Source organism: Micromonospora sp. FIMYZ51, assembly GCF_038246755.1.
GTDB lineage: Bacteria > Actinomycetota > Actinomycetes > Mycobacteriales > Micromonosporaceae > Micromonospora.
Map to the genome: position 1 here is coordinate 1771178 of NZ_CP134706.1, position 115343 is coordinate 1886520.

The following is a 115343-nucleotide window of genomic DNA, read 5'->3' on the forward strand; positions in this document are numbered from 1 at the left end:
CGGCTGACCCGCGCTGCCCCCGTCGACCACGAAGTCGCGGCGAGCGGGGCCGTCAGAGGTCGAGCAGAAGGGTGCGCGGGCCGACGTTGACGCTCTCCACCAGCATATGGGCGCGGAACCGGCCGGTCTCGACCTTCGCGCCGCGCTGACGCAGCTCCGCGACCACCGCCTCGACAAGCGGTTCGGCCACCTCGGCCGGGGCGGCCGCGGTCCAGGTGGGGCGGCGTCCCTTGCGGGCGTCGCCGTAGAGGGTGAACTGGCTGACGACGAGGATCGGTGCGCCCACCTCGGCCGCCGATCGCTCGTCGTCCAGGATCCGCAGCTCGTGCACCTTGCGGGCCATCGTCCGGGCGGTCTGCGCGGTGTCGCTGTGGGTCACCCCGAGCAGCACCAGCAGCCCGTCGGAGATCGCGCCGACCACTTCGCCGTCGACCGTGACACTGGCCCGCCCCACGGTCTGCACCACCGCCCGCATCAGGCCACCACCGTCGTCATCAGACTCACCACCGTCGTCAGGCGCACTGTCGTCAGCAGGATTCCCGCCGCCCGCATCAGGCCGTCACCGGCTCGACGAGGCCGCGCTCGACCAGGTGCGCCACGATCGGGCCGGCGGCCTCGGCCAGTTCGTCGACGGCCACGTCGTGCGCGACCGCGAGCAGCGCGAGCTGGTCACGCAGCGGCAGGCGGCCGTCGGCTCCGCCGACCAGCGCCAGCACCAGCGGGTCGACCTCCTCGGTCCATCGCAGACCGTGCGGCATGGTGAGGACCTGGCGGTCCACCCCCCACCCGTCGTCACCCATCGTCGCCTCCTGGTGCAGCCGGAGCCCGTCGGCGGCGCGGTAACGGGCGTCCAGCAGCCCGTCGGTGCCCTGCGTGCGCAACCAGTCCTGCCGGTCGAACCAGGCGGCGATCCGGTCGCCCATCGGTGCCTGCACCCGCTGGCGCAGGTCCTCCACCCGCAGCACCGGGTCGGCATGGCCACCTCGGCGCAGCGAGACGATGCCGAAGCCGATCGCCTCCACCTTGTGCGCGTCGAACCAGTCCAGCCAGTCGGCCATCCGCTGCGGGTCGGCCGCCTCGCCGACGTCGGTCAGCCACAGGTTGACGTACGCCATCGGGTCGGCCACCTCGCGCTGGATCACCCAGGCGTCCAGGCCGGTGCCGGCGAACCAGCCGGCCACCCGCTCGCCCCAGTCCTCGCCGGTGATGTGCACCCAGTTGGCGAGGTACTGCATGGTGCCGCCCTCGGTGAGCAGTCCCGGCGCGGCGGCGGCCAGTTCGGCGCCGATCGCGTCGCCGACCCGGCCGGAGTCGCGGTAGACGTGGGTGGTGGTGCCGGGCCCGACCACGAAGGGCGGGTTGCTCACCACCAGGTCGAAACGGCGGCCGGCGACCGGCGTGACCAGGTCGCCGTGCAACAACTCCCAGTCCTGGCCGTTGAGCGCGGCGGTGGTGGCGGCGAACCGTAACGCCCGTCGCGAGACGTCGGTGGCGGTGACCCGCCGCGCGTGGGTGCTCAGGTGCAGCGCCTGTACGCCCGATCCGGTGCCGAGGTCGAGGGCGCTGTCCACGGGCCGGCGGACGGCGGCACCGATCATGGTCTGGGTCGCCCCGCCGATGCCCAGCACGTGCTCGGCGTGCAGTGGGCGCCCAGGGCGGGCGCTCGCCGGCACGTCCGCGAGCACCCACCAGTCGTCGCCGTACGGCTCCAGGTCCAGCCCCATCCGCAGCCCGTCGCCGTGCCGCTCGACAAGTCCCGCCGCGAGCGCGTCGGCAATCGACAGCGGTGCCAGTGCGGCGGCCACGGCCGCCTCCGGCTCGGTCTGCTCGCAGATGAACACCCGGATCAGAGTGGCGAGCGGGTCACCGTCGGTGGTGGCCCGCAGCGCGGCCCGGAAGTCGTTGCGGGCCACCCCGCCGGTGGCCTGCGAGCCGAGCCGGGCGGCGATGCCGTTCGCGGTGAAGTTCGCCCTGACCAGCGCGGTTCGCAGCGCGTCGACGCCGGCCGGCGGGAGCAGCATGTCGTGTCCGTCCACGCCGCAATCCTGCCTGGTCGCGCTGGTTACGGCGCGTCGACCCGTTACATTCACAAAGTATTGACACCAATCTCTGTCATATTTGTCGATCAAGGGCTAGCATCTCATCCAACTCAGTCGATGGTGTGAGCCGGCCGGCCAGAAGCCCGGCAGGTCACGCCTGCAAAAGGAGGCAGACGATGCCATCAGGTTCCCCCGCGCGACGGCACCTCATCCGGGCGTTCGCCGTCGTCGCCACCGCGGCGGCCGTCTCGGCGGCCAGCACCACCGCGGCGGTAGCCGCACCCACCGGCGAGGTCCGTGGCGCCGGCGCGGCGAACGCGGTAAGTGGAAGTTACCTCGTCGTCCTGCGCTCCGACACGGTCGGCGCGGCCGGCTCCTCGACCGCCCGTAGCGCGGTGCCGAACCGGGCCAGCGCGCTGGTGAAGCGGTACGGCGGCAGCGTCTCCGACGTCTACAGCGCCGCGCTGACCGGCTTCGCCGCCAAGATGACCCCGACGCAGGCGGCCCGGCTCGCCGCCAACCCCGACGTCGCCTACGTCGAACAGGACCAGGTGATCACGCTCCAGGCGACGCAGAGCAACCCGACCTGGGGCCTGGACCGCATCGACCAGCGGACCCGTCCGCTGAGCAACAGCTACACCTACCCGAACACCGCCTCGAACGTGCGGGCGTACATCATCGACACCGGCATCCGGACCACGCACAACGACTTCGGCGGCCGGGCCACCTGGGGCACCAACACGGTCGACTCCAACAACACCGACTGCAACGGCCACGGCACCCACGTCGCCGGCACTGTCGGCGGCTCGACGTACGGTGTGGCCAAGGGGGTCCGCCTGGTCGCGGTGAAGGTGCTCAACTGCTCCGGCGGCGGCACCACCACCAGCGTGGTCAACGGCGTGAACTGGGTGACCGCCAACGCGGTCAAGCCCGCCGTGGCGAACATGAGCCTCGGCGGCGGGGCCAGCACCAGCATCGACAACGCAGTGGCCAACTCGATCCGCTCCGGCGTCAGCTACGCCGTGGCGGCCGGCAACTCGAACGCCAACGCCTGCAACTACTCCCCGGCCCGTACCTCGACCGCCATCACCGTCGGCGCGACGACCAGCACCGACGCCCGGTCGTCCTTCTCCAACTACGGCTCGTGCGTGCACATCTTCGCGCCGGGCTCCAGCATCTCGTCGGCCTGGCACACCAGCAACACCGCGACCAACACGATCAACGGCACCTCGATGGCCTCGCCGCACGTGGCCGGCGCGGCGGCGATCGTCCTGGGCGCCAACCCGTCCTACACGCCGGCTCAGGTGAAGACCTACCTGGTAAACAACGCCACCACCGGCGTGGTGACCAGCCCCGGCAGCGGCTCGCCGAACCGCCTGCTCTTCGTGGTCAACTGACCCCGACTGGTCACTGGCCCTGATGTGAAACCGGCCCGGCGGACGGCTCGACCGACCCGCCGGGCCGCTTCACGTCGCCAGCCGCGTCGAGGAGCCCTGACGGCCCCTTGGGTTGTTCAGCCTGCGGCCTTGCACAGCGGCAGCACCGAGAGCCGGTGGGAGTAGTGGTCCGCGAGTGTGCCGAATCGCGCCTTGGCCTCGACCCCTGCCTCCGAAGTCCAGGCGTTCCGCAGCCGTTGGACTGTCTCGTCAGCTATATGGGCGGTCTGCTCGGGATTTGCCCCCGCATTCTCTGCCAGACGCCGTAGATGATCAAAATTGATCGCCGAAGGCATGGTCTCGCCGCCCAACCTCAGCGCCAGCGGTGTGTACCGGTAACGATCGTAGACAGTCAGAGAGTGGAATCGTAGACAGGCGCCAGGCGCGGCGTGCGCCCATCCGGATAGATGATCGCCCAGTTCTTTAGGTGGGCATCGGTGTTGCCAACCACGATCATGGCAACCAGGCGACGGATGAAGTCGTGGTAGCCGTCCTCTCCGGTCAACTGCCGGATCGCTGTGGCAAGGCTGTCGTAGCTGACGCCTGATTCGCTGTACTTGTACCTTGGCTCGACGTCCGCTACCTGGGCGAAGTCCTCGACGTGGACCCGCCCGTCAATCGTGCGGTCGAAGCGGCGAATGGCATAGACAAGATCGACAGGATCGACCATACCGTCTGGCAGCCCTTTCACCCCCTCGGCAGGGCTGAGGGCTATCTCCGGTACCGAGAACCCTGCATCCGCCAGCCAACGCATGGTGAGGTACTCGTTGAGAGGCAGGTCCCGCAGACTCCGATCGGGAAGCTTGACGATCCACCAGCCGCCGAGGCCGCTCGCGGGGATCGCGAGCCGTGCCGCAGAGATCGAGTACTTGAGCTGGACGCCGGCAAGAGAATGCCGCAGGGGGTGCGCCGCGTCGTCCACCTGTGCTGACAGGAAGTCGTCCGTGGGCTCGTCATCAGCATGGACTGTGACAGCGCCTGGTAGGTTGCTGCCGAGCCGCAGCAGCAGCGTGAAGTCCCCGATGTTGCCGCCACCCATCTCGCGCAGGATCTGCCGACGGAGTGCTCCCTCGGGTAGCAGGTTGCTGAACCAAGCGGGTAGGCCGACCCGAGCCCGGCGGACGAGCGCGGGGTCGTCCTCGAAAATCTGGCCGAGGACGCGGTGCTCAGGGGAGGCGAGATCATCCCCGTAGGTGAACTCGGATCCGCCCTGCCGAAACCGCAACTGCCCGACATGTCGTCCGTGCAGACGGACCTCGGCGACGGTGTGAGCTGCCATCTCAGGCCGCAGGCCGCAGGATGTCGGTCAGTGCCCGCCCGTCTCGGGCACCCCACTCGGCCATCCGATCGACGTGTGACCGGATGACAGCATCGCAGGCTTCCGCACGGTGAGCCAGGAAATCAATCCATCGATGCCGTGTGAGCAACTCCTGTGCCCGCTCGTCGACAAGCTGACTGGCGGCAACGGAGACTGTTGCGGATGCCAATCGAGTTGGGTCTGGTCGCTCTCCGGGCGGCAGGATGAGGCGATTGGCGATGGTGTCCAGCCGGGGAAGACCCTTCTCTGCCAGCAGCGGGCGTAACGGACTGCCGCTGTCAAGTAGTCGTGCCGCATCCAGGATCTCACCGGACGCCAGGCTCCGGGGTTCCATGGAAAGCAGGCCCAGAGCGCTGATCTTTGTCATCGCATGATTGAAATGAACCTTGTCCAACTCCGGGATGAAGTCGGGAAACGGCTGGACCTGGCGAAGCAGGCTGGTCGCGGCGTCCATTGCATTCGCCGCGTCCACGGCGGCGACCTGATTTCGGATGTCGGCAACACTGACACCACGGGCGCGGGTGCCGGCCACGGCGCTGCGCCACACCCATCGCCGAAGGAGGGTGGCGCTCCGTCCAACGGGCGAACCGTGTAGATGAATGAATCGTACGATGGTGGGCAGAACGTGAGTGTAGGGAAGCAGCTTAATGTGTGGAATGGCGCAGGTGTTACGTAGAAAGACCGCAGCATCCCGCAGAGCGGCCGCGACTCCCCGGAGGATCTCGGTTCGATCGTCTTCTGGTGCGAACTCGTTTCGGAAATCTTCGCGGAACACGTCCCCGCCCCGATATGCCAGGATGCAGCGGAGAGCAAGGCGGTCATCAACAGCGCCAAAGCTGAGCTCGGCTGTGACCTGACCAAGGTTGTTGAGCGTGAGATCGCTGGCGACGTTGCCTGCGTGCAGGGCCTGGAAGACCTCGGATTTGGTGAGCCGCTTGCCGGTGGTGTTCATCCGAGTGAATATTTCCAGTAGCGCTTCTTCGTCTGCCGCCTGCACTACGTAGGTCGGAATTTGATATTCGCGGATCGCCTTGGCTGCCTGCTCAGCGAGCGCCAGTTGATCCTCGCTCAGCCAGTCCGAATGATCGCGCATCCAGCGGAGCAGCACGGCGGTGTCCAGCAGGAAGCTGACCGGAATCCAGGAATCGGGCGGCTGTTGACGAGCGCCGAGGGTGTGAAATTCCCCCGTGTCGAGATCGAGGTGGACCCGGAACCGGTGATCTACTGTCTGGTCTGCCTTGGTCAACGCCCCCACCAGGGACACAATGCGTTGCTGCCCGTCCACTACCCAGAGCGCTGACTCGGTGGCCGGAGCCTCGATCGTGAGTGGACCGATCTCCAGCCGTTGAGCTGGGGCGGGCCGACGCCAGAGCAGCAGATTCCCGATCGGGAAACCGCGCAGAATGCTGTCGAACAGCTTGACGATGTCGGACGCTTCCCACTTCAGGGCGCGCTGAAAAGGCGGAACCCGGACGAGTCCCCGCTCGACGTCGCGGACCAGATCTTCCGGCGTCCGGTATTCGACCCGCGGTCGCTCCAGACTAGGCATCAGATCCCTTCCCTCGGCTGGCCCCTTCGAGGGTATCGGCTCGCAACGCACGATTGGGTGACCCGCATGGGCGCGCCCCGTTAGCCACCTTGCCGTGAGGCGACGTTACGCCGCCAGCTCGATCGGAGTGACAAGCGGGTGGGCGGGGCCAAGGTCCGCCGGGAAGGCACGCGCCGCGCCGTCCACGTGCACGGTCACTTCGCCGCCGAGACAGACTGCGGCGTCGCCGTCGAGGATCCGGGCGGTGATCCGGGTGCCGTCGGCCAACCGGAGCCCGACCAGCGCGTCGTGGCCGTGGAAGTCGTGCCGCAGCACGGTGGCGGTGACCGCGCCCGGACCGGTGGCGAAGCGTACCTGCTCGGGGCGGACCAGCACGGTGACCGGGCCGTCCGCGACCGTGCCGGCGACCGGAACGACGCCGAGGGCGGTGCGCGCGGAACCGTGCTCGACGACCGCCGGCAGCAACACCGCGTCGCCGACGAACCCGGCCACCCAGGGATCGGTGGGCTCGCGGTAGACCATGGTCGGCGTACCGGCCTGGATCACCCGTCCGTCGCGTAGCACCACCACCTGATCGGCCACCGACAACGCCTCGCCCTGGTCGTGGGTGACAAGCACGCCGGTGGCGCCGTCGGCGCGCAGCGCCTCGCGTACGTCGTGCCGCAGCCCGGCGCGCAGGCCCGCGTCGAGCGCGCTGAACGGCTCGTCCAGCAGCACCACCGACGGCCGGGGTGCCAGGGCCCGGGCCACCGCCACCCGCTGCTGCTGCCCGCCGGAGAGTTGGTGCGGCATCCGGTCGCCGTATCCGGCGAGCCCGACCAGCGACAGCACCTCCTCGACCCGGTCCGAGCGCCGGGCGGCCCGGTCCAGGCCGTAGCCGACGTTCTCCGCCACGCTCAGGTGCGGGAAGAGCGCACCCTCCTGAGGCACCACGGCGATGTTGCGCCGGTGCGCCGGCAGGTGTTTGCCGCCGCCAGCCACCCGGTTGCCGTCGATGCGGATTTCACCGGCGTCCAGCCGCTCGAAGCCGGCCAGACAACGCAGCAAGGTGGTCTTGCCGCACCCGGACGGGCCGAGCACGGCGGTCAGCTGGCCGGACGGCACGCTGAGGTCCGCGCCGGCCAGGGCGGTGACCCGCCCGTACCGCTTGACCACTCCACTGAGCACAACCTTGCTCATGCCGGCCCTCCGCTGCGCTGCGTGCCGCCATGAGGCACCGGTGCGCTGAGTTGATGATTCGCTCGCTGACGCTTGCTCATGCCGGCTCTCCGCTGCGCTGCGTGCCGGCCTGAGGCACCGGTGCGCTGAGTTGATGATTCGCTCGCTGACGCTTGCTCATGCCGGCTCTCCGCTGCGCTGCGTGCCGGCCTGAGGCACCGGTGCGCTGAGTTGATGATTCGCTCGCTGACGCTCGCTCATGGCCGGTCCTCCTTGTCGAGCAGGCCGCTGCGGGCGACCAGCAACCAGGTGGGTAGTGCCGAGATCGCCACCAGCAGGGCAGCGTAGGGTGCCGCGGCGGCGTACGCACCGACGGCGGTACTGGTCCACAGCTCGGTGGCCAGGGTGTCCGTCCCGGTGGGGCGCAGCAGCAGGGTGGCCGGAAGTTCCTTCATGCCGGTGAGGAAGACCAGCGCGGCACCCGCACCGATGCCGGGCAGGGTCAGCGGCAGGGTCACCGTGCGCAGCACGGTCCACGGCCCACGGCCGAGCGAGCGGGCCACCTCCTCCAGCCCGGTGGGGGACTGGGCGGCGGCACCGGCCACCGCACCGACGGCCAGCGGCAGGAACAGCGTGGCGTACGCAAGCGCCAGCAGCCACCGCGTCTGGTAGAGCGGGTACGCCACGTTGATGCCGAAGAAGATCAGCGAGAGGCCGATCACCACGCCGGGCAGGGCGTGGGCCAGGTACGCCAGCCGGTCCAGCGCGGTGGTGAGCGGACCCGGCGCGCGGGCCGCGAGCAGGCCCAGGGGCAGCGCCAGCAGCATGGTCAGCGCGGCCCCGGCGAGCGAGACGGTAAGCGAGTTGCCGGCTGCGGTGAGCACCTCCGGCAGCGCTCCCGGGCGGGACACTCCGGCGGCGAGTCGCCGGCCCAGGCTGACCGCCGGTACGCCGAGCGCGAGCCCGGCGACCGCGACCAGAGTCACGATGGCGGGCCAGCGGGCCGGCCCGAGCGAGAGCCGGGCCACCGGGCGGCGGGCGCCGCCGAGGCGGGCGTACCGGGCCCCGCGTCGGCGGGTGGCGGTCTCGCCGGCCAGCAGCAGCACGGTGAGCGCGACCAGCACGCTGGAGAGCACAAGCGCTCCGGTGCGGTCGAAGCCCAGGTCGAAGGCGACGAAGATGGCCCGGGTGAAGGTGTCGGCGCGCAGGATGGAGACCGCACCGAAATCGGAGAGCACGTAGAGGGCGACCAGCAACGCTCCGGCGGCGGTGGCGGGGCGGATCTGCCGCAGCGTCACGGCGGTGAAGGTCTGCCACCCGCTGCGCCCCAGTGACCGGGACACCTCCTCCTGAGCCGGGTCTGCGCCGCGCAGCGCAGCCGCGACCGGCAGCAGCACGTACGGATAGGAGCAGAGGGTGAGCACCAGCGCCGCCGGCCAGAAGCCCTCCAGCCGAGGCATCGTGGAAACCCAGGCGAAGGCGGCGATGTAGGTGGGTACGGCAAGCGGCAGCGCCGCCAGCACGGCGAAGAGTCGACGAGCGGGCAGGTCGGTGCGGGTGACCAGGAAGGCGGTGCCGACGCCGAGCAGCACACAGGCCGTGGTGACCACTGCGGCCAATCCGAGGCTGCGCAGGGCGAGCAGCCCCACCCGGTCGGTCCACAGCTCGGCGATGATCCGGTCCCAACCCGCCTCGGCGGTGCGTACCGCGAGGTAGGCCAGCGGGATCAGGGCGACGGCCACCGCGGCGGTGGAGGCCGCGAGCAGCGCTGGCCGCGGTGCCAGACGCCGCCACCGACCGGGTACGCCGGACAGGGCCGTCCCGATTCTGGACGGCCCTGTGGTGGTCGGCGTGGCGGTCAGGGAACCAGCCCCGAATTCTTGATCAGAGTGACGGTGGCGTCCAGCGTGTCCAGGTCGTTCAGGTCGATCTCCGGCACCGCCAGCTCGGCCAGCGGCGGCACGTACGCCGGGCCCTGCACGCCGCCGACCACCGGGTACTCGAAGGTTTGCTCGGCGAAGTAGGTCTGTGCCTCGGTGTCGAGCAGGAAGTCCACGAACTTCTGCACGTCCGGATCGGCGGCGGAGCGGTTGAGTACGCCCACGCCTGCCACGTTGACCAGGGCGCCGGTGTCGCCGCCGGGGAAGAAGTGCAGCTTGACCTTGAGCCCGTCCGGGGTGGTGCCCTGTTCCTTGGCGACCTCGCCCAGGTAGTAGTGGTTGACCAGGCCGACCGGGACGGTGCCGCTGTTCACGTCCTCGACGATCTTGACGTTGCCGTCGCGGATCTGCGGGTCGTTGGCCTTGAGCCCGGCCAGGAACTCCTCGGCCTTGGCGTCGCCGTGCTGCACCCGGATCGCGGTGACGAACGCTTGGAACGAGGCGTTGGTCGGGGCGAGGGCGACCTTGCCCTTCCAGGCGGGGGTGGTCAGGTCGAAGACCGACGCCGGTAGCTGGTCGGCCGGGACCAGGTCGGGGTTGTACGCGAGCACCCGCGCCCGGGCGCTCACGCCGACCCAGTGGCCGCTGCCGGCGCGGTAGGTCGGCGGCACCTTCCCCGTGGTCGCCTCGGGCAGCGTGCTGAACATGCCGCGCTTGGCGACGGTGCCCAACGCGCCGGCGTCCTGGGCGAAGAACACGTCGGCCGGCGACTTGTCGCCCTCCTCGACCAGCTGAGCGGCGAGCTGGGCGGTGCTGGCGTAACGTGCCTGCACGGTGATGCCGGTCTGCTCGGTGAACTTGTCCAGCAGCGGCTTGACCAGCTGCTCGTTGCGTCCGCTGTAGACGGTGATCTGCTTGTCGTCCGGCTTGCCCGGGTCGGTTGCGTCCTCCCCGCCGGATCCGCAGGCGGCCAGGCCGAGGGTGAGCACGCCGACGGCGAGCAGCGCGGCAGTGGAGCGGCGGTTCAGTGACACGGGAGGCCCTTTCTTCGGTCAGAGCGACCGTCGGGGCGAAGTTAGCACAGCCTAACCTCACTCGGAAATCGGGTTGGGCGGTGAATCACGTCGGCCCAGGGCGAAGAGGCAGGATGGAGGCCATGACGCTCGCCCTGCCCATCGCCCCGGAGGCCAACCAGCTGCTGCTGCGCAGCCCGCTGGCGCTGCTGACCGGGATGGTTCTCGATCAACAGGTTCCGATGGAGAAGGCGTTCTCCTCGCCGTACCTGCTGGCCCAGCGGCTCGGTCACGACCTGGACGCCCGGGTGATCGCCGAGTACGACCCGGAGGCCCTGGTGGCGCTCTTCGCCCAGCCGCCGGCGTTGCACCGGTTCCCCAAGGCGATGGCCGCCCGGGTCCAGGAGGTGTGCCGGGTGCTTGTCGAGCGGTACGACGGCGACGCCGCCCGGCTCTGGGCCGACCCGGCGGACGGTCGTGAGCTGCTCGCCCGGATCGCCGACCTGCCCGGGTTCGGCCGGCAGAAGGCGCAGATCTTCCTCGCCCTGCTCGGCAAGCGGTTCGGCGTACGACCGCCGGGCTGGCGGGAGGCGGCCGGCGGCTACGGCGAGCCGGACGCCCACCGGTCCGTCGCCGACGTCACCGACGCCGAGTCGCTGCGCCTGGTCCGGGAGTACAAGCAGCAGGTGAAGGCGGCGGCGAAGGCGCGGACCGACGGCGCCTGACCACGTGCCGCCGTAGCGGCGCTCGGCCGGTCAGGCGGCGCTCGGCCGGTCAGGCGGCGCTCGGCTGGTCGGGCGGCGCAGGGCCGCTCAGGCGCTCAGGCGCTCAGGCGCTCGGCCGGTCAGGCCGTCAGGCGGCGGCGCTCGGCTGGGCCAACGCGGCGAGGGCCCGGCGGACGTCGGCAAGCGAGACGGTCGCCGAGTCGTCCAGGTCGGCGAGGCCAGCCTCGATCCACTGCCGCATCAGGGTGGTCACCCCGATGCTGCGGGCGTCGGCGACCGCGCGGACCCGCTCGTACGTCTCAAGTGGCAGCCGGACCGAGCGGCTGACCATCGGGGTGTCGGTGTCGGGGGTGGGCAGCTCCACCTGGCGGCTTTCGTCGATCAACTCGGCGAGCCGGTCGCCGCCGCTGTGGAACTGCTTTGTCGCGTCGTGACGGTCCATCGTCACCGCCTCCTCGTCTCTGGAGCTCTCCGCACGGCCTCGTCGTAGCGCTTGGTTTCGGCGTCGCTCAGTTCGCGGGCGGAGAGGATGTCCCAGTCGTTGTCGGTCCCGTCGGCTTCGGCGAGCAGCACGGCCACCCGGCGCCCACGGGCGGTGGTGGCGTAGACCACCATCACGTCGTCTCCCAGGTGGCGGATGACCCGCCGGCTGCTGTGCAGCGCCTCCCAGACTTCCCCCGGCGTGACGTCGTAGACCCGCAGGTTGGCCAGCGCCTCGTCGGTGAAGCTGAACCTGCTGCCCACGGGGCGAGCGTACCACGCACGTAACACGAGATCGGGCGGGTCGATACCTCGCCGCCCGCCCTTTCCTGGTGTCAGGATGGGGTGACCCCCTGAGGAGGTACCAGGTGAAGCGTCAGGCGTACCGCCCGATCCTGATCACCGACGCCCCACGCAGCCAGGACGACCAGTTGACCACCCGGCAGCGGCGGTACGTCGCGATGATGGGCGTCCGGGTGGCCTGCGTGATCATTGGCGCGATCCTGGTCGGCGCGAAGGCGCCGCTGCTCTGGCTCTGGCTCCCGCTTGTCGCCCTGGGCATGGTGCTCATCCCGTGGCTCGCGGTGCTCCTCGCCAACGACCGGCCGCCGAAGGAGCAGCATCGGCTGGCCAACCGCTTGCGGTCCGGCCCGGCGGAGGAGGCCCCGCCGAAGAGCCTGCCCGCCGAGGAACGACCGCACAAGGTGATCGACGCCGAACCCTGATCCCCACCCGGTCAACGGGCCGGGCGGGCACCCAGCTGAGAGACCGCCGCCGCGCCCAGGTCGGCGCCCCGGCGTAGCGCGGCGTCCGGTTGCGCCCCGGCCAGCCACGCGCCCAGCAGCCCGGCGGCGAAGGCGTCGCCCGCTCCGGTCACGTCGACCGCCGCCACCCGGTGCGCCGCCGCCACCGCGACCGTGCCGTCCCGGTCGACCCAGGTCGCACCGGCGGCACCCCGCTTGACCACCACCCGCCGCGCCGAGGCGACCAGCGCCCGCCCCTGCGCCGCCGCATCGAGGCCGCCGGCCAGCACCGCCGCCTCGTCCTGGTTCACCAGCAGCAGGTCCACCTCGCGTACCCAGGAGAGGAAGGCCGCCGCACCGACCGCCCGCAGCGGAGCCGCCGAGGCGGCGTCGACGCTTGTGGTGAGGCCGCGCTCGCGGGCCACGGCCAACGCGCGCAGACCGGCCGGGCGGGAGCCGGCGTCCAGCAGGGTGTACCCGGACAGGTGCAGGTGCACCGCCTCCGGCGCGTCCGCCAACGCGGCGTCGATGTGCCCGGGACGCAGCCGCAGGTTCGCACCGCGCTCGGTGAGCATGGTGCGCTCCTCGCCGACGGCCAGCACGATCACCGTGCCGGTGGCGCAGCCGGCGACCCGCTCCACCGCGCAGTCGACCCCGGCGGCGGCCAGCTCCGCCAGCCGCTCCCGGCCGGCGGCGTCGTCGCCGACCGCGCCGACCAGGGTCACCGGCAGGCCCTGCGCGGCGAGCCAACAGGCCGTGTTGGCGGCCTGCCCGCCGCCGGTGAACCGGATGGTCGCCGCCGTGTCCGAGCCGGTCGCCGGTGGACCGCCGAGCGCCGCCACCACGTCGGTGATCACGTCACCGACGATCAGGACCCGGCCGGCGTGCCCGCCGGTTGTCTCGTCCGCTGCGCTCACGCCGTGGTCCCGCGCCGGCCGATGGCGTACGGCGGCACGTCACGGTCGCCGCGGCTGTTCCGTGCGCTCACGCCGGCGGGTCGCCCCGTCGGGTGGCGGCGGCGACCGCGATCCGGGCGGCGAGGTCGGCGTTACGCAGGATGATCCGTACGTTGACCGCCAGGCTCGCACCCTCGGTGGCGGAGTGGAAGTGGGCCAGCAGGAACGGCGTCACCGCCTTGCCGCTGATCCCGTCGCGCTCCAGCCGGGCCAGCCCCTCGGCGAGCGTACGGTCGTGCAGTTCCGGGTCGAGCTGTTCGTCGGCGGGCAGCGGGTTGGCGACGATCAGACCGCCACGATGCACGCCGTGCCCCTCGTGAGCGGCCAGCACGTCGGCGATCAGCTCCGGCGAGTCGACCGACCAGTCCAGGTCGAAGCCGCCGTCGGTGATGAAGAAGCCCGGGAACCTGCGGGTGCGGTAGCCGACCACGGCCACCCCCAAGGTCTCCAGGCGTTCCAGCGTCGCCCCCACGTCGAGGATCGACTTGACCCCTGCGCAGACCACCGCGATCGGCGTCCGGGCCAGGGTGATCAGGTCGGCCGACTCGTCGAAGGTCTGCGCGGCCTCGCGGTGCACCCCGCCCAGGCCGCCGGTGGCGAAGACCCCGATCCCCGCCCGGGCGGCCACCGCGCTGGTCGCCGCCACGGTGGTGGCGCCGTCGGCGCGGGTCGCGGCGGCCACCGCGAGATCGCGTACGGAGAGTTTGGTCACCCCGTCCGCGGTGGCCAGCCGGGTCAGCTCAGCGTCGTCGAGGCCCACCACGAGATCACCGGCGACCATGCCGATGGTGGCCGGCACCGCACCCGCGTCCCGGACGGCCTGTTCGATCTGCCGGGCCACCCGCAGGTTGTCCGGCCGGGGCAGGCCGTGCGAGACGATTGTGCTCTCCAGGGCGACCACGGGACGCCGCTCGCGCAGCGCCTGGGCAACCTCGGGGCCGAGGCGAAGGGGAAAGTCGGTCACAATCGCCCACCGTAGCGTGCCGCTTCGGTCCACTCAGCTGGACCGGGGTCACGGTGACCTGCCAGACTTGTCAGTTGGAGGTGCAGACGTGAGCACACAGGTCCTCGAGCGTCCGGAGCTGAAGGACGCCGACACCGGTCCGGAGATGTTCCACTACGTCCGGAAGGAGAAAATCGCCGAAAGTGCCGTCATGGGCACCTTCGTCGTGGCGTTGTGCGGGGAGACGTTTCCGGTGACGAAGTCGGCCAAGCCGGGCTCGCCGGTCTGCCCCAAGTGCAAGGAGATCTACGACTCGTACTCCGAGTGAGCTCCCACCGGCGGCGTAGCCTGCGGCGGTGACCACCTCCACCGCCCTGCTCCTGGCCGACCTGGCCGGCGTCGCGGTTTTCGCCGCCTCGGGCGCCTCCGCGGCGGTGGCCAAGCGGCTCGACCTGTTCGGCGTCGTCTTCGTCGGTTTCGTCGCCGCCCTCGGCGGCGGGATCGTGCGGGATCTCGTGATCGACGAGGTCCCGCCGCTGGCCTTCGCCGACTGGCGATACGCGACCACCGCCGCGGTGACCGCGGCGGCGATCTTCTGGCTGCACCCGCAGTTCGCCCGGCTGCGCACCACAGTGCTGGTGCTGGACGCCGCCGGGCTCGGCCTGTTCACCGTCACCGGCACCCTCAAGGCCCTCGACGCCCAGGTGCCGCCGGTCGGTGCGGTCCTGATCGGCATGATCACCGCGATCGGTGGCGGGCTCGTTCGGGACCTGTTGACCGGCGAGATCCCGGTGGTGCTGCGGCGGGAGATCTACGCCGTCGCGGCGCTCGCCGGGGCGATCCTGATGGTGCTGCTGAACGGCCTCGGGCACACCGGACCGATCCCGCTCACCGGCGCGGCGATGCTGGTCTTCGGCGTACGCCTGGTGGCCCTGCGCCGCCGCTGGTCGGCCCCGGTGCCGGCGCCACGGCCGCCGCCCACCGCCACCCCCGGCCCGCCACCGGAGTGAGCTGACCGGGCCGTCGATGCTCCAGCCGGCTCGGTGGGTCGGCGGTCGGGCCGTAGTGGTGAACAGCACGGCCCGGCCCGGTGTGGCGTCGAGTGGGGGCGGCGGTCGCCGCTGGTTATGCTGAGTCGGCCTTCGCGGCTTCTGCGCGGAGGCGTTTTCGTGGGCGACGGCTGCCGTGCCCCTCGGCCCGGCCCGCTGCCCGCGCGTCGGACATCGTGCGGTCGGAGAGGAGCCAACCCCTGTGGCAGCCCGGACGCCGGCGCTCGAGACATTTCCGCCCCTACGGGCCTGGCAGCGCAAGGCGATGGTGGAGTACCTGCGCCGTCGCAGCGAGGACTTCACCGCGGTGGCCACGCCCGGCGCCGGTAAGACCACCTTCGCGCTGCGGATCGCCGCCGAGTTGCTCGCCGACGGCACCGTCGAGGCGGTCACCGTGGTCGCGCCGACCGAGCACCTGAAGAGCCAGTGGGCGGCTGCGGCGGCCCGGGTCGGCATCCAACTCGACGCCGCGTTCCGCAACGCCGACCTGCACTCCTCGGCCGATTTCCACGGTGCCGTGGTCACCTACGCCCAGGTCGGCATGGCGCCGCAGGTGCACCGGCGGCGCACCATGACCCGGCGGACCCTTGTCATCCTCGACGAGATCCACCACGCGGGCGACTCGCGTACCTGGGGCGACGGGGTGAAGGCCGCCTTCGAACCGGCGGTACGGCGGCTGATGCTCACCGGCACCCCGTTCCGCTCCGACGACAATCCGATCCCGTTCGTCAGCTACGAGCGCGGCGACGACGGTCTGCTGCGCTCGCGAGCCGACTCGGTCTACGGCTACTCCGACGCGCTGCGCGACGGCGTGGTGCGGCCGGTGCTGTTCCTGGCGTACTCGGGGGAGACCCGATGGCGGACCAACGCCGGGGAGGAACTGGCGGCCCGGCTGGGCGAGCCGATGACGCAGGATCTCGTCGCCCAGGCCTGGCGTACCGCCCTGGATCCGGCCGGCGACTGGATGCCGCAGGTACTGCGCGCCGCCGACGCCCGGCTGACCGTGCTGCGGGAGGCGGGCATGCCCGACGCCGGTGGCCTGGTCATCGCCACCGACCAGCAGGCTGCCCGCTCGTACGCCAAGCTGATCGAGCAGGTCACCGGGGAACGGGCCGCGGTGGTGCTCTCCGACGACGTGGGCGCTTCGGCCCGGATCGCGACGTTCGCGGCCTCCGAGCAGCGTTGGCTGGTGGCGGTGCGGATGGTGTCCGAGGGCGTCGACATCCCCCGGCTGGCCGTCGGCGTGTACGCGACAAGTGCCAGCACCCCGCTGTACTTCGCGCAGGCGATCGGGCGGTTCGTCCGGGCCCGCCGGCCGGGGGAGACCGCGTCGGTCTTCCTGCCCAGCGTGCCGCACCTGCTCGGGCTGGCCAGCGAGATGGAGACCGAGCGGGACCACGTACTGGGCAAGCCGAAGGACCGGGAGGGCTTCGACGACGACCTGCTGGACCGGGCCCAGCGCGAGGAACAGGCAAGCGGCGAGCTGGAGAAGCGGTACGCCGCGCTCTCCGCCACCGCCGAGCTGGACCAGGTGATCTTCGACGGTGCCTCCTTCGGTACGGCGGCCCAGGCCGGCACGCCCGAGGAGGAGGAATACCTGGGCCTGCCGGGTCTGCTCACCTCCGAGCAGGTGGCGGCGCTGCTGTCCAAGCGGCAGGCCGAGCAGTTGGCCGCCCAGCGGCGGCGGGCCGCCGAGCGTAGCGCCGAACCGGCCGGGGCACCGGCCGCCCCGGCACCGATGAGCGCCGCCCAGCGCCGGGTGGCGCTACGCCGTCAGCTCAACGCCCTGGTGGCCGCCCAGCACCACCGCACCGGCCAACCGCACGGCAAGATCCACGCCGAGCTGCGCCGCCTCTGCGGCGGCCCACCCAGCGCCCAGGCCACCATCGAGCAACTCGAAGAACGCATCGCCACCGTCCAGACCCTCTGACCGGCCCGGGGTTTGATCACGAGGCTGTTGTACCGGGTGGGCGGCTATCGGGCCGCCATCCGGACACGGGGGTCAAGGGACGCGAAAATGCCGGCCGGAGACATCCCTGGGGATGTCTCCGGCCGGCTGGAGCAGGTTATGGATCTCAGTTGGCCATCAGGTCGGCGCCGCGCCAGGTGAACTCCGGGTCCGTCGCGTACCGCACGGTGATCTTCACGAGATCTTCGGCGTACTTGTTCGCGTGGTGCCCACAGAACACGAGCTCGCTCCCACCAGCGAGGGTGATCCGGAGCTTGCCGGCGGCATTGCAGCGGTCGCACCGTTCATCGGCGGCCGGGGGGCTCACCGTCTCGGGCGGCGGCGTGAGGGTCGGGGTCATCGCCTTCCTCCTCTGGTCGTCACCGATGAACACTCTCTTCGGTCTTGGTCACCTATCGTGCAACACCCTTGTCGGGCCTCGCCTTCCCTGTGTGCCCTCGGGGGACCGAGGTCACACCTGGCACGGACAGTGTGCCGTGCCTCCAGGGTGCCACGTCAACGATCACATTCGTGCATCACCTGATCACCATGGGGCGTTGTACGCCAGGTGATCAAAAAGACACGATCGGTTGACGGATGCTGATCAATCAAGGTAGTCCCGCAGCACCTGGGAGCGCGACGGGTGGCGCAGCTTGGACATCGTCTTGGACTCGATCTGCCGGATCCGCTCACGGGTCACGCCGTAGACCTGGCCGATCTCGTCGAGGGTACGCGGTTGGCCGTCGGTCAGGCCGAACCGCAGGCGTACCACGCCCGCCTCACGCTCGGACAGCGTCTGAAGCACCTGCTGGAGCTGGTCCTGAAGCAGCGAGAACGAGACCGCGTCGACCGCCACCACGGCCTCCGAGTCCTCGATGAAGTCGCCGAGCTGGCTGTCGCCCTCGTCACCGATGGTCTGGTCGAGCGAGATGGGCTCCCGGGCGTACTGCTGGATCTCCAGCACCTTCTCCGGTGTGATGTCCATCTCCTTGGCCAGCTCCTCCGGGGTGGGCTCGCGGCCCAGATCCTGGAGCAACTCGCGCTGGATCCGGCCCAGCTTGTTGATCACTTCGACCATGTGCACCGGGATGCGGATGGTGCGGGCCTGGTCGGCCATGGCGCGGGTGATGGCCTGGCGGATCCACCAGGTGGCGTAGGTGGAGAACTTGTAGCCCTTGGTGTAGTCGAATTTCTCGACGGCGCGGATGAGGCCGAGGTTGCCTTCCTGGATCAGGTCGAGGAAGGCCATGCCGCGGCCGGTGTACCGCTTGGCCAGCGAGACCACCAGGCGCAGGTTCGCCTCCAGCAGGTGGTTCTTGGCCCGCTCACCGTCCCGCGAGATCCAGAGCAGGTCGCGCTGCATCTCCCGGGCGAGCTTCTCCTCGCCCTCGTCGGCCGCGCGCAGCCGCTCGGCGGCGTAGAGCCCCGCCTCGATCCGCTTGGCCAGCTCCACCTCCTGCTCGGCGTTGAGCAGCGGAACCTTGCCGATCTGCTTGAGGTACGCCCGGACCGAGTCCGCCGAGGCGGTCAGCTCGGCGTCCCGGCGGGCCTGCTTGAGCGCCTCGGACTCTTCGTCGTCCCACTCGAAGTCGTTGTCGCTGGCGGAGCTCGCGGCGTCGGCCTCGGCGGCCTGGGCCAGCTCGGCCGGCTCCTCGACCACCACGTCCTCGATCTCGGCGGCCAGCTCCTCCGGGTCCACCTCGCCCTCGGCGCCCTCACCCTTGGCGGGCTTGGTCGCGCTCGCCGCAGCCGCCACCGTCGCCTTGGTGGCCCGGGTGGTCTTCTTGGCCGGGCCGGCGGCCTTGGCGGCCACCTCGGCGGTGGTGCCGGCGGCCTTGCGCGAGGTCGCCTTGCGCGGCGCCGGGGCGGCGGCCTCCTCGGCCGCGGGCGCCTGCTTCGGTGCCGGCGCGGCCTTCTTGGTGGTCTTGGCGGTGGTGGCCCGCGACGCGGGGGTCGCGGAGCGGGCGGCGGCGACCCGGCGGCGGGTGCTGGCCGAGCCGTCGACCACCACGGTCACCCCCGCTTCGGAGAGCGCTCGCAGGATCTTCTTGGCCTGGGCCGGAGTCACCTCGGCGGACTCGACGGTGCGCGCGAGCTGGGCCGACGTGAGCTGGCCGCCGGCGCTCTGCGCGTGGGCGATCAAGGTGTCGGTGAGCGAGCGAACGTCGGCGCCGGTCTGGCGGGGTTCTGTCACGAATGACCTTCCGGAGGCGAAGAGCGAGCACGGCCGGATCGTCTGGCGCAGCGTGGGGCACCGTGCCGGGCGATGTGGTTGAGGAACCCCCGTGTCCCCGGCCGGCCGGTCGCTCGGCCGCCCGTGGCGCGTGGGCAGGGGTGAATTGTAACGCCGTCGGCGGCGATCATCCTGCGCCGCACGGTTGATCGGTGGTCTGGACCGCCGATTCGGTGTTCTTGTGGACTTTGTAAGGATGATACCCGCACGAAATTCGGAAATTCGGCCGTGCGGGAAGGGGACGGATGATGGATCGCTCGGTGCCATCGCCGCCGGAGCTGTTGGAGATCGCGCTCGGCGTGGCGCGGGACGCGGCGGCCACCGCGTACCGGATGCGGGCCGAGGGGGTCTCGGTCACGGCGACCAAGAGCACCGTCACCGATGTGGTGACCGCCGCCGACCGGGCGGTCGAGCGCCAGATCACCGGCACGTTGCGGCGGCTGCGACCGGGTGACGCCGTGCTGGGCGAGGAGTACGGCACGGCGGAGCACGGCACCGACGCCCCGACCGGGGTGCGCTGGATCGTCGATCCCATCGACGGCACGGTCAACTACCTGTACGGGCTACCGCACTGCGCGGTGTCCATCGCCGCAGAGGTGGACGGCGCGGTGGTGGCGGGCGTGGTCCGCAACATCCACACCGGCGAGGAGTGGACCGCGACGATCGGCGGCGGCGCCTGGCGGGCCGGTCAGCGGCTGACCTGCTCCACCGAGACCGACCTCGGTCAGGCGCTGGTGGTCACCGGGTTCGGCTACGACTCGCGGCGCCGGGCCCATCAGGCCCGGGTGGTCGCGGAGTTGATCACGCAGGTGCGGGACATCCGCCGGCTCGGCGCCGCCGCCATCGACCTGTGCCTGGTCGCCGAGGGGCGGGCCGACGCCTACTACGAGAAGGGCCTGGCGGCCTGGGACCAGGCGGCGGGTGCGCTGGTGGCCACCGAGGCCGGCGTACGGATCGGCGGGCTCAAGGGCCTGCCGCCCGGGCCGGACATGGTCGTCGCCGCCCCGCCGGCCCTGTTCGACCCCCTGCACGACCACCTGGCTCGGTTGGATGCCTCCGGCGGCCCGTGACCGTTGCCCGGTCGGGCGATCACCGCAGCGGCCACCAGTCCGGTCAGATCGGCCCGTCCGGCCGGAGAACCTGCCTGGCCGCCGGTGCTGACCGCCCGGTCGGTTACTTCTCCACCGGCATCGGGCAGGAGCCCGGCGGGGCGACCGGAGCACCGAGGTCGCCGAGGGACTGATTGACCTCGGTGGTGGTGGCCAACTGCTGGAAGTTGTTGCCGAGCACCACGTCGACGATGTCGTCCTCCCGCTCGGGGTTGTACTCCAGCTTCGCCCGGCCCAGGAAGTACGCCCGCAGCAGGTGCGCCGACCCGACGCCCTTCGGGCCGTAGCGCAGGACCGCCACCCCGTCGATCTGCTTCTTCTCGTTGCCGCGCTTCTTCACCTGGAAGTCGCGGTTGCGGAAGTCGTCACCGACGACGGCGGCCAGCCCGGGGCGGTCGGTGCCGTTCATCACATTGAGCTTGACGTCCTTGCGCTCCCGCAGCGTGACGTCGGCGCGCGGCCAGTCATCGGGGCAGCCTTCGGCGGTGCCCGCGCTGCTCTGCGTGTCCCGGAGCACGGCGACGACCACGAAGACCAGGGCGAGCACCGCCAGCATGCCGACGACAACGAGTGCTCGCACTCGCGCAAAGCTCATCAGAGCGCTCCCAGGCGGTGTGGGTGGGTGGCGGCGGCCGTCAATGCTGGGGCTGTGCCGCCGGCCGTCAGGTACGCCGCTGAGGTTAGCGGTTGTCCGACCGTCGCGTGGAAACAGTCCGACATGCCGGCGCGCCATCCGATAACCGGGTAGTACTACCCCTATCTTCGTGTCGCCTGAGTCACATTGGGAACAACTTCCCGTGCAGGGGCGTACATCTCAGCCACGAGGGCGGTATACATGCCTCGCCCAAAGGGGGGGTAGGTTCCGCGCTCGCCGGAGAGATCCTCCGGCGGTCTGACCCGAGCGGTCATCGGGTCAGGTGGCCGACACTAGCGGTGGCCGGCTTGCGGAACCGAAACAGAGTCGTCCGGCGTTACAACCGGAAGCGACAACATCGAAATGGGAGAGTGAAACCGATGGCCACCGACTACGACGCCCCGCGCCGCGACGAGGTCGACCTCGGCGAGGACAGCCTGGAAGAGCTCAAGGCCCGGCGCGTCGACTCACAGTCGGGCGCCGTGGACGTCGACGAGGCTGAAGTGGCTGAGAGCTTCGAGCTGCCCGGGGCCGACCTGGCCGACGAGGAGCTCACGGTCAAGGTGCTGCCGATGCAGCAGGACGAGTTCCGCTGTGCCCGCTGCTTCCTGGTGCATCACCGTAGCCAGTTGGCGGTCGAGCGGAACGGCGAGCTGATCTGCCGCGAGTGCGTCTGACCGAGGGATCGACACCACTGGCAAGCGGCGGCTCCACACGTGGGGCCGCCGCTGCCCGGCTCGGCGAGCGCTGCGCGCACCGACCTGATTGACTCGTTATGGCGGGCCGCCGTGCTGGCGGTCGTCCAGCCGGGGAGGTCGGGACATGAGCGAGCGGCAGCGAGTGAATCATCGGCTCAGTGCGGTGGTGCCTCGTGGCGGCACGGAGCGCAGCGGAGTGCCGGCATGAGCGAGGGTGCTCCGGACGAGTTGGGTGCGACGGTCGCGGCGCTGACCGCCGACGAGATCGAGCCGGCCACCCGCCGGCAGCTGCTCGGTCGACTGGTGCAGCAGGCCCGCGCTCGTGGCGTCCGTGACCTGTTCAAGCCAGGGGCGGCGCTGCGCTGGATGGTCGACACGGTGGCCGAGATCGCCCCGCACGTGCCGATCCGTGACCTGGCCACCCTGCGTCGGCATTTCCCGGACCTGGACGACGAGGCGCTGGCCGACCGGCTGATCCGCAACGCGTCCCGGGCGACCGCGGGCATCGGCGCGGCCGGCGGTGGCGCCTCCGCCGTGCAGTGGACGGTCGCGCCGACGCTACTCTCCGCGCCGGTCCTGCTCGCCGCCGAGACGGTGGCCGTGGTGGCGATCGAGCTGAAGCTGACCGGGGAACTGCACGAGGTCTACCGGGCCCCGCTGCCGGCCGGTGGCACCCCGCGTACGGTGGCCCTGGTCCAGGCCTGGGCCAGCCAGCGTGGGGTCAACCCGATGATGCCCGGGGTGGGCGTGGGTGCCGTGCTGGGCACGGCCGCCCGGCGCGAGCTGCGGGAGACCCTGTTGAAGCGGTTCGGGCGGAACCTGACCACGCTGGGCCCGTTCCTCACCGGCGCGGCGGTGGCCAGCTACCTGAACCGGCGGGCCACCCGGACGCTTGCCGACCAGCTCCGCACCGATCTGCGTCGGCAGCGACGCGGCCTGCCGGGCTCGTCACCGCCGCTGCCGGGTACTCCGCCAGCGCTGCCCGGCGCACCCTGAGGGCTGGTGCTTCTGGCGGTGCGCGACGGTGCCGGCCGGCTCAGTTCGTCGACTGCCGGGCGGCCAGGATCGCCTCGGCCAGCTCGACCGGGTGCCGGGAGCTGACCACCCAGAACGGGGTGGGGTCGGCCGGATCGTCCAGGACCACCTGAACCGCGCCGGAGATCCACGGCCGCTGGACCACGAACGCCAGTGGGTCGGCTCCGACGCCGAGCACCTCACGCCGTCCCTCGGCGTCCAGCGCGATGGCGTCGGCGACGAACCGGACCGGCAGCCGGGCATCGTCGACCCGCAACTCGCCGTCGGCCACCGCGACCCGGATCCGGCCCAGCCACGCCAACCCGGCGACCGCGGCGGGAAGCAGCACCGCGAACGGCAACCAGGCGCGTACCCCGGCGCCACCCATCCAGATCTCGACCGCGACCAGGGTGGCGGCGGCCAGCCCGGCGAGCCACAGCCACCAGGGCAGCCGGAGCCGTTCGGAGTAGGCCGCAGACGCCGTGGTGGACGAAGCAGACGGTGACTGGCTCACTCGTACCAGGGTACGGCGCGGGCTGGCCCCGGTACCGGGCAGGATGGCAGGGTCACCCCCAGCGGATGAGGACGAAAGAGGGAAACCGTGACCGACGTGGTGCCCGTGCTGGTCCGGCAGCTCGACCCTGAGCTGCCGCTGCCGGCGTACGCCCATCCCGGTGACGCCGGTGCCGATCTGGTGGCGGCCACCGACGTCGAGTTGCCGCCCGGTGGCTGGGCGCTGGTGCCGACCGGTGTGGCGATCGCGCTACCCGAGGGGTACGTGGGCCTGGTTCATCCCCGATCGGGGCTTGCGGCCAGACTCGGCGTGACGGTGCTCAACGCGCCCGGTACGGTCGACGCCGGCTACCGGGGTGAGATCCTGGTCAACCTGATCAACCATGATCGGGCCACGCCGGTGAAGATCTCCCGGGGCGACCGGATCGCGCAACTCGTTGTGCAGCGAGTGGCGCGGGCCGCGTTCCGGCCGGTGACCGAGTTGCCCGCGTCCGGACGCGGGACCGGCGGCCACGGCTCCACCGGCGGGCACGCCGGGTTGGTGCCGCCACCGGAGACGGCTGGCGCGGACGGAACAGATGGCACCGTGGGTGCGAACAGCGGAGGGTGGACGCAGTGATCTTCTCCCGAAAGCGGGACGCGGGGCGGCACGCCCGTGCCGAGCGGGCCGCCGAAATTCCCGAGACCACCGATGTCGTCGAGGAGGCCCCGGCGCGCGGGCCGTACGACGTCACCGAGGCACCGGAGGGGGTGCAGCGGCTCGATCTGGGCAGTTTGCAGATTCCGGCGGTGGCCGACGTCGAGGTGCGGGTGCAGGCCGACCCGCAGGGCGTGATCCAGCAGGTCGTGCTGGTGCACGGGCGCAGTGCCCTGCAACTCGGTGTCTTCGCGGCTCCGCGCAGCGATGGAATCTGGGACGAGGTGCGCGAGGAGATCCGCCAGTCCCTGTTCAACGACGGCGCCGCCGCGCAGGAGGTCGCCGGCGAGTACGGCATCGAGTTGCACGCCCGGGTGCGCAACGAGGACGGCCTGACCGACCTGCGGTTCGTCGGCGTCGACGGACCGCGGTGGATGGTCCGCGCGGTGTACCAGGGCGAGGCGGCCACCAACCCGGCTGCGGCCGGTCCACTGGCCCAGTGCCTGGAAGGGCTGGTCGTCGACCGGGGCGTGGAGGCCAAGCCGGTGCGTGAGCCGCTGCCGCTGCGGCTGCCGCGGGAGGCCGGAGCGCAGGCCGGCCCGGCGGATGCGGATGCCGCATCGACCACGGGTAGCCGCTGATCCGAGGTTTCGGCCGACTGCCGGAGCACCGGGACGGCCGCCGTCGGCGGTACGCTGGCGTGAGCCGTCCCGGCGCCGCCGGCGCGGCCGGTTGCCGGCGCCAGTCGGCTGGCGTGGAGAGGGTGACGCGGAGGTCATGGCCGCCGACGATGGTCCGGGTTCGTTGCGCCGGTTGCTGCGCCGGCTCACCGCGAGCGAGGCCGAGATCGAGGCCCAGCAGCTGCAACGGGAGAGCGCCCGGTGCGGTGCGGTGCCGGTGCGGCAGTGCGGGCGCGGTCAGGTGGTCTCGGTCTCCGGCCGGCTGCGTACCGTCGTCTACACGCCGCGGACCAACCAGCCGGCCCTAGAGGCGGACCTCTACGACGGCAGCGATGTGGTGACGCTGGTCTGGCTGGGCCGCCGGCACATCACCGGCATTGAACCAGGGCGGCACCTGACCGCCCGGGGACGGGTCGCGGTGCGGGACGACCGCAAGGTGATCTACAACCCGTACTACGAGTTGGAGCCGTCGAGATGAACGTGCGGGCGCGGCGGACGGAAGGCGGGCGATGACCACGGGACAGCCGCCGGCTACCCAGCCGGAGACCGGGTCGGTGGAGGAGGAGCGGCTGCCCACCGTCGCCGAGCAGATGGCCGACCAGTTGGGCGGCTGGCGAGGGCTGTTCGAATCGAGCATCCCGGTGGTGGTCTTCGTGATCGCCAACATCGTCGGCGAGCTGCGGCCCGCGGTGATCGCGTCGGTGAGCGTGGCGGTGCTTATCGGCGGGCTGCGGCTGGCCCAGCGCCGCCCGGTGCGGCACGCCGTCAACGGGCTCTTCGGCATCGCCATCGGCGCGGCCATCGCCTGGCGTACCGGTGAGGCGCGCGACTTCTACCTGCCCGGGATTCTCTACGGCATCGGCTACGGGGCAGCGTTGCTGATCTCGGCGGCGATCCGCCAGCCGCTGGTCGGCTGGCTCTGGTCGGTGCTGGTGGCCAAGGGTAGTTCCGAGTGGCGCAACGACCCCAGGCTGGTGCGGACCTTCACCTGGCTGACCGTGCTGTGGGGCGTGGTCTGGCTGGCCAAGGTCGGAGTGCAGGCCGGGCTGTACCTCGCCGAGCAGGACACCGCGCTCGGCGTGGCGCGGCTGGCGCTGGGCTATCCGCCGTACGTCATGCTGTTGTTGATCACGGTGTGGACCGTGCGTCGGGTCACCCGGGAGCCGCATCCGCAGCCGACGCCGCTGCCGGGCGGCTGACCGACCGGACGCAGCCGACGCCGCTGCCGGCGGCCGGCCGACGGCGTGGATCGTGCGGCTGACCTGCCCGGACCGGCAGCGGCCGGGCCGGGTCCGGCCGTCAGCGCGACTCGCGGGTACGTTCCACGCTGTCCGGCCCGAGCACCACCGAGCGGACGGCGTCCTCCATCTCGGCGGTGCAGACGAAGATCAGTTCGTCGCCGGCCTCGATCGGGTCGTCCGGGGTGGGGACCAGCACCCGCTTGCCGCGCAGGATCGCCACCAGCGCGGCGTCCCGGGGCAGCGGCACCGCGTGCAGGGGCTGGCCGACGTACGGCGCGGTCGGCGGCAACGTGATCTCCACGAGGTTCGCCTCACCCTGCCGGAACGTCATGATGCGGACCAGGTCGCCGACGGTCACCGCCTCCTCGACCAGCGCGGCCATCACGCGCGGCTTGCTGACCGCCACGTCCACCCCCCACTGCTCGGTGAAGAGCCACTCGTTCTCGGCCCGGTTGACCCGCGCGACCACCCTGGGCACCGCGAACTCGGTCTTGGCCAGCAGCGACACCACGAGGTTGGCCTTGTCGTCGCCGGTCGCCGCGACCACCACGTCGCAGTTGGCGAGGTCGGCCTCTTCCAGGCTGGTCAGCTCGCAGGCGTCGGCCAGCACCCACCGGGCCTCCGGTACCCGTTCGGGGCGCAGCATCCGTGGTTGCCGCTCGATCAGCATCACCTGATGGCCGTTCTCGATCAGCTCCTGGGCGATCGACCGACCCACGTTGCCGGCACCGGCGATGACGACCCGCATGATCACTGCCCGCCTTCCGGAGCCGCCGCCACCACCGCGGTGACCGTGGCCACCAAGTCATCGGTGACCAGCATGAAGACCTGGTCGCCCTCCTGCACCACGCTGGAGGCGGTGGGCAGCGTGCCGATGCCGAAGCGGATCAGGTACGCCACCCGGGCTCCGGCCGCCTGCTCCAGGGCCCGCACCGGGCGGCCGATCCAGTCCTTGTGCACCGGCACCTCGATGATGGAGACCGTGCTGGTCGGGTCGCGGAAGATCTCCACGTTGCCCTCGGGCAGCAGGTGGCGCAGCATCCGGTCGGCGGTCCACCGGACGGTGGCCACGGTGGGGATGCCCAGCCGCTCGAAGACCTGCGCCCGACGCTGGTCGTAGATGCGGGCGGCCACCCGGGAGACGCCGAACGTCTCGCGGGCCAGCCGGGCCGAGATGATGTTGGAGTTGTCGCCGCTGGAGACGGCGGCGAAGGCGTCCGCCCGCTCGATGCCGGCCTGGCGGAGCACGTCACCGTCGAAACCGGGCCCGGTCACCGTGTTCCCGGCGAAGTCCGGACCAAGCCGGCGGAAGGCGTCGGCGTCCTGGTCGATGACCGCCACCGAGTGGCCCCGGGACTCCAGGTTGTGCGCCAGGGTCGAGCCGACCCGGCCACATCCCATGATCACGACATGCACGCTGCCTCCCAGGCTGCCCGCCGTTGCGCCTCGTCGTCCGCGAGCCTGCCATGTTCCGACCGCGGGCGGGGACCGACGCTACTCCGGTGCCGCGCCGACCGGCAGCCGGCCACCGGCGGCCGGTTGTCGACGCTGGTCGTACGCTTGGCGACCGTGGCCCGATCCACCTCCCTGCTGAAGCGGCTGCTCCTCGGTCGGCCGTTCCGGTCCGACCGACTCAAGCACACCCTGCTGCCGAAACGCATCGCGTTGCCGGTCTTCGCCTCGGACGCGTTGTCCAGCGTGGCGTACGCGCCGGACGAGATCCTGCTGATGCTCTCCATCGCGGGCGCCTCGGCCTTCGTCTTCTCACCGTGGATCGCGCTCGCCGTCGTGGTGGTGATGCTGACCGTGGTGGCCAGTTACCGGCAGAACGTGCACGCCTACCCCTCGGGCGGTGGTGACTACGAGGTGGCCACGGTCAACCTCGGTCCCCGCTTCGGGGTCGGGGTGGCCAGCGCGCTGCTTGTCGACTACGTGCTGACGGTCGCCGTGTCGGTCTCCTCCGGGGTGGCGAACCTGGGCTCGGTGATCCCCTTCGTGGCGACGCACAAGGTGCTCATCGCGGTCATCGCCGTGGTGCTGCTGACCGCGGTCAACCTGCGTGGCCTCAAGGAGGCGGGCAGCGCGTTCGCCATCCCCACGTACGGCTTCATGATCGTTATCGTCGGTATGATCCTCACCGGGCTGGTCCGGATCGTCGTGCTCGGCGAGGATCTGCGTGCGCCAAGCGCCGACCTGGTGATCGCGGCCGAGTGGCACGACACCACCGGCTGGGCGATGGCTTTCCTGCTGCTGCGTAGCTTCTCCTCCGGCTGCGCCGCGCTCACCGGCGTGGAGGCGATCTCCAACGGTGTGCCGGCGTTCAAGGCGCCGAAGAGCCGCAACGCCGCCACCACGCTGCTGATGCTCGGCCTGGTCGCGGTGACCATGCTTGTCGGCATCGTCTGGCTGGCCCGGCTCACCGGCCTACAGTTCGTCGAGAACCCCCGGATGCAGATCGTCTCCGGTCCCGAGGGGTACGTGCAGAAGACCGTCACCGCCCAGCTCGGCGAGACGATCTTCGGCTCCGGCTCGCTGCTGCTGTTCCTGGTCGTCGGGGTGACCGCCACGATCCTCTTCGTCGCCGCCAACACCGCCTTCACCGGGTTCCCCGTCCTCGGCTCGATCCTTGCCCAGGACCGCTACCTGCCTCGGCAGCTGCACACCCGGGGCGACCGGCTGGCCTTCTCCAACGGCATCCTCTTTCTGGCCGCCTTCGCGATCGTGCTGATCGTCGGCTTCCAGGCCGAGGTGACCAAGCTCATCCAGCTCTACATCGTGGGTGTCTTCGTCTCGTTCACCCTCTCCCAGGCAGGCATGATCCGGCACTGGAACCGGTTGCTGCGTACCGAGCGGGATCCGCAGACGCGCCGCCGGATGACCCGGTCCCGGGCCATCAACGCCTTCGGGATGGCGATGACCGGCGCGGTGCTGGTCATCGTGCTGATCACCAAGTTCCTGCTCGGTGCGTGGATCGCGATCGTCGCGATGGGCGTGATCTACCTGCTGATGTTGGCTATCCGCCGGCACTACGACCGGGTCGCCGTCGAGCTGACCCCGGACGACGGCCGGCCGGTGCTGCCGGCCCGCAACCACGCGATCGTGCTGGTCAGCAAGCTGCACCAGCCGACGCTGCGGGCGGTGGCGTACGCCCGGGCGACCCGGCCGGACACCCTCACCGCGGTGACCGTCAACGTGGACGACAACGACACCCGGCAGTTGCAGGCCGACTGGGAACGGCGGGACGTGCCGATCCCGCTCACCGTGATCGACTCGCCGTACCGGGAGATCACCCGCCCGATCCTGAACTATGTGGCGGGCGTCCGTCGCGACTCGCCCCGCGACGTGGTCACGGTCTTCATCCCCGAGTACGTCGTCGGGCGCTGGTGGGAGAACCTGCTGCACAACCAGAGCGCCCTGCGGCTGAAGGGCCGGCTGCTGTTCGAGCCGGGCGTGATGGTGACGAGCGTGCCCTGGCAGCTCGCCTCGACCGCCGGCAAGGACCTCGACCGGATGGACGCCACGCTGGCCCGTGGACCGGCCCGGGGACCCCGGGTCGCGCCGCGCAGTACGCTGCCGCCGAGCGTCCCGCCGGCGAGCAGCGCTGCGGATCAGCAGGAAGGAAGTGAGCCGCGGTGACTGAGCAACGGCGACCGAACCGGCCCACCGAGGCCGAGCGCGCCCCGGCCGGCGGTGCGCTTTCCTCGGCCGGCGGTGCGCGCTCCTCGGCCGGCGGTGCGCTTTCCTCGGCCGGCGGTGCGCGCTCCTCGGTCGGCGGTGCGCTTTCCTCGGTCGGCGGTGCGCGCTCCTCGGTCGGCGGTGCGCGCTCCTCGGTCGGCGGTGCGCGTGGCGCGGCGGTTGATGTGCCGCGCGGCCTGGAGGAGGCCGAGCGGGTCGAGCTGACCGTGGCGGCGGTCGCCCCCGGCGGGCACTGCGTGGCCCGGGTCAACGGTCAGGTGGTGTTCGTCCGGCACGCGCTACCCGGTGAGCGGGTGCTTGCCGAGGTCACCGAGGTACACCGGGGCTTCGTCCGGGCCGATGCGGTGACCGTGCTGGAGGCCGCGCCGGAGCGGGTCACCCCGCCCTGCCCGTACGCCCGGCCGGGTCGCTGTGGCGGCTGCGACCTGCAACACGTCGCTCCGGAGGCCCAGCTGCGCTGGAAGGAGACCGTGGTACGGGAACAACTCCTCCGCCTCGGTGGCCTGGACGAGGCCGCGTGCGACGCGCTTGGCGTACGGGTGGAGGCGTTGCCGGGCGGCCGGCTCGGCTGGCGGTCCCGGGTCCGGTACGCGGTGGACGCGGCGGGCCGGGCCGGGTTGCTGAAGCACCGTTCGCACGAGGTGGTGCCGGTCGACCGCTGCCTGATCGCCCACCCGGCCATCCAGGAGCTGCCGGTGCTCACCTCCGCCGGGGCCAGCTGGCCGGAGGCCGACGCGGTGCAGACCGTCGCCTCCACCGAGGGTGACGTGGCGATGATCGCCGTTGCGGCGGGGCGTACCCAACTGGTGCGTGGCCCGCAGCGGGTCCGGGAGCGGGCCGCGGGCCGGCAGTGGCGGCTGCCCGTCTCGTCGTTCTGGCAGGTGCACCCGGCCGCGGCGGACACCCTGGTCGGCGCGGTCCTGGAGCTGACCGCGCCGAAACCGGGGGAGACGGCGTGGGATCTCTACGGCGGAGCCGGGCTGTTCGCCGCGGCGCTGGCCGACCGGGTCGGTCCCGACGGGCGGGTGACCCTCGTCGAGACGGCCGGCGACGGCGTCGCGGCGGCCCGGGAGAACCTGAGCGACCTGCCCCAGGTCGAGGTGGTGTCGGCCCGGGTGGAGAAGGCCCTGGCCCGTCGCCGGATCACCGGCCCGGTGGACGTGGTGGTGCTCGACCCGCCGCGCTCGGGAGCCGGTGCGCAGGTGGTGCGCGACGTGGTCGCCGCCGCGCCCCGGGCGGTGGCGTACGTGGCCTGTGATCCGGCCGCGTTCGCCCGGGACCTGCGGGTGTTCACCGGTCTCGGCTGGCGGCTGGCGGCGCTGCGCGGGTACGACCTGTTCCCGATGACCCAGCATGTGGAGCTGGTCGGGCTGCTGGTACCGGGGGAGAAGTGTTAAGCAGGGGCCCCTGCTCTACCGCAGGCGTTAACAAGGGGCCCTTCCTTGCACAAGCTGCGGTGGGTGCGGGGGCCGATAGACTCTGCGGTCATGAGTGTTGATGAGGACACGGCCAACCAGGGCCGGCTGCTGGCCGCGGTGCACGGTCCCCAGGACGTCAAGCGGATGTCAGGCACCGAACTCGACATCCTCGCCGCCGAGATCCGCGATTTCCTGATCGCCAAGGTGTCGCGTACCGGCGGGCACATCGGTCCCAACCTGGGTGTGGTGGAACTCACCCTGGCCATGCACCGGGTCTTCGACTCTCCCCGTGACCGCCTGCTTTTCGACACCGGTCACCAGGCGTACGTCCACAAGATCATTACGGGCCGGCAGGCCGGCTTCGACCAGCTGCGCCAGCGTGACGGGCTCTCCGGCTACCCCAGCCAGGCCGAGAGCGAGCACGACATCATCGAGAACTCGCACGCCTCCACCGCCCTGTCGTACGCCGACGGGCTGGCCAAGGCGTACGCGCTGCGGGGTGAGGCGCGCAGCGTGGTCGCCGTGGTCGGTGACGGGGCACTGACCGGCGGGATGTGCTGGGAGGCGCTGAACAACATCGCCGCCGCCGGCAACCCGCTGGTGATCGTGGTCAACGACAACGGCCGCTCGTACGCGCCGACCATCGGCGGGCTCGCCGACCACCTCTCGACGCTGCGGCTCAACCCCGGCTACGAGAAGGTGCTCGACACGGTCAAGGATGCGCTCGGCTCGACCCCGCTGGTCGGCAAGCCGATGTACGAGGTGCTGCACGCGGTCAAGAAGGGCATCAAGGACGCGGTCGCGCCGCAGGCGATGTTCGAGGATCTCGGCATCAAGTACGTCGGCCCGGTCGACGGGCACGACGTCGCCGCGGTCGAGACCGCCCTGCGCGCGGCGAAGAACTTCGGCGGCCCGGTGATCGTGCACGCGGTCACCCGCAAGGGCTACGGCTACCGCCCCGCCGAGGAGGACGAGGCGGACTGCCTGCACGGCCCGGGCGGTGCGTTCGACGTGGAGACCGGTCAGCTCGTCGCCGCGCCGTCGGTGAAGTGGACCCACGTCTTCGCCGACGAGCTGGTCGCCATCGCCGACGAGCGACCCGACGTGGTAGGCATCACCGCGGCGATGGCCGAGCCGACCGGCATCGCGAAGCTGGCCCGCAAGTACCCGGAGCGCACCTACGACGTGGGCATCGCCGAGCAGCACGCGGCCACCTCGGCGGCCGGGCTGGCGCTCGGCGGGCTGCACCCGGTGGTGGCGGTCTACGCCACCTTCCTCAACCGCGCCTTCGACCAGGTGCTGCTGGACGTGGCGATGCACAAGCTGCCGGTCACCTTCGTGCTGGACCGGGCCGGCATCACCGGTCCGGATGGCCCGAGCCACTACGGCATCTGGGACATGTCGGTCTTCGGGGTGGTGCCCGGTCTGCGGATCGCGGCGCCCCGCGACGCCGCCACCCTGCGCGAGGAACTGCGCGAGGCGGTCGCCGTCGACGACGGCCCGACCGTGCTGCGCTACCCGACCGGGGCGGTCGCCGCGGACCTGCCGGCCGTGCGGCGGGTCGGCACGGTGGACGTGCTCACCGAGTCCGCCCGCGCGGACGTACTGCTGGTCGCCGTCGGTTCCTTCGGCCAGCTGGGCATGGAGGTCGCCGCCCGGGTCGCCGAGCAGGGCTACGGGGTCACCGTGGTCGACCCGCGCTGGGTCCGTCCGGTCCCGGCCGAGCTGGTCGAGCTGGCCGCCGGGCACCGGCTGGTGGTCACCGTCGAGGACGGCGTACGGATCGGCGGGGTCGGCGACGCCCTCGCGCAGGCGATGCGGGACGCCGACGTCCGGGTTCCCCTGCGTGACCTGGGCGTACCCGCCGCCTGGCATCCGCACGGCTCCCGCAACCAGATCCTGGCCGACCTCGGCCTGACCGCCCAGGACGTGGCCCGCGACGTCACCGGCTGGATCTCCCGCCTGGACGCCACCCCCGTCGACCCCCTCCCCTAAACAACACCCCCACCCCCAACTAACCCCACCCCCGTTCCCCCCACCCCCACGCCCTCCCTCGCCCCCACGCCCTCCCTCGCCCTCCGCGCCCACCCGCCCCGCCCGCCGATCTTGCACTTTTGGTCGCACTTATGCGGCGAATATCCCTTGTGTGGCGACAGAAAGTGCAAGATCGACGCAGTGGGGGTGGGGTGGGGGTGGGGAGTAAGGGGTGGGGAGTAAGGGGTGGGGTTAGCGGCGGGGGGAACCGGCGGAGCGGTAGTGGGTCTTGTCCTCGGCGGCGAGGCTGAAGGTCTCGCTGCGCTCGGGCAGGGGGACCACCACCAGGCCGGGGCGGTCGACCAGGCGGGTCGTGTTCGGCGGCACCGACAGCGTGGTGTCCTTTGTGGCGCGCCAGCTCAGCACCGCCAGCGGCTGACCCGGCACCGGCAGCTCGTAGACCTGCAACGCGTTGGTCCAATCGGCGGGGGAGAACACCACCGGGCCGTCGTCGGCCGGCCGGTAGACCACGGCGCTCATCATGCCGTCGGCGGTTTCCCAGGTCAGCTGCTCCAACTCGGCCGGCTCGCCGCCGTCGAGCGCCACCTCGCCGAGGGTACGCACGGCCAGTTTCGCCTTGGGCCAGGAGGCCGGCACCGAATCCGGGGCATCCCGATCCGCCACCCGCCGCGTGATACTGCCGAATGGACCATCCGCCTCGGCCAGCTGGCAGGTGTCCAGACCGGTCAGGGCCCGCTTGCCGGAGCCGCTGTCGTCCCGGACCAACGGATAGCGCGGGTTCGCGGTGCCGGTGCCGAGGTCGAGCAGCCGATCGGCGGCCCGGCCCCGGGGCAGCGACTCGGTGGACCGCAGCGCGGCCGTCAGCGTCACCGCCCGACACTGCGGTACGTCGACCGCAGCGGTGAGCCCGTCGGTGTTGGAGAGTGTGCGACCGTCCGGACCGAGCAGTCGCCGGACCCGTTCCGAGACGAGGTAGCGCCGCCCGTCGGCGAGTTGCACCGGCAGCACGTCGGAGTAGACGAGGTAGCCCGGGTCGGTGTACTCGGTGGCGTGACTGACCGCGTACCGGTCGCCGTCGGCGGTGAGTTGCAACAGCCAGGAGGCGGCCTGACCGGGTACCGAGGCGGCGACCAGCGCGAGCCGGGCACCGTCGACCTCGCCGGAGAAGAGGATGCCGGACGAGGGTACGTGGACCCGGTCGTCCACAGGCGAGCGCCAGTCGCGTACCGCCTCGGTCACGGCGGCCGTCACCGTGGCGTCCTCGATCAGCGAGCCGCGCGGGGGCCAGACGGTCAACGAACCGTCCAGGCTGTCGTACCCGACCCGCAGGTCCTGCGGTCGGCGTTCGGCGACGGGCCCGCACGCGGTGAGGGTGGCCAGCAGGACCGACAGGCTGGTGGCTGTCACGCCCCGCCAGCGGACTGAAGCCACCTGTTACGCCCCCGATCGCCTCGGTCGTCGTGTACGGAGGGCAATAGTACGAGACGAACCGGCGGTACGCCGCGCCGCCTCACGCTGCGGACCGCCTCACGCTGCGTCGCGGCGGCCCTACCGTGGCCACAGGGGACACCGCGTGACTTGGGAGCAATCTCCCTACTCGGGTAGACTCCGCCGACTGTGACGCCTGCTGAGACCCGCGCTGGAGCGCCGCCGGAATCCGACGCCATCGTGGGCTCACCGTCCGCATCCGTCACCGTCAGTGAGAGCGCGCGGCACACCGAGCGTACGCAGCAGTCCGCTGCCCTTATCGATGCTGCCGTCACCGACGCTCCGACCGTCGATGCTCCGGCCGTCGATGCTCCGGCCGTCGATGCTCCGGCCGTCGATGCTCCGGCCGTCGATGCTCCGGCCGTCGATGCTCCGGCCGTTGATGCTCCCGCTGGGGACGCGCCGGCGAGCGAGGACGCCACGCCGGGGCCGCCGTGGCGGGCGGCCGGGCCGCCGAACCCGGTGGGCGTGCGGCGGCCGGCGCGGCCGGCGCGGCGAGCAGACTGGCCGCGCGCTGGCGCCGCTTCCGGTGGACCCGCCGCCGGCTGGACCTGGCCGTCTTCGGTGGATTTCTGCTCGCCGCAGTCTGGGTGACAAGCCAGATCTGGGTCGATCCGGCCGGCCGGGTCGCCGCGCTCTACAGCAGCGACCCGGCGCAGGTGCAGTTCTTCCTCGCCCACTCGGTCCGAGTGGTGCTGCACGGCGAGTTCCCGTTCTTCACCGAGCAGTTCAACTACCCGGACGGGGTCAACCTGATGGCCAACACGGCCATCCTTGCGTTGGGCATCCCGATGGTGCCGGTGACCCTGCTGTTCGGACCCGCCGTCACCTTCGTGGTGCTGGTGACGCTCGGCCTCGCCGGGACCGCCTCGGCCTGGTACTACGTGCTCTCCCGGCACGTGGTGAGCAACCGGCTGGCAGCCGTGGTCGGTGGTTGGCTCTGCGGGTTCTCACCGGCGATGCTCTCGCACGCCAGCTGGCACCCGAACATCATCAGCCAGTTCCTGCTGCCGTTCATCGTCTGGCGGGTGCTGGTGATCACCCGGTCGACCCGGCCCTACCGCGACGGTGCGCTGCTGGCGCTGCTGGTCACCGCGCAGGCGTTCATCAACGAGGAGATCCTGCTCTTCACCGCGATGGGCCTCGGGATCTTCCTGATCGCGGTGGTCGTGCAACGCCCCGACCTCTGGTCGGCGGCCTGGCGTCCGCTGGGCAAGGCGCTGGCCACCTGCACGGTGATCGCCGGTGCGCTGCTGGCCTACCCGCTGTACATCCAGTTCGCCGGGCCGATGGCGTACCACGGGCTCAGCGACGCCGTACGGGATTACGGCAACGACATCGCCGCCTACTTCGCCCCGGGCTCGCCGACGATCGGCGGAAACCAGCGGGCGAACGTGAACCTCGCCCCGAACTATTCGGAGGAGAACGCCTTCTTCGGCTGGAGCCTGGCGCTGATCGCGGTGGGGATCGTGCTCTGGCTCCGGCGGGAGGTGCTGGTCCGGGCGCTTGCTGCGACCGCCGCCTTCTACACCATCCTCTCCCTCGGCGAGCGCATCACCTGGTGGGACCGCGAGCTGATCGTCGGCCCGTGGGAGTGGCTGGTCCGCCTGCCGCTGCTCGACGCGGTGGTGCCGACCCGGTTCGGCATGATCACCAGCGTGGTGGTGGCGGTCCTGCTGGCCCTGGCGATCGAACGCAGCCGCACCCTGGACCTGGACCGGCGCACCGTGCGTACGCTCACCGCCGCCGGTCTGGTGCTCGCCCTGCTGCCGATCGCGCCCATGCCGCTGCCGATGACCTCCCGGCCGCCGGTGCCCGAGTTCATCACCGCCGACCGCTGGCGCGCCTACGTCGGGCCGGACCAGACGTTGGTGCCGATCCCGGTGCCGAGCATGGGCAACACCAACGGCATGCGCTGGGCCGCCGCGACAAACCTCGACTTCAAGATCCCTGGCGGCTACTTCCTCGCCCCGCGCAACGCCAACACCGGTGACCCGGGCCGCTTCGGCGGCCGGCCGAGCGGAATGGGCAAGCTGCTGGAGGAGGTCGCGTCGACCGGCCGCACGCCGGAGCTGGACGACCGCCAGCGGCGTCGCTGTCTGGACGAGCTGCGGCACTGGCGGGCCGCCGTCCTGGTGCTGCCGGTCCGACAGCAGCATTCCGAGCCGCTGCGGCAGACCGTCGAGCAGCTGGTCGGCCCGGCCCGCCTGGAGCTGGACGTCTGGGTGTGGGACGTGCGCTCGCTCACCGACCCGCGGAGCTGAGCCCGGTCGCGGCGGGACTGCTCTCGCCGAACGCGCGTGCAGCGGTGACCCTTTGTTAAGAAGGGGCCCTTCCTATACACCAGGCGTTAGGAAGGGCCCCTTCCTTACACCCGGTCGCGTACGTCCCAGAGCCAGACGTCGTCTACCCGCTGCGGTTCGCCGAGCAGTGCGGTCATCAGGTCACGCAGCACGGCCTCCTTGGGATGGGCGCCGAGCACCACCACCGAGGCCCGCCAGAAGGTGATGTCCTCCACCGCCTGCCGACGGTTCTCCTCGGTCAGCTCGGGCAGCTCCCCGGTGTCCATGGTGCGGTAGATCAGGGTGCTGGTGGGCCGGTTCGGTGCGCCGAAGACGCCTTCGCCGTCCAGGTTCGGGCCGATGAAGTAGCCGGCCGGGATCGGGAACTCGTGCTGGGTCAGCGCGCTCCAGCGCAGCGTGGAGAGCCCGTGCACGTTGCTGGGGATGGGCACCGGCACCAGCGTGCGGCCGTCCGGCACGTACGGCCGCCAGGCGCCGGAGGTGATGAAGGCCGGCGGCGGGTCGACCGGCTCGGCCGGCAGCGGGGTGGGGATGAGCGGCAGCACGGCGAGTGAGATCGCGGCGTACCCGATGCCGCGCCGCCAGCGCGGTCGCTGCCGGGCGGTGGCCACCGGTTCCTGGTCGCTGGTCGCTGGTTCCCCGGCGTCGGGTGCCCCGACCGACGGTTCCCCGGCGCGTGGTGCCGGCACCGGCGGCCGGCGGTTACCGGCCACCGCGTCCCAGGCCAGCGCGAGCAGGACGCCGAGCGCGGCGGTGGTCACCAGGGTCAGTCGGGTCGGCATCATCATCTCGACCAGGGGCAGATCCGCCGGAATGTACGACCACGGGCCGGCGATGCCGGTCAGTTCGCCGTTGAACCGGATCTCCGGACCGAGCGCCGCGACCGAGAAGAACACCACAAGCACGGCCAGGATCCGGGCGACCAGCGAGCGGCGCACCAGCAGCGCCAGGGCCAGCACGGAGACCAACACCAGCGGCCAGCCGAACCAGGTGTTCTGCTCGGTCAGCCCGATGGTGGCCTCCACCGCCTCGGTGCCGGCGATGGTGTCGCGGGGGAAGGTGACGAAGGCGACGACGTCCTCGCCCCAGCTGTGGAACACCCCGCCCTGCAATCCCCGGTAGGACTGCGGGCCGTTGAACTGGAACCAGATCGGGTAGGCGGTCAGCAGCAGGGCCAGCCCGCCACCGACGCCGAGTCCGGCACCGAACGTGCCGGCGCGCCGCCACGCCACGCGCGGTCGCATGATCGCGTACGCGATCACGATGACCAGGCAGGCCAACGCCGTGAGCAGCAGCATCTCCTCGTTGATGAAGATCTGGTACGCCACCAGCAGACCCAGCACCAGTCCGTTGCGTCGCCACCGACCCGGTTCGGCCAGCCGGAACACCCGCACCACGATCAGCGGGAGCAGGAAGTTGGAGACGAAGTTGGGCTGGCCGTTGGCGTGGTGCACGATGCCCGGGGCGAAGCCGAGGAACGCGCCACCGACGAAGGCCGCGGCGCGGGAGCGCACCAGGTGCCGGGAGAGCATCCAGTACGAGGTGGCGGCGGTGGCCGCCAGCGCGCCGCCCAGGTAGAGGGCGTAGACCACCTGGGGGCCGAGCAGCCAGGTGAGCGGGGCGAGCGGCAGGGTCACCCCGAGCAGTGAGGTGTTGGCCATCATGTTCACCCCGTCGGGGGCGTTCTGCCGCGTGGTGAACAGCGGGTTCTCCAGGTGCAGCAGCGAGTACGCGCCGTGCGAGAACAACCACTCGAACCAACTGTGGTCGGTGGGCAGATGCGACGACACGCGGTTGTTCACGTCCACCCAGTAGTTGAGGCAGACGAGGACACCGAGCAGCACGTAGGCTCCGATGGCCAGCAGGTCGGCGCGGGCCGGCCAACGGCGGGAGCGTCGTGTCGGCGCGTCCGCCTCGACGGTCTCGGGGACGGGATTCAGCGAGGGATCTACCACCGGCACAGCCACGACGGGCCATCGTACAGGCGGCTGCCGGCGCATCCGACGCTGTCAGGGCCGCGCGTCGGATGCGCGGCGGAGAGGACGAGCGTGACGTTGATCGACCTCGGCGAGCTGACCGAGCCGACCGATTCACCGCCGCGCCGCCGGCACCGGGCCGGCAACCGGTGGCTGCCGGCCGGGTTGGTGGCGTTGGCCGCTCTGCTGACCCTGGCCGGTGCCGCGCCGCCACCGGCCCGGGTGCACGCGACGGTGCCCGCCACGCTCGGTTCCGATGTGTTCCTCGCGGAGGACGAGATCTTCACCGTCACACCGTTGCCGGGAGTGACGGACGGCCGGCAGGAACTGACCGCCTACCGCCGGCCGGAGCAGACAAGCGTCCGGCCGCAGCGGCTCACCGCGCTGTGGCGGCTGCCGGTGCCGACCGGCGGCCAGGTCGTCCAGGTGGCTCCGGTCGCCGACGAGGCGGTACTGGTCTCCGTGGTCCGGCGGCGTTCCACGGCGGACGCGAACTCGACCGAGACGGTGTTGCTCGACACCCGTACCGGGCAGGAACGGTGGCGGGCACCCGGGACCGCGACGCTTGACGCCTCGGGACGTGCGCTGCTGCGCACCTGGCCGGTGGATGAGCCGCTCGTGCTGCGGGCGGTCGAGTTGGCAAGCGGTAGGCAATTGTGGTCGAAGACGATGGCGGCGACCTGGGTGGACTACCACGCTCGCGACGGTGTGGTCGACGCCCTGGTGGTCACCACGTCCTCCGGTGACATCGAGATCCTGGATCCGGCGAGCGGCCAGGTCCGGCACAGCCTGCCCGTCCCCGACGACAACCTGGCCGGCTACCAGCAGACGTCGGTGGTCGACGACCTGCTGGTGACGGTGCGCAACTCGCGGACCGTGACCGCGTACGACCTGGACGGGCTCACCCAGCGCTGGCAGGCCGTCGTGCCGCTGGCCGACTACGTCAGCCGGTGCGGCACCCTGCTCTGTGCCCGGGTCAACCGGGGCAGTGGCCAGCTCCTCGATCCGGAGACCGGCGCCGTGCGGTGGAGCAGCCCCGAGGACGTGAACGTCATGCTGGCCAGCGAGAGCCGGGTCCTGGCGCTCGACACCACCGGGCGCGACGCCACGGCGATCGTCGCCATCGATACGGCGACCGGCCGGCCGCCGGCCGACTACGGCAGCTGGAACATCGTCGCCAACTACGAGTACGAACGACACCTGCTCGGGGTGCAGCAGCGGCCCGACGGCGGCCTGGTGCTGGCCCGACTCGATCCGGCGCAGGCGCGACCGCGGATCGTCGACGTGCTTGTCGGCGCCGCCGGCGACTGCCAGCACCGGTACGGGTTGATCGCCTGCCGGCGTCCGGACGGTGACGTCGGGGTGTGGCGACTGCCCGCGTCCGGACGGTGACATCGGGGTGTGGCGACTGCCCGCGTCCGGACGGTGACATCGGGGTGTGGCGACTGGCTGAGTGATCTCGCGGACCGGAGACCGCGCGATCCGGTCGAGGCGGGACGATGGTGGAGAGGACGGCCGTGACCTTCATCGACCTCGGCGAGCTGACCGAGCCGACCGAGCCGGCACCGCCGCTGCGGACCCGTCGGCGCCGTCCCGGCCGCTCGCGGACATTGCTGGCGCTGCTGGCGTCGGTCACCCTGCTGGTCGTGGCCGGTGCCGCGCCGCCGACCCCGAGGGTGCGGGCGATCCTGCCGGCCGCGCTTGCGGTGTTTCTCAGCACCGAGCACGTGTTCACCGTCGTCGCTCAGCGCGGGGTGACCGACGGCAGCCAGGAACTGCTCGCCTACCGCCGGCCGGAGCCCACCGTCGGCCCGCCGCAGCCACTCACGCCGCTCTGGCGGATGCCGCTCGGGTCCTTCCACGGTGTCCAGTTGGTGGAGTCCGTCGCCGACGGCGTGCTGCTCATTCTCGCCCCGACCGGTCAGGCCGACCACAACTACGCCGAGACCCTGCTGTTGGACGGCCGCACCGGGCAGGAACGCTGGCGCAGATCCGGCACCGGCACTCTCGACCCGTCCGGTCGCCTGCTGCTCCAGACGGATGCCGCCGCGCGGCCGGACAGGCTGACCGTGGTCGAGGTGGCCAGCGGTCGCGAACTCTGGTCGTCGTCGGCGGCCTGGGCGAGCTACCACGAGCCGCACGCGGTCGTCGTCACGTACACCCCGGCCGGCGACATCGAGGTGCTGGATCCGGCGACCGGTGCGGTACGGGGCCGCCTGTCCGACGTCGACGAACCGAGCGACCGGCTGTACGCGGCGATCGCCGGCGACCTGGTGGTGGTGCTCCGCAACCCCACCACCGTCGTCGGCTACGACCTCGACGGGCTGGTGCAACGTTGGCGGGTGTCGGTCACGCCGGTCGACTACGTCACCGGGTGCGGCGACCTGCTCTGTGCCCGCGCCCACCATGGCGGCACGCAGCTGCTCGACCCGGTGACCGGGGCCGTCCGGTGGACCCACGTGACCGACGCCGACGACGTGTACATCGACCTGGCCGGCGAGCGACGGGCCCTGGCGATGGATTTCCGACCGTCGACTCCAGGAGTGACGGCAATCGACGCGGCAACCGGCCGGACCGCGCCGGACTACGGCACCTGGGCCCGGGTCGCCGGGCCCGGCCTCGCCCCGTACCTGCTCGGGGTGCGGTCCGTGGCCGGCGGTGGTCTGGTGCTGGCCCGGCTCGACCCGGCGCAGCCGCAGCCGCGACGGATCGACGTGCTGGCCGGCGCCGTCGATGGCTGCCAGTACCGGGCCGGCCTGATCGCCTGCCGCCGCCACGGCGGCGACTTCGGGCTGTGGCAGCTGCCCGACTGACGGCGACGCCGGGCGCGCCGAGCCGCGACTTGGCGACCGGCGCTAGGTTGTCGGTGGTCGTGGGCGGAAAGGGGCGGGACATGCGGGTACTTGTGGTCGAGGACGAGCGCAACCTCGCCGACGCGATCGCGCGTGGCCTGCGCAAGCGGGGGATGGCGGTGGACATCGCCTACGACGGCGACAGCGGGCACGAGATGGCCTTCGTCACCCGCTACGACGTGGTGGTGCTCGACCGTGACCTGCCCGGGATGCACGGCGACCAGATCTGCGCGGAGCTGGCCGCCTCCGGCGCGTTGACCCGGGTGCTGATGCTCACCGCAAGCGGTACGGTCGCCGACCGGGTGGAGGGGTTGCAGCTCGGTGCCGACGACTACCTGCCCAAGCCGTTCGCCTTCGACGAACTGGTCGCCCGGGTGCAGGCGCTGGGCCGGCGGGCCACCCCGGCCGCGCCGCCGGTGCTGGAACTGGCCGATCTGGTGGTGGATCCGGCCCGCCGGACCGCCACCCGGGGCGGCGCGTCGGTGGAGCTGACCAACAAGGAGTTCGGCGTGCTCTGTGAGCTGCTCAAGGCGCGCGGTGCCGTGGTGTCCAGCGAGGAACTGCTGGAGCGGGTCTGGGACGCCAACACCGATCCGTTCACCACAATCGTCCGGGTCACCGTGATGACCCTGCGCCGTAAGCTCGGCGACCCCCCACTCATCGAGACCGTGGTGGGTGCCGGCTACCGGACCGCCGAGGTGTCGGCGTGACGCCCCTGCGGGGCCGGCTGTCGTCGCACGCCCCAGCCGCCGGGGTGACCCGCGCGCTGCGGCGCCGGCCCAACTGGCGGCCCGGCCTGCGGCTGCGGCCCACGTTGCGGCTGCGGCTGACCCTGCTCAACGGCGTGCTGCTGGTCGGCGCGGGCGCGGTCCTGGTGCTGCTGGCCTGGCTGCTGGTCCGCGACGCGCTGCGGCCCACCGACGAACTGCTGCCGGGCACGACAGTGCTGCTGGCCGACGGGACGTCGCTGGACGCCGCCGCCTGGCAGCAGCGGATGGTCGACTCGGCCTCCGGGGAACTGCTGGCCAAGGGGTTGGCCGTGCTGCTGGCGATCGGCGCGGTCGGCGCGGTCGGCGCGTACGCGGTCGTCGGGCGGGCGCTGCGGCCCCTGCACCAGGTCACCGCGACCGCGCGCCGACTCGGCGAAACCACGCTGGACCAGCGCATCAGCTACACCGGGGCGGACGACGAGGTGGCCGAGTTGGCGGACACCTTCGACGCGATGCTGGACCGGATCGCCGCCGCGTTCGAGGCGCAGAAGCGGTTCGTCGCCAACGCCTCCCACGAGCTGCGTACGCCGCTGGCGGTGATGCGTACCGAGATCGACGTGACGCTCAGCGACGACGAGGCGGACACGGCCGAGTACCGCCGGATGGCCACCGTGGTCCGGGACGCCTCGGAGCGGGCCAACGGGCTGGTGGACGCCCTGCTGGTGCTGGCGCGCAGCGAGGCGCAGAAGGGCCGCCGGCTCGGCCGGCGTACCGAATGTGACCTGGCCGCCGGCACCGCGAACGCGTTGTCGGCGGTTCGCCGGGAGGTGGACCGGATCAAGCTGAACGTGCAGACCTCGCTGGAACCGGCACCTGTGGTCGGCGATCCCGGCCTGCTGGACCGGTTGGCCGGCAACCTGATCGAGAACGCGGTCCGCTACAACCACCTGCACGGTCGGCTCTGGGTGCGGACCGGTTCGCACGGGCAGCGCTCCTGGCTGGTGGTGGGCAACACCGGCTTCGAGGTGGATCCGGCCGACGTGCCGGGCCTGTTCGAACCGTTCCGGCGGGGCGGCCGGGAACGGACCGGGGCGCGCGGGTCGGGGCTGGGCCTGTCCATCGTGCGGGCGGTGTGCGACGCGCACGGCGGTACGGTGACCGCGGTGGCACAGCCCGGCGGCGGCCTGGAGGTGACGGTGATGCTGCCGGTGGCGGACGCCGCGCCGACGGTGGAGCAGACCTCGACCGGCGGGTAGCCACCGGTCCAGCGAGCGAGCGGGGGTTCGGTAATGCGGATCACGAGTGTGAACGCCTGGGGCGGCATGCTCTTCGACGAACTCGTCGAGTGGCTGCCCGGCAACGGGGCGCAGGTGCTCTGCCTCCAGGAGGTGACCCGGACCGCCGGCCTGACCGGCTGGACCCGGTTCGAGGACGGTGAACGCAAGCTGCCGCAGCGTGCGGACCTGTTCGACGACGTACGTGGCACGCTGCCCCGGCATCAGGCGATCTTCCTCGCCAGCGACTCCGGTCCGGTGCACGACGACATGGGTGCCCGCCATCGGCAGGACTTCGGCCTGGCGACCTTTGTGGCCGAGGACCTGCCGGTCGTCGGGGTCGACTCCGCCTTCGTGCACGGGGAGTTCGTCGACCACGACGAGTGGCGGGTCCCGATCCGGCCCCGGGTCGCCCTCGCCGTGCGTACCGTCGACCGCGTGGCCGGCCGGTCGGTGTGGGTGGTGCAGATGCACGGGTTGCGCGATCCGGCCGGCAAGGCCGACACCCCGGCCCGCCGTGGCCAGGCCGAGCGGCTGGCGCAACTCGTCCGCCGGATCCGTGGTCCGCGCGACCTGGTGGTGGTCTGCGGGGACTTCAACCTGCTGCCCGACAGCGAGACCTTCGACGTGCTGGCCGAGGTCGGGCTGACCGACCTGGTCGGTACGGCCGACACCCGGACGTCCCGCTATGCGAAGCCGGTACGCCACGCGAGCTACCTGCTCGTCTCCGACGTCGCCGCCGTCGAGCGCTTCGAGATCATGGCCGAACCGGAGGTTTCCGACCACCGGGCCCTGATCCTCGACATCTGAGCGGCATCCGCAGCGGTGCCTACCGGGCGGCCACCCGCAGTTCGGCGATGCTCGTCCACGGCTGCCCGGTCACCTCGGACAGGGCCCGCAGCCGGACGTACCGGGCGGAGCGGGCGCTGAAGCAGGCGGTCTGCTCGGCTGTCGTGTTGGCCCACGTCCCGGTCGCCGCCGCCGTGCCCCACGTCGTCCCGTTGCCGGAGGTGTGCACCTCGTACCGGGCGATCCGCCCGTTCTGGCTGGCCTGCCGGGGCAGGTAGTAGAGGCAGCTCACGCTCATCGCGCGGCCCAGGTCGAGCTGGATCTCGTGCGGATGCGACGGGCTTGCCGCCTGCCACTCGGTGTGCCAGATGGTGGCCGGGTTGCCGTCGAGGACGTTTGTCGCCCGGCCGTCCTCGGCGGCGACCTCCTGGCTGTCGGCGCTACGCACCGTCAGCGCCGTCGCCGGCAGGCGCGGCGCGACCGCCACGTTCAGCTCGGCCACCGACGTCCAGGGTTGCCCGTTCACCTCGCCGAGCGCCCGCAGGCGTACGTAACGGCCGGTCTTTGCGGCGAAGCTTGCGGACTGTTCGGCGGTGGCGTTGGGCCAGGTGCCGGTGGCGACCGGGCTGCCCCAGGTGGTGCCGTCGGCGGAGACGTGGACCTCGTAGCCGGCGATGCGGCCGTTCGTCATGTTCTGCCGGGGCAGGTAGTACAGGCCGGTCACGTCGTAACTGCCGCCGAGGTCCAGTTGGATCTCGTGCGGGTGCGACGGGCTGGCGGCCTGCCACTGGGTGTGCCAGATGGTGGCCGGATTGCCGTCGAGCACGTTCGTGCCGCGGCCGTTCTCGCCGGCCGTCTCCTGGCTGTCCACCGAACGCACGGTCAGCTGCGACTGGGGCAGCCGTTCGCGGACGAAGGTCGCGGTGTAGGTCCGGGCCGTGCTGGGTGCGGTGATGAGGTGTGTCTGCGCGCCCCCGTCGGACCAGGCACCGAAGACGTACCGGACGCCGTCGACGGTCTGCGGCGTCACCGCGCTGATGGTGTTCGCCGAGCCTTGGATGACGGTCCGGGTGAACGGCGTGGTCTCGCTGGCGCTGCCGACCGCGACCGGTAGCCCCGGCGGGTTGCTGGTGAAGGTCAGCTCGACGGTGCGCGGGTCGAGCCGCCGACTGGCGGTCGCCGACAACCCGCCCGCGTCGGTGGCGGTGAGTACCAGCTCCAGATAGGACGGATACTCGTGGTCGGGTGCCGGGAAGCTCGCCCCGGCCACGCCGGTCCATTCCTGCACCGTGTGGATATGGCAGTTGTCCGGGGTGTAGCAGTGGTGTTGCAGCAGTTGCCAGCGCAGCGCCGAGGCGGGCAGGGTGCCCTGCTCCGGGTCGGTGGCCCGGCCGGTGAAGGTGATGTGCTGCCCGACGACGAAGGTGCTGCCCGCCGCCGGGGTGTCGATGACGGCGGTCGGGCCGCTGTTGCCGGACTGGATGGTGACCGTACGGGTGTCCGCCACGTCGAGCGTGTCGATGACGCGCAGCCGTGCGGTGTACGGGCCGCCGGCCGGGTAGGTGAAGCTCGCGGTCGGGGTACGCGCGTCGACCGTGCCGTCGTCGGTGAAGTCCCACTCGTAGCGCAGCAGGCCCTCGTCGGCCGGGTCGGGGTCGCTGGAGGCGGTCGCGTCGAAGGACACGGTAAGCGGCGCGTCGCCGGTGGTCGGGGCGGCCTGGAGCACGGCGACCGGCGGTTGGTTGCCGGCGAAGTGGCGGACCCGGCGGATGCTGCCGGCCGCGTCGGCGTAGTACAGGTCGCCGCCGGGGCCGATCGCCAGGTCGACCGGGTTCGCCGCCTGGGCGACGAAGGTGAGCCGGTTCGCCGCGTCGGGCGTACCGCCGGGGGTGGTGGGGAGCATCGCCCAGATGCAGTCGCGGGTGTAGTCGGCGAAGAAGAGCGCACCCCGGTACGCGGCCGGGTAGTCGCCGCCGGCTGTCGGGTAGAACGCCATGCCGGACACGCTCGACCCGCCGGTGGGGCAGCTCTCGCCGGTCACCACCCGCCCCGAGTGCTGATATCCGTAGTACGGCGCGGTCTGCGTACCGGCGGTGTAGAGGCCCTCGCAGAGGTCGAGGTTGGCGCCGTCGTAGCCGCCCTGCCGGTTGGGTCCCTCGTAGCAGGGCCAACCGAAGTTGGCGACCTGGCCGGTCGGGTCGGTGAGCCGGTTGACCTCCTCCCAGGTGTTCCAGCCGACGTCACCGATCCAGAGTTCGTCGGTGCCGGGCCGGACGGCGAACCGGTACGGGTTGCGCAAGCCGTAGCCGACGATCCGTCGGGTGTTCGGGTCGGTGGAGCCGAGCGCCGGGTTGTCCGGTGCGGCGGCACCGGTGAGCGGGTCGAGGCGCAGGATCGTGCCGTCCAGGCCGGTCGGGTCAGCCGCCGTACGGACGTCCTGGGAGCGCAGCGCGCCACCCTCGGCGGTCGGTGGCGTCATGCTGCCGCCGGGCGGGTCGGCGCACGGGTTTATCGGGTTGCCGAGCTGCCCGTAGTCGACGACGTTGTAGCTGGCACCGTCACCGGAGCTGAGGTAGAGCATGCCGTCGGCGCCGAAGTGCAGGTCACCGATCGAGTGCGAGGGGTACTGCTGGCACCAGTCGTGCAGCAGCACCTGCTCGGTGCCGGTCATCACGTCACCGGCGGCCTCCAGCCGGGACAGCCGGCCGGTGACGATGCACTGCCCGCCGTTGGCCCCGCCGACCGCGTTGCAGTTGTCGTTCCACACCGGCGCGACCTGCCCCGGCGGGGCGTCGTAGGTGTAGAGCACGTAGACGTACGGCTGGGTCGGGAAGTCGGGATGCAGCGCGAGGCCGAGCAGGCCGCGGTCGTTCTGATTGTGTACGTTTACCGAAAGGTCGGCAAAGATTGTCGCCGTGGTGTCGGCGATCGAGTCGAACACCTTGATCCGGCCGGCTTTCTCGGCGACGAATATCCGCCCGTCGGGCGCGAATTCGATGTTCATCGGTTGGTTGAGGCCAGTCAGGACGGTTTGTTCCCGAAATCCGGTGGGCAGCACGGCGGCCGATGCCGGGCTCGGTAATCCGACGACAGCCAGCAGTGCGGCGACGAGTGCGCTGACGAGAAACGAGGACATAAAACGCTGACCGGACACCGGCATCCTCCCCCAAGGTCGTGGCGGGAAGAATGACAACACATAATAGTGAATATTTTTGAACGTTGATGTGGCTGCCCGCATCGGCTGGCTAACCTCGGTCTTTCGCTTAAGCGTCGACCCATAGCCATCATTCGATGAATGTGATTCGGGTGTTTGTTGCTGTTTTGGTGGCATGCTAAAGGCCCGGCGCGGGGCCGGGTTCCTCTGTGTTGCTGGTCGGGGCGTGAGTCGCGGGGTCAGCCGGTGGGGCGGGGTAGTGCCGTGAGGTTGGTGAATGCGCTGTTCAGGGCATCGGCCCAAGGCCAGTCGGCGGCGATGGCGAGGCGGGTCCTGCGGGCGGTGCGGGTGATCCGGGCCGCGACGTGCAGCAGCCGGTAGCGAAGCTTCTTGGGTTCGGCTTTGGCGAGGTCGCCGTCCAGGAGAATGGTCTGGGTCCAGGCGAGCAGGTCGATGCCGGTCAGGGCGAGTTGGAGCCAGGCCTGGTTGATCGCGAAGACGCGGGACGGGAACCGGCCGAAGCCGGTGGTCTTGCCGGTGCGGATCTTGTCCTCCACCCTGGCGTGAGCCCGATGCCGGGCTTCCAGGAACTGGATGCTGCCCGTGCCGGGCGGGGTGTCGGTGGCCACGACCTGGTGCCGCCAGCCTTCGATGGTGTCGAACAACGACAGTTGGGCGCCGGGGTGCGGGCGTTCCCGGCGGACCAGGAACCGGGTGCCCTCGGGCCAGCCGGCCGCCTCGAACAGGCCGGTGATCTCGCAGACCTCGGCATGTTCGCGCAGGTCACCGCCGGTGTCGACAGCGGGGACCCAGCCGGTCGCGGCCCGGATCGCTTCCTGACCGGTTCGGTGATCGCGGCGCCGACACTGAAGCGGATGTCGAGGTGACGTTCGCGCCAGGACCGGATGTGGGCGAGGAAACCGTGACTGGATCCGGCCGAATCCGAGCGCAGCAGGATCGGGGTCCCGTGCCGGTGGATGTCGGGGATCTGGGCGAGAGCCTGGTCCAGGACGGTGATGTGGTCGGTGGTGGTGTTCGAGCCGGCCCGGCCTTCGCGCAGCAGACCGGCGAGGGCCTCGCCGGTGTTGTCCAGAAAGCACAGCAGTGGGTGGAACCCGAAGGTCTTCTTCCAGGTGCGGGTCGCGGACTCCTTCTCGGAATGGCAGATCACGATGGTCGCGTCGATGTCCAGGACCAGGCCGTCCACCCGCTGACCGGCCACCATCGGTTGCGGCAGGTCGCCGCGGACCTCGGCGTGCTGGGCCCAGGCGACCTCGCGGGCGTGTGCCCGGGCGGCCCGCAGTTCGGCCAGCATCGTTTCGTCGAGCTGCGACAACAGTCGCCACGCGGTCGGGTCGGACGCGACCGTTCCGAACAGGGATGGCTGGTTTCGCAGTACTGCCAGGTCAGCGATGGCCTCGCCGCCGTCGGCGAGCATCACGGCGAGATCGACCGCGATCCGGCCCGGGTCGTGCCCGCCCTGCCGCTGCCGCAGTCCTGCCAGTGCCTGGCTGAATGCGCTGGTCAAACCGGTCGTATCCGCGAGATCGGCGAGCAGACGGGCGCCGGCGTGACCGACCACGCCTCGCCCGTCCCCCGTGACCATGATCTTCGGACGTGTTCGGGTAGTCTTCACCCAGCAAGTGCCTTCCGTGACGGGTTAACAGGACTCTCGACAAGCCCTATTTTCCCTGATCAGAAGGCACTTCTTCGTTTCCGGTCCACTCCTTGGACAGCCCTTAACGAAGGGCCGAGGCTAATCCGACGCACACCCCGAATGATCAATGAACGTGTCGTACCTGCCGTGAACGGGCAAGCCGGAAACAATTCATCGGCACCCGTCCGGACGCGGTATCCACCGGCCGCCGAGCAGTCGGCGGCGGGTCAGCACCACGACCGGGCCCCGTCCGGCCGGCGGTGCCGGCCGGGTCGGTCGCGGGCCTGGTCGTGGCTCGCCCACTCAGTCTCGCTGCTCGATCTGGCCACGGATGGTGACGAACTGGGCTTCGGCCTCGGCGCGGGACGAGAAGTACATCACCACCAGGCCGACGCTGCCGCGGTTCGCCCAGGCGCAGATGCCCATCGGCACGCCCTCTGCCTGGCCGTCACCGCAACTGGCGTCGCCGCCGAGCGGACCCGCGTCCACCGCCGCCATGTTGGTGACCCCCAGTTCGCCGGAGAGTCCCTGGATCGCGTCGTCCAGTTCCTTCTTCGGGTCGACCATCACCCCGGAGACCGCCACGATCAGGACGAGATCCTGCGCGGTCGGGTCACCGTAGAAGGCCCCGACCGCGCCGGTCTCGTTCTCCACACTGGACTTCAGACCCTGGACCATCTGGTCGGAGGCGGTCTGCAACTGCGGATCGGTCACCTTCGGCCGGCCGGCCAGGGTGTCCGGCGCGACCACCCGGGTCCGGGTCGCGTCGATCGTCTCGTTGACCGTGTCCTTGACCGCGAACCAGATGGCCGTACCGCCACCGACGCAGAGCACCAACAGCACCGCGAGGACGATCAGCACGATCTTCCCGACGTTCGACTTCTTCTTCGGCGGCGGGAAAGCGCCCCCGGGCGGCATGGCGCCGGGCGGGAAGGCACCGCCGGGCGGTACGGCACCGGGCGGGAAGGCACCCCCGGGCGGCGGATATGCCCCACCGGGCGGTACGGCGCCGGGCGGCGGCGGGAAGCTGGCGGGTGCGCCCGGCGGCTGCGCGGCGGGCCCGGCCGGCGGCTGCGGCGGGTACGGGCCGGGCGCGGCGGGTGGGTAGGGAGTGTCACCCGGCGGCGGGTAGCCGGCCCCTGGCGGGTACGCGCTCGGCGGGTTCTGGTGCTCGTCCGGGGGTTGGGACATGGGGTCAGCTCCTGCTGTTGACGGAAGCGGTGATCCTAACCAGGCAGGGCACGTCGCGCTGTCCGGTGCACAACGGGTTGCCGGTAGGACCGGGCGAGTGCGAAGATCACGGTGTCAGCCCGATCAGGAGGGGGGTGCGTCGATGTTCACTGTGATGCTGTCCGCGCCCCGCCTCGCCGGCTGACCGCTCACCTTCGCGGGGCACCTTCCAGCGGGAGAACCGTCCCGCAGATCAGCGGACCCAGCACGTCAGTTCTGACTGCGAAGAGGGACGACAATGAGCGCACGAATCCACAACATCGGAATCGACTGTCACGACACGTACGCCCTGGCCGGCTTCTGGGCCCAGGTGTTCGAGTGCCCCCGCCAGCCGGACGACTTCCCGGGTGACCCGGAGGCCATGCTGCTGCCCCCGGGTGGGCCGGAGGTGCTCTTCCTGGCCGTACCGGAGGGCAAGACGGTGAAGAACCGCCTGCACCTGGACCTGGAACCCACCGACCGGACCCGGGACGAGGAGGTCGAGCGGCTGCTCGGCATCGGCGCCCGGCACGTCGCCGACCACATCCGGCCGGACGGCACCGGTTGGGTGGTGCTGGCCGACCCCGAGGGCAACGAGTTCTGCGTACTGCGCAGCGCCGCCGAGAAGGCGGCGGCCGGGTGATGTGACGGACCGGGGGCCCAGCCGCAGTCGCGGCTGGGCCCCCGGCCCTCGGCTCGCCGGGGGCTCAGCCGGGCAGGCTGGCCACTCCCGGGGGCAGGAAGCGCTGACCGGTGACCCGCTCGCTGGTGCCGGTCCGGTCCAGGTACGGCGTGACGCCGCCCAGGTGGAACGGCCAGCCGGCACCGAGGATCATGCACAGGTCGATGTCCTGCGGCTCGGCCACGACGCCCTCGTCGAGCATCAGCCGGATCTCCTGCGCCAGCCCGTCCAGGGCGTTGCGCCGGACCTCCTCCTCGGTGAGCGGCTGGTCGCCGACGACCAGCAGCTTCGCCACCTCGGTGTTGATCTGGTCGTCGACCACGATCGGCTGGCCGGAGTCGGCGATCCGCTTGAGGTTTTCGCTCACCCCGAACCGCTCCGGGAAGGCGGCGTGCAGGGTGCCGCCCACGTGGTACGCCACGGCCGGGCCGACCAGCTGAAGCAGCGCGAGCGGACGCATCGGCAGACCCAGCGGATCCAGCGCCCGGTCGGCCACCTCCAGCGGGGTGCCGGCGTCCACGGCGGCGAAGACCGAGCCGAGGAACCGGGTCAGCAGCCGGTTCACCACGAAGGCCGGCGCGTCGGAGACCAGCACGCTCGACTTCTTCAGCTGCTTGCCGACCGCGAACGCGGTGGCCAGGGTCGTGTCGTCGGTGCGCTCGCCCCGGACGATCTCCAGCAGCGGCAGCACCGCGACCGGGTTGAAGAAGTGGAAGCCGACCACCCGCTCCGGGTGCGCCAGCTCCTCGGCCATCGCGGTGACCGAAAGCGAGGAGGTGTTGGTGGCCAGCACCGCCTCCGGCTTGACGATCTTCTCCAGCTCGGCCCAGACCTGCTTCTTGACGTTCAGGTCCTCGAAGACCGCCTCGATGACGAAGTCGGCGTCGGCGAAGACCGACTTGTCGACCGAGCCGCTCACCAGGCCGTACAGCTTGGCGGCCGTGCCCTTGTCCATCCGGCCCTTGCTTACCTGCTTCTCGATCTGGGCGTGCACGTAGCCCACACCCTTGTCCACCCGGGCCTGGTCCAGGTCGGTCAGGACCACCGGCACCTGGAGGCGACGGGCGAAGAGCAGCGCGAGCTGGCTGGCCATCAGGCCGGCACCGACGATGCCCACCTTGGTCACCGGGCGGGCCAACTCCTTGTTCGGCGCGCCGGCCGGTCGCTTGGCCCGCCGCTGCACCAGGTCGAAGGCGTACAGGCCGCTGCGCAACTCCTCGGAGAAGACCAGATCGGCCAGGGCCTCGTCCTCGGCGGCGGTGCCGGTGGCGAAGTCGGCGTCCTTCGCCGTCTCCAGCAGGTCCAGCGCCCGGTAGGCGGCCGGTACCGCGCCGTGCAGCCGCTGGTCGAGCGTCTGCCGGGCGAAGTAGAGCACGCCCGCCCACATGTCCTTGTCGACCTCGGGCCGGGTCACGGTGACCTCGCCGCGGACCACCCCGGCGGCCCACTCCAGCGACCGCTCCAGGAAGTCGGCCGGCTCCAGCAGTACGTCGGCGATGCCCAGCTCGGCAGCCTGCTTCGGCTTGAGCATCTTGTTCTGCATCAGCGGGTTCTGGATGATCACCTGGGTGGCGGCCGGGATGCCGATCAGGTTCGGCAGCAGCTGGGTGCCGCCCCAGCCCGGGATCAGACCGAGGGAGACCTCGGGCAGGGCCAGGGCCGCCGCACCGGCCGACAGCGTCCGATAGTGGCAGTGCAGGGCCAGTTCCAGGCCGCCGCCCATCGCCGCGCCGTTGACGAAGGCGAAGGTCGGGACCGCGCTGTCCTTGAGCCGGGCGAAGATCCGGTGACCCAGCCGGCCGATCTCCAGCGCCTGGTCCCGGTCGGCCAGCAGCGGCAGGCTTGTGATGTCCGCGCCGACACAGAAGATGTACGGCTTGCCGGTGACCGCGATGAACGCCGGGTTCGCCGCCAGCGCGGCGGTGACCGCCTCGTCCAGGCTGGCCAGACCGGCCGGTCCGAGGGTGTTCGGCTTGGTGTGGTCGAATCCGTTGTCCAGCGTGATCAGGGCGGCCGGACGGTCCAGCCCCGGCACGTTCACCTGGCGCAGCAGCGCCTTGGTGACCACCTCGTTCGGTGCGGTGAGCGCGCTCACTTGTCTCCACCCTCCTGCGCGGATCCCGTCCAGTGCGGGTTCTCCCAGATGACCGTGCCGCCCATGCCGATGCCGATGCACATGGCGGTGAGCCCGTACCGGACCTCGGGATGCTCGGCGAACTGCCGGGCGAGCTGGGTCATCAGCCGTACGCCCGAGGAGGCGAGCGGGTGCCCGATGGCGATCGCACCGCCCCACGGGTTGACCCGCGGGTCGTCGTCGGCGATGCCGAAGTGGTCGAGGAAGGCGAGCACCTGCACGGCGAACGCCTCGTTCAGCTCGAACAGCCCGATATCGTCGATGCTCAGGCCGGCGATGCGCAGCGCCTTCTCGGTCGATGGGATCGGGCCGACGCCCATCACCTCGGGCTCGACACCGACGAAGCCGTACGACACGAGCCGCATGGCGATCGGCAGGCCCAGCTCGCGGGCCACGTCCTCGGCCACCAGCAGGCTGGCGGTGGCACCGTCGTTCAGGCCGGCGGCGTTGCCCGCGGTGACCTTGCCGTGCGGGCGGAACGGGGTCTTGAGGGTGGCGAGCTTCTCCAGCGAGGTGTCCCGGGGCGCCTCGTCCACAGTGGCCAGACCCCAACCGGTCTCCGGGTCGCGGATCGCCACCGGCACCAGGTCGTCCTGGAGCTTGCCGTTGGCGTACGCCTTGGCGGTCTTCTGCTGCGAGGCGAGCGCGAAGGCGTCGGTGCGCTCCTTGGTGATGTGCGGCACCCGGTCGTGCAGGTTCTCCGCGGTGGCGCCCATCACCAGTGCGGACGGGTCGACAAGCTTCTCGGCCACGATGCGCGGGTTCGGGTCGACGCCCTCGCCCATCGGGTGGCGGCCCATGTGTTCCACGCCGCCCGCGATCGCGACGTCGTACGCGCCAATGGCGATGCCGCTGGCGACGGTGGTCACCGCGGTCATCGCGCCGGCGCACATCCGGTCGATGGCGAAGCCGGGCACGGTCTTGGGCAGGCCGGCCAGCAGGGCGGCGGTGCGGCCGATGGTCAGGCCCTGGTCACCGATCTGGGTGGTGGCGGCGATGGCGACCTCTTCGACCCGCTCCGGCGGCAGCTGCGGGTTGCGCCGCAGCAGCTCGCGGATGCAGCGGATCACCAGGTCGTCCGCGCGGGTGTTGGCGTACATGCCACCCGCCTTGCCGAACGGGGTGCGGACGCCGTCGACGAAAACGACATCCCGTACTTCACGGGGCACTGTGAGCCTCCTAGCCGGCACTGGCGTTTCTCCGGATGCTACCCGTCAGTAACAATCCTTGCCCGCGCCTCCCCCTGTGGCCCAGCCCACACCACCCCCCAACCCGGCCCTGTTGATCAAGAGGTTTGCGTCAGCGACCCGCCGTGCGGCTGACGCAAACCTCCTGATCAACGCGGGTCGGGCGGGGTGGTGGGAGTGGTCGGCAGGGGGAGGAGGGCTTCGGCGAAGGCGGGGAGGAGGAGGGCGATCTGCCATTCGCGGGCGTGGTAGCCGCGGAGCACCTCGGCGACGGAGGCTTCGGTGATCTCCTCGGGCGGCTGCCAGGCGATGCGGCGGACCGTGTCCGGGGTGATCAGATTCTCCGGTGGCAGCCGGTGCTCGCCGGCCAGCCGCAACACCACCTCGCGGCAGCGTGCCAGGCGCGCGGCGGCGGCCGGGTCCCGCTCCGCCCACCGGTGCGGCGGGGGCGGGCCCTCCACCGTCGGCGTCACCGGTAGCTCGTCATCGGGCAACTGCCGGGCATCGTCCAACGCGGCCAACCAGGTGCGGGCCAGCCGGCGTACCGACCGGCCACCGAACCCGGGCAGGGTGAGCAGCGTCTTCTCGTCCTTCGGGTCCAGCTCGGCCGCCGCGACGATGGCCGAGTCCGGCAGCACCCGACCCGGTGCCGAGTCGCGGCGAGCGGCGATCTGGTCGCGGGCGTACCACAGCGAACGGACCCGCGCCTGCGCCCGCGCACCACGGACCCGATGGATGCCGGAGGTACGCCGCCACGGCTCGGCCCGCACCCGGGGCGGTCGTGCGCCGGTACGCACCAGCGCGGCGAACTCCTCCGCCGCCCATTCGGACTTGCCCTGCCGGGCCAGCTCCGCCTCCAGCGCGTCGCGCAGATCGACAAGCAGCTCCACGTCCAGCGCCGCATACGTCAGCCAGGACTGCGGCAGCGGCCGGCTGGACCAGTCCGCCGCAGAATGATGTTTCTCCAGGCTGAACCCGAGCAGTTGCTCGGTGAGCGCGGCCAGGCCCACCCGTTCGAACCCGGCGAGCCGGGCAGCCAACTCGGTGTCGAACAATCGGCGTGGCCGCAGCCCCAACTCGGCGAGGCAGGGCAGATCCTGGTTTGCGGCATGCAGCACCCATTCCGCCTCGGCGATCGCGGCGTCCAGGGCGCTCAGGTCAGGTAAGGGCAGCGGGTCGATCAACGCGGTGCCGGCGCCGCCGCGGCGCAGCTGCACGAGGTACGCCCGCTGGCTGTAGCGGTACCCGGAGGCCCGCTCGGCATCCAGCGCCACCGGCCCGGCACCGGCCGCGAAACGGGCCACCACCTCGGCAAGTTGCTCGGATTGGGCGATCGGTTCGGGAGTGCCCTCACGGGGCGCCGTCAGCGGCACGGACTCGCTGCCGGTGGGTTCGGTCCCCGCGTCCGACGGCTCCGGCCGCGCCGACGGCGGGTGGTGCGTGTCGTTTCCCGTACGGCTTGCGGCGGCCCGACGGCGCAGGGGTGGTTCGTCGGTCACCTGACAACCCTAGTGCGCGAACGGATCGTGCGGCGCGCACCCGTCCCGTCGCGTGTCGCTAAGCCGTCGGCGGCGTTACGGGTCGCGGAGTCGGCGGCGGCGTCACGGGTCACGTATCGCCTCAACCGGTGGCGGCGGTGCGGGTCGCTGAGTCGTCGGCGGCGCTGCGGTCGCGTATCGCTCAAGCGGTGCGGCGGTGCGGCGGTGCGGCGGTGCGGCGGTGCGGCGGTGCGGCGGTGCGGGTCGCTGAGTCGGTGGCGGCGCTGCGGGTCGCTGAGTCGGTGGCGGCGTCTGCGGTGTTGGTCGGGGTCGGTCAGCCGGCGGTGGGCTCAGCCGGTGGCGGCGCTGCGGTGTCCCGGGTCGCTGAGCCGGTGGCGGCGCTGCGCGGTCGGTCAGCCAGTGATGGCGGTGCAGTGGCCCCGGGTCGCTGAGTCGGCGGCGGCGCTGGGGTGTTGCGGAGTCGCTCAGCCGGTGGCGGCGCTGCGGCGTTGCGGGGTCGGTCAGCCAGTGATGGCGGTGCGGCGTTCCGGCAGGGCGGTGACACCGGGTGGGGGCAGGCCGGCGGTGGAGGCAAGCAGGGTGCACCAGGCGTACAGGTGCGGGGTGAGGTCGAGGTCCGTCGGGGTCCACGAGGCGCGGATCTCGATGTCGCTCGCCGTGGGCGACCCCGCCAACTCCCCGAACCGGGTCGACATCGTCTGCGTGATCGTTCCGCCGATGGCCCGGTGCCCGGCCGCCTGGGCGTCGAGGGCGTCGGTGAGCCAGGTCCAGCCCACTCCGGGCAGCAGCGGATCGGCGGCGAGATCGACCTCCAGTTCGGCGGTCACGTAGGTGACCAACCGCAGGGTGCCCTGCCACGCCTCGTGTCCGGCCGGGTCGTGCAACAGAATCAGCCGGCCGGTCGCCACCTCGTCGCCGTCGCGCAGCACGGTCGCGGAAAGCGCGAAGGCGTACGGCGCCAACCGTTGCGGCGCGGTTATCTCCTCCAGCAGAATCTCCGGCCGGGGCGTCGCCGACCGGAGCCCGGCGACCGCGCGGGCGAAGGTGTCCGGAAGCGCGATCGGGGCGGCCATGCCCGCAGCCTATGCCGCCACCCGCTTGCCGGCCGGGACGGCGCGCCGACGATCCACTCGCCGATGATCGCCGTACCCCCAGCCCACCGAGGCCCGCCCCGCGCCCACTGCTGCTCGTGCCCGCTGCTGCTCGTGCCCGCTGCTGTCCGCCCTGTGTCCGCTGCTGCTCGTGCCCGCTGCTGTCCGCCCTGTGTCCGCTGCTGCTCGTGCCCGCTGCTGTCCGCCCTGTGTCCGCTGCTGCTCGTGCCCGCTGCTGTCCGCCCTGTGTCCGCTGCTGCTCGTGCCCGCTGCTGTCCGCCCTGTGTCCGCTGCTGCCCGCGCCCGATGCTGCTCGCCCCGTGCTCGCCGATTCCCGCGCTCGCTGATGTCCACGCTCCGTGGCCGTCGGTATCCGATCGCGCCCTGCGGTCGTTGCTGGTGATCGTGTTAATAAGGGGCCCCTGCTCTACACCAGGCGTTAATAAGGGGCCCTTCCTTACACCAGGGTGGGGCGTGGGACGATGGGGGTGATGACCACCGAGAGTACGGGCATCGCCGCCCGAGACGACGAACCCCGCCCTGGCGGGCCTGCGAACTCGCCCTTCGTGCGGGCGTGTCGCCGCCGCTCCGTCCCGCACACCCCGGTCTGGTTCATGCGGCAGGCCGGCCGGTCGCTGCCGGAGTACCGCGAGATCCGGGCGAACGTGGCCATGCTGGAGTCCTGCCGTCGGCCGGACCTGGTCACCGAGATCACGCTCCAGCCGGTACGCCGGCACGGGGTGGACGCCGCGATCCTGTTCAGCGACATCGTGGTGCCGGTCGCCGCCGCCGGGGTCGACCTGGACATCGTGCCGGGGACCGGACCGGTGGTGGCCGAGCCGGTGCGTACCGCCGCCGACGTGGAGCGGATCCGGCCGCTCGGTCGCGACGACGTCCCGTACGTGGACGAGGCGGTCCGGATGCTGGTCAAGGAGTTGGGCGACACCCCGCTGATCGGCTTCGCCGGAGCACCCTTCACGCTTGCCAGCTACCTGGTCGAGGGCGGGCCGTCGCGGACCCACGCGAAGACCAAGGCGCTGATGTACGGCGATCCCGAGCTGTGGCACGCCCTGGCTGGCCGGCTGGCCGAGATGACCCTGACGTTCCTGCGGGTGCAGATCGACGCCGGGGTCAGCGCGGTGCAGCTTTTCGACTCCTGGGCCGGCGCGCTTTCCGAGGCCGACTACCGCCGGTTCGTGCTGCCCCACTCGACTGCCGTACTCGCCGGGCTGGCCGAGGCCGGCGTACCCCGGATTCACTTCGGGGTGGGCACCGCCGAGCTGCTCGGTGCGATGGGCGAGGCCGGGGCGGACGTGGTCGGCGTCGACTGGCGTACGCCGTTGGACGTCGCCACCCGGCGGATCGGCCCGGAGCGGGCCGTGCAGGGCAACCTCGACCCGTGCGTACTGCTGGCTCCGTGGCCGGTGGTGGAGACCGAGGTACGTCGGATCCTCGACGAGGGTCGGGCCACACCCGGGCACGTGTTCAACCTCGGTCACGGCGTGCTGCCGGAGACCGATCCGGAGGTGTTGACCCGGGTGGTTGCCCTGGTGCACGAACTCTCCGCCAGGGGCTGACCGCGGTGGCGAGGCGCTGGCGGGTGGCGGTGGTCGGTGGCGGTGTCGCCGGCCTGGCCGCCGCGGTCCGGTTGCGGGACCGGGCCCCCGCCGGCACCGAGATCACCGTGTACGAGCAGTCCGGCGCGCTCGGTGGCAAGCTGCGCACCGGCGAGTTGGCCGGCGGCCCGGTGGAGTTCGGCGCGGAGTCGTTCCTGATGCGTGACCCGGCCGGCGGCCCGTCGGCCGCGGTGGCCCTGGTCCACCGGCTCGGGCTGGCCGGTCGGATCGTGCACCCGACCGTCGGGCAGGCGGCGCTCGCCGTCGACGGTGGGCTGCGCCCGATCCCGGGCGGCACGCTGGTGGGCGTACCGGGTGATCTGGAGCAGGTGGCGACGGTGGCCCGGCCGACGCCGGACGCCGACCGCGACGAGGGTCGGCCGCTACTCGCCCCGGAGCAGGACGTCTCCGTCGGCGCGCTGGTCCGCGCCCGGTTCGGCGGCGAGGTGGTGGACCGGCTGGTCGACCCGATGCTCGGCGGGGTCTACGCCGGCCGCGCCGACGACCTCTCCCTGGCCACCACCATGCCGGCCCTGGCCCGGGCGGCCCGCACGGAGCACACGCTGCTCGGCGCGGTACGCGCGGCACAGGCCGCTGCCCCACGCGCCCCCGGCGAACCGGTCTTCGGCACCCTCGACGGCGGACTCGGCACCCTGGTCGACGCCGCCGCCACGGCCAGCGGGGCGACCATCCGCCGCAACGCGGCGGTCCGCGAACTCACGCCGGCCGGTGCCGGTTGGCGGCTCACCGTCGGGCCGACCCGGGATCCCGAGCACGTCGAGGTCGACGCGGTGGTGCTGGCCGTGCCGGCCCGCCCGGCGGCCCGGCTGCTCGCCGAGGTCGCCGCCGAGGCGGCGGAGCGGATCGGCGGGCTGGACTACGCAAGCGTCGCGCTTGTCACGCTGGCCCTGCCCGGGCCGGCGTTGCCGCAGCTCTCCGGCTTCCTGGTGCCCGGCACCGAGGGGCTGCTGATCAAGGCATCCACGTTCTTCACCACCAAGTGGGGGCACCTGCGCCGGCCGGACGGGCTGGCCCTGGTCCGGGCCTCGGTCGGCCGGTACGGGGAGGAGGCCCAGCTCCAGCGCCCCGACGAGGACCTGGCGGCGACCGTGCACCGGGAGTTGTCGGCGGTGCTCGACGTGCCGCTGCCGGCACCGGTCGACGGGCACGTGCAACGCTGGGGTGGTGGGCTGCCGCAGTACACCCCCGGGCACCTGGACCGGGTGGCCGCCGCGCGGTCCGCGCTGCGGGCAGCACATCCGACGCTGCGGCTGGCCGGCGCCGGTTACGACGGGGTGGGCATCCCGGTCTGCGTCCGTTCCGGCGAGACGGCGGCCGAGGAGATCATCACAGCACTGGAAGGATCGGGGAGTTGACGGAGCAGAGCAACGCGGCCCGGCTGCGGGAGCTGAACGACACCATCCGCTACACCATGTGGTCGGTGTTCCGGTCCAGCGCGCCGCTGCCGTCGCTGCGGGAGAACGTGACCGGCGAGGCCGAGTCGCTGATCGAGGAACTGGCCGGCAAGGACGTCGTGGTGCGGGGCACGTACGACGTTTCCGGCCTGCGCGCCGACGCCGACCTGATGATCTGGTGGCACTCCTCGTCCAGCGACGCTCTCCAGGACGCGTACCTGCGGTTGCGGCGGACCACCCTGGGGCGGGCGATGACCCCGGTCTGGTCGCAGATGGCGCTGCACCGGCCGGCCGAGTTCAACAAGAGCCACATCCCGGCGTTCCTGGCCGGTGAGGAGGCCCGCGCCTACCTCTGCGTCTACCCGTTCGTCCGCTCGTACGAGTGGTACCTGCTGCCCGACGCCGAGCGCCGCGAGCTGCTGGCCGAGCACGGCCAGATGGCCCGGGGCTACCCGGACGTGCGCGCCAACACGGTGGCCTCGTTCGCGCTCGGCGACTACGAGTGGATGCTCGCCTTCGAGGCCGACGAGCTGCACCGCATCGTGGACCTGATGCGCGACCTGCGCGGCTCCCGGGCCCGGCTGCACGTACGCGAGGAGGTCCCCTTCTACACCGGCCGCCGCCGCCCGATCGCCGACATCATCGCGAACCTGGTGTAAGGAAGGGCCCCCTTTTAACGCCTCGTGCATAGCAAGGGCCCCCTTTTAACACAACGTAACAACCGATCCGCACCGGCCGTGGTGGTCACCGTGGCCGGTGCGGATCGGGTTCGACCGGGTGGAGCCGCACCGGAGGGAGTGAGGCGTGGCCCCACCCGGGGTCAGGCCATCACCGTGCAGGTGAGCGTGGGCACGTTGCTGCTGCCCGAGCCCAGGAAGCCGAAGGTGGCACTGCCGCCGGCACCGAGGTTGCCGTTGTAGCCGACGTTGGTGGCGGTCACCGTCGAGCCGCTGGAACTGATGTTGGCGTTCCAGAACTGACTGATCTGCTGGCCGTTGGCGTACGTCCAGTTGACCCGCCAGCCGCGGATGGTCGTGTTGCCCGCGGTCACCTGCACCTCACCCTGGAAACCACCGGTCCAGGTCGAGGTCACCCGGTACGTCGCCGAGCACGTGCCGGCCGCCGGCACGCCGGTCGTCGGCGGGACGGTCGGCGGATTGGACGTGGGCGGGATGGTCGGCGGCGGGGTGGTGGTCGGTGGCGCGGTGGTCGGCGGGGTGCTGCCGCCGCCGAACTGCACGTCGCTACAGATGTAGTACGACTGGTCGGAGTGGCTGGCCTGCCAGATGGTGAAGATGACGTGCCGGCCGGTGCGTCCCGGCGCGTTCACCGGCACCTTGATGGAGACTCCGCCGGGCTCGGACTGCCACTGGGAGGCCGGCGTGTTGCCGATCTGACCGACCAGTTCCAGGTGTGACCAGGCCAATGGCGTGGTCAGCGCGTCGTAGCCCTGCCGGGTGGCGTACACCCGGATGTAGTCGGCACCGTGACTGGCCTGGTCGTAGAACTTGAGCCGGAAGTTGTTGGCGACCGAGGTGGTCCGCCAGGCGCCGGGCACGTCCATCGCCCGGTAGCGCCCGTTTTCGGTACGTCCGCCGGAGCAGAGCTGACCGTTCGGGATGGCGGCCTGGTGGTTGCCGGCCACACCCTCGCGGTAGAGGCCGTTCCAGTTCCACATGGCGTTGGTGTCGGTCTGCCACGCCTGCCAGCACATCGGATCCTCGGTGGCCATCCGCGGGTTCTGGAAGTCACCACCCCAACGTTGCCAGCAGCCGTAGTTGCGGGAGATGGGGTTGGCCACCGAGCCGTGCGCCGAGGCGGGCGCCACCAGCGCGGTGGTGGCGAGCAGCGTGGCGACGGCGACGGCAGCGACGGCCGCCACGGCGGATAGCCATACCGCGCGCGATGATCTGAGTACGTTGGACATGGAGCCCCCAGGGGGAATCGTCGGATCGACATCGCCCAGACGCGCGGGAGTTGCCTCTCCCGGGCCGGTTCGGGTGGCCCCGTCGTTTGTACTGGCTCCAATCAAAAGGATGGCACAAGCCATCGTCATCGGTCAATTAGGAAAACGTTTTCCAGCACGTCGTACCGATCCTCGTCAGCGCTGCGGCGGGAGAGTTCGCTGACTGGTCGGTCAGCATTGGCGGCGCATAGGGGTGTGCGGGATGCCGTCCTCGACGTACGCCGGGCCGCTGACCGTGAAGCCGTGCCGAGCGTAGAAGTCGACCAGATGCGACTGGGCCTCCAGGACGCAGGGCCGGTCGCCGATCTCGACCAGCGCCGCAGTCAGCAACCGACCGGCGTGCCCGGTGCCACGGGCGGCCGGCGCCACCACCACCCGCCCGATCCTGGCCACTCCGCCGGGGTTGGCCAGGATTCGCAGGTACGCCAGGGGAGCGCCGTCCAGCGCCAGCCAGAGATGCCGGGTGCCGGGCTCGACGTCGCGTCCGTCGAGTTCCGGGTACGCGCACTCCTGCTCGACCACGAACACGTCGACGCGCAGTCGCAGCAGGTCGTAGAGGGTGCGGGCGTCCAGGTCGGCGAAGGCGGCGATCCGCAGTTCCGGGCTCGGCATCCCGCCAGGTTAGCCAGTGGTGGTCTAGGCCGGGCGGGCGCCGACGGCGTCGCGGATCTCGGCACCCTGCTCGGACTCGACGGCTCGGGCGCAGTGTCCGCAGCAGAAGAAGCGGCCGGAGACCTCCACGCCGTGCCCGACGATCCTGATCTGGCAGTGCTCACAGATCGGCGCCAGCTTGTGTACCGCGCACTCGAAGCAGTCGAAGGTGTGCACGTCGCCGCTGACCGTGCGTACCTCGAACGCCATCCAGTAGTCGTTGCCGCAGACCTCGCACGTCGCCATGGCCCGTCTCCTCATGTCGGTGTCCCGCCCAGCGTGCGGCCCGCCATCGTCGGTGCCGGGCGGAAACCGGCCGGGTCACCCGGGCGGGGCGGCGTGTCGCGCCGGTGTGTCGGGCGTTGTACCGGATGACCTGGCCGGTGGCGGCGGCCCGGCCGCCGGTCCGTCGAGATCGCGAACCGGGAGGACGACAATGATCAAGCGAAACCGGCTCTTCGGCAGCCAGACCCGGGTCACGTTCTGTCTTCCCCGGGACGCTCCACCCGGCACCGTCAGCGTGGTCGGCTCCTTCAACGGGTGGCAACCCGGTGAGCACGTGCTGGTGGCCCGCCGGGACGGCACCCGGACGGTGACCGTACGCCTTGGTCCCGGGCAGCACCGCTTCCGGTACCTGGCCACGGGCGGGCTGTGGTTCGACGACGAGTGCGCCGACCAGGTGGACGACCAGGGCGGCCTGCTGGTGCTGTGACGCTCGCGGGCGGGCCTGCGTGGCCGTTGGCGAAGGCTGCCGGCCGCCAGGAGGGTCGTGCGCGGTCTGCCTTTATTGACAGCGGTCTTTACTGTTAACAATGTTTAAATTATGTTGATGGCACCTCACCAGGCAACACGCCGCTAAGGAGCTGCCGTCATGCGCCGAAGAATCACCCTTCCGCTGGTCGCGACGGGCGCCATGGTCTCCACCCTGGCCATCGCCACCCCGGTCCAGGCCCACGGCTACGTCTCGTCGCCGCCCAGCCGCCAGGCGCTCTGCGCCCAGAACCGGGTCCCCGACTGTGGGCAGATCAGATGGGAGCCGCAGAGCGTCGAAGGTCCCAAGGGACTGCGCAACTGCCACGCCAACATCGCGCACTTCGCCGTCCTCAACGACGACAACCGTGGCTGGCCCGCCACCTCGGTCGGCACCACGGTCACCTTCAGCTGGGTCAACACCGCCCAGCACGCCACCCGCGACTGGGAGTACTTCATCGGCAACAACCGGGTGGCGGTCTTCTCCGGCGGCGGGCGTCAGCCCGGCCCCAGCGTCTCGCACACGATCAACCTGTCCGGCTACTCCGGACGGCAGAAGGTGCTGGCCGTCTGGAACATCGCCGACACCGCAAACGCGTTCTACTCCTGCGTCGACCTCCAGATCGGCGGCGGAGGTGGCAACCCGCCGCCCAGCCCGAGCCCGACCAACCCGCCGCCCCCGTCGCCCACCCCGACGGTCGGCCCGACCAGCACCCCGCCGACCGGCGGCACCTGGACGGCCGGTCGCGCGTACGCCGTCGGGGACCAGGTCACCTACGGTGGGCGGACGTACCGCTGCCGGCAGGCGCACACCGCCATCGCCGGCTGGGAACCGCCGAACGTACCGGCGCTGTGGAGTCTGGTCTGACCAGCGGGAGGTGCGGCCGGGCCCCGGCCGCACCTCCCAGCGGCAGTTCGGGTGCGGCCCGGGCGGTCAGGCGGTGCCCGGGTCCAGCCGGATGGAGAGCGAGTTCACGCAGTGCCTGGTGTTCTTCGGGGTGAAGCCCTCGCCCCGGAAGACGTGCCCGAGGTGGCTGTCGCAGCGGGCGCAGCGGATCTCGGTGCGGCGCATGCCGAGGCTGTTGTCCTCGATCTCCTTGATCGCACCGGGGATGGCGTCGTCAAAGCTCGGCCAGCCGCAGTGCGAGTCGAACTTGGTGTCACTCGGGTAAAGCTGGGCACCGCAGGCCCGGCACCGGTACATGCCGGGGGTCTTGGTGTCGACGTACTCGCCGGTCCACGCTGGCTCGGTGCCGTGCTCACGCAGCACCCGGAACTCGTCGGGGCTGAGCCGGACCCGCCACTCGTCCTCGGTGCGGGGCAGTTCGCTGTCGGGAAGACTCACGTGCCAACGGTACGTCGAACGTCGGAGCCATCGCATATGGTCGCGAAATGGCAGGCACGAAGGCTCCGGCCGAGGAGATCGAGGTCGCCGGGCACACCGTACGGTTGTCCAGCCCGGACCGGGTGATCTTTCCGCAACGCGGCTTCACCAAGGCCGACGTTTTCCACTACTACCTGGGCGTGGGCGACGGCATCATGCGCGCCCTGCGCGACCGGCCGACGACCCTGCAACGCTTCCCCGACGGCATCGAGGGGGAGATGTTCTTCCAGAAGCGGGTGCCGACGCGCGGAGTGCCGCCCTGGGTGCGTACCGCCGAGATCAGCTTCCCCAGCGGGCGCAAGGCCGCGGAGCTCTGCCCGGCGGACCTGGCCCACGTCGCCTGGGCCGCGCAGATGGGCACCGTCGTGTTCCACCCGTGGCCGGTGCGCGCCGCCGAAGTCGACCAGCCGGACGAACTGCGGGTCGACCTCGATCCGCAGCCCGGCACCGACTTCGCCCACGCGGCGACCGCCGCCGCCGAGCTGCGCGCCATCCTCGACGAGCTGGGCGTGGCCGGCTGGCCGAAGACCTCCGGCGGCCGGGGCGTGCACGTCTACCTGCGCATCCAGCCGCGCTGGACGTTCGTCGAGGTGCGCCGGGCCACCATCGCGCTGGCCCGGGAGCTGGCCCGCCGCCGCCCCGACCTGGTCACCACCGCCTGGTGGAAGGAGGAACGCGGCGAGCGGGTGTTCGTGGACTACAACCAGATGGCCCGGGACCGGACGATCGCCTGCGCGTACTCGCTGCGGGCGAACGCGCGGGCCACCGTCTCCACCCCGGTCAGCTGGGACGAGTTGGCCGACGTCGACCCGGACGACTTCGACCTGCGCAGCGTGCCGCAACTGTTGAGCGAGCGGGGCGACCCGCACGCCGGCATCGACGACGCCGGGTGGGACATCACCCCGCTGCTGGAGTGGGCGGAGCGGGACGCCGCCGCTGGCGAGGGCGACCTGCCCTACCCGCCCGACCACCCGAAGATGCCCGGCGAACCGAAGCGGGTCCAACCCTCCAAGGACCGCGACCGCCCCCGCTGACCCCTCGCCCGCGCCGCCGCATCGTTCACCGCGTTCAGTTGAGCCGCCGCACCGGTCAGGCGCGGTCGTACGGGCGCGAGCGCGGGCGGCGTTGCGACGACCGGGGTCAGAGACCGAGCTTCATGCCCTCGTGGCTGGCGACGAAGCCCAGGCCGAGGTAAAAGCGGTGGGCGTCGTGTCGGCTCTTGTCGGTGGTGAGCTGCACCAGCCCGCAACCACGCTGCCGGGCCTGATCGATCGCCCAGGTCATCATCAGCCGACCCAGGCCACGGCCCCGGTTATCCGAGCGGACCCGGACCGCTTCGATCAGCTGGCGCTCGGTGCCGTGTCGCCCGAGCCCGGGGATGTAGGTGAGCTGCATGCAGCCGACCACCTCGCCGCCGGCTTCGGCGACGACGAGCTGGTTACGCGGGTCGGCGGTGATGTCGGCGAACGCCTTCTCGTAGGTGGCGTCGACCTCGCCGACGTCCCGGGTACGTCCCAGCATGTCGTCGGCGAGCAGGTCGAGCACGGCGGGCAGGTCGGCCCGGACCGCCTCACGGAAGATCACGTCGCTCATCCCGCGAGAATCGCATACCCGCGGCGACCGATTTCTGGCAGCCCGAAAGGGCCGACCCCGGACGTGGGGTCGGCCCTTTCGGGTGTTCGGTTGTCGGATCGTCAGCTGGTGGCGGAGTAGCCGCGGGTGGCGATCCAGGTGGCGAGGGTGTCGATGTCCATCTGGTACGAAGCCTGAGCCGGGTCGGCGGAGTCGGCGATGGTCACGGTCTCACCCTCGTCGTCGTAGCCGGTGACGCTGATGTAGTGCCCACCCTCGAAGCTGTGCGCGACGCCATCGGTGTCGGTGGCGGTGCCGGCGATGTTGGCGACCACGGCACGACCGTCATCGACGGTACGCACGATGTCCTCGCGCAGCTTGTCAGCCTGCTTCTCGGCGGCCTTGGCGTCGCGGATCTCCACCGACTTGTAGACGTCCTTGCCGGTCTCCTTGTTCAGCACCGGCGTGATGTCGTTGATGGAGTCGGTACCGGCCTCGGTGGTACCCATCCGCTTGGCCATGTCGTACACGTCGATGTTCTTGCCCTGCACGCTCAGCGCGTTACGGGCGGCGGCCGGGCCGCAGAAGTAGAAGTTGGGCTGGGCCTCGTAGCGCACGTCGAGCTGGCGCTCGCCGTTGGGCTTGCGGTCGGTCTGCACCTGGGCGGCAGCCGGCGTGGGGGCGGCGTTGGCGGCGACGGCGGGGCCGGCGATGCCACCAGCGGTGGCGGCGGCAGCGGCGAAGGTCAGAGCGGTCTTGCGCAGGATGGTGGTACGCATGATTGAGTCACACCTTCCGTTCGGGGGTACGCAGCAGGAATCAACCCGGTTCGGGGCTCGCAGTGCTGCGGGGGGAAAGAGGAACGCCCGGCGGGGGGTGCTCGGGCGTCCGAGAGATGTAACGATCCCGGTCGGCCCCACATTCCAGGGGGTGCCGGGAGGTTGCGTGGCGGGGCGGGGGAGGCCCTCGCGGTATGCCATGTACAACGACCCGCGGCCCGGCCGCATTCCGCCGTCGGCCGATCGGGCCACCCCGCAAACGGCAACATAACGGACATTCGGGTTCGTTGCAGGATGAAATCCTTGGGCCCCGCCCTGGTCGGTCGCTTGCCGAAGGTGATCACAATGCTCGCATGACGGGTATGCGCCAGGCTGCGCCGACTGCGATGCTGGTTCTGATCATGGCCACGGGCTGCACCGAGGCGGGCCCGGCCGAGTTACCCGCCCGGGCGGCGCAGGTGCCGGCCGAGGTGCAGGGGCTCGGTCCGGCGGTGCTCGCAGTACCGGTGGCGGACGATCGTCGTAGTGACCTGATCGGGCTGCTCGCGCTGGAACGGTTCGGCGACGATCTCGCCGGCCTGACGCCCACCCGGCGGCACGCCGAGGTCGCCCTCGGGGATCCCCGTTTCCCGACCGTCGCCCGAGGTCTGGGTGACGATCGCCGGGACGCCGTGCTCGTCGACGGTCGGCTGCGCGACGTCACGCTGCCCGATGGCGCGTACGCCCGGCAGGCCCTGGGTGTCGACGCCACGCTGTCGATCACGGCATCCCGATGCCTCACCGTGACCGGCGAGGGCGCGATCGGGCAACCGGCGGTCGAGGCATCCTGCGAGATCGCCGAACGGGGCGGGGTGATCTGGCAGGACCGGCAGGGCGGCCGGTACGGCGGGATCGATCTGGCGTCCGGAGCGGCGAGCCCGGCCATCGAGCTGCCGTCGTATCCGATCGCCGCCACACCCGACGGTCGCTACCTCGCGGCGCTCACCCGTCAGCGGCCTCGGCAACTCGTCATCGGGGACACCAGGACCGGCCAGTCACGGCCCACCACGGTGACGGTCGGCGGGACGGACGTCCCCGGGGTCTTCACCAGCGGCGGATTCGCGCTGCTACGCCAGACCGTTCCCGGCACCCGCCGGATCAGTCTGGTCACCCCGAAGGGGGATGTACGTGACCTGCTCTCCCCGGTCGGTGAGGTCGCCTTCGCCCCGAACGGGCGGCGCGCCATCGTGGTGGACACCCGCACCGGCAAGGGCCGGCTCTCCGTACTCGACCTGAAGTCGGGCGCGGTCACCCCGGTGGTCGGCGACGGCGCCGACCAGGGCGGCGAGCAGCCCGCTCGGCCGGCGGAACTGCCGCCGGTGACCGGCCCCGTCACCGCGACGGTTTCCGGCGACACCGCCCTGGTCGTCGAGCTGGCGGCCCGGCCGGACACCGGCCACCGGGCGCCCCGCCCCAGCCGCGCCTGGTCGGTACGACTCTCCACCGCGACCGCGACCTCCCACCCGAACACGCCGCAGGCATCGGCGGTGACGGTGCTGACGTCCGATACCCCGCCGACCAGCCCGGCCGCGGTGACAGCGCTGTCGTTCCAACCAGGCGGTGAAACCCTGACCCTCAGCCCGGACGGTACGGTCACCAGCGCCCCGCCCGGAGCCACCCCCCGGGAAACGCTCGGTCCCGGCGCGGTGCTGCACACCCTGGTCGACGCGAACGGGAGCGCGCGGGCGGATCGGCTGCTGGTGACCGACAGTTCCGGCGGCCGGATCGAGGTCCCCACCGGCGCCGGCCCGGACCAGCGGGTATCCAATGTGATCCGCACCCCGGACCAGGAACACCTGCTGATCTCGCTGCGGTCGACCAGAGGCCGGTCACAGCCAGGAGACCTCGACGTCGTGGTGGTCGCCCGACGGGACGGCACCGGCGAACCCGTCGTGGTCTACCAAGGGGCCGTGCTGACCAGCCTCGGCATCGTTCCCACGAGCAACAGCTGACCTGCTGTCGACACCCGGGGACGTGCCTTCGGGATCGCGGAAACGTGCCTTCACGTTCGGCAGGTGGGACTAGTGACAGTGGGACTGCTTCGCTGCCTGGACCGGCGTGACGTCCGGGCGGGACCACTGTGCCACCGGGCGCCCGTCCCTGCGCCACCAGCTGTAGGAGGCCGGATCCTGGGGCCAACCGTCGGGAGAGTCTTCCCATGCCTCCTGTCGGCCGTAGACCGTCATGTCGAGCAGCTTGAGCGAGCCCATGATCGCCTCGACGCCGCGGCCGGTCGTCTCGTAGGTCAGGAAGACTCGGTCTCCCCGACGGAGGTAACAGGCGATGGCGCCGCTTTCGGCGAAGGCGGGCTCCTCCACGCCGTACGTCGAATACCACGGATGGGTGTAGCCCATGAACTCGCGGAACGGCGCCAGTTCCTCGTACGGACCCTCGCCGAAGACCGCGAACGCGATGCCGCGCGCCGCAAGGTAGATCGCGTCGTGGAAGTTCCAGATGCTGAGGGTGCAGCCTTCGCACTGCTCCTCGAACGGCTTGCCAAGATGCCACATGTGCTTGTAGACGACCAGTTGGTCGCGGCCCTGGAAGATGTCGGGCAGCGCGGTCGGGCCGTGCTCGCCGATGAGCTTGACGGGTGCGATCTCGGTCATCGGCAGGCGGCGACGGGCGGCGGCGATCGCGTCACCCTCCCGCGTGTGGGCCTTCTCCCGGACGAGCAGGGCGTTACGTTCCCGAAGCCAGGTGTCGCGATCGACAGTGGGAGGCGTCGGTCGAGTGTCCATGTTCTGCATCTTGCTATCTTAAACATAGCTGATGCTTTTTTGGTGAAAGTGAGTGGCGGGTTGCCAATCAAACGGAACTACGCTGATCATGGCGACGCCTGCCGAGCGGCGTACGCTCTCGACCTGGTGGGCGACCGGTGGACGCTGATCGTCGTACGGGAGATGATCCTCGGGCCCAAACGCTTCGCCGACCTGATGGAGGCCGTGCGGGGCATTGCCCCGGCCGTGCTCAGCGACCGGCTCAGGTCGCTCCGCGAAGCCGGCATCGTCGAGCAGGTGACCCTGGCTGACCTCGCGCGCACCCGCGCGTACGTCCTCACCGAGTGGGGACGTGGGCTGGAGTCGGTGCTGGCGTCCCTGGGGCGGTGGTACTCGACCGGCCCCGATCCCCGGACCCGGGGGCGGATGACCCCGGACGCGGTGGTCCTCGCCATGCGGACGATGGCGCCGTCCGCGCCGGACGACCTACCGGCGATCGCCCTCCGCCTGTACGACGCCCGCCAGCCCGACCCGCCGGTGCGGAACTATCGCCTGGCCGTGGTCAACGGAATCCTTACCGCCCGACCGGGCGTCCCCGCCGACCCGGCGTTGACCCTGGAAGCCGAGTCGACCGCCTGGAGCGAGGTGCTCTTCGGCGACCTGCCTCTGGAGGACGCCGAACGCGACGGAACCGTACTCATCCACGGCGACCGAGCGCCCGTCGACCGCCTCATCCCCCTCTACCGCGACACCCCACCCCCACCCATCCCGGCCTCAAACCAAAACCAAAACCCCCGTTGATCATGAGGTTAGCGGCAGTTTGAAGATCAACGACTGCCGCCAACCTCATGATCAACGGGGTGGGGCGGGGGTGGGGAGGGGTTGGGGGTGGGGAGGGGGTGGGGGTGGGGTGGTGAAGGGCCGACCCTGGGTGGGGGTCGGCCCTTGCGGGTGTTCGGGGTGTCAGCTGGTGGCGCTGTAGCCGCGGGTGGCGATCCAGTCGGCGAGGTTGTCGGTGGTGATCCAGTATTCGGCCTGGTTGGGGTCGGCGGAGTCGGCGATCTTGACCTGGTCGCCGCCGTCGCGGTAGCCGGTGACGCTGACGTAGTGGCCGCCTTCGAAGCTGTGGGTGGTGCCGTTGGTGTCGGTGGTGGTGCCGGCGATGTTGGCGACCACGGCGCGGCCGTCGTCGATGGTGCGGACGATGTCTTCGCGCAGCTTGTCGGTCTGCTTGTGGTCAGCCTTGGGGTCGCGGATCTCGACGGACTTGTAGACGTTCTTGCCGGTTTCCTTGTTCAGGATGGGGGTGATGTCGTTGATGGAGTTGGTGCCGGCTTCGGTGGTGCCCATGCGCTTGGCCATGTCGTGCTGGTCGATGTTCTTGCCCTGGACGCTGAGGGCGTTGCGGGCGGCGGCGGGGCCGCAGTAGTAGAAGGTGTCCTGGGCCTGGTAGCGCACGTCGAGTTGGCGCTCGCCGTTGGGCTTGCGGTCGGCCTGCACGGCGGCGGCCGGCACGGCGGCGGGGGTGGCCTGGGCGGCGATGGCGGGTGCGGCGATGCCTCCGGCGGTGGCGGCGGCAGCGGCGATGGTCAGGGCGGTCTTACGCAGCATGGTGGTACGCATGATGGGGTTCCGCCTTCCGTTCGGGGGTGTGCGCGGCGAGCGAGGGGGTCGCGGTGGCCGCGCGAAGGGGGAAGATCTGGATGTGGGCTGTGAGCCCTGCTCGGGTGTCGCGGGCCGGTAGGGCCGCTCGCGATGTCCCGGTGGATGTGTAACGCCGGGTGGGGGGGCGGTCATTCCGGCCCGGTCCCGGGGGCGGCGCTGGGGTCGTCGCGGTTACCCCTGTACAACGACGGGGGTGGGGGCATCATTCCGCCGTGGCGTACTGCGATCCCGACATCAGGGGATCGAACGCCAGGACATCGGAGTCCGAACCGAGCACACGGCGCAGGGCGACGGTGGGAGTAAGCCGTCACTCCCTGCCGATGCTGCTGATGCTGCCGAACAACACGCTCGACGTGGCATCGGTGCATTCGGGCGGAATCGGCGGATACAGGATAGATGGGTGTTCGACTGTTGATAGATCCTGGTATCCGCCGCCACCGGCAATCAGGTCACCGGCCGTCAACGCGCCGACCTCGGGCACCCGTACGCCGATCCTGCCGTCGGTGAGCAGTGTGACGCCCGGGGGCCAGACCACCACGTACGACCGCATCTCGGCGTCGCGCAGGACGAGGCAGCCGCCGCTGCCGACCGCGAGTTCACCGCCCAACGCGGCGAGAAGGTGCACCTCGGTGGCTGCGACAAGCGTCTGAAAGCCCTCTCCCGCCAGGATGCTGCCGCCCGCGCTGGCCGGGCTGGCAGACCCTCGGAGAGCCGGTGCCTCGGCGGTCGGCAGGCGTGCACCGCTGCCGCCGCAACCGGCCAGGGCCAGCAGCAGCGCGGAGGCACTTACGGCGATCCGAACCATGCGGCCAGTAGAACTGGCACAAACCGGTCAGGCAAACTGCCATGCCGTTCGTTTCTGCTGGTTGCCCTCAGGGCAGCCGAGAGTCCCGCGCTGTCGGTGCTTATCGTCGTACGCGAATTGATCCTCGGACCGAAACGTTTCTCGGACCTGGCGGACGCGGCACGCGGCATCACCCCGGCCGTCCTCAGCGACCGACTCCGGTCGCTACAGCAGGCCGGCATCGTCGAGCAGGTCACGCTCACCGATCAACCCCACACCCGTACGCCGCCACCAAGTGGGGGCAGAGGTAGGGCTGCGGCTAGCGGGCCGGGCAGCGGGTGCCGTCGGCGGGGACGGTGAGGTCGATCAGGTAGGCGTTGACAGCCCGGGTGATGCAGGGTGTCTGCGGATAGGCGGTGTGGCCCTCACCCTCCCAGGTGAGCACCCGGCCGACGCCGAGCATCTCGGCCAGGGCCGGGGTCTGCTCGTACGGGGTGGCCGGGTCGCCGGTGGTGCCGACCACCAGGATCGGCGGGGCGCCGTCGGCGCGTCCCTTCGGGTAGGGGTCGCTGCCGCCGGGCCACTCCGTGCAGGAGACCAGGCCGGCGGCGAGTGCCGGGCCGAACAACGGGTACTGCGTGCGCCACTGCGACTGCAACTGGCGGATCCGTTCCAGGCTCGGCCGATCCTCCTCGTCGGCGCAGTTGATCGCCAGGTTGGCGTCGAAGAGGTTGGTGTAGTGGCCGTTCTCGTCGCGCTCGGCGTACGCGTCGGCGAGGCGGAAGACGCCGTCCGGGTTACCTTCCTCCAGCTGATTGATGGCCCGGGCCAGTTGCTGCCAACCGGACTCCGTGTAGAGCGAGGAGATGACCGCGTAGAAGACCCAGCCGGCGGTGGCTTCCCGGCCGTCGGCCGAGCGGACCGGGGAAACCTTCGCCTTGTCGATTGCCGAGGTGACCGCCGCTCGGGCGTCCGGCGCGATCGGGCAGCGGTTGGCGTTGGCCGCGCACCACCGGGTGAAGTTGCCGAAGGCCCGCTCGAAGCCCCGGGCCTGGCTCTCGGAGCCCTCGATCAGGCTCTGCCGGGGGTCGACCGCGCCGTCGAGCACCAGCGCCCGCACCCGCTGCGGAAACAGTTGCGCGTACGTGGCGCCGAGCAGCGTGCCGTAGGAGTAGCCCAGGTAGGTCAGCTTCTCGTCGCCGACCGCCGCGCGGATCGCGTCGATGTCCCGGGCGGCCTGCTCGGTGCCGTAGAGCGGCAACTGGTCGCCGTACTTGGCGCCACAGCCCTGACCGATCTGCCGGTTGAGCGCGACGAAGTCGTCGAACGACTGCTGGCTCTCCGGATCCGGGTCGTAGCCGAAGGTGGCGTCCAGGTCGGCATCCGGGATGCACTCCACCGGGCTGGACCGGGACACTCCGCGCGGGTCGAAGCCGACGATGTCGAACCGTTCCAGGACGGCGTCGGGCAGGCCACCGAACTGCTCGCCGAAGGTGAGGTAGACGGCGGTGTCCACCCCGGACCCACCCGGCCCGCCCGGGTTGATCAGCAGCGAGCCGATCCGGTCGCGCTGCTTGTCGGAGCGGATCCGGATCAGGGCGATCTCGAAGGTCTCACCGGCACCGGGACCCGCCGTGGCACCGCCGCCGGGACTGGCCGTGCCGCCGGGACTGGCCGTGTTGCCGTTGGTCCAGTCGCGGGGCACCTTGATGCGGGCGCACTCGTAGCGCATGCCCGGCGCGGTGCGCCCGACCACCTCTCGGGGCACCTCCGAGCAGGACTGCCAGGTCGGTGCGGTGCCCGGCGGGGCGGCCTCGGGCTCGACGTCGCCGCCGCGCGGCGCGAACGCCGGCAGTGTGCAACCGGCGGTCAGCACCACGGCGGCGGTCAGGCCGGCCAGCGTTAACCGGAAGCGACGGATCCGGTCGGAAGTACGGGTCACGAGCTAGCCTCCGTGATCGAGTCGACCGCCAGGCTACGCGGAGTCGGGCGGGGACCCGACCGGGACCGCCGGATCGCCCCGCAGGACCTGGTCCACGTCGAACCGGATCGGCCGCTCCAACTGGTCGTACCGACAGGAGCGCGGGTCGCGGTCGGGCCGCCAGCGGACGAACCGGGCGGTGTGCCGGAACCGGTCGCCCTCCATCGCGTCGTACGCCACCTCCACCACCAGTTCCGGGCGGACCGGCTCCCACTCCAGGTTCTTGGTGCCGGTCCACCGGCTGACCCCGCCGGGGATGCGCTGGCCGCGTTCGTGGTCGCCGTGCACCCACGGGTGCTCCGCCCCGGCGTCCCGGTAGGGGGCCAACTCCTCCAGCAGCTCGGCCCTGCGGGCCATGGTGAACGAGGCGCTCACCCCGACGTGGTGCAGCACCCCGGCGTCGTCGTAGAGCCCGAGCAGCAGCGAGCCGACCACCGGGCCGGACTTGTGCCAGCGGAAGCCGGCCACCACGGCGTCGGCGGTGCGGGCGTGCTTGACCTTGAACATGAGCCGCTTGCCCGGCTCGTACGGCAGGTCGGCGGGTTTGGCGATCAGCCCGTCCAACCCGGCGCCCTCGAACACGTCGAACCAGCGGCGCGCGGTCTCGGCGTCGGTGGTGACCTGGGTGACGTGCACCGGTGGGCGCACCGCCGCCAGGGCCTGCTCCAGCCGGGCACGGCGGGCCGGGTAGGGCGCGTCGAGCAGGCTTTCGCCGTCGAGGGCGAGCAGGTCGAAGGCGACGAAGTCGGCCGGGGTGGTCTCGGCGAGCAGCTTCACCCGGGACGCGGCCGGGTGGATGCGCTGGGCCAGCAGCTCGAAGTCGAGCCGGGGTTGACCGCTCGGCCCGTCGCGCCGGATCACGATCAGCTCACCGTCGACCGCGCAGCGCTCCGGCAGCTGCCGGAGCGCCTGCTCGACCACCTCGGGGAAGTAGCGCGTCATCATCTTGCCGCCCCGGCTGGCCAGCTCCACCTCGTCACCGTCGCGGAAGACGATGCAGCGGAAACCGTCCCACTTGGGCTCGTAGGTCATGCCCGGGCCGGTGGGAATCGAGGCGACGCTGCGGGCCAGCATCGGCTCCACGGGCGGATTGATCGGCAGCTTCACGGCGACAGTCAACCAGACACCACCGACAACGGTGAGCCAGATCACTGTCGCCCGCTGGGTGGCGTGTCCCGGGACGAGTCGTCGCGTACCGCTCGGGTGAATCGCAAAACCGCAGGTCAGAGCTACTTTCGCGAGGTGTCGGAGTGGGTGTGCGGGTGTTGTGGCCGGTGGCGGGTCAGCGTCGAGCTGATCCGGGGCCGGTACGTCTACCGGCTGGTTCACCGCTATCCCCGCCGCTTCGGCGGCGGTAAGAACGTGCTCGGCGAGGTCGGCTCGGTGACCGAGCTGGCGGAACTGCTGCGCCGGGTTGCCCCGGTCAGCCTGGCCGACCTGCACGAAGCCGCCTGAAACGACGCCCGCGCGGTCGGAACGAGCGCCGTCGGGACGGGCCTAGAAGTGGGCGAAGGAGCGGATGGGGGCGCGCGGGCCGAACTTCGGCGCCTGGATGCCGGCGGTCTCCAGCAGCCGACAGACCCGGCCCCGGTGCCCCCGGAACGGCTCCAGCAGCTCCAGCATCCGGGCGTCGTCGGCGCGCGGCTCGCCCGCCAGCGCCCAGGCGACCGTGTTCGGTACGTGGTAGTCGCCGACGCTTACCGCGTCCGGATCGCCGTACGCCACCCGGACCACCTCGGCGGCGGTCCACGGGCCGATGCCGGCGATCGCGGTCAACCGCCTGCTGGCCTCGGCGGAGTCGGCGCAGCGTTCCAGCCGGTCGGCCACTGCGGCGGCGCGGCGCAGCGTGTCGGCCCGGCGCTGCTCCACGCCGAACGGGTGGAACACCCAGTACGGGGTGGCGGCCACCGCGGCCGGCTCCGGTGGCAGCAGCAGTCCCGCCGGCCCGGGGGCCGGCTGCCCGAAGTGGCGGACGGTCGCCGCGTACGCCCGGTAGGCCTCCTTGCCGGTGACCTTCTGTTCGAAGACTGCCCGCAGCACCCGGCCGAAGACCAGCCCGGTCGCCGGCATCCGCAGCCCCGGGTGCCGGCTAGCCAGCTCGGCCACCACCGGGTGGCCGGCGGCCAGCTCGGCGAAGCCGGCCAGGTCGTCGCGGAGCCCGGCGATCGCGTCCGCCCGCGCCACGACCCAGCCACCACCCGGGCCGTACCCCTCGGCGAGCAGTTCGCCGCCGACCGGCCGCAGGGCAAGGGTGGCCGGGCCGTCCGGGGTGCGGGTGGCCCACCAGAGGGTGCCGGCCACGATCCGGGCGCAGGGATCGTACGGGCTGAAGGTGAGCGGTCGCACCGAGGCGACCAGCCGGTAGTGCTCCGGCGGGCGCAGGCTCCGGCGGGCAGCCGGCTCGGTCGAGGTCACCGGCCCACTCTGCCATGCGTTACCGATCATTCCGCCGCCCCGGTTCTCACCTGGTGGTCGGCGGCGTGCCGGATCCGGTCACGGTCAGCCAGACGCTTGGCAGCACCTCCGACATGACGATGGCCGGCCGTGGCCCCTGCGGGCGACGGCCGGCCAACTGCCGGTCGGCTCAGTACGAGTAGTCGGAGTCCGAGCTGTCCGACTTGGTCTTCGACGGCGGGGCGACCGCCTTCGGGGTGCCCTTGGGCAGGCATTCCAGGTTCTTGCTGCCGTCGGGGTTGACCACGAACCAGGTGCCGCCGACGCCCTGGCCCTTCCACTGGCCCGCCTTCTTGTCACCGATGTAGGTGTAGAGCGGCCAGCCGTCGAGGGTGATCTGGCGGGTGCCGTCCTCGCGGGTGATGGTGCCCACGGCGTCGTCCGAGACGCCCTTGAGCTTCGGGTTGCCGTCGGTCAACGCGGGCGGCCAGACCTCGGCGCACTCGTCGACGCAGTTCGACGACGGCGGGTCGTTGGTGTCGCGGTCGAAGCGGTAGAGGATGAAGCCGTCCTGGTTGACTACCGCGCTACCCATCCGGTCGAACTTCTTGCCGGTGAGGCTCACGGTCAGTTCGACGCCGTCGGGCAGGGGAGCGTCGACCTCGGCCTCCGCGCCGGGGGACGCCGAGGCACCCGGCGTCGCGCTGGACTCGGGGTCCACGGTCACGGTGGGCTCGGCCGCGGCGACGGCTACCGGCTCGGCCGCGCCGGCGTTCGTTCCGTCTTCGTAGCCTGCGGGAGCGCAGGCCGTGAGCGCGACCATGGCGCTCGCGACGACAACGGTCCGCTTGATCTTTGCCACGTGCCCTCCTCATGCTTGACAGTCACCGGGAAGTACGTGGCGAGGCAGTGTCAAGGTTGAATGCCGATCGGTGGCTAATTTCACAGCGAACCGGTTGAACCGAACCTCGTCCCACTGCGTGTCGGCCAACACCGATCACGCAGACACTTCGGTAGGCCAACCGATCACGCAGACACCGCGCGTCGGCCGACACCGGTCATGCGAACGAGAAAGCCCGCCTCCAGTGTGGAGGCGGGCCCTTCGCTGCGCCCTGGTCAGGGTGCGGGCACCGTCAGCAGGGTGCTTGCCGATCCCTTGGCGTCGACCTGCTCCACCTGGAACTGCTTCACGTCGTCCAGCTTGGTGGAGGTGGCGGCGTACAGGGTGAGTGCCGTCGGGTTGCTGTTGGTGCCGTACCCGCCCGGCGGCACCGACCAGCTGGAGACCACCTCGGTGCTGGAGTCCTCCCGCACCACCACCAGGCGGCACTCCCGTGGGCCGGGCAGCCGGCTCAGGGTGAAGGCGACCATGGTGCCGAAGTCCCGCGAGTCGAGAAAGAACGTGCCTTCCACCCCGGTGGCCGAGTCGGTGACGTCGACCTGCTCGCCCTCCTGCTCGTTGCCGCCGAACCCCGGGCCCGGCCGGCCCGAACCGGGGTTCGACGGCTCCACGGGCGCATTTGTGTTCTGGCCGGACCCCAGGCTCGGCGGGGTGCTCTCCGCGCTCAGGCTGGCGAATCCGACGCCGGTCAGCCCGCCGAAGACGACCACCGCCGCCGCGGTCGCGAAGACCTGACGCAACCGGGCCCGGCGCCGGTGCGTACGCATCGCCACCAGCGTGCGGTCGAGCAGGACCGGATTCGACTGGGTCTGCTCCAACACCGATATCGACTCCGCGTCGATGTCGGAGAGCAACCCGACCACCGGCACCATCGTCTCCAGCTCGGCGGCGCACGCCCAGCAGGAGGCGAGGTGTTCCTCGAACCGCTCCATGTCCTGTTCGTCAAGCACGCCGAGCGCGTACGCGGCGACGTCCATGTGGTCTACCCGGCTCATTCCGTCACCCCCCTTTCCTGCAGAGCTGTGCGCAGGGCGCGCAGCGCGTAGTAAACCCGTGACTTCGCGGTGCCCAGCGGCAACCCGAGTTCCTCGGCCGCCTCCGGCACCGTCCTACCTCGAAAGTACGTCGCGACCAGGATCTCCCGGTGCGACTGGCTCAACGTCCGCAACGCGTCCGCCACCGTCATCGAGCGCAGCACCCGGTCGGTGCTGTCCGACTCGGCGAACGCGGTCAGATCCCGGTCGTACGTCTCGGCCGGGCGGGCCTGTTCGCTGCGGTGCTCGTCGATGGCGATGCGTCGGGCCACCGTCACCAGCCACGGTCGCAGCGACCCCTGCCCCTGCGTGCCGAGCCGGTGGGCGTTGCGCCAGGCCCGCAGCAGCGTCTCCTGGACGATGTCCTCGGCCCGTTGCCGGTCGCCACCGGTCAGCCGCATCACGAACATCAGCAGCGGCCCGGCGTGTTCCGCGTAGAGCGTGCGGATCAGCTGGTCGGAGTGGGCGGCCTCGGTGGTCGTAGCCTGGTGGCGGCCAGGGGCGGGTCGCGGCGTCACCGGGCTATTCTGGCGAGACGCGGCGCGGGAGTCGACCCCATGGGTGGACGTGGTCGGCCGCGACTGGGACCGGGCGGACATCCAGTCCACCCGCACCCGGTCGCCGTGCCAACCGGCCGCCAGTGCGTGCATGCAGACCTCCGGATGTCGCTGGACAGAAGCCGTCCCCCCACGGGCATGGCTGCCGAGTGGTACGCATGGATTCCCGGAACGGATCAACGCCGGACGGAGAAAATTCCCGGCGGCGGCGGTGTGGAGTCGGTGGCGGCCTCGTCGTGGACCACCGTGGCACCCGCCACGAACCGGTCCAGCTCCGCGTCGGCAAGCACCCGGCCCGGGAACCAGTCACCGGCGGCCCGCCGGGCCAACGCCGGCACCGGTGGCTCGTGGCGGCCGGCGACCAGCACCAGGTTGCCGTAGCGGCGCCCGCGCAGCACCCCGGCGTCGGCGATCAGGCAGGCCCGGGGCAGTGCGGCGCGTACGGTGGCGACCTGGCCGCGGGCGTAGCGCAGCGGCGGGCCGTCGGCGAGGTTGGCCAGGTACCAGCCGGCCGGGCGCAGCACCCGGGCCACCTCGGCGGCGTACTCCACCGAGGTCAGTCGGGCCGGGGTCCGGGCACCGGCGAACACGTCGGCGACCACCACGTCGTAGCTGTCCTCCCGGGTGGTGGCGAGCACCGCGCGGGCGTCGCCGACCCGGACCTTCAGCCGAAAGTCGGCCGGCCAGGGCAACGCCCGCCGCACCAGCTCGACCAGCGCACCGTCCACCTCGACCACCCGCTGCGTCGAGCCGGGACGGGTGGCGGCGACGTACCGGGGCAGGGTCAGTGCGCCGCCGCCCAGGTGCAGCACCCGCAGCGGTGCACCGGCGGGCGCGACCAGGTCGAGCGCCGCGGCGAGCCGACGGACGTACTCGAACTCCAGGTGCGTCGGGTCGGTCAGGTCCACGTGCGACTGTGGCGCACCATCAAGCGACAGCGTCCACGAGCCGGGCCGGTCCGCGTCCGGCATCAGCTCGGCCAGGCCGGTGTCGACCCGCTCGGCGATCCGGTCGGTGTCGCGGCGGCGGCCCATCAGCGACCGGCTCGCGCGGCGGCCGTCCGGGCCGCGGCGGTCAACGCGCGGTGCAACAGCCGGGCGTCGCCGAGCCGGGAGCGCAGCAGGCGTTCCAGCCCGGCGATCGGCACCAGGTTCTGCGGTGCCCGGGGGTCCTTGTACGGGGTGGAGGCGAACCGGGGCAGGGTGACAAGCGACAGGTCCGCCAGCCCGACCGCCTCGGCGATGTCCAGCTCGGCCGAGCACTCCATCCGGACGATGCCTGCCCAGGGCGCACCGGCAGCCACCGGCAACCGCAGATACCACGACCAGCCGCCCCAGGCGGTGCCGAGCCGGAACACCGGCGAGCGGTGACCCGGTGCGAGGCCGGTGACCACCGTGCTGAGCCGCGCGTCGAGGTACTGGCTGTGCTGGGTCTTGATGTAGCCGAGGGTGCGCGGCAACTGCCGCCGGTTACGCAACGGACCGTCCACCACCAGCAGGTCGCCGTCGGTGCGGGCGGCATTGGAGACCTCCACCTCCAGGGCGGTAAGCGGCCCCTGCACCGCGGCCGGCAGCTTGGCCAGCTCCCCGGTGCCGCTGACCCGGTGCACCGGATAGCGGACGTTGCCGGCGACCACATCGGTCGCCGACGGGCTGGCGGTGAAGAGTCCCCGGCCGACCTTGGCACCGGCCAACTGGGCGGCACCGCGTTCCAGGTCGCAGCGCACCACCCCGGCGGCGTACGAGGCGGCCAGGCCGGGGAAGGAGGTGCCGTCCTCCTCGGCCGTCCAGACGCTGGCGTCGATCCGGCGTACCCCGTCGACAAGCAGCACCACGTCGGGGGCCCGGACGCCGGGGCGGGGGCCGATCGCCTGCCAGTCCACCGCGGGCAGCTCGTGGTCCGCCTCCACCTGGGCGCTGCTCGGCGCGGCCGGACCGGCGGCCGACGCCTCGAACGAGGCACCGTAGGCCGGATCCCAGGTGTCGACGAAGAACTGGCTCACCGCATCCTCACCGGCCGGTCCGTTCGACCCGGGCCGAGCGGGCGTCCTTGCGTACCTCGAAACGCACCGGGATGCGCTCGGCCAGCGCCGGCACGTGGGTGACCACGCCGACCATCCGGTCGCCCCGGGCGGCCAGATTCTCCAGGGTGGCGGCGACCGTGTCCAAGGTGGCCGCGTCGAGGGTGCCGAAGCCTTCGTCAAGCACGATCGACTCCAGGCTGGCGGCGGTGGTGGACATCCCGGCCAGCTGCTCGGAGAGCGCCAGCGCCAACGCCAGGGACGCCTGGAACGTCTCGCCGCCGGAGAGGGTCCGCACCCCCCGGCGCAGGCCGGCGTCGTGGTGGTCGACGACGAAGAACTCGCCCTTGTCGTGGACCAGGTCGTACTGGCCGCCGGAGAGTTCCCGCAGGATCCCCGACGCCCCGTCGACAAGCAGGTCCAGCGCCTCGGCCAGCAGCCAGCGTTCGAAGTTGTTGGCCCGCAGGTGCCCGGCCAACGCCCGCGCCACCTGGGCCTGGCGCTCGTGCTCGGCCCGCTGCTCGCGCAGCTCGACGGCCTGCTCGCGGCGCTCCACCAGCCGACGCCGGTCGGCCTCGGCCCGCTCGTGCGCGACCGTGGCGGCGCGCACCGGATCGTCCGGGGCCGGCAGCCCGGCCGCGGTGAAGAGCGCGGCGATCCGGCCCGCCACCGCGGTCGCCGCAGACTCGGCCTCGGTGACCGCCGCCGCCCGCGCGGCCCGCTCCGTGCGGCGCCGCTCGGCCTGCGCGCCCGCCCAGTCCGCCAGCGCGGTCCAGGCCGCGGCGAGATCGTCCCGGTCGGCGGCCGGCGGACCGAACCGGGCCAGCCCGTCCCGGGTGCTGTCGAAGCGCCGCCACGCCGCGCGCAGCCGCTCCTGCGCGGCATCCACCGTGCCCCGGGCCCGTCGCGCGGCGTCCCGGCCGGCGCGTACCGCACCGGCCGCCTCGTCCAGCGCCTGCCGCAGCCGGGCCTGCTCGGCCAGCCGCTCGCGTAGCGTCTCGACGCTTGCCGCACCGGCCAGTCGCTCGTCCAACTCGGCCAGCCGAGCCTGGAGGCCGTCGTGCTCGGCGCGGGCGCGCAGCAGCACCCGGTCCAACTCGCGGGCGGCAGCGTCCCGCTCGGCCAGCAGCCGCTTGGCGGCCTCGCTCGCGGTCCGGGCGGCCTTGCCGGCAGCCACCGCGCGGGCCACCGCCGAACCGGCCGGCATCGCCGGCACCCGGGCGACCGGTTGCGCGCAGACCGGGCAGGCGTCCCCGTCGGCCAGCTGCGCCCGCAGCGCCGCCGCCTGATCGGCGGTCTTCGCCTCCTCGTGCGCCTGGAAGGCCGCCGCCAGCTCCTGCTCGGCGCGGTCGGCCGCCGACCGCGCCTGCGCCAGCGCGCCGGCCGCCGCCTCGTGCTCGGCGCCGGCCGTCGCCACCACGGCCTGCACCTGCTCCGCCTGACCGGCCAGCTGTTCCCGGTCGGCGTACGCCCGCAGCAGCAACCGCAGCGTGCTCTCGTCGTCGGTGGCGGCCAACTCCCCGCGTAGCTTCTCCTCGCGCTCCTCGGCGAGCAGGACCGCGCTGGCCGCCGCGTCGGCCTCGGCTCGCGCCTCGGCCACCGTCCGGGCCAGCTCGGTCACCCCGTCCGGCGCCCGCACCGCCGCCAGCTCGGCCAGCTCGGCGTCGAGCGCGGCCAGCGCCGCCGTCACCTCGCGCGCCGCCGCCCGCGCCGCGTCCAGCTCCGGTACGGCGGCGGTCACCGCCTCGGCCAGCTCCCGCATCCGGTCGAGCTGCTCGGTGGCCCGCTCCAGCGTGGCATCGTCGGTGTCGGCGAGGCCGGCGAGCAACTGGTCGACCGTCTCCAACTTCGCCTCGGCCTGTCCGGCCCGGGTGGTGGCCCGCTTCTGCACCTCCTCGTAGACGCCGAGACCGAGCAGGTTGACCAGGATCTGCTGCCGGGTGGCCGGGCGGGCGTGCAGGAAATCGGCGAACTGTCCCTGCGGCAGCACCACACAGCTGGTGAACTGCTCGTACGGCAGGCCGACCGCCGCCAGCACCGCGGCGTCCATCTCGGCCGGGGTGCCGGCGACCACCTCGCCGAGATCCTCCGGGCTGAGGCCGGTGTCCAGCTTGGTGACGTCGAAGCCGTCCGGCATCAGCTGAAGCCCGGCGCCTGCGGTCTTCACGTTGCCCCGGCCGTCGCGCCGGACCACCCGGGTGGCGACGTAGCGGGCACCGGCCGACTCGAAGACCAGCCGGACCCGTGCCTCGGTCGCCGACGGAGCCAGGGCGTTGCCCAGCCCTCGGGTGCCGCCCCAGCGGGGGACCGTGCCGTAGAGCGCGAAGCAGATCGCGTCGAGCACCGTCGACTTGCCGGAGCCGGTCGGTCCGACCAGGGCGAAGAAGTCCGCGTCGGTGAAGTCGATCGTGGTCTCGTCGCGGAAGACGGTGAAGCCGGCCAGGTCCAGCCGCATCGGCCGCATCAGTGCTCGACCTCCTCAAGCAGCTCGTCGAAGAGCTCCCGGACACCCTCGTCGGCGTGCCCCCGGCTGTCCAGGTAGTCGGCGAAGAGTTGGCGGGGCGTGCGGCCGGCGCGCTGAGCCACCCGGGTGCCGCTGCCCGGCGCCGGCACCAGCTCCGGATCGATCCGGATCTCCAGTGCGCGCGGCAGCAACTCCTGCACCTCCTCGCGCAGCCCGGCCCGGGGCTGCTCGCGTACGAACACCCGCAGCCAGCCCTCCGGCGGGGTGATCTCGGCGAGCTGGGCCAGCGTGCCGCGAACCGTACGCAGCGGGGTCGCCGCGAGCACCGGCTCCTCCCGGACGCGCGCCGCCGTGCTCGCGGTGACCTCGACCAGGGTCACCGACGCGACGTTCTCCTGCTCGCCGAAGTCCACCGCCAACGGGGCACCGCTGTAGCGGATCGGGCACGGCCCCTGCACCCGCTGGGCGCGGTGCAGGTGCCCCAACGCCACGTAGTGTGCGGTGCCGGGGAAGACCGAGGCGGGCACCGCGTAACCCATGACGGTGTGCGCGTCCCGCTCGCCGCCGCCGGTGCTCGCACCGACCACGGTCAGGTGCGCGGTGACCAGGTGCACCCGGTCCGGCTCGTCGAAGCCCTCGGTCAGCCGGGTCAGGATCCGGCCGAGGTGGTCGGCGTAGGTCTGGGTGGTCTCGGCGGCGGTCAGCTCGTACATCTCCACCGCCCGGATCGCGTACCGCTGGGACAGGAACGGCAGGGCGGCCAGCCGCCACCGCTCCCCGCCGGCCGTGGTGCCGTCGATGACGTGTTCCGCCGGATCCTCGCGTACCCCGCCGCGCAGCGTGATGCCGGCGGCCTCGGCCCACGGGCGCAGCGCGTCAAGCGCCGGACCGTTGTCGTGATTGCCGCCGATGGCCACCACGTCCGCGCCGGTACGCCGCAGCGCGGTGAGCGCCCGGGTGACCAGCCGGGTCGCCTCCGCGGTCGGCGCGGCGGTGTCGTAGAGGTCACCGGCGATGACGACCAGGTCGGGCCGCTCCCGCCGGGCGATCTCGATGACGCCGGCCAGCACCTGCTTGTGCTCCTCGGCGCGCGACTGCCCCTTGAGGACCTTGCCGACGTGCCAGTCCGAGGTGTGCAGGATCTTCACTGGGCCAGCCTTTCGTTCGCGACCACGGGGCACGATCCGCCCGGCCACTCGCGGCCACGCCAGCCGGGGCTCCGCTTCGCTGCACTCCTCGCGCTCACCGGTGCCAGCCTTTCGTTCGCGACTGCGGGGCTCCGCTTCGCTGCACTCCTCGCGCTCACGCTCGCCGTCGCCTCCTGCCTAGAACGGGATGTCGTCGTCGGCGCCGCCGCCGGAGGCCACCACCGCGAACGGGTCGGCGGACTGGGTGAGCGAGCGCAGCGTCTGCGACGGTGCCGTGCCCGCCTCGGAGACCCGGGTGGCCCAGGCCGGGAAGGGGAAGTCCAAACAGAGCGGGACCGGGATGTCGGGCTGGTTGACGAACATCGTGCCCGGCTTGGCCAGCAGCGCCCGCTGCCGCTGTGCCGGTGGCAGGAAGCCGTACTCGGGCCGGGACGCCTCGGCCGGGTCGAGCCGGCCCACCACCCGGATCGCCGAGTTGGTGACGATGCGCCGCTCCACCTCGCTGGCGGTCTGCTGCGCGCCGACCAGGATGACCCCGAGCGAACGCCCCCGCTCGGCGATGTCGAGCAGCACCTCCTTGATCGGGGAGGAGCCTTCCCGGGGGGCGTACTTGTTCAGCTCGTCGAGCACCACGAAGAGCAGCGGCTTGGCGCCCTGCTTCTCCTTGTTGTCGAACTCGGTCTTCAGCGTCACGCCCACCACGAAACGCTGCGCCCGATCCGGCAGGTTGTGCAGGTCGACCACGGTGACCTGGGCCGACTCGGCGGTGTTGATCGAGTGCGGGCGGCGGGTGGCCAGGTCGCCCCGGATCAGCCGGGACAGGTCCTTCTTGCTGCCGATCAACCGGCGGGCGAAGGCGTTTACCGTGCCCAGGCCGACCGCGCTGCCGGCCCAGTCGCCGCGGGTCTCGTCGTCGCTGAGCTGCTCGACGATGTGGTCGACCAGGTCTTCGTAGCTGCCCAGCCGGGTGCCGTCGATGCTGACTCCGCCGTCGGCGGGCTGGGCGTAGCGGGCCAGGTGGGCGGCGACCGAGTGCACCACCATCGTGTACTGCTGGCGTTCGTCGTCGGCGTCGGCGAAGACGTACGGCAGGAGGCGCTTCTCGCAGAACTCGGTGAGCGTCCAGTAGAAGGCGTCCACGCCGGTCAGCCGGTTGTGCACGTCGGGCGTGCCGGCGGAGTCACCGACCCGGGGCGGGGCGTAGACCCGCACGTCGGGAAAGGCGTCGGCGACCAGACCGAGCCGGGCGTACGCGGCCCGGGTGGTGTCGTCCAGCCGGGCGTTCGGATGGTCGAGGAAGAGGAGGTCCTCGCCCTTGACGTTGAAGATCAGCGCCTTGGCGTTCACCGCGTCACCGCCCAACTGCCCGGAGCGGAAGACCGAGTAGAGCAGAAAGGTGGCGAAGCTGGTCTTGGTGGCCACCCCGGAGATGCCGGAGATGGAGACGTGTGCGCCCCGGGTGCCGTCGAGGAAGTCGGCGTTGAGGTAGACCGGCACCCCGTCGCGGCCGATGCCCATCGGGACCCGTCGTTCCATCCGGTCGAAGTGCAGCGCCCGGGCCCGGGCGTCACCCTCGGCCCGGTGCACCACGGCGCCGGGCTGCGGCGGCACGTAGAACTCCGGGTCGACCCGGGTGGTGGTGATCTCGGCGGCCTCCTGCACCTGGGCGGGCAGCGTGCCGTCGGCGATGGCGAACACGTCGGAGTCGAACTGGGCGCCCTCGTGCCGGGCCCGGACCTGGGTGACCACGCCGGCGATGGTCACCGGCTCCCGGTCGGGCAGCTCACGGCGGGTCACCACGACGTCGTCGAGCTGGAGGTAGCTGCCGGGGGAGACCGCCGTCCAGAATTGCAGCGGAGTGGCGTCGGCGGTGCCGAGCACCCGACCGACCCCCTCGCCCGGGCCGTCGAACCCCTCGTCAGTCATCGGGCAGCTTCTCCTCGGCTGGTCGTCGCGGGCGGCACGCCCTGCATCCTGCCGGAGGAGTACGACAGGCCGCCACGCGACGCGGCGGAGGACACGTCGGGGCCGCACGGTGACCGCGTACCGCGACGACACCTCTACCCCGGGTGGCGGTTCAGCGCCGCGTTCTCGGTGGCGACTCGGGGGCGGTGCGGTCGGCGAGCCGGCCGGCGAGTTCCCGCACGGCTGCCTCGTACGCCGGGTCGGTGTGGTAGGGCCAGTGCTGGTCGATCGACGGCGGCACGGTGTCGTCCGGTGGCACGGTGACGGCCTGCGGGTCGCGTAGCCGTCGGTCGACGGTGCCGGCCGGTCCGGAGACCCGGGGGTGCTGCCCGGGCCAGTGTGCGGAGAAGAGCGGACCGCCGATCGGGTCGGTGTCCCGCCACAGGTTCACCCAGCGCCAGCCGATCCGGTCGCCGGTCTCGTGCAGCACCCAGTCGCCGAGAAAGGCCGGACAGAGCCGGGCGTAGATCCGGTGCAGCGGACTGCCGTGGGTCAGCAGCGCCACCCGGGGCAGCACCTCCGGCGGCAACTGGAGCACGGTGGCGGTGACGATGACGGAGCCGTGCGAGTGCCCGGAGAGGATCACCCCGCCCTTGCGGCTCAGCGCGATGGTCCGCTTGGCCAGCTCCGGCACGGCCCGCTCGGCGTAGCAGGGTGGTGCGAACGGATGCACCGTACGCGGCCAGAAGGTGCCGAGGTCCCAGATCACCGCGACCGTACGCCGGGTGCCCTCCGAGCGGTAGGAGAGCAGCCCGACTACGAGGATCCCGAGCGCGATCAGTCCGATGACGTAGATCCCGATGTCGGTCAGCAGGGCGAGTTCGTTGCTCAGGTTGCCGTCCTTCCTGGCCAGTTCCTCGTTGAACTGGGACGGCCCGATGCCGAGCAGGTCCAGCGCCGCCATCGTGACCCCGAGCAACGACAGCACCAGGAACGTGATGAAGACCGGTCCCAGTTGCTCGGCGAGCGCGGACCGGGCGACGACGTCCCGCACGGCGGTCCATCGGGCCATCGCCTCCGGCGGCGGGTCGGGAAAGTCCCGCCGGACGATCTCGTCGGCGCGCCGCCGCCGCCGACGCCGGGTGGCCAGGCTCCGCCAGAGGACGGTGGCGGCGACGATCAGGATCGCAGCCAGCCCGGCCAGGGCCGCCCACCGGTAGGTGACCGGCGGTTCCAGCGGCGGCGCGCCGGGTTGGTTCGGCCGAACCGGGTTCGGGATGTCGCCCCGGTCCAGGAAGTCGGCCACCCGGTAGACCAGGGCGGCGGCGAACCCGGACGCGGCGGCGATCGACGCCATGGCGAGCACCGGGGTGGCCAGTCCGCTCATCCGGGACGAACCGATGTCCCGGCTACGGCGCCGTTGGTGCATGGTGGTGACGACCAGGGCGATCAGCAGGCCAGCCTGGATCGCGACCAGCAGGGCGACCGCGGCCTCGTAGTTGGGAAGCTGCCCGCGTGGTGGCTCTCGCTCCAACGGCACCGCCGTGTAGAGCACGGCGAGCACGGCGAGCCCGACGGCGGCCAGCCGCAGGGTCCGGATGCCACGCAGGTCGACCGGGCCACGGCCCGGCACTTCGGCCGGGAACCGGGCGGGTAGGCAGAGCAGGACGGCGCCGGCTGCCAGCAGGAGCCAGGCCAGGACGTAGATGACGTACGCCACGGGCGTGGGGTGGATGTACAGCTGCGCGCCGAGCAGCATCGTGGCGAGCGTGCCGAGACCGATCGCGAGGTGGATGGCGCGCAGTCGACGCACCACGAGGGCGTCGTTCCAGAAGCCGGGCAGGTCGATGCGGTCCTCGCCACCACTGGTGCGGTCCTGCCCGCGGCTGGCGGGGAACGCCTCGAACGCCCGGGCGGAGCGCTCGCCGAGCCACCAGAGCAGCCGCAGCGCGCCGATCGGCACCAGCGCGAGCAGCGCCAGTCGCGGTCCGAGGGGCAGTTTGGCCAGCCAGGCCAGATAACCGCGCCCCTGAATGCAGGGCCGGTAGGGCACGCACTGCCAGCCGATGATGTCGACGGTCACCCCCACGATGGACAGGACGAAGGCGGCGGTCAGGGTGGCGGCGAGCAACCGGCACAGCGGGCCGATCAGCCCGCCGCTCCCGCCGGTCGCCGGCCGGGCCCAGGGGGCGAGGTTGACAAGCATGAACGGCAGCAGGAAAAGCAGCGAGAGCGTCCGTACGGCGGCGCCTGCGGTGAGCGCTCCCCAGCGGTACGCCTCCACCTTCAGCTCGCCCGGCCGGTCGCTGATCCCGAACCCGGGTCGGGGGCGGTAGAAGCCAGCGTTGGTGTCACCGGCGACCCGGCTCACCACCGGGTGATCGAGCAGTTCCTCGGCGGAGGCGCCGGAGACTCCGTGCACCCGTAGCTCGACCACTTCGCGCGCCAACGCCCTCGCCTTCCGGCAGCTGCCGATCCCGGTTCACCGTAGTGAGCCGGCCCGGCCCGGCGTGCACGTTTCGCCCGACCGTCACTTCCGGGCGTGACACCGACGGTCACTTCCGGGCGCGCCACCGACGCCCTTCCGGGCGTGAGACCGACCGGCGTTTGTCGGCGCGCAGGATCGGACGCAGCGGCGGCGAAATCGGGGCCGCGACGTTATTCGCTTGCCGGACCGGTGACCGGAGGGGTGGGTCGAGGGGTACGGTGCTGGCAGTCGCACCAGTTCCGGCCCGGGCAGTCGTCGTGCCGCCGCGTCCGGCACGCTCGGCAGATCATGCTCGCAGCCTATGCCGAGGGAGGATGGGACAGCATGCCGCGTCAGATCTTCCAGCTGAGGATCGCCCTGGCGGGAGTACGGCCAACGATCTGGCGCCGGGTGCTCGTGCCCGGTGGATACACCCTGGACCGCCTACACCGGGTGGTGCAGCATGCCATCGGCTGGCGGGACTGCCACCTGCATGCGTTCGAGATCGACGGCGCGCAGTACGGCGAGCCTGATCCCCAGGGCGAGTTGGCCGTGCACGACGAGTTGGACATCCGGCTGGACACGGTGCTCGGCAAGGGCAGCCGGTTCCACTACACGTACGACTTCGGCGACTGGTGGGAGCACGACCTGCTGGTGGAGGACGTCTTCACCGCGGAGGCGGACGAGCGCTATCCGACCTGCCTGGACGGCGAGCGGGCCGGGCCACCGGAGGACGTCGGCGGGCCGCAGGGCTATCTGCTGTTGCTCGCCGCGCTGGCGGACCCGGAGCATCCCGAGCACGCGGCGATGCGGGAGTGGGTGGCGGACGGTTTCGATCCGGCGGCCTTCGACCCGGGCCGGGTCGCCACGCTGCTGCGCCATTTCTGCTGAGCGGGGGTTCCGTCGATGTGCCCTGGTGAGTGGTAGCCACCGGCCGGCAATATGTCCATCGATTAAACCCTTTTAGCGGTAACGATCTGGGAACGCTCCCAGTGGACTATTGACACTCCCGACACCTCCCGGCAATCTCATGGGAGCGTTCCCAAGAGGCGTGGATCACAGTCCCGCCCCCGGGCGCCGCCGCCGGCCGAACGGTCGGTGCCGGCAGACGCTGCGGCACCCCCACCACAAAAATCAGCCTCACCATCGAAAGAGGGCCCAGGATGAGCCTCACCACGCGGCGTTCCCGCATGGCGGCAGCCACCCTGGCCGCGATCACCGCTGTCGGCGGTCTCGCGGCCTGCGGTAAGGACGACGACAAGCCGGCCGCCGGCGAGAAGCCGGCCAAGCTGGTCGTCGACACCTTCAGCGAGTTCGGTTACGACGAACTCGTCAAGCAGTACGAGCAGCAGACCGGCATCAAGATCGAGCTGCGCAAGACCGCCCAGCTCGGTGAGTACCGGCCCAAGCTGGTCCGCTACCTGGCCACCGGCAAGGGCGCGGCCGACGTGACCGCCCTGGAAGAGGGCATCCTCAACGAGTTCAAGGCCAACCCGGGCAACTGGGTCGACCTGGCCCCGCTGATCCCCGACCACTCCAAGGAATACCTGCCCTGGAAGTGGGAGCTGGGCAAGACGCCGGACGGAAAGCTGCTCGGCCTGCCCACCGACGTCGGCAGCCTCGCCGTCTGCTACCGCAAGGACCTCTTCGAGGCGGCCGGCCTGCCGACCGAGCGCGACCAGGTCGCGGCCCTCTGGCCGGACTGGAACGCCTACCACCAGACCGGTCAGAAGTACAAGCAGGCCACTGGCAAGGCGTTCGTCGACTCGATCACCGCGGTCTCGAACGGTGTGCTGTTCCAGCACGGTGGCGATCTGTTCTACGACAAGGAAAACAACATCATCGCGGACAGCAGCCCCGGGGTGAAGAACGCCTGGGACACCGCGACCTCGATGGTGGACATCTCCGCCAAGGCCCAGACCTGGTCGCCGGAGTGGAACGGCGGCTTCAAGCAGGGCACCTTCGCGACCACCTTCTGCCCGTCCTGGATGCTCGGCATCGTTCAGGACAACTCCGGCGCGGAGAACAAGGGTAAGTGGGACGTGGCGGCCGTGCCGGGCGGCGGCGGCAACTGGGGCGGCTCGTGGCTGGCCGTGCCGGAGCAGAGCAAGTACCCGGAGGAGGCGGCGAAGCTCGCCGAGTTCCTGACCAACGCGACCAGCCAGGTGGAGGCGTTCAAGCTCAAGGGCCCGCTGCCCACCAACCTGGAGGCGCTGAAGAACGAGGCGTTCCTGAGCTACACCAACGAGTACTTCAGCAACGCGCCGACCGGCAAGATCTTCGGGGAGAGCGTCGCCAAGATCGAGCCGGTGCACCTCGGCCCGAAGCACCAGGCGGTGAAGGAGAACGCGTACGAGCCGGCCATGCGGGCCTTCGAGGGCGGGCAGGCCAGCAAGGAAAAGGCCTGGGAGCAGTTCGTCAAGGACGCAGCTACTCAGGGTGCCTTCTGAGCCAATAGCCAACCGGTGGCGTCCGGGGACTTCCCCGGACGCCATCGGTCGGTCCCCCCTCCGCGTAACACCCCTGCGCGAGGACCCCCGTTCCTCGCCGGGAAAGGAATGACCTCATGAGCCTGTCGGCCACGACGGCACCGCCGTCGCCAGCACCACCGCCTCCCGACACAGCGCCCCGGCGGCGGGGAAGTCTGCTCAACCGCTTCGATCTCAAGTACTCGCCGTACCTCTACATCGCGCCGTTCTTCCTGATCTTCGGCGTCTTCCAGCTGTACCCGATGGCGCGGACCGCCTGGATGTCCCTGCACGACTGGGACATGATCGGCGAGCACACCTTCATCGGGCTCGACAACTACACCGCGCTGCTCTCCGACGACTACTTCTGGAACGCGCTTGTCAACACCTTCGGCATCTTCCTGCTGTCGACCATTCCGCAGCTGCTGCTGGCGCTCTTCCTGGCGAACCTGCTCAACCGCACCATGCTGCGGGCCAAGACCTTCTTCCGGATGGCGATCTTCGTCCCGAACGTGGTGTCGGTGGCCGCCGTCGCGATCGTCTTCGGCATGCTGTTCCAGCGCGACTTCGGCCTGTTCAACTGGCTGCTCAGCACCGTCGGAGTGGACCCGATCGACTGGCGCAACCAGACGTGGAGTTCCTGGACGGCGATCGCCACAATGGTCAACTGGCGGTGGACCGGTTACAACACGCTGATCCTGCTCGCCGGCATGCAGGCCATCCCGAAGGACCTGTACGAGGCGGCCGAGATCGACGGCGCCAGCCAGTGGCGGCAGTTCTGGCAGATCACCCTGCCGATGCTCAGGCCCACCTTCATCTTCGTGGTCATCCTCTCCACGATCGGCGGCATGCAGCTCTTCACCGAGCCGCTGCTCTTCGGCAACGGCAGCGTCATCGGCGGTAACCAGCGGGAGTTCCAGACCCTGGCGATGTACATGTTCGAAAAGGGCATCTACAACCTGAGCACCGCCGGTTACGGAGCCGCGGTGGCCTGGGCGATCTTCATGATCATCGTGCTGGTGTCGCTCATCAACTTCCTACTCGTCCGCCGCTCGGCCAAGTGAGGAGAGATCTCCAATGATCTCGGCTTCCCAGCGCCTGTGGCGCACCAGTCCGCTTACCTACGTCGCGCTCGTGATGGCGGCGCTGCTCTCGATCTACCCGCTGTACTACATGGTCGTGATCAGCACCCGCTCGCTGGACGCGATCAATGACGTGCCGCCGCCGATCACTCCGGGCGGGTCCTTCGGGGACAACTTCGGCCGGGTCCTCGAAAACGACGCGGCCAACTTCCTCACCGGCCTGGTGAACTCGATCATCGTCTCCTCGGTGGTCACCATCGCGGTGGTGATCACCGGCTCGCTGGCCGGCTTCGCCTTCGCCAAGCTGCGCTTCCGGGGACGTAACGTTCTGCTGCTGTCGATCATCGTCACCATGATGATCCCGACCCAGATGGGCATCATTCCGCTCTGGAGCATGATGCAGACGCTGGGGTGGTACGACACCCTGTACGCGGTCACCGTGCCGTTCCTGGTCACCGCCTTCGGCGTGTTCATGATGCGGCAGTACGCCATGCAGGCGATCTCCGACGAACTGATCGAGGCCGGCCGGGTCGACGGCGCCAGCACCTTCCGGATCTACTGGAACATCGTGCTGCCCGCGCTGCGCCCCGCCGCGGCCGTGCTCGGTCTGCTGACCTTCATGGAGCAGTGGAACTCGTTCCTCTGGCCGTACGCGATCCTCACCCCGGAGAACCCGACCCTCCAGGTCTCGCTCTCCTTCCTCTCGTACGCCTACTACACCGACTACTCCCAGGTCTTCGCCGCCACCGCAGTCGGCACCCTGCCGTTGGTGATCGTCTTCATCGTCTTCGGCCGTCAGATCATCGGCGGCATCATGGAAGGTGCAGTCAAGTCGTGAGCAACCCCGCCACCCCGCCCGCAGTCGGCGTCCTCGACGAGCGTGCGCCGCTGACCTTCCCGCCCGGCTTCCTCTGGGGCGCGGCGACCGCCGCCTACCAGATCGAAGGGGCAGCGGCCGAGGGTGGGCGTACGCCGTCGATCTGGGACACCTTCAGCCACACCGAGGGCAAGACGGTCGCCGGGCACACCGGCGACGTCGCCTGCGACCACTACCACCGGCTCTCCGACGACGTGCGGCTGATGGCCGAGCTGGGGTTGAAGTCGTACCGGTTCTCGGTCTCGTGGCCGCGGGTGCAGCCGGGCGGGTCGGGTCCGGCCAACGCCGAGGGGCTCGACTTCTACCGGCGGCTTGTCGACGAACTGCTCGCCAACGGAATCGAGCCCTGGCTCACCCTCTACCACTGGGACCTGCCCCAGGAGCTGGAGGACGCGGGCGGCTGGCCGGCCCGGGACACCGCCGCCCGGTTCGCCGACTACGCCCAGTTGATGGCGGACGCGCTTGGCGACCGGGTGAAGTACTGGACCACGCTGAACGAGCCGTGGTGCTCGGCCTTCCTCGGCTACGGCTCCGGGGTGCACGCGCCGGGCCGCTCCGATGGCGCCGCCGCGGTGCACGCCGGGCATCACCTGATGCTCGGGCACGGGCTTGCCGTGCAGGCGCTGCGCGCGGCCCGGCCGGCGGCGCAGCTCGGGGTGACCGTGAACCTGTACCCGGTCACCCCGGCCACCGACGCGCCCGGCGACGCGGACGCCGCCCGGCGCATCGACGGACTGGCCAACCGGTTCTTCCTCGATCCGCTGCTGCGCGGGGCGTACCCCGGCGACCTGATCGCCGACCTGGCCAAGGTGACCGATTTCGGGCACGTCCGGGACGGGGACCTGGCCACCATCGCCACGCCGATGGACATGGTCGGGGTCAACTACTACAGCCGCCACGTGGTGGCCGCGCCGGTGCCCGGCGAGGAGCCGGAGCGCTACTGGCGGGCCCCGTCCAGCTGGCCGGGCAGCGAGGACGTCCGGTTCGTCAACCGGGGCTTCCCGGTCACCGACATGGACTGGGAGATCGACGCGCCCGGCCTGGTGGAGACGCTGCGCCGGGTGCACGAGGAGTATACTGACCTGCCGCTCTACGTCACCGAGAACGGCTCGGCCTTCGTCGACGCCGTGATCGACGGCAAGGTCGACGACGCCGAGCGGCTGGCGTACTTCGACGCGCACCTGCGCGCCGCGCACGAGGCGATCAAGGCGGGCGTGCCCCTGCGGGGATACTTTGCCTGGTCGCTGTTGGATAATTTCGAGTGGGCCTGGGGCTACACCAAGCGGTTCGGCATGGTCTACGTCGATTACGACAGCCAGACCCGCATTCCCAAGTCCAGCGCCAGGTGGTACGCGGAGGTGATCCGACGCAACGGTCTGGCCGCACAATAAGGCGATGGCCAGCCAGTAACGGGCGGCCCGGCATCGACGCTGATTCAGGTGCCGGGGCCGCCTACGTCGGAGGAGCAGACGATGACAACGCAGCGCACCCGGTCACTCGGGCGCCCGACCCTCGACGCGGTCGCTGCCCGGGCCGGGGTCGGTCGCGGGACGGTCTCCCGCGTGGTCAACGGCTCTCCCCAGGTCAGTCCCGAGGCCCGGGCCGCCGTGCAGCAGGCCATCGCCGAACTGGGGTACGTGCCGAACCGGGCCGCCCGGGCCCTGGTCACCCAACGCAACGACTCGGTCGCCCTGGTGGTCAGCGAGTCAGGTGAGCGGCTCTTCGCCGAGCCGTTCTTCGCCGGCGTCGTACGGGGCGTCAGTTCGGTGCTGCTGGAGACACCGCTGCAACTCTGGCTGGCCATGGCGCAGTCACCGTTGGAGCGGGAGCGGGTCGAGCACCACCTGACCAACCAGCACGTCGACGGCGTACTCCTGCTGTCGCTGCACGACGACGACCCGCTGCCGACCCTGCTGGAGGAGCGCGGCCTGCCCACCGTGCTGGGCGGCCGACCGGCGCGGATGCTGCATCCCGAAGCCCAGCCCGCCTTCTTCGTCGACGTGGACAACGCCGGTGGGGCGCGGCAGGCGGTGGAATATCTGGCCGGCCGGGGGCGGCGGCGCATCGCCACCATCGCCGGCCCGCAGGACATGGGCGTCGGCCTGGCCCGGTTGGCCGGGTACCGGGACGCGGTGCGTACCGCCGGGTTCGGCATCAACCCCGACCTGATCGGGTACGGCGACTTCAGCGAGGAGAGCGGCGCCACCGCCATGCGGAGGCTGCTGGAGCGCTGCCCCGACCTGGACGCGGTCTTCGTCGCCGCCGACCTGATGGCCTGCGGCGCGCTGCGTACGTTGCGCGAGGCGGGCCGACGGGTGCCGCAGGACGTGGCGGTGATCGGGTTCGACGACGCGCCGATCGCCCGGCAGACCGACCCGCCACTGACCTCGGTCTTCCAGCCGGCCGACGAGATGGGGCGGCAGATGGCGCGGCTGCTGGTCGCCCGGATCCGCGGTGAGGAGATTCCCGCACCGCACCTCGTTCTGGACACCGAGCTCGTCGAGCGCGCCTCCGCCTAGACCGGCGGGGTACGCCAGCGGCGCAGCTCGCGTCGGGCGAGGCTGGCCCGGTGCACCTCGTCCGGCCCGTCGGCCAGCCGGAGGGTGCGGGCCTGGGCCCAGAGCGCCGCCAGGGGAGTGTCCTGGCTTACCCCGGCACCGCCGTACGCCTGGATCGCCTTGTCGATCACCCACTCGGCCATCGCCGGAGTGGCGATCTTGATGGCCTGGATCTCGGTGTGCGCGCCCTTGTTGCCGACGGTGTCCATCAACCAGGCCGTCTTGAGCACCAACAGCCGGGCCTGCTCGATGCGGACCCGGGATTCGGCGATCCACTCCCGGACCACGCCCTGCTCGGCGAGCGGGCGGCCGAACGCGATCCGTTCGATGGCCCGCCGGCAGAGCAGCTCCAAGGCCCGTTCGGCCATGCCGATCAGGCGCATGCAGTGGTGGATCCGGCCGGGTCCGAGTCGGGCCTGGGCGATGGCGAAACCGGCGCCCTCGGCACCGACGAGGTTCTCCGCCGGCACCCGTACGCCGTCGAAGTCGATCTCGGCGTGCCCGCCGTGCGGCGCGTCGGTGTAGCCGAAGACGGTCAGGCCCCGCCGGACGGTGACCCCGGGCGTGTCCCGGGGCACCAGGATCATGCTCTGCTGCCGGTGCCGGTCGGCACCCGGATCGGTCCGGCCCATCACGACGAAGAGCGCGCAGGCCGGGTCCATCGCCCCGGACGACCACCACTTGCGGCCGTCGATCACGTAGTGGTCCCCGTCGCGCCGGATCGAGGTGGCGATGTTCGTCGCGTCGGAGGAGGCCACGTCGGGTTCGGTCATGCAGAACGCCGAACGGATCTCGCCGGCCAGCAGCGGGGTCAGCCAGCGCTCGCGCTGGGCGGGAGAGCCGAACTCGGCAAGCAGTTCCATGTTGCCGGTGTCCGGCGCGGCGCAGTTGAGCGCCTCCGGGGCGAGGTGCGGGCTGCGCCCGGTCAGCTCGGCGAGCGGGGCGTACTGGAGGTTGGTCAGCCCGGCACCGTGGCGCGGATCGGGCAGGAAGAGGTTCCACAGGCCGCGTCGGCGGGCCTCGGCCTGCAACTCGGCAAGCACCGGCGGTCGCGCCCAGGGGTCACCGGCGGCGGCGACCTGCGCGGCGTTCACCGCCTCGGCCGGGTAGACGTGCTCCGTCAGGAACTCGGTCAACTCGGCGCGCAACCGTTCGGTGCGCTCGTCGTACGCGAAGTCCATCACGCCTCCCCGAGGGTGCTCAGTCCGTGGGCGACAAGCGGGGCCACCATGGCACCGATGGCGTCGAAGCCCGCGCCGACGGTCTGTCCGAGGGTGTGCCGGTAGTGGATGCCCTCGCAGATGACGGCGAGCTTGAAGCAGCCGAGCGCGACGTGCCAGTGCAGCGGGCCGACGTCCACGTCGCTGCCGGCGGCGTACCGGTCGATCAACTCCGTCGCGTCGGGGAAGCCGGCCCGGGGACCGAGGGCGTCGGCGACCACCGGGTTGCCGGCGCTCTCGTGGTCGCGGTTGAGGTCGCTGTCGCCGAGGACGGTCCAGTAGGTCAGCAGCAGCCCGAGGTCTGCCAGCGGATCGCCGAGGGTGGCCATTTCCCAGTCGAGCACCGCCGTCACGGTGACCGGGTCGACGGTGGCGAGCAGGTTGTCCAGCCGGTAGTCGCCGTGCACGACGCGGCCGGCGTACCGGCCCTCGGGTGCGGTGGCGGCGAGCCGGTCGCGCAGCTCGTCGATGCCGGGCAGGGGCCGGCTGCGGGAGCGGTCCAACTGGCCGGACCAGCGGCGGACCTGCCGGGCGAGGTAGCCCTCGGGGCGGCCGAAGTCGGCCAGGCCGACCACCGCCGGCTCGACGGCGTGCAGCGCGGCGAGCGTGTCCATCATCGCCATCGCCAACCCGCGCCGCTGCTCGACGGTGAGCCGATCGGTCTGGGCCCGGCTGCGGAACACCTCGCCGGGCACCTTCTCCATCAGGTAGAACGGCGCGCCGATCGGGTCGGTGTCCGGACAGAGCAGCACCGCCCGGGGTACCGGCACGTCGGTCGGCGCCAACGCCGAGATCACCCGGAACTCGCGGGCCATGTCGTGCGCGGTGGCCAGCACGTGCCCGAGCGGCGGCCGGCGCAGCACCAACTCCTGGTCGCCGGCCCAGAGCCGGTAGGTCAGGTTGGACCGGCCGCCCGCGATCAACTGCGCCCGCAGCCCCCCGGTGACCAGGTCGGGCCGGTGCACCGCGAGATAGCCGGTGAGCCGGTCGAGATCCAGGCCGGCGGGGGAGCCGGCGGCCGGGATCGGGGTCTCGTCCGCCGGATCGGTCATCCGGACAGTCCATGGCAGCTCGCGAGGCTTGTCAAGGTCAGGTTTAGCCCTGGGGACATGCCGCCGCAACGGGGACGAAATGGTCAACTGTCAGGCTGCTGATCAGCCTGCCGACACTGTGCCGGCTCGCCGAGCGGAGGGGTTGCGATGTTGCTGCGCGTTCGGGTCACCCTGCCGGACCGTCCGGGAACGCTCGGGCAGGTGGCTCGCACCCTCGGGGTGTCGGGCGCGGACATCGTGCAGGTGGTCGTGCTGGAGCGCCTCGGCGGGCGCGCGGTCGACGACTTCACCGTGGTGTGGCCGGGGGCCGCACGGGTGGAACGCCTGCTGGCCGGCCTGGCGGCGATCCCCGGGGTCCGGGTGGACGGCGTGTGGCGGGCGATCGGCGCGCCCACCACCACCGGCCAGGACGCCGAGTTGCTGGCTCAGGTCGCCGCCAACCCGGCCGACGGGCTGGCCACCGTGGTCGACGCGGTGCCGGGGCTGCTCGCCGCCGAGTGGGCGGTCGCGGCGGTGGTGCCGGTCGACTGGGCCTCCCGGACCGGTGGCGGCGGCGCGACGGTGGGGCACGCCAGTTGGCGTACGCCCGTACCGCCCCGGCTGCCGGAGGTGACGCCGCTGCGCGCCCGGTCGATGACCATGCCCGACGGCGGCCACTTCGCGGTGGCACCGTTCGGCCGGGCCGGGCTGGTCCTGGTGGTCTCCCGGGAACACAGCGACACCCTCAGCCCCGCCGCGTTCCACTCCACCGAGGTGGACCGGCTGGCCCAGCTGGTCCGGGCCAGCGCGGTGATCCTCGGCGACCGGCTCGACCTGGTCGGTAGCCCGCCGGTAAGCGCCAACCCGTGACCTCGCCGGAGCGACTGTGACGCACGACGCAGGGCCGCTCCCGGCCGGACACGGCGGGGCAACCGGCCCGCAACAGCCGGCAGCGAGGGTGACACGGGAAGGGAGGCAACCATGACGCTGTGGCGGATCCGGGCCACCGTGGACGACCGACCGGGTTACCTGTCGGTGCTCACGGCGAGCCTCGCGTTGCGTGGAGTCAACATTCTCAGCGTGCAGGTGCACACCACCGAGGGCGGTGCCGTCGACGACTTCCTGGTCGACGCGCCGGACACCCTTGACGAGGCGGAGCTGATCGCCGCCGTGGAGCGGGGCCGGGGGCGGCACTGCTGGGTGGCGCGCAGCGAGGCGCGCGGCCTGGCCGACCAGCCGACCCGGGTACTCGGGCTGGCCGCCCGGCTGGTGCACGACCCGGACGCGACAGGCGAGGTGCTGCGGGCCCTGCTCGGCGCGGACGAGGTGACCTGGCGACCGGTGCCGGCCGCCACCCGGTCGGGGATCGACGGCATGACGATGTTGCTGACCGACCCGAACGGCGGCTCCTACCTGCTGCGCCGCGTTGCGCCGAGCTTCACGCCGGCCGAGTACGCCCGCGCCCAGGCCCTGCTGGAGGTGGGTGCCGCCGCGACCCGCCGGTGCGCCGAGCAGGTCACCGTGGTCCTGCCCGACGGTGCCGAGCTGACCGTACGGCCGGCGGGCGCCGACGACCTGGCGGGTGTGCTGGAGCTGCACCAGGTCTGCTCGGCGCGTACCCGCCAGCGCCGTTATCTGGGCGGGGCGTCACTGCCCTCCCCGGCCCGCCTGCGTCGGCTGCTGGAGCCGGCCCGCGGGCTGACCCTGATCGCCGCGACGACCGGCTCCGACGGGGCGGCGGAGTCGGTCGTCGCGATGGCGAACCTTCTCGCCGAGGGCGACGAGGCCGAGCTGGCGCTGCTGGTACGCGACGACTGGCAGCGGCGCGGGCTGGGCTCGACCCTGCTGCGGCGGTTGACCCGGCAGGCCGAGTCGGCCGGCTACGCCGCGATGGTGCTGCACGTGCAGGCGGAGAACACGCCGATGCTGCGTACGCTGCGCCGGCTGTCCCGGCCGACCCGGGTCCAGCAGGACGCCGGCCTGCTGACGCTCACCGTGCCCCTGACCACCGGCCGGCCGGTTGATCGGTCGGTCGCGGGAGCGGATCTGCCGACGGCGGTGGAAAGCACCGGCTGAGGACCGACCTCGCGACACCGGTGCAGATCGCCGGCTGACGACGAGGAACAGATGACCGACCTCCGGTGCGGAGGCCGGTGAGGAGGGCAGGGCACCCGGTTCGGGTACCCTGCCCTCCGCCTCCTCCCCTCCCCTCCCCCTCCCCACCCCCACCCCCACCCCCACCCCCACTCGCCCCGTTGATCATGAGGTTGACGGCACTTTGAAGATCATCTACTGCCGTCAACCTCATGATCAACAGGGTGGGGTGGGGGTGAGGAGGGTGGGAGGAGGTGGGGGTTCGGGCTTCACAAGGCGTGGCTGGTCGGATTACATTGTCAGCTATCCATGGGAGCGCTCCCGGTCCCATGTGACACCCCCGCCACCACCACTTACGCCGGCAGCCTCCCTACCCGTCGTGTCCGTTCGCGCCCGGCCGGTGCTGCCTGCCCGCATCGACAGGAGCACAGTCGTATGCACCTCAGCTGGCCGCGCCGCGCTGGCGCCGCACAACCCCGAACACTCTCGACCACCGCGACGGCGCTGCTCACCGGGCTCGCGCTCGCGATCGGCGGCCCCGCCACCGCCGCAACCGCCGCGCCGGCCGCCGGATCAGAGGCGGCGGACGTGGGAACCGCTGCCGCGCCGGCCTTCAACTACGCCGAGGCGTTGCAGAAGTCGTTGCTGTTCTACGAGGCGCAGCAGTCCGGCAAGCTGCCGGACTGGAACCGGGTCTCGTGGCGCGGCGACTCGGCGCTGCGCGACGGCTCGGACGTCGGGCTGGACCTCACCGGCGGCTGGTACGACGCCGGTGACCACGTCAAGTTCGGTTTTCCGATGGCGTTCAGCGCCACCATGCTGGCCTGGGGTGCGGTGGAGTACCGCGCCGGCTATGTCGCCTCCGGCCAGCTCACCCACCTGCTGAACAACCTGCGCTTCGTCAACGACTACTTCATCAAGGCGCATCCCTCGCCGAACGTCCTCTACGGACAGGTGGGCAAGGGCGACGACGACCACAAGTGGTGGGGACCGGCCGAGGTGATGCCGATGGCGCGGCCCGCGTACAAGATCGATGCCAGCTGTGGCGGCGCGGACCTGGCGGGGGAGACGGCGGCGGCGATGGCCGCGTCGTCGATGGTGTTCCGGCCCACCGACGCCGCGTACGCCGACAAGCTGCTCACCCACGCCCGGCAGCTCTACACCTTCGCCGACACGGTGCGGAAGAGCTACCACGAGTGCATCACCGACGCGACCAGCTTCTACCGATCGTGGAGCGGCTACCAGGATGAGTTGGTGTGGGGCGCGATCTGGCTGTACCGGGCCACCGGCGACGCCGCGTACCTGACCAAGGCGGAGAGCGAGTACGACAAGCTCGGCACCGAGCCGCAGACCACCACCCGCTCCTACAAGTGGACGGTGGCCTGGGACAACAAGCAGTTCGGCGCGTACGTGCTGCTGGCCAACCTGACCGGCAAGCAGAAGTACGTGGACGACGCGAACCGGTGGCTGGACTTCTGGACGGTAGGCGTCAACGGCGAACGGATCCGGTACTCGCCCGGCGGGATGGCGGTGCTCGACTCCTGGGGCGCGCTGCGCTACGCGGCAAACACCGCGTTCGCCGCGCTCGTCTACAGCGACAAGACCACCGACGCGACCCGCAAGACCCGCTACAAGGACTTCGCCGTCCGGCAGATCAACTACGCGCTCGGCGACAACCCGCGCAACTCCAGCTACCAGATCGGGTTCGGCGCCAACTCACCGAAGAACCCGCACCACCGCACCGCGCACGGCTCCTGGTGGGACAGCATGACCGTGCCCACCGAGACCCGGCACATCCTCTACGGTGCGCTTGTCGGCGGCCCGTCCTCGCCAAACGACGCGTACACCGACAACCGGTCGGACTACGTGATGAACGAGGTCGCCACCGACTACAACGCCGGCTTCACCTCGGCCCTGGCCCGACTGACCCAGGAGTACGGCGGCACTCCGCTGGCGGGCTTCCCCGGCGTCGAGCGGCCCGACATCGACGAGCTGACCGTGGAGACCACGGTGATGCAGAACGAGCCGCGCGCTACCGGACTGAAGGCGATCATCTACAACAAGTCGGCCTTCCCGGCGCGGGCGCTCACCGACGCCAAGTTCCGCTACTACTTCCGCACCGACGGCACCGGGCCGGTGCAGGTCACCTCCGGCTACACCCAGGGCTGCCCGTCGCCGTCGACCGCCCGGCAGGTCAGCGGCGATCTCTGGTACGTCGAGGTCGACTGCACCGGGTACACCATCGCCCCGGCCGGGCAATCCCAGCACCGGATGGAGGTGCAGTTCAAGATCGGCGTACCGGAGGGCGGCACCTGGAACACCGCAAACGATCCCTCGTACCAGGCCACCGCCGGGCCGAACCGCAACGTGCCGCTCTACGTCGGCGGGACGCGAGTCTGGGGGCAGGAGCCGACCACCACCGCGGACACCACGCCGCCCACCACCCCCGGCACCCCGGTCGCCACCGCGGTCACCTCCCGTACGGTGAGCCTGACCTGGCCGGCGTCCACCGACATTGAGAGCGGAATCGAGGACTACAGCGTCAGCATCCGCGAGGTCGGCAGCGACGCCATCCTGCTCCGCACCAGCGTCACGAACTCGGTGACGATCGACAACCTGACCCCCGCCCGGACGTACGTGTTCAGCGTGCAGGCCCGCGACAAGGCCGGAAACCGCTCCGCCACCTCGCCGAGTCTGACCGTGACCGTCCCCGCCGTCGACGAGGGCGACACCACCCCGCCGAGCACACCGGGCAGCCTGACGGTCTCCGGGATCACCTCGACCGGAGCGACGCTGACCTGGACCCCGTCGACCGACAACGTGGGCGTGACCGGTTACCGGATCTACCGCACCGAGCTGGGCGCGGTCCTGGTCGCCACGGTCCCCGGCACCACCTACACGCTTACCGGGCTGAACCCGCAGACGACGTACTACTTCCACGTGGTCGCGATCGACGCGGCGGGCAACGCCTCAACGCCGACGGAGACGGTGACGGTGACCACCTCGGCGCCGCTGCCGACCTCGCCGTGCCGGATCACCTGGAGCACAAACGACTGGGGCACCGGCTTCACCGCGAACATCACCATCGCCAACACCGGCACGACGGCGATCAACGGCTGGACGCTTGCCTTCACCTTCCCGAACGCCGGGCAGCGGGTCGGTCAGGGCTGGTCGGCGACGTACCAGCAGACCGGTACGGCGGTGACCGCCACCAGCCTCTCCTACAACGGCACCATCGCGCCGGGTGCCTCGACAAGCATCGGTTTCAACGGCACCCACACCGGCAGCAACCCGAGGCCGACGAGCTTCACCCTCAACGGCTCCACCTGCACCGTCGCGTGACGGCGGGGGCCGGATCCGCGCGCTGCTTGCCGGGGCGAGCGCGCGGATCCGGCCCTCGGCCGAGGCGATCCTCAGTCCTCGGCGCGCCAGCGGTAGAACTCCTTGGCCACGGCGTCCTCCGGACCGCGCCAGGTGTCGGGACTGTACGCGCTGATGTACGGGCCGAGATCCGCCATGATCTTGGCGAAGGCCGGGGTGTCGTGGTTCTCCCGCACGGCGGCGAACGAGGCGTCGGTCTGCTCCAGCACGTGCAGGTAGACGTCGTCGATCGAGTACAGCCAGCGGCCGGTCACGCCGAGGCGCGCCGGCAGCTCACCGGCGTCGGACTCGGCGAAGATGCGCGCCACGTCGGGTTCTGCGCCGGGCTTGATCCGGGCCACGATGATTGTCCGGTTGGGGCCGGTCGTCTCGCCGGCCGGCGGTTCGGCCGGGGCCCAGTGGTAGAACTGCTTCGCCACCGAGTCGGACGGGTTCTTCCAGTACCTCGGGTACGGCGTCACGTACGGGGCGATGGCCTCGGCGATCTGCTGGAAGGCGGGCAACCCACGGGTCTGGCCGGTCACCGCCGGGTCGGCGACCCGCTCGATGACGTGGATGTAGAGGTCGTGGAAGGAGAGCAGGGTCCGGCCGATGACGCCGAGGTCCTGCGGGCGGGTGGTCCGGTCGTAGTAGCCGAAGGTGTCGGCGACGACGCGTTCGCTCTCCTCGCCGGGCACCATCCGGCAGACGATCACGTTGCGGAAGGTCATGACTGGGACTCCTTGGGTGCGTGGGTCGGTTGTGGACGCGGGGAGCGATCCGGGCGGGCCGCGGTGACCTCGGCGGGGGACCCGTCACGCGGTGAACCGGACGGGTAGTTCCAGCAGCCCCCGGAACGGCGACGCGGCCGGCAGCCGACGCAGCTCGCCGACCGGCACCCCGAGCCGCAGCCCGGGCAGGCGGCGCAGCAACGTCCCGATGCCGATCCGCGCCTCCAGCCGGGCCAGCGAGACGCCCAGGCAGTAGTGCACGCCGTAACCGAAGCCGAGGTGCGGGCCGCGGACCCGGCGCAGGTCCAGCCGGTCCGGGTCGACGAAGTGTTCCGGGTCGTGGTTTGCCGCGTTGAGCACCACGCCGACGATCGATCCGCGCGGGATGCGGACCCCCTGGTACTCGACGTCCTCGCTGGCGATGCGGGGACTGGCCACCGGCAGCGGGCCGTCGAAGCGCAGCAGTTCCTCGATGGCCGAGGGCAGTAGCTCCGGCTGTCGCCGCAGCAGGTCGAGCTGGTCGGGGTGGGTCAGCAGCGCCACCACCGCGTTGCCGATGAAGTCGGCGGTGGTCTGGTGGCCGGCGAACAGCAGCAGGAAGGTGGTGGTGACCAGTTCCGGCTCGGAAAGGGCCCCCTCCTGGTCGCAGGCGCAGAGCAGCGCGCTGATCAGATCGTCGGCGGGCTGCGCCCGCTTTGCCTGCACCAGTTCGGTGAGGTACCGGTGCAGCTGCGCCTGGGCCTCCTGCACGGCCGCCCGTTCCTGTTCCGGGCTGCGGCGCGACGACCCGGAGGTCCGGATCACCTGGGTCCAGTCGAGCACCCGGTCGTGGTCGGTCGCCGGTATCCCGAGCAAATCCGAGATCACCAGCATCGGCAGCGGGATGGCGAAGTCGTGCATCAGCTCGGCCTCGCCGTGCGGCACGATCTTGTCGAGCAGGTCGTCCACGATCTGCGCCACCCGGGGCCGCATCGCCTCGATCCGGCGCGGCGCGAACGCCTGCGACACCAGCCGGCGCAGCCGGGTGTGCTCCGGCGGGTCGGCGTTGAGCATGTTCTTGTTCAAGCCCGCCGAGTTGGGGCCGAAGATGCGCAGGTAGTGCTCCTGCGGGCCGTACAGGTCCTTGGAGAGCCGGGGGTCGGTGAGCGCGGTGCGGGCGTCGTCGAAGCGGCTGATCAGGTACGAGTCGAACCGCGGTGAACTGACCGGGCAGACCGGCTGCTCGGCGCGCAGCCGGGCGAACGTCGGGTACGGGTCGGCGGCGAACTCGTCGGTGTAGAGCTCGGCGGCGGGGATCGGGCACTCGGTCATCGGTCCTCCTGCGGACCGCCGCGCATGCTGTGCAGCACCTGGTAGGTGTGGCGTTGCGCGGACTCGCGCAGGTCACGGATCACCCGCAGCAGCTCGTCGCGCTGGGCGCTGCGGCCGAAGGCGTCCAGCCGGTCACGGTCGGCCCAGTCGCTGATGATCAGATAGCTGCGCGGGTCGTCGGCGTCGCGGACCAGGTCCTGACGCAGGCAGCCGTCCAGCGCGCCGATCTTCTCCGCCGCCGCGAGCCACTCGGCCTCGAACCGCTCCTCACATCCGGGCCGGGTCCGCATCGCCAGCACCGTGCGCACGGTGCTCACTTCGCGCCGCCGAAGACCAGGTGCAGGTTCTTGCGCAGCCCGTCGGCGTCGATCGGCTGGCTGCGGAAGCCCACGTGCCCGTCCGGGCGGATCAGGTACAGGGCGGTGCCGGTGACGCCGTACCGGGCGCGGAACTCCCCGGCGGCGTCGCGCAGCACCGGCGGGGCGAGCAGTCGCGGCTGCGGGGCCTGCGGGTCGAGCAGCAGGTACGCGTCGAGTTCCCCCGCCGCCAGGGCGCCCAGGTCGGCGCAGATCTTCTCCACCGCGGCGACCGCCGCCTCGTCGGCCGAGCCGTCCGCGTACAGCAGGAGGGTGTGCCGGGTGCCGCGGGTGAGGTCGCGCAGCCGCAGCGGGTGGCCGACGCCGCGGCGGTGCAGGCCGCCGACGTCCGGTGCCCGGTCGCCGGGGCGCGGGCCGGCGCGCAGCGCGTCGGGGTCGGTGACGGTCTCGCCGACAAGTGGACTGTCGGTGTAGCTGAGCAGCATCGACATCTCCTGGAGGAACTGCCGCTTCAGGTCCTCGCGGTCCAGCTCGTCGGTGAACGCCATCCGCACCGCGCGGCCGACGATCTCCTCGCCCTCCGGGCGCCGTTCGGCCTCGTAGCTGTCCAGCAGTCCCGGCGCGGCCTTCCCGCGCACCGCCAGGGCCACCTTCCAGGCGAGGTTCCAGGCGTCCTGGATACCGGTGTTCATGCCCTGACCGCCGGCCGGCGGGTGCAGGTGGGCCGCGTCGCCGGCCACGAAGACCCGACCGTCGCGGTAGCGGTCGACGATGCCGTGGCTGATCCGGAACACCGACGACCAGCGCAGGTTCGACGCCCGGGTGCCGGGCGGGGCCAGCCGGTCGATGGCGGCCTGCACGTCGGCGAGGGTCGGCTCGGCCAGCTCCTCGCTGAAGCCGGGCGGGGCGTCCTGGCCGCCGGTCTGGGCGAAGAACCGCGGCGGTGCCAGGGTGGCGATCCGGTAGCGGGACTCGCCGCGCAGCGGCACGCAGACCAGCATGCCGTCCATCCGGCCGTCCGTCTCGTGCATGAAGCGCAGCAGGTGCCCGTCGGGCATGTCCCAGTCCACGTCGACGTCGCCGAGCATGAACAGCTGCGGGAACTGGCCCAGCCCGCCGGTGAAGGTGAGCCCGAGCAGCTCGCGGACGTTGCTGTGCGCGCCGTCGCAGCCGAGCAGGTACTTCGCGCGTACCGTCTCCTCGCCGCCGGGGGTGTCGAGGGTGGCGGTGACGCCGTCGTCGTCCTGGGTGAAGGCGGTCAACGCGGCACCCCGCCGGGGGCGTACGCCGAGGGTGGCGAGGCGTTCGGTGAGGATCCGCTCGGTCTCGTACTGGGGCAGCCCGAGGTGCGCGTACGGCAGCTCGGGCAGCTCCCAGCTCATCCGGTGCGTCTCGTGGCCGTTGACGAACACCATGTTGCCGGTCAGCCAGATCCCGGCGTCCATCGCCTCGCGGACGACGCCCTGCTCCTCCCAGAGCTCCATGGTGCGGCAGTGCACCCCGATCGCCTTGTCGGCGTGCCCGGGCGGGGTGGCCCGCTGCTCCACCAGCCGGCAGTCGATGCCGCGCCGGGCCAGTTCGATGGCGGCGGTCAGCCCGGTGGGCCCCGCCCCGACGATGAGTACGTCCGTTGTCGTGTGCACGTCGGTCTCCTTGCTCGGTGTGCGGCCGCGCTCGGGCAGGGCCACATCGGCGGAAGTCGCCACGCCGTGGAACAGGCGGCGGCGGATCCGGAGCAGGAACTCGGCGATCGGTCCGGCCTCCTCTCGCGCGTGGGCCGGGTTGGCGATCCACCTGTGGAACTCGGCGGCGCCGGTCCACTCGGCGAAAATGTGGAAGGTGTCCGAGTCCGGCTCGCGCAGCAGGTCCTCCCGCAGGTAGCCGGGTACGCCGGCCATCCGGTGCAGCACCTGCGGATAGCCCTGGTCGAACTCGGCGCGCCGGGCCGCCGGCACGGTCAGCTCGACGTCCACGAAGACGGTCGAGCCGCCACCGGGCACGTCGCGCATCACCCGGCGGTCGGTGGCGGCGGACGGTTCGCACAGCGGCCGGACGGCCTCGGCGAACCGCGCGGCGACCGGCCCCTGCTCGTAGTCGCGCAGGGCGGCCTCGTCGGTCCACTCGGTGACGATGACGCAGCAGCGTGCTTCGGTGGCGTCGACGAGGAGGTCCCGCAGCAGGTTGCCGGGCAGCTCGCCGATTGCCGCGCGGGTCGCCTGCCAGGCGGACGCCACGGCCGGTTCGCAGCCGGGGCGGGCACGCAGCCGGACCATCGTCCTGATCATTCGTTCTCCTTCGACGGCGCGTGCTGCGACCCTGCCGAAGGTTGCGTCATCCCGCCGTCACCGCAGACCGGCGGCCAGTCCGCCGTCGGTGACGCCCAGGGGGAACCGCCGGTGCCCCGCGCGGACGGGCCGGTGCCCCGCGCGGACGGGCCGGTGCCCCGCGCGGACGGGCCGCTGCCCCGCGCGGACGGGCCGCTGCCCCGCGCGGACGGGCCGGTGCCGCTGGGCGGCCGGGAGAAGCCGTGCGCTCAGTCGGGCAGGTCGTCGGCGAGCAGATCCATCAGCAGGCCGTCGTGCCAGCGGCCGTCCGCGCCGCGCTCGTAGCGGCGCAGCACGCCCACCGGCCGGAAACCCACCTTCGCGTACGCCCGGATCGCGGCGGTGTTCGCCGCTGCCGGGTCGATGGTGAAGCGGTGGTGGCCGTGGGCGTCGATCAGGTGCCGGGCCAGGGTACGGATCGCGTCGCCGGCCAGCCCACGGCCCCGCACCACCGGGTCGAGGAAGATGTCCATGCTGGCGTGCCGGTAGTCCGGATCCTCCTCGGCGTACCACTGGATCGCGCCGACCAGCTGACCGTCGTGCTCGATGGCGTACACCATCAGGTTGTCGTCGGCGAGGTCCGCCGCGACGGCCGCGACCAGGTCCTCGCCGCCGCGCCACCAGCGGCGCACCTCGGGGGTGGCCCGGATCGCGGCAAGTACGCCGACGTCTGCGGCCGTCGCCGGCCGCAGGGTCACCGCCGTGCCACGCAGCATCCGCTCAGCTCCGGAGCTCGCCGTGCGCGACACAGACCGCCGACCAGCCGGCCGGCAGCACCTGAACCTTCATCCGGCGCCGGCAGTGCGGACAGTAACGCGGCGGTTCCAGCAGCCGAGCGCTTGCGCACGCGCGGTGCTCACCGACCTCGGCCGACTCGCCGCAGCGGTCGCACCAGCGCGCCACAGACTCGATCGTCGTCACGGGGAGACCTCCGTCGTCACAGCGTCGCGGAGAGCGCCTTGACCGGCATCTTCAGGTCGTCGAGCAGCTTCAGGTCCTCCGCCGCCGGGCGGCCGAGGGTGGTCAGGTAGTTGCCGACGATCACCGCGTTGATGCCGCCGAGCAGCCCGTCGCGGGTACCCAGATCCCCGAGGGTGAGCTCACGGCCGCCCGCGTACCGCAGGATGGTGCGCGGCAGGGCCAGCCGGAACGCGGCGATGGCCCGCAGCGCGTCCTTGCCCTCGACCACCGGCCGATCAGCAAGCGGCGTGCCGGGGCGGGGGGTGAGGAAGTTCAGCGGCACCTCGTGCGGGTCCAGTTCGGCCAGCTGCGCGGCGAACTCGGCCCGCTGCTCCACGGTCTCGCCGAGGCCGAGGATGCCACCGCAACAGACCTCCATGCCGGATTCGCGGACCATCCGCAGGGTCTCCCAGCGCTCCTCCCAGGTGTGCGTGGTGACCACGTTCGGGAAGTACGAGCGGCAGGTCTCCAGGTTGTGGTTGTAGCGGTGCACGCCCATGGCGACCAGCTCGTCGACCTGCTCCTGGCTGAGCATGCCCAGCGAGGCGGCGACCTGGATGTCGACCTCCGCCTTGATCGCGGCGACGCCCTCGCGCATCTGCTTCATCAGCCGGGCGTCCGGGCCGCGTACGGCAGCCACGATGCAGAACTCGGTCGCCCCGGTCGCGGCGGTCTGCTTCGCCGCCTCGACAAGCGACGGGATGTCCAACCAGACCGAGCGCACCGGTGAGGCGAAGAGGCCGGACTGAGAGCAGAAGTGGCAGTCCTCCGGGCAACCGCCGGTCTTCAGCGACACGATGCCCTCGACCTCGACCTCCGGGCCGCACCAGCGCATCCGCACCTCGTGGGCGAGCTGGAGGGCGGCGGGCAGGTGCTCGTCGGGCAGGTTCAGCACGGCGCGGACACCAGCCTGGTCGAGGCCGACGCCACCGTCCAGCACCTGGGTCCGGGCCTGGTCGAGGATCTCTGGCATGGGTCGTACCCTACAAGGCCGCCGGGCGGCGAGAAACGGCCTGCACGCCGCCCCGCACCGCGCCGCTGCGGGCCCACCGCCGCGCAGCAGGCCGGGTGGCGAAACAGCCCGCGGCGAGACGAGGCGAGCCGGTGTGGAGCCGTCGGGGCGCGGCCGGCGGATGGTAACTTCGCCCCCGCGAGCGGGGGGCGACGGCGGGAGGCGAGGGTGGCGGACTGGCTGGCGGCGCTTGATCGCCGTGCCGAGCTGCGGGCGAAGGCGGGACTGACCCGCCGGCTGCACCCGCGCGCCGCCGCCGACGCCGTGGTCGACCTGGCCGGCAACGACTACCTGGGCCTGGCCACCCATCCCGAGGTGATGGCCGCCGCGACGAAGGCGCTGTCCGAGTACGGGCTGGGCGCGACCGGCTCGCGGCTGGTGCGCGGCTCCACGTACGCCCACCACGCGCTGGAGGACGATCTCGCCGACTGGCTCGGCGCGGACCGGGCGCTTGTCTTCTCCTCCGGCTACCTGGCCAACCTCGGGGCGATCCGCGCCCTGGTCCGACCCCGCACGCTGCTGGTCTCCGACGCGCACAACCACGCCTCGCTTATCGACGGCTGCCGCCTCTCCGGCGCGGAGACGGTGGTCACCGCACACGCCGACGTCGACGCGGTCGCCGCGGCGCTGGCCGGCGCGCCCGGCCGCCCGGCGGTGGTGGTCACCGAGTCGGTCTTCTCCGTCGACGGGGACCTGGCCCCGCTGGCCCGGTTGCACGCCGTCGCCCGCGACCACGGCGCGTTGCTGCTTGTCGACGACGCGCACGCGCTCGGCGTGACCGGTCCGGCCGGGGCCGGCGCGGTGGCCGCCGCCGGGCTGGCCGGCGAGCCGGACGTGCTGATCACCGCCACCCTGTCCAAGGCGCTCGGCGGTGCGGGCGGGGTGGTGGCCGGCCCGGCCGGGTACGTCCGGCACCTGGTGGAGACCGGCCGGACCTTCATCTACGACACCGCGCTGCCCCCGGCGGTGGCCGCCGGGGTGCGCGCCGCCCTCGACCTGGCGCGGGCCGGTGACGGGGTGCGCGCCGAACTGGTCGACCGGGCGGCTCTGGCGGCCCGCCGGCTGCGGGCCGCCGGGCTCGACGTCAGCACGCCCGACGCGGCAGTGGTCTCGGTGACCGCGCCCGGTCCGGAGGCCGCCACCGGCTGGGCCGCCGCCTGCCGGGAGCAGGGCGTGGCGGTCGGTTGTTTCCGGCCGCCGTCGACCCCGGACAACCGTTCCCGGCTGCGGCTGACCATCGGCGCCGGGGTGTCGCGGGCGGACTTCGAACGGGCCCTGGAGGTCATCGTGGAATGTGCGCCATGACGGATCAGTGGCGGGGAGCGGTGCTGGTCACCGGGACCGACACCGAGGTCGGCAAGACCGTGGTGACCGCGGCCATCACGGCCGCCGCGCAGGCGGCCGGGCTGCGGGTGGCGGTGGTCAAACCCGGCCAGACCGGTACGGCCGCAGCTGTGCCCGGCGACGTCGAGGCGGTCACCCGACTCGCCGCCCCGATGACCGGCCGGACACTTGCCAGCTTCCCCGACCCGCTCGCCCCGTTGGCCGCCGCGCGGGTGGCCGGGTTGCCGCCGCTGGAGCTGTACAACGCCGTCGACGCGGTCCGGGACGAGGTGGAGAAGCACGACCTGGTGCTGGTCGAGGGGGCCGGTGGACTGCTCGTACCGATGGGGCTGCGGCCCTCGGGCGAGCCCTGGACGGTGGCCGACCTGGCGGTGTCGCTGGGAGCTTCGGCGGTGGTGGTGGCGCGGGCCGGGCTCGGCACCCTCAACCACACCGCGCTCACCCTGGAGGCGCTGGAGCGGCGGGCGGTGCCGGCCGGCGTGGTGATCGGCGCCTGGCCCGCCGAACCGGAGCTGGTGCACTGGGCCAACCTCAGCGACCTGTTGCCGAGCCTGCTCGGCGCGCTGCCGGCCGGGGCCGGGGCGATGGACCCGGGGGTGTTCCGACGCTCCGCGCCGGGTTGGCTGACCCCGGCGCTGTACGGCGTGCTCGACGACTGGCGGGCCTGGGCCGACGAGATCAGCTGACCTTCCGACTGCTTACTTTCGTCAGGATCCGCCCGCACCGGTGCCGGGGTGCACCAGGAAGCTGTCGGGCATCCGGAAGGTGAGGTTGTCCGGGTACCGGGGTGGGCGCAGCACGCGTACCCGGGCCAACAGCGGGGCGCATTCCGCCACCACCGTCGCGGCCTCCATCCGGGCGAGTTGGTCCCCGACGCAGCGGTGCACACCCGCGCCGAAGGCCAGATGCCGGCGTGACCCGCGTTGCCCCGGCCGGAACTCGTCGGGCGCCGCCACGAGCTGCGGATCCCGTCCGGCCCCGGCCAGCCACAACACCACACTGGTGCCCGCCGGCACCGCGGTCCCGCCCAGCGTGGTGTGCACTGCGGCGACCCGCCGCCAGGTGACGATCGGCGGCTCCAGCCGCAGTCCCTCCTCCACCACGTCGGCGACCGCGACCGAGCCGTCGCGCAGCCCGGCGAGCACCGCCGGCTCGCCGGTGAGCCGATGCAGCAGCAGGGTGAGGAACTGCGAGGTGGTCTCCTGGCCGGCGACCAGCAGGAAGAACAGCGCGCCGACCACCACGTCGGGCGGGTGCCCGGCGGCGCGCAGCGAGGCGGCCAGGCCGCCGCCGGTGGCCGCGAACTCCCGCAGCACCCGGTGGAAGCGACCCACCTCGGCGGCGAGAACCTGCTGCCGGTCGGCGTCCAGCGGCGCCCAGAACAGCTCCAGCGCCGCGCGGGCGAAGTCCTTCACCGCCGCGACCGGGGCGTCCGGCAGCTCGACCAGCCGGGCCAGGACCAGCAGCGGCAGGTCGGCGGCGAGACCGGCGTGCAGGTCCACCGGTGCGCCGGTGTCCAGGGTGGCGGCCAGGTCGGCGACCCGGTGCCGGACCAGCGTGGTCAGCCAGTCCCGCTGGGCGGCCACCCGGGTCGGGTGCAGCGCCTCGGCGACAAGCGCCCGGATCCCCGGGTGGCTGGTGGCAGCGTTGTTGGCCAGGGTCGGCGGCAGCCGGAACCGGTGCGCGGCGAGCACCCGCAGCGCGGCCACCGGCAACGGGGTCACCGCGTCCAGGGCGTTGTCCGGCCGGTACGTCACCGGGTCGGTGAGCACCTGGCGGACCAGCGCGTGCCTGGTCACCAGCAGGTGTTCGACGCCCACGTGGTCGGCAACGCGGGCCAGGTCCGGCCACCGGGCCATGCCGCTACCGGCCCCGGCGTCGGCGACGGCCGTCGGGGTCCGCTCCCAGCTGCGGAACAGCACGGCGTCACGCTAGCTGGCCGGTTTTCCACCGCCCACCCGCAGCTGCCAGACGGTGGTGCGCTTCACCCGTACGCTCTCCAGCGCCTCGGTGACCGGCACGTCGTAGGCGGTCAGTTCGTCGAACCGATCCCTGGGCAGGAAGGCGCGTCCGGGGTCGCCGACCAGCACCCGCGCCCCGCCCCGGGCGGTCCGCAGCAGGAAGCGCAGCACCCGGTTGGTCATCGCCTCGCTGTAGAAGACGTCTCCGGCGAGCACCACCTCGGCGTCGCCCGCGTCGCCGTCGAGCACGTCACCGAGTTCGGCGTCGACGCGTACCCCGTTGGCCTCGGCATTGAGCGCGATCGCCGCGACGGCCAGCTCGTCGATCTCCACCGCGCGGACGGCGGCGGCACCGGCCCGGGCGGCGGCGATGGCCACCAGGCCGGAGCCGGCGGCCAGGTCGAGCACCCGACGCCCGGCGACCAGCTGCGGGTGGTCGGTCACGTACCGGGCCAGTCCCTGGCCGCCGGCCCAGGCGAAGGCCCAGAACGGCGGCGGCCGGTCGCTGCGGAACTCACCCTCGGTCAGCTCCCAGAGGCCGATCGGCTCGTCGGCCTGGTGCAGTCGCACCTCCGGTACGAAGGCAACGGGGGCGAGCCGGGCGTGCAGCCGGACGAAGGCGGCGGAAAGTTCGGACACCGGCCGATTGTGCACCGTGACCCGGCACGGCGTGTCGCGGTGGCTCGGTGACCGGTTCAATACCGTACGTGAAATCGGGCATCCTGCTTCACAACCCGTGCGAACACGCCCGTCTACCGGGTGGCCCCCGGCGCTCATAGCGTGGCGAATGGAGGCAACTGACGGGAGGACGGATCGTGAAGAGGCTGTGGCGGAGCACGCTACGGATCGGAGTGGTGCTGGCATGTCTCACCGGAGTGGACGTCGCCATGGCCGCGCCGGCGCACGCGGCGTTCGCCACCGAACTCAGCGGCCTGCCGGACCAGTTCACCGCCGGTGGGCGGGTGGAGACGGTCTCCGCCGTGGTGTCGCGATCCGATCAGGGTGGCTGCATCAAGGTCCGCTGGTCGATGGTGCTCGGTGTGCAAGGGTTACGGCTGGACCAGGTGCGGGTGGACCGGATCGAGGAGACCGGCTCGTTTCCGATGGAGGTCCGGATCGAGGGTGACGCGGCCCGGCTGACCGACCGGCAACTCGACCCGGGCACGCTCTGCCCGGGGCGTACGGTGACGGCGCAGTACCGGATCGCCTTCACCGGCGACGTCGACCAGGGCCGGGTCAGCCTGGCCGCCGAGGCGTACGACCAGAACCTGCAACTGCTGTCCCGGCAGACCGCGACGCGCGAGGTGGTCGGCCGGGGTCAGGTGGCCCGGCCCAGTACCGCACCGCCGAGCCGCACGCCGACCGAGGAGC

Annotated in this window: 103 protein-coding genes and 1 pseudogene (2 of these 104 running past the window's edge); 46 read left to right on the forward strand and 58 right to left on the reverse strand. The window is 71.6% G+C overall.

The window, feature by feature from the left end; translation table 11 throughout:
- Window positions 1-7, forward strand: the final stretch of a protein-coding gene (locus QQG74_RS08270; protein ID WP_341719693.1) for a sporulation protein. It extends 782 nt beyond the left edge of the window; the window shows 7 of its 789 coding nt (coding positions 783-789); its start codon lies off the left edge, out of view; it ends in the stop codon at window positions 5-7.
- Window positions 8-52: 45 nt separating this feature from the next.
- Here QQG74_RS08270 and dtd read toward each other — a convergent pair whose 3' ends face one another.
- Entirely contained in the window at window positions 53-475 is a 423-nt protein-coding gene (dtd, locus tag QQG74_RS08275; RefSeq protein WP_341719694.1) for a D-aminoacyl-tRNA deacylase, read from the reverse strand.
- A 76-nt stretch (window positions 476-551) separates the two neighbouring features.
- Window positions 552-2036: a methyltransferase gene (locus QQG74_RS08280; RefSeq protein WP_341719695.1), complete on the reverse strand. Its 1485-nt coding sequence runs from the start codon at window positions 2034-2036 to the stop codon at window positions 552-554.
- A 179-nt stretch (window positions 2037-2215) separates the two neighbouring features.
- Between QQG74_RS08280 and QQG74_RS08285 the strand changes: the two genes are divergently transcribed.
- A complete protein-coding gene (locus QQG74_RS08285) occupies window positions 2216-3436 on the forward strand; it encodes a S8 family peptidase (protein WP_341719696.1) in 1221 nt (406 codons plus the stop codon).
- A gap of 391 nt (window positions 3437-3827) precedes the next feature.
- Here the strand turns inward: QQG74_RS08285 and QQG74_RS08290 are convergent, their stop codons facing one another.
- From QQG74_RS08290 to QQG74_RS08310, 5 genes are all read right to left on the reverse strand, one after another.
- A complete protein-coding gene (locus QQG74_RS08290; RefSeq protein ID WP_341719697.1) occupies window positions 3828-4754 on the reverse strand; it encodes a type II toxin-antitoxin system HipA family toxin in 927 nt (308 codons plus the stop codon).
- Between the two features lies 1 nt (window position 4755).
- A complete protein-coding gene (locus tag QQG74_RS08295) occupies window positions 4756-6342 on the reverse strand; it encodes a DUF262 domain-containing protein (protein WP_341719698.1) in 1587 nt (528 codons plus the stop codon).
- Between the two features lie 105 nt (window positions 6343-6447).
- A complete protein-coding gene (locus QQG74_RS08300) occupies window positions 6448-7521 on the reverse strand; it encodes an ABC transporter ATP-binding protein (RefSeq protein ID WP_341719699.1) in 1074 nt (357 codons plus the stop codon).
- A gap of 236 nt (window positions 7522-7757) precedes the next feature.
- The gene (locus QQG74_RS08305; RefSeq protein WP_341721175.1) at window positions 7758-9314 is read right to left on the reverse strand and encodes an iron ABC transporter permease; all 1557 of its coding nucleotides are present in this window, start codon (window positions 9312-9314) and stop codon (window positions 7758-7760) included.
- Between the two features lie 44 nt (window positions 9315-9358).
- Window positions 9359-10414 carry an iron ABC transporter substrate-binding protein gene (locus tag QQG74_RS08310; RefSeq protein ID WP_341719700.1) on the reverse strand — a complete coding sequence of 352 codons (1056 nt, stop codon included), beginning with the start codon at window positions 10412-10414 and terminating at the stop codon, window positions 9359-9361.
- A gap of 113 nt (window positions 10415-10527) precedes the next feature.
- On the opposite strand from QQG74_RS08310, the gene QQG74_RS08315 reads away from it, so the two are divergent.
- Window positions 10528-11118, forward strand: coding sequence for an HhH-GPD-type base excision DNA repair protein (locus tag QQG74_RS08315; RefSeq protein WP_341719701.1), 591 nt, complete (start codon window positions 10528-10530; stop codon window positions 11116-11118).
- Between the two features lie 127 nt (window positions 11119-11245).
- Here QQG74_RS08315 and QQG74_RS08320 read toward each other — a convergent pair whose 3' ends face one another.
- Both QQG74_RS08320 and QQG74_RS08325 read right to left on the reverse strand, forming a co-directional pair.
- A complete protein-coding gene (locus QQG74_RS08320; RefSeq protein ID WP_341719702.1) occupies window positions 11246-11560 on the reverse strand; it encodes a hypothetical protein in 315 nt (104 codons plus the stop codon).
- A gap of 2 nt (window positions 11561-11562) precedes the next feature.
- Window positions 11563-11862, reverse strand: a complete 300-nt coding sequence (locus QQG74_RS08325; protein WP_341719703.1) for a hypothetical protein — start codon at window positions 11860-11862, stop codon at window positions 11563-11565.
- Between the two features lie 104 nt (window positions 11863-11966).
- Here QQG74_RS08325 and QQG74_RS08330 point away from each other — a divergent pair, with 104 nt between their 5' ends.
- The gene (locus tag QQG74_RS08330; RefSeq protein ID WP_341719704.1) at window positions 11967-12323 is read left to right on the forward strand and encodes a DUF3099 domain-containing protein; all 357 of its coding nucleotides are present in this window, start codon (window positions 11967-11969) and stop codon (window positions 12321-12323) included.
- 11 nt (window positions 12324-12334) lie between these two features.
- On the opposite strand, the gene QQG74_RS08335 is transcribed toward QQG74_RS08330, so the two are convergent.
- Window positions 12335-13258 carry a PfkB family carbohydrate kinase gene (locus QQG74_RS08335; RefSeq protein ID WP_341719705.1) on the reverse strand — a complete coding sequence of 308 codons (924 nt, stop codon included), beginning with the start codon at window positions 13256-13258 and terminating at the stop codon, window positions 12335-12337.
- Window positions 13259-13325: 67 nt separating this feature from the next.
- Window positions 13326-14261 carry a pseudouridine-5'-phosphate glycosidase gene (locus QQG74_RS08340; RefSeq protein WP_341719706.1) on the reverse strand — a complete coding sequence of 312 codons (936 nt, stop codon included), beginning with the start codon at window positions 14259-14261 and terminating at the stop codon, window positions 13326-13328.
- Between the two features lie 88 nt (window positions 14262-14349).
- Here QQG74_RS08340 and QQG74_RS08345 point away from each other — a divergent pair, with 88 nt between their 5' ends.
- From QQG74_RS08345 to QQG74_RS08355, 3 genes are all read left to right on the forward strand, one after another.
- The gene (locus QQG74_RS08345) at window positions 14350-14568 is read left to right on the forward strand and encodes a DUF3039 domain-containing protein (RefSeq protein ID WP_341719707.1); all 219 of its coding nucleotides are present in this window, start codon (window positions 14350-14352) and stop codon (window positions 14566-14568) included.
- A gap of 28 nt (window positions 14569-14596) precedes the next feature.
- Window positions 14597-15250 carry a trimeric intracellular cation channel family protein gene (locus tag QQG74_RS08350; protein ID WP_341719708.1) on the forward strand — a complete coding sequence of 218 codons (654 nt, stop codon included), beginning with the start codon at window positions 14597-14599 and terminating at the stop codon, window positions 15248-15250.
- A 241-nt stretch (window positions 15251-15491) separates the two neighbouring features.
- Window positions 15492-17219, forward strand: a complete 1728-nt coding sequence (locus tag QQG74_RS08355) for a DEAD/DEAH box helicase (protein ID WP_341719709.1) — start codon at window positions 15492-15494, stop codon at window positions 17217-17219.
- Window positions 17220-17364: 145 nt separating this feature from the next.
- Here the strand turns inward: QQG74_RS08355 and QQG74_RS08360 are convergent, their stop codons facing one another.
- Both QQG74_RS08360 and QQG74_RS08365 read right to left on the reverse strand, forming a co-directional pair.
- Window positions 17365-17598, reverse strand: a complete 234-nt coding sequence (locus QQG74_RS08360; protein WP_093410327.1) for a hypothetical protein — start codon at window positions 17596-17598, stop codon at window positions 17365-17367.
- Between the two features lie 243 nt (window positions 17599-17841).
- Window positions 17842-19431 (reverse strand): RNA polymerase sigma factor, encoded by a 1590-nt coding sequence (locus QQG74_RS08365; RefSeq protein WP_341719710.1) that lies wholly within the window; start codon window positions 19429-19431, stop codon window positions 17842-17844.
- Window positions 19432-19718: 287 nt separating this feature from the next.
- Between QQG74_RS08365 and QQG74_RS08370 the strand changes: the two genes are divergently transcribed.
- Complete coding sequence (locus tag QQG74_RS08370; protein WP_341721176.1) at window positions 19719-20540, forward strand: inositol monophosphatase family protein; 822 nt, start codon at window positions 19719-19721, stop codon at window positions 20538-20540.
- 103 nt (window positions 20541-20643) lie between these two features.
- Here the strand turns inward: QQG74_RS08370 and QQG74_RS08375 are convergent, their stop codons facing one another.
- Window positions 20644-21159, reverse strand: coding sequence for a LytR C-terminal domain-containing protein (locus QQG74_RS08375; RefSeq protein ID WP_341721177.1), 516 nt, complete (start codon window positions 21157-21159; stop codon window positions 20644-20646).
- Window positions 21160-21593: 434 nt separating this feature from the next.
- Between QQG74_RS08375 and QQG74_RS08380 the strand changes: the two genes are divergently transcribed.
- Together QQG74_RS08380 and QQG74_RS08385 are read left to right on the forward strand one after the other, a co-directional pair.
- Window positions 21594-21890 (forward strand): DUF4193 domain-containing protein, encoded by a 297-nt coding sequence (locus QQG74_RS08380; RefSeq protein WP_007075406.1) that lies wholly within the window; start codon window positions 21594-21596, stop codon window positions 21888-21890.
- A gap of 225 nt (window positions 21891-22115) precedes the next feature.
- The gene (locus QQG74_RS08385; protein WP_341719711.1) at window positions 22116-22907 is read left to right on the forward strand and encodes a hypothetical protein; all 792 of its coding nucleotides are present in this window, start codon (window positions 22116-22118) and stop codon (window positions 22905-22907) included.
- A 40-nt stretch (window positions 22908-22947) separates the two neighbouring features.
- Here the strand turns inward: QQG74_RS08385 and QQG74_RS08390 are convergent, their stop codons facing one another.
- Entirely contained in the window at window positions 22948-23439 is a 492-nt protein-coding gene (locus QQG74_RS08390; protein ID WP_341719712.1) for a DUF3093 domain-containing protein, read from the reverse strand.
- An 87-nt stretch (window positions 23440-23526) separates the two neighbouring features.
- On the opposite strand from QQG74_RS08390, the gene dut reads away from it, so the two are divergent.
- The 4 genes from dut (at window position 23527) to QQG74_RS08410 (ending at window position 25954) form a co-directional block, all read left to right on the forward strand.
- Window positions 23527-24057: a dUTP diphosphatase gene (gene dut, locus QQG74_RS08395; protein WP_341719713.1), complete on the forward strand. Its 531-nt coding sequence runs from the start codon at window positions 23527-23529 to the stop codon at window positions 24055-24057.
- A complete protein-coding gene (locus QQG74_RS08400) occupies window positions 24054-24716 on the forward strand; it encodes a DUF3710 domain-containing protein (RefSeq protein ID WP_341719714.1) in 663 nt (220 codons plus the stop codon). The genes dut and QQG74_RS08400 overlap by 4 nt, the downstream gene beginning before the upstream one ends.
- Before the next feature lie 136 nt (window positions 24717-24852).
- On the forward strand, window positions 24853-25233 hold the full coding sequence (locus QQG74_RS08405) for an OB-fold nucleic acid binding domain-containing protein (RefSeq protein ID WP_341719715.1): 381 nt from the start codon (window positions 24853-24855) through the stop codon (window positions 25231-25233).
- A 31-nt stretch (window positions 25234-25264) separates the two neighbouring features.
- Complete coding sequence (locus tag QQG74_RS08410; protein WP_341719716.1) at window positions 25265-25954, forward strand: DUF3159 domain-containing protein; 690 nt, start codon at window positions 25265-25267, stop codon at window positions 25952-25954.
- Window positions 25955-26054: 100 nt separating this feature from the next.
- Here QQG74_RS08410 and QQG74_RS08415 read toward each other — a convergent pair whose 3' ends face one another.
- Both QQG74_RS08415 and QQG74_RS08420 read right to left on the reverse strand, forming a co-directional pair.
- Window positions 26055-26744, reverse strand: a complete 690-nt coding sequence (locus QQG74_RS08415; protein ID WP_341719717.1) for a TrkA family potassium uptake protein — start codon at window positions 26742-26744, stop codon at window positions 26055-26057.
- A gap of 2 nt (window positions 26745-26746) precedes the next feature.
- Window positions 26747-27412 (reverse strand): TrkA family potassium uptake protein, encoded by a 666-nt coding sequence (locus QQG74_RS08420; protein WP_341719718.1) that lies wholly within the window; start codon window positions 27410-27412, stop codon window positions 26747-26749.
- Between the two features lie 153 nt (window positions 27413-27565).
- Here QQG74_RS08420 and QQG74_RS08425 point away from each other — a divergent pair, with 153 nt between their 5' ends.
- From QQG74_RS08425 to dxs, 3 genes are all read left to right on the forward strand, one after another.
- Window positions 27566-29632: an APC family permease gene (locus tag QQG74_RS08425; RefSeq protein WP_341719719.1), complete on the forward strand. Its 2067-nt coding sequence runs from the start codon at window positions 27566-27568 to the stop codon at window positions 29630-29632.
- Window positions 29633-29856: 224 nt separating this feature from the next.
- Window positions 29857-31089 (forward strand): TRAM domain-containing protein, encoded by a 1233-nt coding sequence (locus QQG74_RS08430; protein ID WP_341721178.1) that lies wholly within the window; start codon window positions 29857-29859, stop codon window positions 31087-31089.
- 90 nt (window positions 31090-31179) lie between these two features.
- On the forward strand, window positions 31180-33105 hold the full coding sequence (gene dxs, locus QQG74_RS08435) for a 1-deoxy-D-xylulose-5-phosphate synthase (RefSeq protein WP_341719720.1): 1926 nt from the start codon (window positions 31180-31182) through the stop codon (window positions 33103-33105).
- A 231-nt stretch (window positions 33106-33336) separates the two neighbouring features.
- On the opposite strand, the gene QQG74_RS08440 is transcribed toward dxs, so the two are convergent.
- Window positions 33337-34512, reverse strand: coding sequence for a hypothetical protein (locus QQG74_RS08440; protein ID WP_341719721.1), 1176 nt, complete (start codon window positions 34510-34512; stop codon window positions 33337-33339).
- 584 nt (window positions 34513-35096) lie between these two features.
- Here QQG74_RS08440 and QQG74_RS08445 point away from each other — a divergent pair.
- Window positions 35097-36857: a hypothetical protein gene (locus QQG74_RS08445; RefSeq protein ID WP_341721179.1), complete on the forward strand. Its 1761-nt coding sequence runs from the start codon at window positions 35097-35099 to the stop codon at window positions 36855-36857.
- A gap of 104 nt (window positions 36858-36961) precedes the next feature.
- Here QQG74_RS08445 and QQG74_RS08450 read toward each other — a convergent pair whose 3' ends face one another.
- Window positions 36962-38863: a hypothetical protein gene (locus QQG74_RS08450; protein ID WP_341719722.1), complete on the reverse strand. Its 1902-nt coding sequence runs from the start codon at window positions 38861-38863 to the stop codon at window positions 36962-36964.
- A gap of 81 nt (window positions 38864-38944) precedes the next feature.
- Here QQG74_RS08450 and QQG74_RS08455 point away from each other — a divergent pair, with 81 nt between their 5' ends.
- The 5 genes from QQG74_RS08455 to QQG74_RS08475 all read left to right on the forward strand — a co-directional run bounded on the left by QQG74_RS08455 (window position 38945) and on the right by QQG74_RS08475 (window position 44518).
- Window positions 38945-40264 carry a PQQ-binding-like beta-propeller repeat protein gene (locus QQG74_RS08455; protein ID WP_341719723.1) on the forward strand — a complete coding sequence of 440 codons (1320 nt, stop codon included), beginning with the start codon at window positions 38945-38947 and terminating at the stop codon, window positions 40262-40264.
- 107 nt (window positions 40265-40371) lie between these two features.
- Window positions 40372-41685 (forward strand): hypothetical protein, encoded by a 1314-nt coding sequence (locus QQG74_RS08460; protein WP_341719724.1) that lies wholly within the window; start codon window positions 40372-40374, stop codon window positions 41683-41685.
- Between the two features lie 80 nt (window positions 41686-41765).
- Complete coding sequence (locus QQG74_RS08465) at window positions 41766-42434, forward strand: response regulator transcription factor (protein ID WP_341719725.1); 669 nt, start codon at window positions 41766-41768, stop codon at window positions 42432-42434.
- An 86-nt stretch (window positions 42435-42520) separates the two neighbouring features.
- Complete coding sequence (locus tag QQG74_RS08470) at window positions 42521-43690, forward strand: HAMP domain-containing sensor histidine kinase (protein ID WP_341721180.1); 1170 nt, start codon at window positions 42521-42523, stop codon at window positions 43688-43690.
- A gap of 33 nt (window positions 43691-43723) precedes the next feature.
- Complete coding sequence (locus QQG74_RS08475) at window positions 43724-44518, forward strand: endonuclease/exonuclease/phosphatase family protein (RefSeq protein WP_341719726.1); 795 nt, start codon at window positions 43724-43726, stop codon at window positions 44516-44518.
- Window positions 44519-44537: 19 nt separating this feature from the next.
- Here QQG74_RS08475 and QQG74_RS08480 read toward each other — a convergent pair whose 3' ends face one another.
- The 3 genes and pseudogenes from QQG74_RS08480 to QQG74_RS08490 form a co-directional block, all read right to left on the reverse strand.
- A complete protein-coding gene (locus QQG74_RS08480; protein WP_341719727.1) occupies window positions 44538-47657 on the reverse strand; it encodes a discoidin domain-containing protein in 3120 nt (1039 codons plus the stop codon).
- Between the two features lie 233 nt (window positions 47658-47890).
- Window positions 47891-49257 (reverse strand): annotated as a pseudogene (locus QQG74_RS08485) (IS1380 family transposase).
- A 354-nt stretch (window positions 49258-49611) separates the two neighbouring features.
- A complete protein-coding gene (locus QQG74_RS08490; RefSeq protein WP_341719728.1) occupies window positions 49612-50499 on the reverse strand; it encodes a hypothetical protein in 888 nt (295 codons plus the stop codon).
- Window positions 50500-50776: 277 nt separating this feature from the next.
- Between QQG74_RS08490 and QQG74_RS08495 the strand changes: the two genes are divergently transcribed.
- On the forward strand, window positions 50777-51160 hold the full coding sequence (locus QQG74_RS08495) for a VOC family protein (protein ID WP_341719729.1): 384 nt from the start codon (window positions 50777-50779) through the stop codon (window positions 51158-51160).
- Window positions 51161-51224: 64 nt separating this feature from the next.
- Here QQG74_RS08495 and QQG74_RS08500 read toward each other — a convergent pair whose 3' ends face one another.
- The 3 genes from QQG74_RS08500 to QQG74_RS08510 all read right to left on the reverse strand — a co-directional run bounded on the left by QQG74_RS08500 (window position 51225) and on the right by QQG74_RS08510 (window position 56019).
- On the reverse strand, window positions 51225-53294 hold the full coding sequence (locus tag QQG74_RS08500) for a 3-hydroxyacyl-CoA dehydrogenase NAD-binding domain-containing protein (RefSeq protein ID WP_341719730.1): 2070 nt from the start codon (window positions 53292-53294) through the stop codon (window positions 51225-51227).
- The gene (locus QQG74_RS08505; RefSeq protein ID WP_341719731.1) at window positions 53291-54502 is read right to left on the reverse strand and encodes a thiolase family protein; all 1212 of its coding nucleotides are present in this window, start codon (window positions 54500-54502) and stop codon (window positions 53291-53293) included. Before QQG74_RS08505 ends, QQG74_RS08500 begins: the two co-directional genes overlap by 4 nt.
- 167 nt (window positions 54503-54669) lie before the next feature.
- Entirely contained in the window at window positions 54670-56019 is a 1350-nt protein-coding gene (locus tag QQG74_RS08510) for a ribonuclease D (RefSeq protein ID WP_341719732.1), read from the reverse strand.
- Between the two features lie 236 nt (window positions 56020-56255).
- On the opposite strand from QQG74_RS08510, the gene QQG74_RS08515 reads away from it, so the two are divergent.
- Window positions 56256-56450 (forward strand): hypothetical protein, encoded by a 195-nt coding sequence (locus QQG74_RS08515; protein WP_341719733.1) that lies wholly within the window; start codon window positions 56256-56258, stop codon window positions 56448-56450.
- 69 nt (window positions 56451-56519) lie between these two features.
- On the opposite strand, the gene QQG74_RS08520 is transcribed toward QQG74_RS08515, so the two are convergent.
- Entirely contained in the window at window positions 56520-57092 is a 573-nt protein-coding gene (locus QQG74_RS08520) for a DUF3000 domain-containing protein (RefSeq protein ID WP_341719734.1), read from the reverse strand.
- A 509-nt stretch (window positions 57093-57601) separates the two neighbouring features.
- Between QQG74_RS08520 and hemE the strand changes: the two genes are divergently transcribed.
- Genes hemE through hemQ form a run of 3 tightly spaced genes read left to right on the forward strand, consistent with a single transcriptional unit; the run spans window position 57602 to window position 60800 of the window.
- Entirely contained in the window at window positions 57602-58687 is a 1086-nt protein-coding gene (gene hemE / locus QQG74_RS08525; RefSeq protein ID WP_341719735.1) for a uroporphyrinogen decarboxylase, read from the forward strand.
- Window positions 58688-58692: 5 nt separating this feature from the next.
- Complete coding sequence (gene hemG / locus QQG74_RS08530) at window positions 58693-60102, forward strand: protoporphyrinogen oxidase (protein ID WP_341719736.1); 1410 nt, start codon at window positions 58693-58695, stop codon at window positions 60100-60102.
- The gene (hemQ, locus tag QQG74_RS08535; RefSeq protein ID WP_341719737.1) at window positions 60099-60800 is read left to right on the forward strand and encodes a hydrogen peroxide-dependent heme synthase; all 702 of its coding nucleotides are present in this window, start codon (window positions 60099-60101) and stop codon (window positions 60798-60800) included. The genes hemG and hemQ overlap by 4 nt, the downstream gene beginning before the upstream one ends.
- Before the next feature lie 161 nt (window positions 60801-60961).
- Here hemQ and QQG74_RS08540 read toward each other — a convergent pair whose 3' ends face one another.
- The 3 genes from QQG74_RS08540 to QQG74_RS08550 all read right to left on the reverse strand — a co-directional run bounded on the left by QQG74_RS08540 (window position 60962) and on the right by QQG74_RS08550 (window position 63004).
- Window positions 60962-62068, reverse strand: a complete 1107-nt coding sequence (locus QQG74_RS08540) for a lytic polysaccharide monooxygenase (RefSeq protein ID WP_341719738.1) — start codon at window positions 62066-62068, stop codon at window positions 60962-60964.
- A gap of 210 nt (window positions 62069-62278) precedes the next feature.
- Window positions 62279-62719 carry a GNAT family N-acetyltransferase gene (locus QQG74_RS08545; RefSeq protein WP_341719739.1) on the reverse strand — a complete coding sequence of 147 codons (441 nt, stop codon included), beginning with the start codon at window positions 62717-62719 and terminating at the stop codon, window positions 62279-62281.
- A 24-nt stretch (window positions 62720-62743) separates the two neighbouring features.
- Entirely contained in the window at window positions 62744-63004 is a 261-nt protein-coding gene (locus QQG74_RS08550; RefSeq protein ID WP_111246437.1) for a Prokaryotic metallothionein, read from the reverse strand.
- 190 nt (window positions 63005-63194) lie between these two features.
- Between QQG74_RS08550 and QQG74_RS08555 the strand changes: the two genes are divergently transcribed.
- Window positions 63195-63470: an isoamylase early set domain-containing protein gene (locus QQG74_RS08555; protein ID WP_341719740.1), complete on the forward strand. Its 276-nt coding sequence runs from the start codon at window positions 63195-63197 to the stop codon at window positions 63468-63470.
- Between the two features lie 159 nt (window positions 63471-63629).
- On the forward strand, window positions 63630-64376 hold the full coding sequence (locus QQG74_RS08560; RefSeq protein WP_341719741.1) for a lytic polysaccharide monooxygenase: 747 nt from the start codon (window positions 63630-63632) through the stop codon (window positions 64374-64376).
- 66 nt (window positions 64377-64442) lie between these two features.
- On the opposite strand, the gene msrB is transcribed toward QQG74_RS08560, so the two are convergent.
- Window positions 64443-64853 (reverse strand): peptide-methionine (R)-S-oxide reductase MsrB, encoded by a 411-nt coding sequence (gene msrB, locus QQG74_RS08565; RefSeq protein WP_341719742.1) that lies wholly within the window; start codon window positions 64851-64853, stop codon window positions 64443-64445.
- A 47-nt stretch (window positions 64854-64900) separates the two neighbouring features.
- Between msrB and ligD the strand changes: the two genes are divergently transcribed.
- Window positions 64901-65926, forward strand: a complete 1026-nt coding sequence (gene ligD / locus QQG74_RS08570; protein ID WP_341719743.1) for a non-homologous end-joining DNA ligase — start codon at window positions 64901-64903, stop codon at window positions 65924-65926.
- Window positions 65927-66032: 106 nt separating this feature from the next.
- Here ligD and QQG74_RS08575 read toward each other — a convergent pair whose 3' ends face one another.
- On the reverse strand, window positions 66033-66485 hold the full coding sequence (locus QQG74_RS08575) for a GNAT family N-acetyltransferase (RefSeq protein ID WP_341719744.1): 453 nt from the start codon (window positions 66483-66485) through the stop codon (window positions 66033-66035).
- A gap of 101 nt (window positions 66486-66586) precedes the next feature.
- On the reverse strand, window positions 66587-67243 hold the full coding sequence (locus QQG74_RS08580; protein ID WP_341719745.1) for a C39 family peptidase: 657 nt from the start codon (window positions 67241-67243) through the stop codon (window positions 66587-66589).
- 353 nt (window positions 67244-67596) lie between these two features.
- Between QQG74_RS08580 and QQG74_RS08585 the strand changes: the two genes are divergently transcribed.
- Entirely contained in the window at window positions 67597-69234 is a 1638-nt protein-coding gene (locus QQG74_RS08585) for a hypothetical protein (protein ID WP_341719746.1), read from the forward strand.
- 69 nt (window positions 69235-69303) lie between these two features.
- Here the strand turns inward: QQG74_RS08585 and QQG74_RS08590 are convergent, their stop codons facing one another.
- Complete coding sequence (locus QQG74_RS08590; RefSeq protein WP_341719747.1) at window positions 69304-70032, reverse strand: DUF899 family protein; 729 nt, start codon at window positions 70030-70032, stop codon at window positions 69304-69306.
- 51 nt (window positions 70033-70083) lie between these two features.
- Between QQG74_RS08590 and QQG74_RS08595 the strand changes: the two genes are divergently transcribed.
- Window positions 70084-70803 (forward strand): winged helix-turn-helix transcriptional regulator, encoded by a 720-nt coding sequence (locus QQG74_RS08595; RefSeq protein ID WP_341719748.1) that lies wholly within the window; start codon window positions 70084-70086, stop codon window positions 70801-70803.
- Between the two features lie 162 nt (window positions 70804-70965).
- Here QQG74_RS08595 and QQG74_RS08600 read toward each other — a convergent pair whose 3' ends face one another.
- The 4 genes from QQG74_RS08600 to QQG74_RS08615 all read right to left on the reverse strand — a co-directional run bounded on the left by QQG74_RS08600 (window position 70966) and on the right by QQG74_RS08615 (window position 75539).
- Window positions 70966-71625, reverse strand: a complete 660-nt coding sequence (locus tag QQG74_RS08600) for a C39 family peptidase (RefSeq protein ID WP_341716728.1) — start codon at window positions 71623-71625, stop codon at window positions 70966-70968.
- 349 nt (window positions 71626-71974) lie between these two features.
- Window positions 71975-72472, reverse strand: coding sequence for a hypothetical protein (locus QQG74_RS08605; protein WP_341719749.1), 498 nt, complete (start codon window positions 72470-72472; stop codon window positions 71975-71977).
- A gap of 298 nt (window positions 72473-72770) precedes the next feature.
- Entirely contained in the window at window positions 72771-74372 is a 1602-nt protein-coding gene (locus tag QQG74_RS08610; protein ID WP_341721181.1) for an alpha/beta hydrolase, read from the reverse strand.
- 54 nt (window positions 74373-74426) lie between these two features.
- Complete coding sequence (locus tag QQG74_RS08615) at window positions 74427-75539, reverse strand: ATP-dependent DNA ligase (protein WP_341721182.1); 1113 nt, start codon at window positions 75537-75539, stop codon at window positions 74427-74429.
- Window positions 75540-75674: 135 nt separating this feature from the next.
- Here QQG74_RS08615 and QQG74_RS08620 point away from each other — a divergent pair, with 135 nt between their 5' ends.
- The gene (locus QQG74_RS08620) at window positions 75675-75887 is read left to right on the forward strand and encodes a hypothetical protein (protein ID WP_341719750.1); all 213 of its coding nucleotides are present in this window, start codon (window positions 75675-75677) and stop codon (window positions 75885-75887) included.
- A gap of 42 nt (window positions 75888-75929) precedes the next feature.
- On the opposite strand, the gene QQG74_RS08625 is transcribed toward QQG74_RS08620, so the two are convergent.
- The 10 genes from QQG74_RS08625 to QQG74_RS08670 form a co-directional block, all read right to left on the reverse strand.
- Complete coding sequence (locus QQG74_RS08625; RefSeq protein WP_341719751.1) at window positions 75930-76847, reverse strand: DNA-3-methyladenine glycosylase 2 family protein; 918 nt, start codon at window positions 76845-76847, stop codon at window positions 75930-75932.
- A gap of 169 nt (window positions 76848-77016) precedes the next feature.
- Window positions 77017-77688, reverse strand: coding sequence for a hypothetical protein (locus QQG74_RS08630; RefSeq protein WP_341719752.1), 672 nt, complete (start codon window positions 77686-77688; stop codon window positions 77017-77019).
- A 254-nt stretch (window positions 77689-77942) separates the two neighbouring features.
- Window positions 77943-78722, reverse strand: coding sequence for a zf-HC2 domain-containing protein (locus QQG74_RS08635; RefSeq protein WP_341719753.1), 780 nt, complete (start codon window positions 78720-78722; stop codon window positions 77943-77945).
- Window positions 78719-79411 (reverse strand): sigma-70 family RNA polymerase sigma factor, encoded by a 693-nt coding sequence (locus tag QQG74_RS08640; protein ID WP_341719754.1) that lies wholly within the window; start codon window positions 79409-79411, stop codon window positions 78719-78721. Before QQG74_RS08640 ends, QQG74_RS08635 begins: the two co-directional genes overlap by 4 nt.
- 83 nt (window positions 79412-79494) lie before the next feature.
- Entirely contained in the window at window positions 79495-80352 is an 858-nt protein-coding gene (locus tag QQG74_RS08645; protein ID WP_341719755.1) for a fused MFS/spermidine synthase, read from the reverse strand.
- The gene (locus QQG74_RS08650; RefSeq protein ID WP_341719756.1) at window positions 80352-81320 is read right to left on the reverse strand and encodes a hypothetical protein; all 969 of its coding nucleotides are present in this window, start codon (window positions 81318-81320) and stop codon (window positions 80352-80354) included. The genes QQG74_RS08645 and QQG74_RS08650 overlap by 1 nt, the downstream gene beginning before the upstream one ends.
- A gap of 7 nt (window positions 81321-81327) precedes the next feature.
- Complete coding sequence (locus QQG74_RS08655; protein WP_341719757.1) at window positions 81328-83802, reverse strand: SMC family ATPase; 2475 nt, start codon at window positions 83800-83802, stop codon at window positions 81328-81330.
- Window positions 83802-84950 (reverse strand): exonuclease SbcCD subunit D, encoded by a 1149-nt coding sequence (locus tag QQG74_RS08660; RefSeq protein WP_341719758.1) that lies wholly within the window; start codon window positions 84948-84950, stop codon window positions 83802-83804. The genes QQG74_RS08655 and QQG74_RS08660 overlap by 1 nt, the downstream gene beginning before the upstream one ends.
- A gap of 177 nt (window positions 84951-85127) precedes the next feature.
- Window positions 85128-86876: an ATP-binding protein gene (locus tag QQG74_RS08665; RefSeq protein ID WP_341719759.1), complete on the reverse strand. Its 1749-nt coding sequence runs from the start codon at window positions 86874-86876 to the stop codon at window positions 85128-85130.
- 151 nt (window positions 86877-87027) lie between these two features.
- Window positions 87028-89304, reverse strand: a complete 2277-nt coding sequence (locus QQG74_RS08670; protein ID WP_341719760.1) for a hypothetical protein — start codon at window positions 89302-89304, stop codon at window positions 87028-87030.
- A 363-nt stretch (window positions 89305-89667) separates the two neighbouring features.
- On the opposite strand from QQG74_RS08670, the gene QQG74_RS08675 reads away from it, so the two are divergent.
- The 6 genes from QQG74_RS08675 to QQG74_RS08700 all read left to right on the forward strand — a co-directional run bounded on the left by QQG74_RS08675 (window position 89668) and on the right by QQG74_RS08700 (window position 96268).
- Window positions 89668-90213 (forward strand): plasmid pRiA4b ORF-3 family protein, encoded by a 546-nt coding sequence (locus QQG74_RS08675; protein ID WP_341719761.1) that lies wholly within the window; start codon window positions 89668-89670, stop codon window positions 90211-90213.
- A 272-nt stretch (window positions 90214-90485) separates the two neighbouring features.
- Window positions 90486-91772, forward strand: coding sequence for an extracellular solute-binding protein (locus QQG74_RS08680; RefSeq protein WP_341719762.1), 1287 nt, complete (start codon window positions 90486-90488; stop codon window positions 91770-91772).
- A gap of 116 nt (window positions 91773-91888) precedes the next feature.
- Window positions 91889-92854, forward strand: coding sequence for a sugar ABC transporter permease (locus tag QQG74_RS08685; RefSeq protein WP_341719763.1), 966 nt, complete (start codon window positions 91889-91891; stop codon window positions 92852-92854).
- 13 nt (window positions 92855-92867) lie between these two features.
- A complete protein-coding gene (locus QQG74_RS08690) occupies window positions 92868-93710 on the forward strand; it encodes a carbohydrate ABC transporter permease (RefSeq protein ID WP_341719764.1) in 843 nt (280 codons plus the stop codon).
- The gene (locus tag QQG74_RS08695) at window positions 93707-95140 is read left to right on the forward strand and encodes a GH1 family beta-glucosidase (protein ID WP_341719765.1); all 1434 of its coding nucleotides are present in this window, start codon (window positions 93707-93709) and stop codon (window positions 95138-95140) included. Before QQG74_RS08690 ends, QQG74_RS08695 begins: the two co-directional genes overlap by 4 nt.
- Window positions 95141-95221: 81 nt before the next feature.
- The gene (locus QQG74_RS08700; protein WP_341719766.1) at window positions 95222-96268 is read left to right on the forward strand and encodes a LacI family DNA-binding transcriptional regulator; all 1047 of its coding nucleotides are present in this window, start codon (window positions 95222-95224) and stop codon (window positions 96266-96268) included.
- Here QQG74_RS08700 and QQG74_RS08705 read toward each other — a convergent pair.
- A complete protein-coding gene (locus QQG74_RS08705; protein WP_341719767.1) occupies window positions 96265-97488 on the reverse strand; it encodes an acyl-CoA dehydrogenase family protein in 1224 nt (407 codons plus the stop codon). The two genes, QQG74_RS08700 and QQG74_RS08705, sit on opposite strands and share 4 nt — an antisense overlap.
- A complete protein-coding gene (locus tag QQG74_RS08710) occupies window positions 97488-98579 on the reverse strand; it encodes a phosphotransferase family protein (protein WP_341719768.1) in 1092 nt (363 codons plus the stop codon). The genes QQG74_RS08705 and QQG74_RS08710 overlap by 1 nt, the downstream gene beginning before the upstream one ends.
- 147 nt (window positions 98580-98726) lie before the next feature.
- Here QQG74_RS08710 and QQG74_RS08715 point away from each other — a divergent pair, with 147 nt between their 5' ends.
- From QQG74_RS08715 to QQG74_RS08725, 3 genes are all read left to right on the forward strand, one after another.
- Window positions 98727-99428: an amino acid-binding protein gene (locus QQG74_RS08715; RefSeq protein ID WP_341719769.1), complete on the forward strand. Its 702-nt coding sequence runs from the start codon at window positions 98727-98729 to the stop codon at window positions 99426-99428.
- A 111-nt stretch (window positions 99429-99539) separates the two neighbouring features.
- The gene (locus QQG74_RS08720) at window positions 99540-100634 is read left to right on the forward strand and encodes a GNAT family N-acetyltransferase (protein WP_341719770.1); all 1095 of its coding nucleotides are present in this window, start codon (window positions 99540-99542) and stop codon (window positions 100632-100634) included.
- A 453-nt stretch (window positions 100635-101087) separates the two neighbouring features.
- A complete protein-coding gene (locus tag QQG74_RS08725; protein WP_341719771.1) occupies window positions 101088-103994 on the forward strand; it encodes a glycoside hydrolase family 9 protein in 2907 nt (968 codons plus the stop codon).
- A gap of 71 nt (window positions 103995-104065) precedes the next feature.
- Here the strand turns inward: QQG74_RS08725 and QQG74_RS08730 are convergent, their stop codons facing one another.
- The 7 genes from QQG74_RS08730 to bioB all read right to left on the reverse strand — a co-directional run bounded on the left by QQG74_RS08730 (window position 104066) and on the right by bioB (window position 110628).
- Window positions 104066-104743, reverse strand: a complete 678-nt coding sequence (locus QQG74_RS08730) for a TcmI family type II polyketide cyclase (RefSeq protein ID WP_341719772.1) — start codon at window positions 104741-104743, stop codon at window positions 104066-104068.
- 84 nt (window positions 104744-104827) lie between these two features.
- Entirely contained in the window at window positions 104828-106054 is a 1227-nt protein-coding gene (locus tag QQG74_RS08735) for a cytochrome P450 (RefSeq protein WP_341719773.1), read from the reverse strand.
- A complete protein-coding gene (locus QQG74_RS08740; protein ID WP_341719774.1) occupies window positions 106051-106371 on the reverse strand; it encodes an antibiotic biosynthesis monooxygenase in 321 nt (106 codons plus the stop codon). The genes QQG74_RS08735 and QQG74_RS08740 overlap by 4 nt, the downstream gene beginning before the upstream one ends.
- Window positions 106368-108656 (reverse strand): FAD-dependent oxidoreductase, encoded by a 2289-nt coding sequence (locus QQG74_RS08745; RefSeq protein ID WP_341719775.1) that lies wholly within the window; start codon window positions 108654-108656, stop codon window positions 106368-106370. Before QQG74_RS08745 ends, QQG74_RS08740 begins: the two co-directional genes overlap by 4 nt.
- Before the next feature lie 248 nt (window positions 108657-108904).
- Window positions 108905-109411: a GNAT family protein gene (locus tag QQG74_RS08750; protein WP_341719776.1), complete on the reverse strand. Its 507-nt coding sequence runs from the start codon at window positions 109409-109411 to the stop codon at window positions 108905-108907.
- Between the two features lie 4 nt (window positions 109412-109415).
- Window positions 109416-109616, reverse strand: coding sequence for a hypothetical protein (locus QQG74_RS08755; RefSeq protein ID WP_341719777.1), 201 nt, complete (start codon window positions 109614-109616; stop codon window positions 109416-109418).
- A gap of 16 nt (window positions 109617-109632) precedes the next feature.
- Entirely contained in the window at window positions 109633-110628 is a 996-nt protein-coding gene (bioB, locus tag QQG74_RS08760; protein ID WP_341719778.1) for a biotin synthase BioB, read from the reverse strand.
- 207 nt (window positions 110629-110835) lie between these two features.
- On the opposite strand from bioB, the gene QQG74_RS08765 reads away from it, so the two are divergent.
- Together QQG74_RS08765 and bioD are read left to right on the forward strand one after the other, a co-directional pair.
- The gene (locus QQG74_RS08765; RefSeq protein WP_341719779.1) at window positions 110836-111972 is read left to right on the forward strand and encodes an 8-amino-7-oxononanoate synthase; all 1137 of its coding nucleotides are present in this window, start codon (window positions 110836-110838) and stop codon (window positions 111970-111972) included.
- Window positions 111960-112697, forward strand: a complete 738-nt coding sequence (gene bioD / locus QQG74_RS08770; protein WP_341719780.1) for a dethiobiotin synthase — start codon at window positions 111960-111962, stop codon at window positions 112695-112697. Before QQG74_RS08765 ends, bioD begins: the two co-directional genes overlap by 13 nt.
- Before the next feature lie 21 nt (window positions 112698-112718).
- Here the strand turns inward: bioD and QQG74_RS08775 are convergent, their stop codons facing one another.
- Window positions 112719-113870 carry a cytochrome P450 gene (locus QQG74_RS08775; protein ID WP_341721183.1) on the reverse strand — a complete coding sequence of 384 codons (1152 nt, stop codon included), beginning with the start codon at window positions 113868-113870 and terminating at the stop codon, window positions 112719-112721.
- Window positions 113871-113942: 72 nt separating this feature from the next.
- A complete protein-coding gene (locus tag QQG74_RS08780; RefSeq protein ID WP_341719781.1) occupies window positions 113943-114611 on the reverse strand; it encodes a 50S ribosomal protein L11 methyltransferase in 669 nt (222 codons plus the stop codon).
- 176 nt (window positions 114612-114787) lie between these two features.
- On the opposite strand from QQG74_RS08780, the gene QQG74_RS08785 reads away from it, so the two are divergent.
- Window positions 114788-115343, forward strand: partial view of a hypothetical protein gene (locus tag QQG74_RS08785; protein WP_341719782.1) — the 5' portion only. Its footprint extends 362 nt past the window's final position; only the first 556 of its 918 coding nucleotides appear in the window; the start codon lies at window positions 114788-114790; the stop codon falls past the right edge of the window.

Coding starts and splice junctions, on each gene's coding strand:
- dtd (WP_341719694.1), bottom strand. CDS start 475: ATGCGGGCGGTGGTGCAGACCGTGGGGCGGGCCAGTGTCACGGTCGAC.
- QQG74_RS08285 (WP_341719696.1), top strand. CDS start 2,216: ATGCCATCAGGTTCCCCCGCGCGACGGCACCTCATCCGGGCGTTCGCC.
- QQG74_RS08290 (WP_341719697.1), bottom strand. CDS start 4,754: ATGGCAGCTCACACCGTCGCCGAGGTCCGTCTGCACGGACGACATGTC.
- QQG74_RS08295 (WP_341719698.1), bottom strand. CDS start 6,342: ATGCCTAGTCTGGAGCGACCGCGGGTCGAATACCGGACGCCGGAAGAT.
- QQG74_RS08300 (WP_341719699.1), bottom strand. CDS start 7,521: ATGAGCAAGGTTGTGCTCAGTGGAGTGGTCAAGCGGTACGGGCGGGTC.
- QQG74_RS08315 (WP_341719701.1), top strand. CDS start 10,528: ATGGAGGCCATGACGCTCGCCCTGCCCATCGCCCCGGAGGCCAACCAG.
- QQG74_RS08320 (WP_341719702.1), bottom strand. CDS start 11,560: ATGGACCGTCACGACGCGACAAAGCAGTTCCACAGCGGCGGCGACCGG.
- QQG74_RS08360 (WP_093410327.1), bottom strand. CDS start 17,598: ATGACCCCGACCCTCACGCCGCCGCCCGAGACGGTGAGCCCCCCGGCC.
- QQG74_RS08370 (WP_341721176.1), top strand. CDS start 19,719: ATGGATCGCTCGGTGCCATCGCCGCCGGAGCTGTTGGAGATCGCGCTC.
- QQG74_RS08380 (WP_007075406.1), top strand. CDS start 21,594: ATGGCCACCGACTACGACGCCCCGCGCCGCGACGAGGTCGACCTCGGC.
- QQG74_RS08385 (WP_341719711.1), top strand. CDS start 22,116: ATGAGCGAGGGTGCTCCGGACGAGTTGGGTGCGACGGTCGCGGCGCTG.
- QQG74_RS08405 (WP_341719715.1), top strand. CDS start 24,853: ATGGCCGCCGACGATGGTCCGGGTTCGTTGCGCCGGTTGCTGCGCCGG.
- QQG74_RS08410 (WP_341719716.1), top strand. CDS start 25,265: ATGACCACGGGACAGCCGCCGGCTACCCAGCCGGAGACCGGGTCGGTG.
- QQG74_RS08415 (WP_341719717.1), bottom strand. CDS start 26,744: ATGCGGGTCGTCATCGCCGGTGCCGGCAACGTGGGTCGGTCGATCGCC.
- dxs (WP_341719720.1), top strand. CDS start 31,180: ATGAGTGTTGATGAGGACACGGCCAACCAGGGCCGGCTGCTGGCCGCG.
- QQG74_RS08460 (WP_341719724.1), top strand. CDS start 40,372: ATGGTGGAGAGGACGGCCGTGACCTTCATCGACCTCGGCGAGCTGACC.
- QQG74_RS08465 (WP_341719725.1), top strand. CDS start 41,766: ATGCGGGTACTTGTGGTCGAGGACGAGCGCAACCTCGCCGACGCGATC.
- QQG74_RS08475 (WP_341719726.1), top strand. CDS start 43,724: ATGCGGATCACGAGTGTGAACGCCTGGGGCGGCATGCTCTTCGACGAA.
- QQG74_RS08480 (WP_341719727.1), bottom strand. CDS start 47,657: ATGCCGGTGTCCGGTCAGCGTTTTATGTCCTCGTTTCTCGTCAGCGCA.
- QQG74_RS08490 (WP_341719728.1), bottom strand. CDS start 50,499: ATGTCCCAACCCCCGGACGAGCACCAGAACCCGCCGAGCGCGTACCCG.
- QQG74_RS08495 (WP_341719729.1), top strand. CDS start 50,777: ATGAGCGCACGAATCCACAACATCGGAATCGACTGTCACGACACGTAC.
- QQG74_RS08520 (WP_341719734.1), bottom strand. CDS start 57,092: ATGGCCGCCCCGATCGCGCTTCCGGACACCTTCGCCCGCGCGGTCGCC.
- hemE (WP_341719735.1), top strand. CDS start 57,602: ATGACCACCGAGAGTACGGGCATCGCCGCCCGAGACGACGAACCCCGC.
- QQG74_RS08540 (WP_341719738.1), bottom strand. CDS start 62,068: ATGTCCAACGTACTCAGATCATCGCGCGCGGTATGGCTATCCGCCGTG.
- QQG74_RS08545 (WP_341719739.1), bottom strand. CDS start 62,719: ATGCCGAGCCCGGAACTGCGGATCGCCGCCTTCGCCGACCTGGACGCC.
- QQG74_RS08550 (WP_111246437.1), bottom strand. CDS start 63,004: ATGGCGACGTGCGAGGTCTGCGGCAACGACTACTGGATGGCGTTCGAG.
- QQG74_RS08555 (WP_341719740.1), top strand. CDS start 63,195: ATGATCAAGCGAAACCGGCTCTTCGGCAGCCAGACCCGGGTCACGTTC.
- QQG74_RS08560 (WP_341719741.1), top strand. CDS start 63,630: ATGCGCCGAAGAATCACCCTTCCGCTGGTCGCGACGGGCGCCATGGTC.
- ligD (WP_341719743.1), top strand. CDS start 64,901: ATGGCAGGCACGAAGGCTCCGGCCGAGGAGATCGAGGTCGCCGGGCAC.
- QQG74_RS08575 (WP_341719744.1), bottom strand. CDS start 66,485: ATGAGCGACGTGATCTTCCGTGAGGCGGTCCGGGCCGACCTGCCCGCC.
- QQG74_RS08580 (WP_341719745.1), bottom strand. CDS start 67,243: ATGCGTACCACCATCCTGCGCAAGACCGCTCTGACCTTCGCCGCTGCC.
- QQG74_RS08585 (WP_341719746.1), top strand. CDS start 67,597: ATGACGGGTATGCGCCAGGCTGCGCCGACTGCGATGCTGGTTCTGATC.
- QQG74_RS08590 (WP_341719747.1), bottom strand. CDS start 70,032: ATGCAGAACATGGACACTCGACCGACGCCTCCCACTGTCGATCGCGAC.
- QQG74_RS08600 (WP_341716728.1), bottom strand. CDS start 71,625: ATGCGTACCACCATGCTGCGTAAGACCGCCCTGACCATCGCCGCTGCC.
- QQG74_RS08605 (WP_341719749.1), bottom strand. CDS start 72,472: ATGGTTCGGATCGCCGTAAGTGCCTCCGCGCTGCTGCTGGCCCTGGCC.
- QQG74_RS08635 (WP_341719753.1), bottom strand. CDS start 78,722: ATGAGCCGGGTAGACCACATGGACGTCGCCGCGTACGCGCTCGGCGTG.
- QQG74_RS08640 (WP_341719754.1), bottom strand. CDS start 79,411: ATGCACGCACTGGCGGCCGGTTGGCACGGCGACCGGGTGCGGGTGGAC.
- QQG74_RS08645 (WP_341719755.1), bottom strand. CDS start 80,352: ATGGGCCGCCGCCGCGACACCGACCGGATCGCCGAGCGGGTCGACACC.
- QQG74_RS08655 (WP_341719757.1), bottom strand. CDS start 83,802: ATGCGGCCGATGCGGCTGGACCTGGCCGGCTTCACCGTCTTCCGCGAC.
- QQG74_RS08665 (WP_341719759.1), bottom strand. CDS start 86,876: ATGACTGACGAGGGGTTCGACGGCCCGGGCGAGGGGGTCGGTCGGGTG.
- QQG74_RS08675 (WP_341719761.1), top strand. CDS start 89,668: ATGCCGCGTCAGATCTTCCAGCTGAGGATCGCCCTGGCGGGAGTACGG.
- QQG74_RS08680 (WP_341719762.1), top strand. CDS start 90,486: ATGAGCCTCACCACGCGGCGTTCCCGCATGGCGGCAGCCACCCTGGCC.
- QQG74_RS08685 (WP_341719763.1), top strand. CDS start 91,889: ATGAGCCTGTCGGCCACGACGGCACCGCCGTCGCCAGCACCACCGCCT.
- QQG74_RS08690 (WP_341719764.1), top strand. CDS start 92,868: ATGATCTCGGCTTCCCAGCGCCTGTGGCGCACCAGTCCGCTTACCTAC.
- QQG74_RS08700 (WP_341719766.1), top strand. CDS start 95,222: ATGACAACGCAGCGCACCCGGTCACTCGGGCGCCCGACCCTCGACGCG.
- QQG74_RS08705 (WP_341719767.1), bottom strand. CDS start 97,488: ATGGACTTCGCGTACGACGAGCGCACCGAACGGTTGCGCGCCGAGTTG.
- QQG74_RS08710 (WP_341719768.1), bottom strand. CDS start 98,579: ATGACCGATCCGGCGGACGAGACCCCGATCCCGGCCGCCGGCTCCCCC.
- QQG74_RS08715 (WP_341719769.1), top strand. CDS start 98,727: ATGTTGCTGCGCGTTCGGGTCACCCTGCCGGACCGTCCGGGAACGCTC.
- QQG74_RS08720 (WP_341719770.1), top strand. CDS start 99,540: ATGACGCTGTGGCGGATCCGGGCCACCGTGGACGACCGACCGGGTTAC.
- QQG74_RS08725 (WP_341719771.1), top strand. CDS start 101,088: ATGCACCTCAGCTGGCCGCGCCGCGCTGGCGCCGCACAACCCCGAACA.
- QQG74_RS08730 (WP_341719772.1), bottom strand. CDS start 104,743: ATGACCTTCCGCAACGTGATCGTCTGCCGGATGGTGCCCGGCGAGGAG.
- QQG74_RS08735 (WP_341719773.1), bottom strand. CDS start 106,054: ATGACCGAGTGCCCGATCCCCGCCGCCGAGCTCTACACCGACGAGTTC.
- QQG74_RS08745 (WP_341719775.1), bottom strand. CDS start 108,656: ATGATCAGGACGATGGTCCGGCTGCGTGCCCGCCCCGGCTGCGAACCG.
- QQG74_RS08750 (WP_341719776.1), bottom strand. CDS start 109,411: ATGCTGCGTGGCACGGCGGTGACCCTGCGGCCGGCGACGGCCGCAGAC.
- bioB (WP_341719778.1), bottom strand. CDS start 110,628: ATGCCAGAGATCCTCGACCAGGCCCGGACCCAGGTGCTGGACGGTGGC.
- bioD (WP_341719780.1), top strand. CDS start 111,960: ATGTGCGCCATGACGGATCAGTGGCGGGGAGCGGTGCTGGTCACCGGG.
- QQG74_RS08775 (WP_341721183.1), bottom strand. CDS start 113,870: ATGGCCCGGTGGCCGGACCTGGCCCGCGTTGCCGACCACGTGGGCGTC.